The 115,343-nt window shown below is 46.7% G+C and carries 94 protein-coding genes, 2 pseudogenes and 1 riboswitch (2 of these 97 cut by a window edge); of the genes and pseudogenes, 44 read left to right on the plus strand and 52 right to left on the minus strand.

Annotated elements, in window-relative coordinates; translation table 11 throughout:
• Positions 1-1,205, plus strand: the 3' portion of a protein-coding gene (locus PUN32_RS02370) for an alpha-amylase family glycosyl hydrolase (protein ID WP_406707939.1). 163 nt of this gene lie to the left of the window's left edge; the window shows 1,205 of its 1,368 coding nt (coding positions 164-1,368); the start codon falls outside the window, past its left edge; the stop codon is at positions 1,203-1,205.
• A 200-nt stretch (positions 1,206-1,405) separates the two neighbouring features.
• Here the strand turns inward: PUN32_RS02370 and PUN32_RS02375 are convergent, their stop codons facing one another.
• From PUN32_RS02375 to PUN32_RS02390, 4 genes are all read right to left on the minus strand, one after another.
• Positions 1,406-1,873 carry a YjiG family protein gene (locus PUN32_RS02375; RefSeq protein WP_166015149.1) on the minus strand — a complete coding sequence of 156 codons (468 nt, stop codon included), beginning with the start codon at positions 1,871-1,873 and terminating at the stop codon, positions 1,406-1,408.
• On the minus strand, positions 1,873-2,598 hold the full coding sequence (locus tag PUN32_RS02380; RefSeq protein WP_166015150.1) for a nucleoside recognition domain-containing protein: 726 nt from the start codon (positions 2,596-2,598) through the stop codon (positions 1,873-1,875). The genes PUN32_RS02375 and PUN32_RS02380 overlap by 1 nt, the downstream gene beginning before the upstream one ends.
• Positions 2,599-2,810: 212 nt before the next feature.
• Positions 2,811-3,290, minus strand: a complete 480-nt coding sequence (locus PUN32_RS02385; protein ID WP_274721606.1) for a methylated-DNA--[protein]-cysteine S-methyltransferase — start codon at positions 3,288-3,290, stop codon at positions 2,811-2,813.
• A 75-nt stretch (positions 3,291-3,365) separates the two neighbouring features.
• On the minus strand, positions 3,366-4,256 hold the full coding sequence (locus PUN32_RS02390; RefSeq protein WP_274721607.1) for a LysR family transcriptional regulator: 891 nt from the start codon (positions 4,254-4,256) through the stop codon (positions 3,366-3,368).
• Positions 4,257-4,406: 150 nt separating this feature from the next.
• Here PUN32_RS02390 and PUN32_RS02395 point away from each other — a divergent pair, with 150 nt between their 5' ends.
• From PUN32_RS02395 to nagB, 3 genes are all read left to right on the plus strand, one after another.
• Positions 4,407-4,766: a DUF413 domain-containing protein gene (locus PUN32_RS02395; RefSeq protein ID WP_166015153.1), complete on the plus strand. Its 360-nt coding sequence runs from the start codon at positions 4,407-4,409 to the stop codon at positions 4,764-4,766.
• 75 nt (positions 4,767-4,841) lie between these two features.
• Positions 4,842-6,833: a flavohemoglobin expression-modulating QEGLA motif protein gene (locus PUN32_RS02400; protein WP_274721608.1), complete on the plus strand. Its 1,992-nt coding sequence runs from the start codon at positions 4,842-4,844 to the stop codon at positions 6,831-6,833.
• 393 nt (positions 6,834-7,226) lie between these two features.
• A complete protein-coding gene (nagB, locus tag PUN32_RS02405; protein ID WP_166015155.1) occupies positions 7,227-8,027 on the plus strand; it encodes a glucosamine-6-phosphate deaminase in 801 nt (266 codons plus the stop codon).
• A 165-nt stretch (positions 8,028-8,192) separates the two neighbouring features.
• Here the strand turns inward: nagB and PUN32_RS02410 are convergent, their stop codons facing one another.
• From PUN32_RS02410 to PUN32_RS02420, 3 genes are all read right to left on the minus strand, one after another.
• A complete protein-coding gene (locus PUN32_RS02410; RefSeq protein ID WP_274721609.1) occupies positions 8,193-9,341 on the minus strand; it encodes a tetratricopeptide repeat protein in 1,149 nt (382 codons plus the stop codon).
• Between the two features lie 167 nt (positions 9,342-9,508).
• A complete protein-coding gene (locus PUN32_RS02415) occupies positions 9,509-10,321 on the minus strand; it encodes a MalM family protein (protein ID WP_274721610.1) in 813 nt (270 codons plus the stop codon).
• Between the two features lie 100 nt (positions 10,322-10,421).
• Entirely contained in the window at positions 10,422-11,747 is a 1,326-nt protein-coding gene (locus tag PUN32_RS02420) for a maltoporin (protein ID WP_274721611.1), read from the minus strand.
• A 432-nt stretch (positions 11,748-12,179) separates the two neighbouring features.
• On the opposite strand from PUN32_RS02420, the gene glgX reads away from it, so the two are divergent.
• The 3 genes from glgX (at position 12,180) to PUN32_RS02435 (ending at position 16,488) form a co-directional block, all read left to right on the plus strand.
• Positions 12,180-14,150 carry a glycogen debranching protein GlgX gene (gene glgX, locus PUN32_RS02425; protein WP_274721612.1) on the plus strand — a complete coding sequence of 657 codons (1,971 nt, stop codon included), beginning with the start codon at positions 12,180-12,182 and terminating at the stop codon, positions 14,148-14,150.
• 239 nt (positions 14,151-14,389) lie between these two features.
• Positions 14,390-16,027 (plus strand): methyl-accepting chemotaxis protein, encoded by a 1,638-nt coding sequence (locus PUN32_RS02430; protein WP_274721613.1) that lies wholly within the window; start codon positions 14,390-14,392, stop codon positions 16,025-16,027.
• Between the two features lie 212 nt (positions 16,028-16,239).
• Complete coding sequence (locus PUN32_RS02435) at positions 16,240-16,488, plus strand: DUF3297 family protein (RefSeq protein WP_274721614.1); 249 nt, start codon at positions 16,240-16,242, stop codon at positions 16,486-16,488.
• 186 nt (positions 16,489-16,674) lie between these two features.
• On the opposite strand, the gene PUN32_RS02440 is transcribed toward PUN32_RS02435, so the two are convergent.
• Positions 16,675-17,895: a DEAD/DEAH box helicase gene (locus PUN32_RS02440; RefSeq protein WP_274721615.1), complete on the minus strand. Its 1,221-nt coding sequence runs from the start codon at positions 17,893-17,895 to the stop codon at positions 16,675-16,677.
• Positions 17,896-18,139: 244 nt separating this feature from the next.
• Between PUN32_RS02440 and PUN32_RS02445 the strand changes: the two genes are divergently transcribed.
• Both PUN32_RS02445 and PUN32_RS02450 read left to right on the plus strand, forming a co-directional pair.
• Positions 18,140-20,029, plus strand: a complete 1,890-nt coding sequence (locus PUN32_RS02445; protein ID WP_274721616.1) for an ABC transporter ATP-binding protein — start codon at positions 18,140-18,142, stop codon at positions 20,027-20,029.
• A 152-nt stretch (positions 20,030-20,181) separates the two neighbouring features.
• Positions 20,182-20,886, plus strand: coding sequence for a DUF445 family protein (locus tag PUN32_RS02450; protein WP_274721617.1), 705 nt, complete (start codon positions 20,182-20,184; stop codon positions 20,884-20,886).
• Between the two features lie 182 nt (positions 20,887-21,068).
• Here the strand turns inward: PUN32_RS02450 and PUN32_RS02455 are convergent, their stop codons facing one another.
• The 3 genes from PUN32_RS02455 to PUN32_RS02465 form a co-directional block, all read right to left on the minus strand.
• A complete protein-coding gene (locus tag PUN32_RS02455) occupies positions 21,069-21,707 on the minus strand; it encodes a LysE family translocator (protein ID WP_274721618.1) in 639 nt (212 codons plus the stop codon).
• Between the two features lie 114 nt (positions 21,708-21,821).
• Positions 21,822-22,436 carry a fumarylacetoacetate hydrolase family protein gene (locus PUN32_RS02460; RefSeq protein WP_274721619.1) on the minus strand — a complete coding sequence of 205 codons (615 nt, stop codon included), beginning with the start codon at positions 22,434-22,436 and terminating at the stop codon, positions 21,822-21,824.
• A 102-nt stretch (positions 22,437-22,538) separates the two neighbouring features.
• Complete coding sequence (locus tag PUN32_RS02465) at positions 22,539-22,997, minus strand: MarR family winged helix-turn-helix transcriptional regulator (RefSeq protein ID WP_274721620.1); 459 nt, start codon at positions 22,995-22,997, stop codon at positions 22,539-22,541.
• 156 nt (positions 22,998-23,153) lie between these two features.
• Between PUN32_RS02465 and PUN32_RS02470 the strand changes: the two genes are divergently transcribed.
• Both PUN32_RS02470 and PUN32_RS02475 read left to right on the plus strand, forming a co-directional pair.
• Complete coding sequence (locus tag PUN32_RS02470; protein WP_274721621.1) at positions 23,154-23,576, plus strand: organic hydroperoxide resistance protein; 423 nt, start codon at positions 23,154-23,156, stop codon at positions 23,574-23,576.
• Between the two features lie 261 nt (positions 23,577-23,837).
• The gene (locus PUN32_RS02475; protein WP_274721622.1) at positions 23,838-24,812 is read left to right on the plus strand and encodes a porin; all 975 of its coding nucleotides are present in this window, start codon (positions 23,838-23,840) and stop codon (positions 24,810-24,812) included.
• A 330-nt stretch (positions 24,813-25,142) separates the two neighbouring features.
• On the opposite strand, the gene PUN32_RS02480 is transcribed toward PUN32_RS02475, so the two are convergent.
• The 4 genes from PUN32_RS02480 to PUN32_RS02495 form a co-directional block, all read right to left on the minus strand.
• Positions 25,143-25,280 carry a hypothetical protein gene (locus PUN32_RS02480; protein WP_274721828.1) on the minus strand — a complete coding sequence of 46 codons (138 nt, stop codon included), beginning with the start codon at positions 25,278-25,280 and terminating at the stop codon, positions 25,143-25,145.
• 105 nt (positions 25,281-25,385) lie between these two features.
• Positions 25,386-25,742, minus strand: a complete 357-nt coding sequence (locus tag PUN32_RS02485) for a hypothetical protein (RefSeq protein WP_274721623.1) — start codon at positions 25,740-25,742, stop codon at positions 25,386-25,388.
• 253 nt (positions 25,743-25,995) lie between these two features.
• Positions 25,996-27,246, minus strand: coding sequence for a peptidoglycan DD-metalloendopeptidase family protein (locus tag PUN32_RS02490; protein ID WP_274721624.1), 1,251 nt, complete (start codon positions 27,244-27,246; stop codon positions 25,996-25,998).
• Between the two features lie 269 nt (positions 27,247-27,515).
• A complete protein-coding gene (locus PUN32_RS02495; RefSeq protein ID WP_166015169.1) occupies positions 27,516-27,815 on the minus strand; it encodes an isoamylase early set domain-containing protein in 300 nt (99 codons plus the stop codon).
• 339 nt (positions 27,816-28,154) lie between these two features.
• On the opposite strand from PUN32_RS02495, the gene PUN32_RS02500 reads away from it, so the two are divergent.
• Together PUN32_RS02500 and PUN32_RS02505 are read left to right on the plus strand one after the other, a co-directional pair.
• Positions 28,155-29,834 carry a SulP family inorganic anion transporter gene (locus PUN32_RS02500; RefSeq protein WP_274721625.1) on the plus strand — a complete coding sequence of 560 codons (1,680 nt, stop codon included), beginning with the start codon at positions 28,155-28,157 and terminating at the stop codon, positions 29,832-29,834.
• A gap of 391 nt (positions 29,835-30,225) precedes the next feature.
• Positions 30,226-31,602 (plus strand): YjiH family protein, encoded by a 1,377-nt coding sequence (locus PUN32_RS02505; RefSeq protein ID WP_274721626.1) that lies wholly within the window; start codon positions 30,226-30,228, stop codon positions 31,600-31,602.
• 238 nt (positions 31,603-31,840) lie between these two features.
• Here PUN32_RS02505 and pstB read toward each other — a convergent pair whose 3' ends face one another.
• The 5 genes from pstB to PUN32_RS02530 all read right to left on the minus strand — a co-directional run bounded on the left by pstB (position 31,841) and on the right by PUN32_RS02530 (position 37,059).
• On the minus strand, positions 31,841-32,596 hold the full coding sequence (gene pstB, locus PUN32_RS02510; RefSeq protein WP_240911952.1) for a phosphate ABC transporter ATP-binding protein PstB: 756 nt from the start codon (positions 32,594-32,596) through the stop codon (positions 31,841-31,843).
• A gap of 28 nt (positions 32,597-32,624) precedes the next feature.
• Entirely contained in the window at positions 32,625-33,488 is an 864-nt protein-coding gene (gene pstA / locus PUN32_RS02515) for a phosphate ABC transporter permease PstA (protein WP_166015174.1), read from the minus strand.
• 5 nt (positions 33,489-33,493) lie between these two features.
• Entirely contained in the window at positions 33,494-34,414 is a 921-nt protein-coding gene (gene pstC / locus PUN32_RS02520) for a phosphate ABC transporter permease subunit PstC (protein WP_166015175.1), read from the minus strand.
• A gap of 77 nt (positions 34,415-34,491) precedes the next feature.
• Positions 34,492-35,313 (minus strand): phosphate ABC transporter substrate-binding protein, encoded by an 822-nt coding sequence (locus tag PUN32_RS02525; protein WP_274721627.1) that lies wholly within the window; start codon positions 35,311-35,313, stop codon positions 34,492-34,494.
• Between the two features lie 399 nt (positions 35,314-35,712).
• On the minus strand, positions 35,713-37,059 hold the full coding sequence (locus PUN32_RS02530; RefSeq protein WP_274721628.1) for a DEAD/DEAH box helicase: 1,347 nt from the start codon (positions 37,057-37,059) through the stop codon (positions 35,713-35,715).
• 341 nt (positions 37,060-37,400) lie between these two features.
• Between PUN32_RS02530 and PUN32_RS02535 the strand changes: the two genes are divergently transcribed.
• Positions 37,401-37,649 (plus strand): Lpp/OprI family alanine-zipper lipoprotein, encoded by a 249-nt coding sequence (locus PUN32_RS02535; RefSeq protein ID WP_166015178.1) that lies wholly within the window; start codon positions 37,401-37,403, stop codon positions 37,647-37,649.
• A gap of 79 nt (positions 37,650-37,728) precedes the next feature.
• Here the strand turns inward: PUN32_RS02535 and PUN32_RS02540 are convergent, their stop codons facing one another.
• Genes PUN32_RS02540 through PUN32_RS02550 form a run of 3 tightly spaced genes read right to left on the minus strand, consistent with a single transcriptional unit; the run spans position 37,729 to position 41,061 of the window.
• Entirely contained in the window at positions 37,729-38,649 is a 921-nt protein-coding gene (locus PUN32_RS02540) for a L,D-transpeptidase family protein (RefSeq protein ID WP_274721629.1), read from the minus strand.
• A gap of 8 nt (positions 38,650-38,657) precedes the next feature.
• Positions 38,658-40,067, minus strand: a complete 1,410-nt coding sequence (gene phrB / locus PUN32_RS02545; RefSeq protein WP_274721630.1) for a deoxyribodipyrimidine photo-lyase — start codon at positions 40,065-40,067, stop codon at positions 38,658-38,660.
• A gap of 40 nt (positions 40,068-40,107) precedes the next feature.
• On the minus strand, positions 40,108-41,061 hold the full coding sequence (locus PUN32_RS02550) for a YbgA family protein (protein WP_274721631.1): 954 nt from the start codon (positions 41,059-41,061) through the stop codon (positions 40,108-40,110).
• A gap of 233 nt (positions 41,062-41,294) precedes the next feature.
• Here PUN32_RS02550 and PUN32_RS02555 point away from each other — a divergent pair.
• Together PUN32_RS02555 and PUN32_RS02560 are read left to right on the plus strand one after the other, a co-directional pair.
• Positions 41,295-42,783 (plus strand): annotated as a pseudogene (locus PUN32_RS02555) (hypothetical protein).
• Positions 42,764-44,344, plus strand: coding sequence for a GGDEF domain-containing protein (locus PUN32_RS02560; RefSeq protein WP_274721632.1), 1,581 nt, complete (start codon positions 42,764-42,766; stop codon positions 44,342-44,344). Before PUN32_RS02555 ends, PUN32_RS02560 begins: the two are co-directional and overlap by 20 nt.
• A 134-nt stretch (positions 44,345-44,478) precedes the next feature.
• Here PUN32_RS02560 and PUN32_RS02565 read toward each other — a convergent pair whose 3' ends face one another.
• Positions 44,479-44,781, minus strand: coding sequence for a GNAT family N-acetyltransferase (locus PUN32_RS02565; RefSeq protein WP_274721633.1), 303 nt, complete (start codon positions 44,779-44,781; stop codon positions 44,479-44,481).
• A 48-nt stretch (positions 44,782-44,829) separates the two neighbouring features.
• Positions 44,830-46,056 (minus strand): sodium/glutamate symporter, encoded by a 1,227-nt coding sequence (gene gltS / locus PUN32_RS02570; RefSeq protein WP_274721634.1) that lies wholly within the window; start codon positions 46,054-46,056, stop codon positions 44,830-44,832.
• Positions 46,057-46,414: 358 nt separating this feature from the next.
• On the opposite strand from gltS, the gene PUN32_RS02575 reads away from it, so the two are divergent.
• From PUN32_RS02575 to sstT, 3 genes are all read left to right on the plus strand, one after another.
• Positions 46,415-47,326: a DUF368 domain-containing protein gene (locus PUN32_RS02575; protein WP_274721635.1), complete on the plus strand. Its 912-nt coding sequence runs from the start codon at positions 46,415-46,417 to the stop codon at positions 47,324-47,326.
• A gap of 317 nt (positions 47,327-47,643) precedes the next feature.
• Positions 47,644-48,063, plus strand: a complete 420-nt coding sequence (locus PUN32_RS02580) for a hypothetical protein (RefSeq protein WP_274721813.1) — start codon at positions 47,644-47,646, stop codon at positions 48,061-48,063.
• 305 nt (positions 48,064-48,368) lie between these two features.
• Positions 48,369-49,577 carry a serine/threonine transporter SstT gene (gene sstT / locus PUN32_RS02585; RefSeq protein ID WP_166015187.1) on the plus strand — a complete coding sequence of 403 codons (1,209 nt, stop codon included), beginning with the start codon at positions 48,369-48,371 and terminating at the stop codon, positions 49,575-49,577.
• A gap of 62 nt (positions 49,578-49,639) precedes the next feature.
• Here sstT and PUN32_RS02590 read toward each other — a convergent pair whose 3' ends face one another.
• The 8 genes from PUN32_RS02590 to PUN32_RS02625 all read right to left on the minus strand — a co-directional run bounded on the left by PUN32_RS02590 (position 49,640) and on the right by PUN32_RS02625 (position 58,889).
• Complete coding sequence (locus PUN32_RS02590; RefSeq protein WP_274721636.1) at positions 49,640-50,392, minus strand: phosphatase PAP2 family protein; 753 nt, start codon at positions 50,390-50,392, stop codon at positions 49,640-49,642.
• Positions 50,393-50,482: 90 nt separating this feature from the next.
• Positions 50,483-51,322 (minus strand): arginase family protein, encoded by an 840-nt coding sequence (locus PUN32_RS02595; RefSeq protein ID WP_274721637.1) that lies wholly within the window; start codon positions 51,320-51,322, stop codon positions 50,483-50,485.
• Between the two features lie 6 nt (positions 51,323-51,328).
• Positions 51,329-52,063 carry an IclR family transcriptional regulator gene (locus tag PUN32_RS02600; protein WP_166015191.1) on the minus strand — a complete coding sequence of 245 codons (735 nt, stop codon included), beginning with the start codon at positions 52,061-52,063 and terminating at the stop codon, positions 51,329-51,331.
• Positions 52,064-52,385: 322 nt separating this feature from the next.
• Positions 52,386-54,275: a methyl-accepting chemotaxis protein gene (locus PUN32_RS02605; protein WP_274721638.1), complete on the minus strand. Its 1,890-nt coding sequence runs from the start codon at positions 54,273-54,275 to the stop codon at positions 52,386-52,388.
• 290 nt (positions 54,276-54,565) lie between these two features.
• The gene (locus PUN32_RS02610; RefSeq protein ID WP_166015193.1) at positions 54,566-54,802 is read right to left on the minus strand and encodes a hypothetical protein; all 237 of its coding nucleotides are present in this window, start codon (positions 54,800-54,802) and stop codon (positions 54,566-54,568) included.
• A gap of 182 nt (positions 54,803-54,984) precedes the next feature.
• Positions 54,985-56,475, minus strand: a complete 1,491-nt coding sequence (gene putP, locus PUN32_RS02615) for a sodium/proline symporter PutP (protein WP_274721639.1) — start codon at positions 56,473-56,475, stop codon at positions 54,985-54,987.
• A gap of 559 nt (positions 56,476-57,034) precedes the next feature.
• Positions 57,035-57,898 (minus strand): AraC family transcriptional regulator, encoded by an 864-nt coding sequence (locus PUN32_RS02620; RefSeq protein WP_274721640.1) that lies wholly within the window; start codon positions 57,896-57,898, stop codon positions 57,035-57,037.
• A 106-nt stretch (positions 57,899-58,004) separates the two neighbouring features.
• Positions 58,005-58,889 (minus strand): LysR family transcriptional regulator, encoded by an 885-nt coding sequence (locus PUN32_RS02625; protein ID WP_274721641.1) that lies wholly within the window; start codon positions 58,887-58,889, stop codon positions 58,005-58,007.
• A 201-nt stretch (positions 58,890-59,090) separates the two neighbouring features.
• On the opposite strand from PUN32_RS02625, the gene PUN32_RS02630 reads away from it, so the two are divergent.
• The 3 genes from PUN32_RS02630 (at position 59,091) to PUN32_RS02640 (ending at position 63,886) form a co-directional block, all read left to right on the plus strand.
• The gene (locus PUN32_RS02630; protein WP_274721642.1) at positions 59,091-60,170 is read left to right on the plus strand and encodes an alpha/beta hydrolase; all 1,080 of its coding nucleotides are present in this window, start codon (positions 59,091-59,093) and stop codon (positions 60,168-60,170) included.
• A gap of 627 nt (positions 60,171-60,797) precedes the next feature.
• Positions 60,798-61,904, plus strand: coding sequence for a PEGA domain-containing protein (locus tag PUN32_RS02635; RefSeq protein ID WP_166015197.1), 1,107 nt, complete (start codon positions 60,798-60,800; stop codon positions 61,902-61,904).
• Between the two features lie 161 nt (positions 61,905-62,065).
• A complete protein-coding gene (locus PUN32_RS02640) occupies positions 62,066-63,886 on the plus strand; it encodes an SUMF1/EgtB/PvdO family nonheme iron enzyme (RefSeq protein WP_274721643.1) in 1,821 nt (606 codons plus the stop codon).
• A 118-nt stretch (positions 63,887-64,004) separates the two neighbouring features.
• Here PUN32_RS02640 and pdxH read toward each other — a convergent pair whose 3' ends face one another.
• Positions 64,005-64,640, minus strand: coding sequence for a pyridoxamine 5'-phosphate oxidase (pdxH, locus tag PUN32_RS02645; protein ID WP_166015199.1), 636 nt, complete (start codon positions 64,638-64,640; stop codon positions 64,005-64,007).
• Between the two features lie 278 nt (positions 64,641-64,918).
• On the opposite strand from pdxH, the gene PUN32_RS02650 reads away from it, so the two are divergent.
• Genes PUN32_RS02650 through PUN32_RS02665 form a run of 4 tightly spaced genes read left to right on the plus strand, consistent with a single transcriptional unit; the run spans position 64,919 to position 71,025 of the window.
• Positions 64,919-66,310 (plus strand): HlyD family type I secretion periplasmic adaptor subunit, encoded by a 1,392-nt coding sequence (locus tag PUN32_RS02650; protein ID WP_274721644.1) that lies wholly within the window; start codon positions 64,919-64,921, stop codon positions 66,308-66,310.
• A 7-nt stretch (positions 66,311-66,317) separates the two neighbouring features.
• Positions 66,318-66,980 carry a transglutaminase-like cysteine peptidase gene (locus PUN32_RS02655; RefSeq protein WP_274721645.1) on the plus strand — a complete coding sequence of 221 codons (663 nt, stop codon included), beginning with the start codon at positions 66,318-66,320 and terminating at the stop codon, positions 66,978-66,980.
• 5 nt (positions 66,981-66,985) lie between these two features.
• Positions 66,986-68,899 (plus strand): bifunctional diguanylate cyclase/phosphodiesterase, encoded by a 1,914-nt coding sequence (locus tag PUN32_RS02660; RefSeq protein ID WP_274721646.1) that lies wholly within the window; start codon positions 66,986-66,988, stop codon positions 68,897-68,899.
• A 14-nt stretch (positions 68,900-68,913) separates the two neighbouring features.
• Positions 68,914-71,025, plus strand: a complete 2,112-nt coding sequence (locus PUN32_RS02665) for a type I secretion system permease/ATPase (RefSeq protein WP_274721647.1) — start codon at positions 68,914-68,916, stop codon at positions 71,023-71,025.
• A 108-nt stretch (positions 71,026-71,133) separates the two neighbouring features.
• Here the strand turns inward: PUN32_RS02665 and PUN32_RS02670 are convergent, their stop codons facing one another.
• Positions 71,134-72,804 carry a DUF342 domain-containing protein gene (locus PUN32_RS02670; RefSeq protein WP_274721648.1) on the minus strand — a complete coding sequence of 557 codons (1,671 nt, stop codon included), beginning with the start codon at positions 72,802-72,804 and terminating at the stop codon, positions 71,134-71,136.
• A gap of 343 nt (positions 72,805-73,147) precedes the next feature.
• Here PUN32_RS02670 and PUN32_RS02675 point away from each other — a divergent pair, with 343 nt between their 5' ends.
• From PUN32_RS02675 to PUN32_RS02690, 4 genes are read left to right on the plus strand one after another with little or no spacing between them, the layout of a single operon-like run.
• Positions 73,148-74,680, plus strand: a complete 1,533-nt coding sequence (locus PUN32_RS02675) for an ABC transporter substrate-binding protein (RefSeq protein ID WP_274721649.1) — start codon at positions 73,148-73,150, stop codon at positions 74,678-74,680.
• Positions 74,673-75,632 carry an ABC transporter permease gene (locus PUN32_RS02680; RefSeq protein ID WP_166015206.1) on the plus strand — a complete coding sequence of 320 codons (960 nt, stop codon included), beginning with the start codon at positions 74,673-74,675 and terminating at the stop codon, positions 75,630-75,632. Before PUN32_RS02675 ends, PUN32_RS02680 begins: the two co-directional genes overlap by 8 nt.
• Positions 75,629-76,420 (plus strand): ABC transporter permease, encoded by a 792-nt coding sequence (locus PUN32_RS02685; protein WP_274721650.1) that lies wholly within the window; start codon positions 75,629-75,631, stop codon positions 76,418-76,420. The genes PUN32_RS02680 and PUN32_RS02685 overlap by 4 nt, the downstream gene beginning before the upstream one ends.
• The gene (locus tag PUN32_RS02690) at positions 76,417-77,799 is read left to right on the plus strand and encodes an ABC transporter ATP-binding protein (protein WP_274721651.1); all 1,383 of its coding nucleotides are present in this window, start codon (positions 76,417-76,419) and stop codon (positions 77,797-77,799) included. The genes PUN32_RS02685 and PUN32_RS02690 overlap by 4 nt, the downstream gene beginning before the upstream one ends.
• Before the next feature lie 83 nt (positions 77,800-77,882).
• On the opposite strand, the gene PUN32_RS02695 is transcribed toward PUN32_RS02690, so the two are convergent.
• The 8 genes from PUN32_RS02695 to PUN32_RS02730 form a co-directional block, all read right to left on the minus strand.
• A complete protein-coding gene (locus PUN32_RS02695) occupies positions 77,883-79,259 on the minus strand; it encodes a sensor histidine kinase (protein ID WP_274721814.1) in 1,377 nt (458 codons plus the stop codon).
• A 61-nt stretch (positions 79,260-79,320) separates the two neighbouring features.
• Positions 79,321-79,977 (minus strand): response regulator, encoded by a 657-nt coding sequence (locus tag PUN32_RS02700; RefSeq protein ID WP_274721652.1) that lies wholly within the window; start codon positions 79,975-79,977, stop codon positions 79,321-79,323.
• 23 nt (positions 79,978-80,000) lie between these two features.
• Positions 80,001-80,630, minus strand: a complete 630-nt coding sequence (locus PUN32_RS02705; RefSeq protein WP_274721653.1) for a tetratricopeptide repeat protein — start codon at positions 80,628-80,630, stop codon at positions 80,001-80,003.
• A 297-nt stretch (positions 80,631-80,927) separates the two neighbouring features.
• Entirely contained in the window at positions 80,928-81,725 is a 798-nt protein-coding gene (locus PUN32_RS02710; protein WP_274721815.1) for an SDR family oxidoreductase, read from the minus strand.
• Between the two features lie 21 nt (positions 81,726-81,746).
• A complete protein-coding gene (locus tag PUN32_RS02715) occupies positions 81,747-82,418 on the minus strand; it encodes a TenA family transcriptional regulator (protein WP_274721654.1) in 672 nt (223 codons plus the stop codon).
• A 10-nt stretch (positions 82,419-82,428) separates the two neighbouring features.
• Positions 82,429-83,919, minus strand: a complete 1,491-nt coding sequence (locus PUN32_RS02720; protein ID WP_274721816.1) for an AMP-binding protein — start codon at positions 83,917-83,919, stop codon at positions 82,429-82,431.
• A 9-nt stretch (positions 83,920-83,928) separates the two neighbouring features.
• Complete coding sequence (locus PUN32_RS02725) at positions 83,929-84,531, minus strand: thermostable hemolysin (RefSeq protein ID WP_274721655.1); 603 nt, start codon at positions 84,529-84,531, stop codon at positions 83,929-83,931.
• Positions 84,532-84,825: 294 nt separating this feature from the next.
• Positions 84,826-86,838, minus strand: a complete 2,013-nt coding sequence (locus PUN32_RS02730; RefSeq protein WP_274721656.1) for a GNAT family N-acetyltransferase — start codon at positions 86,836-86,838, stop codon at positions 84,826-84,828.
• 217 nt (positions 86,839-87,055) lie between these two features.
• On the opposite strand from PUN32_RS02730, the gene PUN32_RS02735 reads away from it, so the two are divergent.
• Positions 87,056-88,087: a polyamine ABC transporter substrate-binding protein gene (locus PUN32_RS02735; protein WP_274721657.1), complete on the plus strand. Its 1,032-nt coding sequence runs from the start codon at positions 87,056-87,058 to the stop codon at positions 88,085-88,087.
• Between the two features lie 74 nt (positions 88,088-88,161).
• On the opposite strand, the gene PUN32_RS02740 is transcribed toward PUN32_RS02735, so the two are convergent.
• Positions 88,162-89,133: a ParB/RepB/Spo0J family partition protein gene (locus tag PUN32_RS02740; protein WP_274721658.1), complete on the minus strand. Its 972-nt coding sequence runs from the start codon at positions 89,131-89,133 to the stop codon at positions 88,162-88,164.
• 7 nt (positions 89,134-89,140) lie between these two features.
• Positions 89,141-90,358, minus strand: coding sequence for a ParA family protein (locus tag PUN32_RS02745; protein ID WP_274721659.1), 1,218 nt, complete (start codon positions 90,356-90,358; stop codon positions 89,141-89,143).
• Positions 90,359-91,126: 768 nt separating this feature from the next.
• On the opposite strand from PUN32_RS02745, the gene PUN32_RS02750 reads away from it, so the two are divergent.
• From PUN32_RS02750 to PUN32_RS02780, 7 genes are all read left to right on the plus strand, one after another.
• Positions 91,127-91,324: a hypothetical protein gene (locus tag PUN32_RS02750; RefSeq protein ID WP_274721660.1), complete on the plus strand. Its 198-nt coding sequence runs from the start codon at positions 91,127-91,129 to the stop codon at positions 91,322-91,324.
• Between the two features lie 285 nt (positions 91,325-91,609).
• The gene (locus PUN32_RS02755; protein ID WP_274721661.1) at positions 91,610-93,586 is read left to right on the plus strand and encodes a replication initiator protein RctB domain-containing protein; all 1,977 of its coding nucleotides are present in this window, start codon (positions 91,610-91,612) and stop codon (positions 93,584-93,586) included.
• Positions 93,587-94,068: 482 nt separating this feature from the next.
• Positions 94,069-94,266 carry a PA3496 family putative envelope integrity protein gene (locus PUN32_RS02760; protein WP_274721662.1) on the plus strand — a complete coding sequence of 66 codons (198 nt, stop codon included), beginning with the start codon at positions 94,069-94,071 and terminating at the stop codon, positions 94,264-94,266.
• 165 nt (positions 94,267-94,431) lie between these two features.
• Entirely contained in the window at positions 94,432-94,641 is a 210-nt protein-coding gene (locus tag PUN32_RS02765) for a DUF3283 family protein (RefSeq protein WP_274721663.1), read from the plus strand.
• An 88-nt stretch (positions 94,642-94,729) separates the two neighbouring features.
• Positions 94,730-95,449, plus strand: a complete 720-nt coding sequence (locus PUN32_RS02770; RefSeq protein WP_166015220.1) for a YebC/PmpR family DNA-binding transcriptional regulator — start codon at positions 94,730-94,732, stop codon at positions 95,447-95,449.
• Positions 95,450-95,520: 71 nt separating this feature from the next.
• Positions 95,521-96,381, plus strand: a complete 861-nt coding sequence (locus tag PUN32_RS02775; protein WP_274721664.1) for an NAD(P)-dependent oxidoreductase — start codon at positions 95,521-95,523, stop codon at positions 96,379-96,381.
• Positions 96,382-96,606: 225 nt separating this feature from the next.
• Positions 96,607-96,963 (plus strand): YibL family ribosome-associated protein, encoded by a 357-nt coding sequence (locus tag PUN32_RS02780; protein ID WP_166015222.1) that lies wholly within the window; start codon positions 96,607-96,609, stop codon positions 96,961-96,963.
• Positions 96,964-97,029: 66 nt separating this feature from the next.
• Here the strand turns inward: PUN32_RS02780 and malT are convergent, their stop codons facing one another.
• Positions 97,030-99,738, minus strand: a complete 2,709-nt coding sequence (gene malT, locus PUN32_RS02785) for an HTH-type transcriptional regulator MalT (protein WP_274721665.1) — start codon at positions 99,736-99,738, stop codon at positions 97,030-97,032.
• Positions 99,739-100,317: 579 nt separating this feature from the next.
• Between malT and PUN32_RS02790 the strand changes: the two genes are divergently transcribed.
• The 3 genes from PUN32_RS02790 to glgB all read left to right on the plus strand — a co-directional run bounded on the left by PUN32_RS02790 (position 100,318) and on the right by glgB (position 107,438).
• Complete coding sequence (locus PUN32_RS02790) at positions 100,318-102,771, plus strand: glycogen/starch/alpha-glucan phosphorylase (protein ID WP_274721666.1); 2,454 nt, start codon at positions 100,318-100,320, stop codon at positions 102,769-102,771.
• Between the two features lie 88 nt (positions 102,772-102,859).
• On the plus strand, positions 102,860-105,040 hold the full coding sequence (gene malQ, locus PUN32_RS02795) for a 4-alpha-glucanotransferase (protein WP_166015225.1): 2,181 nt from the start codon (positions 102,860-102,862) through the stop codon (positions 105,038-105,040).
• 208 nt (positions 105,041-105,248) lie between these two features.
• A complete protein-coding gene (glgB, locus tag PUN32_RS02800; protein ID WP_274721667.1) occupies positions 105,249-107,438 on the plus strand; it encodes a 1,4-alpha-glucan branching protein GlgB in 2,190 nt (729 codons plus the stop codon).
• 113 nt (positions 107,439-107,551) lie between these two features.
• Here glgB and PUN32_RS02805 read toward each other — a convergent pair whose 3' ends face one another.
• Positions 107,552-108,508, minus strand: a complete 957-nt coding sequence (locus PUN32_RS02805; RefSeq protein WP_274721668.1) for an AEC family transporter — start codon at positions 108,506-108,508, stop codon at positions 107,552-107,554.
• A gap of 295 nt (positions 108,509-108,803) precedes the next feature.
• On the opposite strand from PUN32_RS02805, the gene PUN32_RS02810 reads away from it, so the two are divergent.
• A complete protein-coding gene (locus tag PUN32_RS02810; RefSeq protein ID WP_274721669.1) occupies positions 108,804-110,195 on the plus strand; it encodes an SLC13 family permease in 1,392 nt (463 codons plus the stop codon).
• A gap of 87 nt (positions 110,196-110,282) precedes the next feature.
• Here the strand turns inward: PUN32_RS02810 and PUN32_RS02815 are convergent, their stop codons facing one another.
• Complete coding sequence (locus PUN32_RS02815; RefSeq protein WP_274721670.1) at positions 110,283-110,918, minus strand: DUF2057 family protein; 636 nt, start codon at positions 110,916-110,918, stop codon at positions 110,283-110,285.
• A gap of 324 nt (positions 110,919-111,242) precedes the next feature.
• Positions 111,243-111,381: riboswitch (FMN riboswitch) on the plus strand.
• Positions 111,382-111,486: 105 nt separating this feature from the next.
• On the opposite strand from PUN32_RS02815, the gene ribB reads away from it, so the two are divergent.
• Positions 111,487-112,143: a 3,4-dihydroxy-2-butanone-4-phosphate synthase gene (ribB, locus tag PUN32_RS02820; RefSeq protein WP_274721671.1), complete on the plus strand. Its 657-nt coding sequence runs from the start codon at positions 111,487-111,489 to the stop codon at positions 112,141-112,143.
• 70 nt (positions 112,144-112,213) lie between these two features.
• Here ribB and trmY read toward each other — a convergent pair whose 3' ends face one another.
• Both trmY and PUN32_RS02830 read right to left on the minus strand, forming a co-directional pair.
• On the minus strand, positions 112,214-112,819 hold the full coding sequence (trmY, locus tag PUN32_RS02825; RefSeq protein ID WP_274721672.1) for a tRNA (pseudouridine(54)-N(1))-methyltransferase TrmY: 606 nt from the start codon (positions 112,817-112,819) through the stop codon (positions 112,214-112,216).
• A 72-nt stretch (positions 112,820-112,891) separates the two neighbouring features.
• Positions 112,892-113,080, minus strand: a pseudogene (locus PUN32_RS02830) (LysR substrate-binding domain-containing protein); the annotation flags it as partial.
• A 251-nt stretch (positions 113,081-113,331) separates the two neighbouring features.
• On the opposite strand from PUN32_RS02830, the gene PUN32_RS02835 reads away from it, so the two are divergent.
• A complete protein-coding gene (locus PUN32_RS02835; protein ID WP_274721673.1) occupies positions 113,332-113,763 on the plus strand; it encodes a YccF domain-containing protein in 432 nt (143 codons plus the stop codon).
• A 176-nt stretch (positions 113,764-113,939) separates the two neighbouring features.
• Here PUN32_RS02835 and PUN32_RS02840 read toward each other — a convergent pair whose 3' ends face one another.
• Both PUN32_RS02840 and PUN32_RS02845 read right to left on the minus strand, forming a co-directional pair.
• Positions 113,940-114,470 carry an MltR family transcriptional regulator gene (locus PUN32_RS02840; protein ID WP_274721674.1) on the minus strand — a complete coding sequence of 177 codons (531 nt, stop codon included), beginning with the start codon at positions 114,468-114,470 and terminating at the stop codon, positions 113,940-113,942.
• Between the two features lie 98 nt (positions 114,471-114,568).
• A protein-coding gene (locus tag PUN32_RS02845) for a mannitol-1-phosphate 5-dehydrogenase (RefSeq protein ID WP_274721675.1) crosses the window boundary here: on the minus strand, positions 114,569-115,343 show its 3' portion. The gene runs 380 nt beyond the window's last position; only the last 775 of its 1,155 coding nucleotides appear in the window; the start codon falls outside the window, past its right edge; its stop codon occupies positions 114,569-114,571.

Consider the following 115,343-nt stretch of genomic DNA (forward strand, 5'->3'; position numbering starts at 1 on the left):
GGTGGCAACGCTATCAACCACAAGATTACCGAGTGATCGATAACCCACTAGGCAATACCCTCGATTTCAAAGCCATGCTCACGGCCCTTAGCCAGCATGGCGTGCAAGTTTATGCCGATGTGGTGTTTAACCACATGGCCAATGAAACCAAACAACGCAGTGATCTGAGCTATCCTAGTCAAGCCGTACTTGCCGAATACCAACAAGATCCAGAACACTACGCCGAACTACGCTTATTTGGCAATCTAGCTGAACCGCTATTTAACCAGCAAGATTTTGTCGCCGCATTTGGGATTAAAAATTGGCAGGATAAGTGGCAGGTACAAAATGGCCGCATCAGCGGAGGACCAACGGATCCTGGCTTACCGACCTTACGCGTGCATCCGCATGTGATCGAGCAGCAGAAAAACTATTTGCTCGCCCTCAAGCAAATGGGCGTGAAAGGTTTTCGCATCGATGCAGCAAAACACATGACCTTAGAACATATTAAGCAAGTGTGGAGCGATGCTATCACCGATGGTATGCATATTTTTGGTGAAATTATCACCGCAGGAGGCGCCACCGAGCAGGAGTATGAAATTTTTCTGCAGCCCTATCTGCAAGAAACACGCTTTGGTGCCTACGACTTTCCGCTGTTCAGTATTTTATTTAACGCTTTTTCAGCCCAAGGCAGCTTAAAAAGTTTGATTGATCCCTACTGCTTTGGCCAAGCGCTTTCCAATCGGCGCGCGATTACCTTTGCGATCACCCACGACATCCCTAACAACGCGGTATTTGCCAATCTAGTGTTGGATGAAGCCGATGAATGGTTAGCGTACGCTTATGTGTTAGGTCGTGATGGAGGAACCCCTCTGGTGTATACCGACCTCAATCCAAGCGGGATCGAAAATCGTCAAGGCCAGCCACGCTGGGTCAATAGCTGGCAAGATCCACGCATGGCGCAGATGATCGCCTTCCATAATCAATGTCATGGCGAACCGATGCAAGTGCTGATCGGCACCGATGATCTGCTGATCTTCCGCCGCGGTACCCAAGGCTTAGTCGCGATCAATAAATCACAGCGTAAGCAGTCGGTAACCATCGCTTGGCCACAAGCTATGCAAGAGACGTTAACGGGTCAAACTTGGCAGCCAAATAATGGCCAATTAGAACTGGAGCTTGCAGCGCAAGCTTATGTCATGTTGTGCAGCTTCAGTGAAGCCTAAGACAAGTGGGTAATTGGTATCAACCGAGCTAGTCCACATTGCGGCAGCTTCAAATAGATAGGCAATAAGTGCGATAAAAAAATCCCCACTGATTGGCTTGAGTCACTTAACACTCAGTCAATCAATGGGGAGAGTCGATGCGCTGCCTCACCCACTTAGCATGGTGTTTCACCACGCCCAGTCAGTGGACAAATAAACCCTTACAGGAATAGGTTCATCACTAACATCGCGCCAAATGCGTTGAGTACTGAAATCGCAATCATCACTGGGATATAGCGACCTTCAGTACCAATTGGGCCAAGAATACGACCGATATACTGCACTTGCGATCCCATCAAATAAATCGCAGGAGCCAAAATCGCAATGTGGGTACCATTTAAAATACCTTGGTCAAACAAGGTGATCACCACACCAACCGCACCGCCCATCGACATCCATGCACCAATCAGTACTGCTGCCGCTTCACCTGGTAAGCCAAAAATAGCCATCAGTGGTGAAAATACCGTACCCATCAGATCAAGAGCACCGGTAATTTGCAGCGCTTTGATGATCACAAACGCCATCAGTACATTCGGTACTGTTGAAGTCGTTGCAATCACCCAGCCTTTTTTCGCCCCTTCGACGAAAATATCCGTCACCATTGGCTTTTTCGCTTTCACTTCGCTCATCAGTTTGCTTCCTCTAATTTTGGCTCTTGCTGAGCAGATCCTTTACCTTCGGTGAGGTTCAAATAGATACGGAACAAGTTGGCACCGACAATTTTGAAGATAAACATCACCGCAACCGCAAGACCGATTGAAGAAGTTACCGCGGCAGAGCCGTCAGCCAGCGTCAGAGTGAACAGCACCGCACCAGAAGAGAAGAAGTTAACAATGGTCGCACCTGCAGAGAATTGGAACATGGTAAACACGTCCGCTTCACGCTTAGTCAGATGACCTTCATCTTTAAGCTGACGAGTCATGGCTGAACCCGCATCGGTACTTTGCAAAGAAGCAATCAGCGCTAAACCAGTATTACCCGGAATACCCATCACTGGGCGCAATAATGGTGTTAACAGCTTACGAGCCGCATCCAGTGCGCCGTAATGTTCCAGCACATTGATCATACCCAGTGCGAACATCACGGTTGGGATCAGAGTCAGAGCAAACAGGAAACCATCACGAGCACCACTGCCCCCTTGGCCACGCAACGAAGTCGTTGCAACTTGTAGCCCATCAGCGGTTTCGCTGACATTGTACGCCACTTTACCAAAAGCACCGTTTAACGTGGTGAAATCAAATACACCATACCATTGGTTAGATTGCAGTAAGCCAGAGAAAAAGACCACTGCGAATGCTAACGCAACGTAGCATCCCCAGGTCACTTTTCGCTCTAGAGTTGTCGATTGACTCATCATTACCTCTATAAGATTGAAAAAAATTGGCCGCTATGGTGCACCAATTGCGTGCCAGAGGGAATGATCAAAGTCAATTAGATGATAAAGCTGAGTTTTTGATTAAAAATAAAACATTATTTTGTTAAATTAACAATAACAAGCATTAAAGAACAATTCACCCAACAACTAGATCGTCGTCATTGATAATCAATTCAAAACCAACTCGGTGCTTATGTGCTTGTTCGCTGCTCAAGATCCAGCAGAAATGCTTTGCGCTCTAAACCGCCCGCATAGCCGGTCAATTGACCATTTTTTCCTACCACACGATGGCAAGGCACAATGATCGACAGTGGGTTTTTACTATTGGCTACCCCAACGGCTCGCACCGCTTGCGGATTACCGATCGCCTCAGCCAGTTGCTGATAACTGCAAGTTGCTCCGTAGGGAATCGCACACAATCCACGCCATACCGACTGCTGGAATGGTGTACCAGTAGCCGCCAATGGCAGATCAAATTGGCGGCGCTGACCTGCAAAATACTCATTCAGTTGTTGAATGGTTTGCTTGAGAATCGGCCACGTTTGGCTCTCATGACCTAAATCGCTCGGTTGCGTGGTTTGAGTAGCAAACCATACCCCAAGCAACGCGTGTTGATCGGCTTGCAAAGTCATGCGCCCGATCGGAGATGAATAATGGGTAAAATATTTCATTGCCTCGCTCCTCCCGCTAACTCGCAGCGCTGATCGAGTCATCGATTAAACCACGCGCAGATCCAACGGTCTCAATCAGATAATTTCAGCCACTGTGCTGCTGGCACTACGCAGCGTCTCCAGTGGATCGAGTGTTTTGATCAGCTTTTCTACCTGTACAATCGCTTCGATGGATGAGCTATTTTTACGATAGCTAAGATAGAGAGGTCGATGCCATTGATTGACCTCAGACACTGGATATAACTGTCCGCTTTCTAGCAAAGGTCGCACCATAGTTTCAGGCAAATAAGCACTGCCGCCTTTCTCAATAATAAAATCGAGCGCAATTCTCGCGGTCGAAGTGCGTAAAAACGGTGCAGGCGCTTTCGGATGACGATCCGCATGCTCGGATGCAAATCGAGCGCCCCAATCAACATACACATAGCGATGTTCAAACACATTTTGTGCATTCGCCGGCTGAGTCGAGACTAACAGCAACACCAGATCAGCGACTTTTTTACAATGCAGCTCTTCCGCTTTGATCGGGTCAAAAGCAAACGCCATATCCAAGGTTCGCTCTAACAAGCCACGGTTGAGTTGTTCACGCCCCATCACTTCTGCTAAAAAGCCATAGCCTTCAAACGTATCGGTGATCCGACTCAAACAGTGCTGTAAATACGCATCCCAAATATTGGGCGTACCCCCTAACGTCAGCTGTAATGCTTTACCGCTTTCCAGCGATAATTCAAATTTAGCCTGTTGCAGGGTCGCTACCATTACCTCGGCATAGCCAACCAAACGTTCACCCGCCGAAGTTAATTTGATGTTGTTGCGATCTCGGGTAAACAACTGTGCATCAAAATGATTTTCTAGTTGTTTGATCCGCGCGCTGACCGCGGCTTGCGTCAAATACAGGTTTTCAGCCGCGCGCCCAAAGTGGCGCACTTTAGCCAGTTCAAGAAAGGTGCGAAAGACTTTTACGTCCATATAGTTTCCTCTGATATTACCCGCGCAGATTAACAAGGAAGCGGTATTATGACGATAAAAAATTTTTGTTTTTCTTTTATTAAGATTACGCCTAACTTTCGCCGTGACCCACGCTTACACGCTGGTTGAACATAGACACATGAGGTTGACATGGCTGAGACAGCATTTCGTCAAGGAAAAAAACGTTTTTTCGATACTAAAAAGTTCCCAAGAGGCTTTGCTAAGTCTGGAGATTTTACTCTGGCAGAAGAAGAGATTTTAAGCCTATACGGAAATACCATGCTCGGTTTAGAGAGTGGTGAACTGACCCCAGAAAATGACCAAGAACAGCATTTCATTAAGGTGCTAGAAAACCCAGATTTAGCCGAGCATAAATTAGAAAAAGCTTGGTTAAAATACACTCGTTTAGCGCGTGGTCGTAAACGCTTTCACACCTTAAATGGCCGCAATAAGCCAGATGGGACTGAAGATTACACTGACGATGAACCGAGCTTAACAGAAGAAGATTAATTCTGACGGCGATCATTCCATCGGTCGCCATTGTGACATGGATGGACGACAATTTGCGTCCTTATTGGAGGTAAAATGTCGAACCCAGTGTGCAATGTTTATTCGCTTGATGAGATGCTCTCGCTGATCCAGCGTGAACAGCCTTTTGCTGGATCACTGGAATCAGCGGGCTGTTATATCAAGGTGGATAACTATCTGCCGGTGGTCTGCACCGCCATCCATGCCGGTAGCCGTTTACGCGAAGATTTGCTCAAACAGTGCCAGTTAAGCCAAGCGGAGCGCCATTTAGAAGAAGCGCCTTACACCGATCAATTTATCGCCTCACAGCCGATCACATTATGTGGCCTCGATTCACGTTTCGAATACGATCTCAATCGCGCTAAAACCCTCAGCACTCGCTACAAATCAGCCTGGAATCGCCCACTGAGCGATAAGCAACGCAGTGAAAGTCACCGCAAACACAGTGCATTTTATCAGCTCTATGAAGCCTTGATCCGCAAACTCGAAGCCATGCACGGCATGGTGATCGTGTTCGATATGTATGCTTATAACTATCAGCAACTGGGTGATAAACCCACGCCGGTATTTAATGTCGGCACCGCGCAAATCGATATGCAACGTTGGGGGTCGGTGGTCAAACGCTTTTGCACTGAATTAAGCAAAATTCAACTACCGCACATCAAAAACCAAACCGAAATCAATGCGCTGTTTGAAGGACGTGGCTATTTGATTGCCCACACCAATGCGCACTTCGATCGCACTTTAGTGCTGCCGACCGAAGTAAAAAAAGTGTTTATGGAAGAAACTAGCGGCACGGTTTACCCCTTGGTATTGAACGCCCTGTGCAGTGGCTTGAAAAGCGCGTTTAGTCAAACCAGTGCCTATTTTCAGCGCCAGCATAATCGGCGGCGGATCAGTAAATCAAAAATGCTCAGTTCATCGATTGAGCCTGCAATTTTGGCGATTGATGACGCGTTATCCAAACTGACTCGCAAAGTCGAAACGCTTAAATACGTCAACCCGACTAACCTCAATAGCGAGCAAAAACGCTTTGAAGCGGCACCCAGTCGCTACAAACCTGAGTTTCGCTACAAACAGTTACCAATCAATGCTAATCAGTTCAAACAGCAGCTCTATCAATTGCCGATTGACACCATTTCCGATCCCGATTTAAAACAACTTTATGGATCGATGGTGGATAAATTGAATGAAAAAATCGATTTATTAACCAGCATTGGCCAAGAAGCATTTTTGTATAACTCACTGCGTTTTTATGGTCGACCCAAACACACGGCGCTCGAAAACGCGAAATTTTTGCTGTACGCCAAAACCTTAGCCGAAGAGCAAGGACCACTGTATAACGCGGATCAAGCGGCGCAAATCATGCTGGAAAAGGCCCAGCAGTGGGGGATGCATTGCCATATTACCCCAACAGCGTCATTAGCTGCCCGCGCGATGGTCAGTGGTAAAAAACCACCTACCCTGTATCTCAACAGTAAAGCGATGTATTCACATGCAGAAATTCAGCGCTTGATCCAGCATGAAATTGGTGTGCACTTAGCTACCACCTTTAATGGTCGGATGCAGCCTTTGCGAGTATTTTCCATCGGCTTGCCCGGCGCAACCGAATCACAAGAAGGCTTAGCGATTTGGGCTGAATACAAAGCAGGCTATATGTCACACGAGCGCTTAAAAACCTTAGCCACTCGGGTATTGGCGGTCGATTCAATGCTTAAAGAGCAGAATTTTCACCAAACTTTCAGCTATTTAACCGATGAATATGGCGTGGATCGCGACAGTGCTTTTATCACCACCACCCGTGTTTACCGTGGCGGTGGTTTTACGAAAGATCATCTCTATCTCGAAGGCTTTATAGGCATCTTGCACCAAGCCCAAAAACGCAACCTCGATAATCTATTGGTCGGAAAATGCAGCTATCAATATCTTGATTTGATTGATGAGCTGGTCGAGCGTGGTTGGTTAATCAAGCCACAGTTTCGATTTGATGATTTAGGCAGCGAACCGACACCGACCCTCAAATATTTGATTGAATCTCTACGCTATTAATCACCAATCGCCAACCTTAAGCACGGTTGCCCTCTCCGCCTAAATTGATTCAGGATCAGTGCTCAGTGCTCAGTGCTCAGTGCTCAGTGCTCAGTGCTAAGCAATGCTCACAAAATAACTTAATTTTCAAAATGAATTTTTAATGGCGAGATGTGATTGACTCAGACCAAACCACAAATTTCCTCAGCTCAAGCGATTGAATATTGGCTCAACATACCACGATTGACGATACGATCGACTCAAGACTCGATTTTTTGACCTAAAACAATAGCAGTTTTTGAGGTCTTATTTTATAATGCAAATTAACTTATCCATCCCCGCTGCTGATCGATAAAACAGCGTCAAATAGGATGGGATCACAAGACATCATAAATTGAAATTTAGGGGCAATACATGAGACTTATCCCACTGAAAGCCGCAGCACAAGTTGGTCAATGGGCAGCAGCACACATCGTTAAACGTATCAACGAGTTCCAACCAACCGCTGAACGTCCTTTTGTACTAGGACTGCCAACTGGCGGTACGCCACTAGCGACCTATAAGGCACTGATCGAATTGCACAAGGCTGGCAAAGTCAGCTTTAAGCACGTAGTGACATTTAACATGGATGAATACGTAGGTCTGGCGGCAGATCACCCAGAGTCTTACCGCTCGTTTATGTACAATAACTTCTTCAATCATATTGATATTCAAGAACAAAATATCAATCTATTGAACGGCAATGCCGCGGACCAAGAAGCGGAATGCCAACGCTATGAAGACAAAATCAAATCATACGGCAAAATTAACCTCTTCATGGGTGGTGTTGGCAATGATGGGCATATTGCATTTAACGAACCTGCATCATCACTCTCTTCACGCACGCGGATCAAAACCCTGACGGAAGATACGCGTATTGCCAATTCACGTTTCTTTGCTGGCGATATCAATCAAGTGCCTAAATACGCCCTGACCATCGGTGTTGGTACTCTGCTCGATGCACAAGAAATCATGATCCTAGTTACTGGCCACAACAAAGCGCTCGCACTGCAAGCGGCGGTTGAAGGTAGCGTTAACCACCTATGGACCGTTTCTGCCCTGCAACTGCATCCTAAATCAGTGATTGTGTGTGATGAGCCATCGACTCAAGAGCTGAAAGTGAAAACCGTGAAATACTTCACTGAGCTTGAAGCGAAAAATATTGTTGGCTTCTAAGTTGCGCTTAAGCTAAGCAATCTCGGATCGCGGTAATCACCGTATCCGAAACCCTATCCAAGACCCTATCTAAAAAACTAACGCCCCGAAATTCGGGGCGTTAATTGTTGTCTGCCATAACATGTTGCTGAATAAATCGCTTGGTTAAATCAACCCAAACCAGCCTTATCGGTTATCGATCATCGGCTGGGAAAAATCTAACGTTTCAGTGCGCCCATGCGCAACAGGATCAGCCTGTGGCACTGGTGCAAGGGAGCCATCAATACTCTCCACGGGTTGCACAGCAGCAGAGTCAAGCTCTTCACTTTTAAGCGGCAGCGGGATCTGACGTTTATACAATTTATTTAACGCGCGGATAATCGAGTGCTTAGTCACCGAGCCGGTTGCCAGTTTACGTTGCAATGGCTTGGCTAATGATTGCAAACCAACGATCGATTCAACCCCAAATTTACCGCCCACCCAATCTCGTAAATGTTTAGCCGGTTCATAGCCCATCGAAGCGGAAAGAAACAACCAGATGTAGCCAATCGCATTACCATGAGCACCACGATCAAGCCACGCCTCTCCGGCATGAAACATCGCTTGGGCATGGCCTTTTTCCGAGGCTCGCTCTAGCCAATAACATGCGCTGGGAAAATCACTTGCGCCACCCACACCATGTAATAAGTTTAATCCAAACTTCATCATCCCCTCGGCGCTGCCCATTTCGGCCGCTTTGCTATACCAAAAGGTCGAATCGGCCGGCGTTGGAGCAATATTATCGGCGGACACACACCATCCACCCATGAACAATATAGCCTCGATCAAATTCGCCTCTGCCGCCGCTTGGATCAGCTCAATCCCTTTCGCAACATTGACTTCAATATTGCGACCATGCAGCCACGCCATACCCGTTTCAAATTTAGCCACAAGATCGCCTTCCATGCCCTGAGCGCAAGTCTGCCAAAACTTGGCTTTCTCTTGCGCAATCACATCATCGCGGATCCGCTGGCAAATGCGCACCATGCCATACATGGCGGAGATATTATCCAGCTGTGCGGCTTTCTCATACCAAAATAGCGCTTCTTTTAAACTACTACGCTCAGCCTCTTTGGCTAAAAACAAAATCGTTGGAATATGCCCCGATTCGGCTTTAAACAACCGCTCTTTGCGTTCTTGCTCTCGGTTACGCTCTAACGCTTTGCGATAGGTTTCTTCGCGCGCTTTACGCTCAGCTTCTAGTCGTTTACGTCTTGCTGATAACACCATCATCCAGATAAAAAATAGGATCAGTGTTAACCCTGTCGCACCAATTGCTATTCCAATAATATTCATAATTTCTCTAATAAGGTGATTGTATTTGCCACCATACGAGCCAGTGGACCACCATAAAAACAGCTTGGATTGTACTGTACATCTCACTGAGAAACTATGTCTTACCAAGAAACTCTGCACGATCAAAAATGGGTGGCAATCGGCCACCCATTTGATACTACGAGCGTTTAGTGACGAGCATTCACCGCTTGCACAAACACCTCTTGTACCCCGTCGATGCCGAGAGCTTTAGCTTCATCTAATAAGCTGAGGGCTTTAGGTAGATCATTGGCAGCAACAGCAGCCTTAATTGAGCTTTGATAGTAAGTTTCTAAGTCCATACCTCTAGGCAAATTGTCATTTTTGGCAACAATCTTAGTATTCACGATGTCATTCGCAGAGACGGAAAAACGGAATTCTCCAAATGGGATATGCTTCGCTTGAGGATCCGCGATATTAGGTGGCTGAGTATTATGTGCGATAGCGAAAGCTTTGGCTGGGTGAAGAATCTCAGAACTTCCTTTAAGATCATCGGAAGTCGTATAAATCAATACATGTAAGTCATTCCCTGACGCATCAGGAATCACATTAATTTCAAGGACAAATTTATCGTTATCCAACAATTTTGCAGGTTGGTAGTTAAATTTCGAAAAATCTGCTTGGTAAAGTGTTTCGCCAGCCGTATTCATAACAATCACGCTTGGCGCGTAAAACTCCAACTTCTTGCTTACAAATGTCTCAAGTTTAATATCAAGACTGCCGCGATTGCCCGGTAATGCTAGTGCAGCGATTGCGCCAACACTATTACCATCCAACAACATTTGGCTTTTATCCGTCAAAGTAAACTCTGTCACCACAGGAATATCAATATTTACCCACTGAATATCTCTCAATTGTGTGACCATCTGTTGTTGGCCCTTCTGACTAACATCAATTTGTTCTATAGAAGAACAACCAGTCATAACCAATCCCAATAGCACGGGGGCGAGCCATGTTTTCATCATCGTCAACCTCGAATCATTATTATGTTTTTTAAATAAATACAGCCAGATAAAAGTCTGGCTGTATCATTTTAGGTCAATTTAGGACTTACTTGTTTGATTACCACCAAGCTTCCGCTTGTACACCGAATTGGAAAGTATCGTCTGAACGACCACCATCGAATGTATTTGAATTATCGGCTTTATCTGCTGTTAAGTAAGAAGCGTATAGACGAATTTCAGGACGCGCCCAGAAACTTGAGCCAGCAGACCATGCTTGAGCAACCGTCAGCTTACCAAATTTGTCTTTATCACCATCATTGTCATCAATCGCATAACCGGCTTCAAAGATTGTTTTATGGTTTTCATCCCATTTATAGACTGGGCGAACAACCACAGACATCGCTTTCCACTTGTCCTGACCATCCCACATCTCTTCGCCAACTCCGTAAACCAGTTGGTGGCCAACTTCCCAACTGTCACCTAGACCAACAACACCCATGTTGATCAGTCGATAACCAGATGCACCATCTTTCGCTTCTGCACCATACCAGCTACCATCACCGTAGAATGCAAATGACTTCGAGTAACCTTCAGTACCATATTGGAAGACGGTTTTGTTGAAGCCTGAACTTAGACCTTGAGTCAATTCAGCCGTGAACAACACACCATCTTTTGCATCTTTAACCGCTTGTGACGCATTTTCTGTTGGATTAACTAGAGCATAATCTAAACCTAATTCAAGAGAGGCGTTTGACCATAAAGGAATACCGGCATAACGCACATCTAAGGTGTTGACGTTAACTGCACCATCATTGCCAGTATCTGGCGTATCACCGCTGCCCATACCGCGATTAAAATTATCATTACGATCATTGCGGACCCATGCTAACGACAGTTTACCAGGACCGACTTCGATATTTTCGATACCGGCACCCGCACCGGAAATATTCCAATAGTAGAAATCTGAGATATGGATATCATGCCGTTGATAAAAGCGTTTACCTGCCCATAGCGTGGCTTCTGGCGCGAAATTTAAAACACCTTTAGCTTGAACATTGAATTGACGTAAAGCAAATTGAACGTCATCAACACATTCTACAGTTTTTATTACGTTACCCTTATCATCGGTTTTCTCGAAATGACCACAGTTTGCAGCAGTGCCTTCCCAGTCATTTGAGCCGTTAGATGTCATCGCAAACATCGAATCAACGTAAAATGTTTTACCGTTATTATTGTAAACTTCTTTGCCGAGTTGCACTTCTCCATAAATATCGCCTTCGTTACCTAGACGACCAACTTTATTTTTTTCAAATGTAACTTGTTGACCACCATCCGCGCTGACACCAACACCAGCACGCATATAACCGTGAAAATCAACAGCAAACACAGATCCAGTTGCGAGCGTGGCAGCCACTGCGGCAGCAATTACACTTACTTTTTTCATAATTAACTCCATTTAGGGTTTTTATTTTGGATTCTTCTCTCTCTTTTCTCTTATGCTGCCTAAAGGCAGAAAATAGACAGCGTAAAAGAGAGGTAAGATGGGAACAAGTCCCCAGTTGTTTCAACTATGATGAGCTTACGTGGGGAGGGTAAAAGCGACTTCCTCCACCCCAATTTTATTTAGGGGGGAGGAGAAAGGATGAGAAAAATGACCGCATGCCGTTTTTAAAGCTTAGATCACGTTATTTGGGGGGAGGAGGTTAGCCACTTTCGAAATAACCCAATACAAAACGTATTGGCGATCACTTTTTAGCGTTATATCACCCCACTCCATGAAATAAAATTACAGATAAATATTTGTGACCACGCGCTTGACCTGAGGCGGACAAAGCCTTTTACTTAAAACAATAGTGCGCAAATACAACGATTAAAAATGAAAAAACATCTGTCAACGCCGTATCCGTTAGGGGCAACCCTCGATAGCGAGGGTTGCAACTTCGCCATTTATACCCCGGCCAATAAAGATATTTTATTGGCACTGTTTTATGCGGATGGCAGTTATGAAACCCATCAACTTGAGCATCGATATGCCGGTATTAAACACACTTATATCGCAGGCATTCGCCCTGGCCAGAAGTACGGTTATTTAATCCAAGACGATGATCAATTGCATTACATCGCCGACCCTTATGCGCGCGCTTTAGACGGGATATTGGATTATGAGCCACCATTTGACAGCCACAAAAGTTTTGACCTACCGAAATGTGTGGTGACCAAGCCACAGTTTGATTGGCAAAATGTCGCCAAGCCACGCATTGCCCGTAATGAGATGGTGCTGTTTGAAACCCATGTGAAAGGGATAACGCAACTCAATCCGGATATTGATCGCATGCAGCGGGGTAAATATTTAGGTTTAGTCAGCCAACCGATGCTGGATTTTTATCGTCAGCAACATATCAATACGCTGCAACTGCTACCGATTGCCGCTTGTATGCACGAGCCTCACCTGCTCGAAAGTAACAAAGTCAATTACTGGGGCTATAACCCTTATCTGTTTATGGCTCCCGATCCACGTTATGCCAATCAAGATGCAGTAACCGAATTAAAAACGACCATCCGTGAATTACATCGCCACGGTATTCAGGTGATTTTGGATGTAGTGTACAACCACACCGCCGAAGGTGGTGCTAATGGGCCAGTTTTTAACCTTAAAGCGCTCGATCCCAACTACTATCTACATCATGGTGATAACTACGCCAATTACACCGGGTGCGGTAACACGGTCGATCTCGCCAATCAAGCCGCGCTCAACTTAGTGATGGATAGCTTGCGCTGTTGGGTAACCGAATATCAGGTTGATGGTTTTCGGTTTGATTTAGCCGCCACGCTAGGTCGCCGAGGTGATGAATTCAGTAAAGAAGCAGCCTTTTTCAAAGCCCTAGCGCAAGATCCAGTACTGCGCGAAGTCAAACTGATTGCCGAGCCTTGGGATATTGGCCCCAATGGTTATCAAGTGGGTAATTTCCCCTTTGGTTGGAATGAAACCAATGACAAGCTGCGCGATATTATGCGTAGCTTCTGGCGCGGTGATCAGGGCTTTTTAAAGGAGTTTGCCACTCGGCTAATGGGCTCTCGAGATCTCTATAGTGCTTCAAATTGGCCTTATAAACTGACGGTAAATTACATCACTTATCATGATGGTTTCACTTTGCAGGATTTAGTGTCGTATAAATACAAACATAACGAACAGAATGGCGAACAGAACCGCGATGGCCATGGAGATAACCGTTCGGATAATTATGGTTTTGAAGGGGAAACCGACAATCTCACCATTCGTGCCATTCGTGAGCGGCAAAAGCGTAACTTGATGGCCAGCTTACTGTTTGCGTTTGGCATTCCACACATTCTGATGGCGGATGTGCTTTCTCATACTCAACAAGGTAATAATAACGCCTATTGTCAGGACAACGATATCTGTTGGTTAAACTGGGAAAACAACGAAACCAAACAAGACTTTCGTGAATGGCTAGCCAATATGGTGGCGGCAAGACAAACCTACATGGTGCCTTTTATTCGTGCATTCAGTGGCGATAGCCGTAACAGCAATCGAATTGCCTGGCTGCGGGTCGATGGCAAAGCCATGGAAATGGACGATTGGAATCAACTCTCCTCGGTCGCGCTGCACATTGGTATTGGTAGTGATGGACCGGAAATGCTGTATTTAATTAATCAGACCAATGCGCCCGCGCGTTTTATGTTACCAAAAGATCGCCAGCAGCCGTGGCAATTGATTTGCGATACCAATATGCGTCATACCTCACATGGCCATGTTGAAGGCGAAATTTTACAACTTCCAGTATCAATGTCGATTTTGTACTGTCAACCTAAGCTAAAATCGGTGTAACGATAAGATAAAGACCATTCTACTTGTAACCAACCTTGCCTTGTCTCTTACCGCTCATGCTTATTGAACATTGTTTAATAAGTTATGAGCAATATATGATTGCATTCTTCATATCATGAATCTTTTCCATCTACACAACAAAAAAACATGATAGACATCATGCAATTATGCCTATTTAATCTAATAACTGCCGCATAGCGCACATTTATATCCTCACTTTCCAAAAGGAATTCCTCTGTATGTCTTGGTTCCAAAATTTAGCGATCGGAAAAAAAATTGCGATCTCATTTGGTGTAATTGCTCTGATCAATCTCGCTTTTAGTGGCTACCTTTACCACTCACTACACAATACAATTAAAAGCAATGAGCTCCATCTGACGGATAGTACCTTACCTTCGATGATGTTAGTGAACACCATCAAATACAACATGTCATCGGTGCGTAGAGCACAAATCACGCTGCTTTCATCGATTGACCAAGCTGAAATTGCAGAAGAAATGCGTTGGATGAATGATCACTACCAACAAATTGAGCAAGATCTCAATCACTATGAGCGCCGTATCGGGAGCAATCAAGAAAGCAATTTATTTATGCCAGTCAAAAATCTGTGGCGAGAATATCTTACGCAACTAGGATCGTTTAACGATGACATTTTACAAAACGAGATGAGTAAAGCGCAGCAAGATCTACAACGCTCATACACCACTTTTAAAAAATTAGAAGTTGCGATTGACGATCTGCTCAAGCTTAATCTTACTTATGTGGAAGAGAATCGCGATGAGTTAACTGCCCTGATTGATAACATCAGTCAATTTTCCGTAGCCAGCATTGTCGTGCTACTGAGTCTGATGAGTGTGCTGACTTGGTTATTAACCAACCTGATCTGCCGACCTTTACGAGCCGTGGTGCAGCAAGCCCATGCCATAGCGGAAGGCAATTTAGCTTACCAACTCAATCGTGGTACGATTGGAGATGACGAACTAGGTGAGCTAGCCGACGCGTGCCACCAAATGCAAGACAATCTACGCTTGATGGTAGAAGAGATCATAACCGGCGCAATCCAATTAGCGCACGCTGTTGATGAAGTGAGTGCCGTATCCGAACAAACCTCGCAAGGCATGCAGATCCAGCAAGAAGAAGTCATGCAAATTGCCACCGCAATGGCAGAGATGAAATCCACCGTTGCTGAAGTGGCACGCAATACCGAACTAGCTTCAGATGCTTCCCGTGACAGCCATCAACACGCCAATCTTGGCTCACAGCAAATGCATGCCGTCAATCATGCGATTCAGCAAGTGAATCAAGAGATCAATCACACAGAACAACGCGTATTAGAACTCGAAAGCCAAGCCCAACAAATCAATATGGTGGTGGATGTGATCAGCAATATTGCCGATCAAACCAACCTACTGGCACTCAATGCTGCAATTGAAGCCGCACGAGCCGGTGAACAAGGTCGTGGATTTGCGGTCGTCGCTGATGAAGTTCGTGCACTGGCAGGTAAAACCCAACAATCCACCGGTGATATTGTTAATATTATCCGAAGCTTGCAAAGTTGTGCAGAGAAAGCTCGTCAAGCAACCGCGAATAGCAGCCAATTAATCAATAACTGTGTCGAGCAAAGTGAGCATACCCAACAAGCGATTGAGCTGATCCGTCAGCAAAGTAGCCAAATTGCTGATATGACAATCCAAATCGCTAGCGCTTGTGGCGAGCAAGATTCGGTCAGCGAAGAATTAAGCCGCAATATTGAACGGATTAACGACTCGGCCAAACAAGTCGCACAAGGTTCAGCCAATGCCGCACAATCTTGTGTTGAACTAAACCAGTTGGCTAGCCAACTGCAAAATACCGTACAGCGCTTCCGCTTATCATAATGTGAATCAAGCATTGAGAATAACATTCGATAATGTCGACTTTCTCAATCAAGTAAAATAAACCAGAGTGGCGATTCATAATGAGTCGCCCTATTTTCTATTTTAAGCGCCGATGATATTAGCTTGACGACCGTTAGAAATTGGCTCATCACTTGAACCATGAGCAAGCTCTGTCTACAATGGCGCACTTTTCTCGCTTCAGGTCACATACAATGAACGACACCACAGCCAAACCAGCGTTACCCGATCGCCTAGCCGGCAACTCACGTAGCCCATTTTTCATTAAAGAGTGTTTTGAGCACCAAATCGGCATTCGCTTTAACGGCCAAGAACGTCACGATGTTGAAGAGTACTGCATCAGTGAAGGCTGGATTAAAATTCCATCGCCAAAAGCCAAAGATCGCTACGGTAACCCAATGCTGATCCAACTTAAAGGTACAGTAGAAGCTTACTACGTGTAACTGTTTACTGAGTAAGCATTCACTCGCAGGCTAAGTCAGTACCATAGTCACGATCCGATACCAACCAGCCGTTTAACGCTATTTAAAGCCGTCAAACGGCTTTTTTGATCATGCCGGATTAGGTAGTCAGCACCGCTTAAATTGATCCCATCACTGCACGGTTTCCAGCCTCACTCACCACGCTGATTAACGCTTAACTTTGCTTTGAAACTGTTTCGCACTGTGCTTATTTTGCGTGCGACGATTGGCTTGTTTATCACGCGGCGCACGTTTGCTCTCTCCGGTTGCAGGCTGATCGGTCACTGGGAAACCCTCTAAATCCTGCACCACTAAATCGCGTTGGGTCAAACGACGAATCGCATTGAGCGCATCCATTTCACCATGACACACTAACGAGAGCGCCATACCTTGCTGACCCGCTCTGGCGGTACGACCAATCCGGTGGACATAGGTTTCGGCGTGCATCGGTAACTCAAAGTTGATCACGACCGGAAGCTGCTCAATATCAATGCCGCGCGCCAGTAAATCCGTGGCAATTAATACTTGAGTTTGACCGTGTTTAAACTCCGTCAAGGCCATTTCACGTTGCGCTTGGCTTTTATCGCCATGCAGCGCACTCGTCACCAAACCCGCTTTATTGAGTTTTTTACTCAAATTATCCGCATTGTCTTTGGCACCAATAAACACCAACACTTGTGGCCATGCGTGCTGTTTTAACAGCGCAATCAAGGCTTGGGTTTTGCTGCCTTTATTCACCAAATACAAGCTTTCTTGTATTGCCGGTTGATCTCTATTCTGGGGACGTGCCGCCACCAGAGTCGAGGTATCCATCAGTTGCTGCGCCTTCAGTTTCAGCGCTTCGGCAAAAGTCGCTGAACACATGACCGTTTGGCGCACACTGGCGGTTTGGCTTGCCAACGCTTGCACTTGTGGCCAAAAGCCCATATCAAGCAGACGATCCGCTTCGTCTAACACCAGTGTGGTTACGCGCTGCAAACTCAATCCACTTTGGGTTAAATCGAGCAAACGTCCACTGGTGGCAACCAGAATATTCGGGATCGCCGTCAGCGCATTCTGTTGCTCGGTTTTATCTGCCCCACCACACAAACATAAGGTGTGCAGCCCCAATCGCTCACCAATCTGGGTAAAGACTTGGCTAACTTGCGTGGCTAATTCACGGGTGGGCACCAACACCAAAGCTTGCTGATCAGGGCTGATTTTCAAACGTTCCAAGATAGGAAGAGCGTAAGCCAACGTTTTGCCACTGCCAGTATTGGCCTGGGCCAGCACATCTTTACCGGTTAGCATCGCTGGGATCACCAAGCTTTGAATGGTGGTGGGTTGAGTGATCTCTTGAGGCAGCGCCTTGATCAGATCAGCGCTTAATGCGAGGGAAGCAAATGACATGGATAACCTACTATGAATGATAGCCAGCGAACAAAACCAAAGGGGCGCGACTTTACCATGATAAGCCCAATCAACGCCAACTGGCATTGATATAAAAGCCAGCCCACGAATACCTGCTTGCAACTTCAAGTCGCTAAGGGATAACGCTATACTGCTGGCGTTTGCACAAAAAAATCACCGACTGGCGGACGCCACAATGCGTGCTCTCCCTAGCGACCGCCCACTTCACCGCAAGGATTTTCTGATGTTTAAGTTATTTGAAGGTTTCACCGAGCCCTTCCCGACAGGTGAGCCACAACGTCCGCCAAATACATTGTGGGCATTTTGTCGCCATTATACCCGAGGTTTTGAAAAGCCTTTATTGGTGATGGCGCTGCTCAGTACCTCGATCGCGATTATTGAAGTCTCCCTGTTCGGTTTTATGGGACAACTGGTTGACTGGCTTTCGACTAGCCAACCAGACACCTTTTTAGCCGAAAATCAAACCACGTTAATTGGATTAGGTTTGCTGGTGCTGGTCGGTATGCCGCTGTTGATCGCGCTCTATTCGCTGCTGATCCATCAATCCCTGCTCGGTAACTATCCGATGTCGATCCGCTGGTTAGCGCACCGTTATCTGCTCAAACAGAGTGTGGCATTTTATCAAGATGAGTTTGCCGGACGCATCTCGACTAAAGTAATGCAAACCGCGCTGGCCGTGCGGGAAACCGTGATGAAAAGCCTTGATGTATTTGTGTATGTGCTGGTCTACTTCACCGCGATTGTAGTGATTTTGGCACAAGCCGATTGGCGTTTAATGCTGCCGATGCTGCTGTGGCTGACCATCTACATCACAGTGCAATTGTACTATGTGCCAAAACTGAAACGAGTCGCCTCTGAGCAGGCCGATGCGCGCTCACTGATGAGTGGACGGATTGTCGATAGTTACACCAATATCATGACGGTTAAGCTCTTTTCCCATAGCCAACGGGAAACCCAATACGCCGAGCAAGGTATGCAAGATTTTCTCGGCACCGTCCATCGCCAAATGCGTTTGGTGACCAGCTTTAATATTTGGGTCGAAATGGCTAACTATCTGCTGGTGTTTAGTATTGCTGGGCTGTCGATTTACTTATGGACCACTAGCGCGATCAGCATCGGGGCGATTGCGGTTGCGGTGAGTTTATCACTGCGCATCAACGGTATGTCGAAGTGGATCATGTGGGAAGTGAGTGCGCTATTTGAAAATATCGGCACCGTGGTGGATGGCATGACCATGCTCAGCAAGCCGATCGCCGTGACCGACCAACCCGACGCCAAACCCTTGCAGGTTAAACAAGGCGCGATCACGTTCGATGACGTCAGTTTTCACTACGGCGAAAACAAAGGGGTGATCAACCATCTTAATCTCGCGATTAAACCGGGAGAAAAAGTCGGCTTAGTCGGCCGCTCCGGTGCGGGAAAATCAACCTTGGTTAATTTGTTGCTGCGTTTTCACGATGTCGAAAGTGGCACTATTTTGATTGATGGACAACCGATTGATCAGGTCACCCAAGAGTCGCTGCGCAGCAAAATTGGGCTGGTTACCCAAGATACTTCACTGCTGCACCGTTCGATCCGCGACAATATTTTGTATGGTAATCCCAACGCCACCGAGCAGCAGCTACTCAATGCCACTGCGCAAGCCCACGCGCATGAGTTTATTCTCGGTTTAACCGATCCACACGGCAACATCGGCTACGATGCGCAAGTTGGCGAACGCGGAGTCAAATTGTCGGGCGGACAACGGCAACGCGTGGCAATTTCGCGCGTGTTACTAAAAGATGCCCCCTTGCTCATCCTCGATGAAGCGACCTCGGCACTCGATTCAGAAGTCGAAGCGGCGATCCAAGAGAGTCTTAATGAGCTAATGCAAGGTAAAACCGTGATTGCCATTGCGCACCGTCTTTCCACCATCGCGGCAATGGATCGCCTGATCGTGCTTGATAAAGGCCAGATTGTAGAGCAAGGCTCACACCATGAATTGATTGCGCAAAACGGTATTTATGCTCATCTGTGGGCGCATCAAACGGGTGGCTTCATTGGTGATGATGAAATAGATGGCGACGAAATGGGTGACGATAAAGAAGCCGAGCCACTCATCGCGATCGACTGATCCCAATCTTGCCCAATCAATTGCGCCACAAGTCATGACTTGAGCTTTGCGATTGGGCCAGTTTTGCTTAAAATTCCGCTACTTTCGATAAATTAACCTCAACGCAATGCGCCTATAGCGATACGCGGCGGTTACCTGACCAAGAGAACACCATGAACAAAAGTTTGATCACCAATATTATTGCGCTGGCGGTAATGGGCGCAGGCCACTGGCTAGCTAACAGTTATCTATTTTATGCCGGCCTCTTTGCCTTCTCCGGCGCGATTACCAACTGGCTGGCCATCCATATGCTGTTTGAAAAAGTGCCTGGGCTGTACGGCTCTGGGGTGATCCCTGCCCGGTTTGAAGAGTTCAAACTGGCGATTAAGCAATTGATGATGGAGCAGTTTTTTACTGATACCAATATCGATCGCTTTTTGAATCAGGAGATGAATGGCGCAATCAGTCTCGATTTACAACCGGTGATCGCCAAAGTCGATTTCAACCCCACCTTTGATTCACTGATCGAAGTGATTGGCCAATCCTCATTTGGTGGCATGTTGGCGATGTTTGGTGGAGCGCAAATGCTAGAACCACTCAAACAGCCGTTTGTTGAAAAAATGCAGCAAGCGATGCTTGAGATCAGCCAAAGTGAGGCGGTACGTGAGGCGTTAAAAGATCAGGTGCAGTCACCGAGTATGCTTGATGAAATCAAAACCAATATCGAAGCGATTATTGATCAGCGTTTAAATGAGCTGACTCCGCAACTGGTCAAACAAATCGTGCAAAATATGATTAAACAGCACCTTGGCTGGTTGGTGATTTGGGGTGGAGTATTTGGTGGCCTGATCGGCCTTATCTCGGCGGTTGTGGTGTAAACCGTAGCCGCTACCAGCCAACTTACAATCAGTCAATTCGCAATAGGCAGCTCTCATCATCGAGCTGCCGACAAGCCAAGTCTCACTGATATCCCCCCCTCATCGGGCGAGGGTTTATGGCAAAATGGCTAATTCACTCTTGTCACAGGCACTGGCTTTTCACTCATTCCGCCGCTTAGAATTTACCACGACGCCAGCAGGCCACTGAGCATCCACACTGCCAATAGCAAAAACACGCCGCCCATCACTTTGTGTTGATAAGTGCGAAAACGCTGATTATCGAGCAGTGAGCGCCCACATACCCCAACTAGGCCAACCAACAGTAAGTTAAACAACAAGCCGCACAGATTGAGCATCAGCCCAAGCGCTAGCATTTGCTGTGCAGAGCTGGCAGCAATATTTGGCGACACAAACTGCGGCAAAAACAGCACAAAAAACAGCAATGCTTTCGGATTGAGTAAGTTGCTGACTAACGCACGCTGATAAAAGGTTTTCGCCACCCCATGCGCAGCGGCTAAATCAGGGGCTTGCTGCGCCTCAGCGCGCAAGCAATCCCACGCCATTTTCAGCAAATAGCCGCCACCCAATAAGTTTAATAACTTGAGCGCCCACGGATTCATGGCAATCAATGCTGCCACCCCTAAAGCGGCTAATCCGGTTAAAATCATCCCTGATGTGGCATTGCCTAAGCTGGCAAATAGCCCAACTCGGCGTCCGTAACTGATGCTTGAGCTAGCAATCAGTAACATATCGGGGCCAGGGATCAGCAAAAGCGCCAGTACCGCAGTGAGATAGACAGGTAATACAGCAACATCAATCATGTTCAAAATCTTGTGGAAACAGCAAAGCGGCGGATTTTATCGAACAGATAGGCTGATTTCTAGTGATAAAATCATCCAATCCGTTTGCTTTGTAGCGAAAAATCGCCAACTCAGTTAGTCAGCGATCCACTCCACTTCCAACAATGTGCGTTCAGCACACTTAAGCCGCCCAACAAAACGATCGCCGGCCCGTACCACGCCCACCCCTTGCGGGGTACCGGTCATCACCACATCCCCATCATCTAAGGTCAAATAACTTTTCAATTGCTGGAGTATCTCAGATGGAGAATAGAGCATCTGCTGTACATGGCCTTTTTGTACCCGTACGCAATTGATCAACAGCTCTAAGTTCAGCTCGCTGATCTCCAATCCTGCCAGTGGTATAAAGCGGCTCAACACCGCGGCACCATCAAACGCTTTAGCTCGCTCCCACGGCAGCCGTTGCTGTTTGAGGTAAGTTTGCAGCTCTCGCTTCGTTAAATCTAACCCGATCCCCACCCCAACATACTGCCCTTGTTCGACCACAAAACAGATCTCCGCTTCATAGTGCAAAGGCTCTTGATGAAAGGAGTGCAGCTGAGTGGTCACCGCCGATGAGGGTTTATGAAACAGCACCATATGCTCAGGTAGGCGATTATCCAGTTCCTGGATATGCTCAACATAATTACGCCCGACACACAGTACTTTACCTACCGCTAAGCGCCGATCGGCAAATTGAATATGACTCATCTCTCTTCCTTGACCAGACACAAAGCGGCGATTCTAAACCAGTGCCCAAAAAAGTACCCCGAATTGCATCACACAATGATCGAAAATGCGCTATTCATTCGATTAATCAAGGCTATAGATGATTTTTTCACACAGCGATTTTAAGCTGAGCAATTCATCGCTGCTGAGATCAAATTTACACTGCATCTCGCTCGGAATCCTGCGTGCCTGTTGCTGTAAAGCCAAACCCTCTGGGGTGAGAAATAGCTCACGCACTCGCTCATCATGACGACCACGTCGCCGCTCAACCATACCTTTGGCCGCCAGCCGTTTTAGCAATGGTGTCAACGTGCCGGAATCCAAATGCAGCTTGGCACCCAGATCTTTGACATTAATCCCATTTTGTTGCCACAGCACCAGCAAGACCAGATATTGTGAATAGGTAAGATCCAGCTCATCCAGCAGTGGCCGATAGGCACGGATCACCGCATTCGCCGCACTATAAAGCGCAAAACAGAGCTGATTCTCTAACAGTAATGGATCCACGGCTGCAGTTTGGCAGCCAGAAGTCGATGCTGACATACTCTCTCCTTAAAAATAAACGCCTTAAAAATAAATTGCGCACAATATACTTGCAAACCACAAAAGACTCGAGATAGTATTGCCAGCAATTAGGTTGTACACAATTAATATTAAGCAAACATCAACAACCCTATTGAACAATTGAGGAGATGGACTATGACAACCCTTTATCAAACTTCCGCGACCGCTTATGCAGGACGTAATGGTATGGTAAGCACCGATGATAAACTGCTCGAACTCAATCTCAGCTACCCAAAACAGATGGGCGGCAACGGCACAGCAACCAACCCTGAGCAATTATTTGCCGCCGGTTATGCGGCCTGTTTTTCTAACGCCGTGTTACACGTTGCACGGGAAAATAAAGTGAGCTTAAAACAAGCGCCAGTAACCGCAACCGTCGGTATCGGCCCCAATGGCCAAGGCGGCTTTGCCTTGAGTGTTGCACTCGCGGTACAGATCGCGGTTGAAGATCAACAAGCCAAACAGTTGGTGACACTCGCACATCAAGTATGCCCCTACTCAAATGCAGTGCGTGGCAATATTGATGTACAAATCAGCGTGAATGGAATGGCGTTATAACCGATTGCAACACGACTGGATAAACTGATCAGCACGGCGAAATAGCAACGGACTCCTCCCTCCAAGCTGTAGTAACGGAAGGAATCCGTCATATTTTGCCGTGCTAGCTTATCGCCACTCCTGATTTTTTGTCATCATTGTGTCATCAAAGCTCAACCAAAACGTCATGGAATAGCAACGCGTTTTTCATTTTTAGTCAGTACCTTAGCCACATCACAAGTCGAGCAGTAAAGCTCAATTAATATAAATAGGGTACAAAAAATGAAAAAAACAGCAATTGCAGTAGCGATTCTTTCAGCAGTGGTATCTGGTTCTAGTTTGGCAGCGACTGTCTACAGCAAAGATGGCACTGAACTTAAGGTTGGTGGCCGCGTTGAATTCCGTGGTGATTTTATCGGCGACGAGAAAGGCAAAGAAATTGATGGTACGATGGCTGATAAGACGCGTGCTCGACTCAATCTAGCAGGCACAACCGACATTGGTGAAAACCTTCAAGCATTTGCTTTCTATGAAGCAGAACAATCAACTGGCGCATCAACATTTACTAATCGCTATATGTATGGTGGTGTTAAATCAAATTTTGGCGCTTTCTCTGTTGGTAAACAAAACTCAGCGGCGGTAGTCATTTCAGACTTTACCGATATCACCAACTTCTCCGGTGTACAGCAAGTTATTGATGCAGCTAAAGATAAACGTGATAGTACTTTTGCTTACCGTGGCGATTTTGATGCACTAAAACTGCAAGCGACTTACACTGCATCATCAGATGAAAGCAAAGATCTTATGGGTATCAGTGCAGTATACGCACTACCAATGGGCTTGAATCTTGGTGTGGCTTACTCTACTGGTGAAAACGGTAAAGATGAAGGTGACCAATCTCAAATCCTCGCAGGTTTGGGTTACAAAGCTGACAATTTGTATCTTGCGGCAACTTATTCAACCGGTGATTACGACGACAAAGCAAAAAAAGAATTTACTGCTTATGAGTTAGTTGCTCAGTATAACATCACCAAACCATTATCTTTAGCGGTTCTGTATACCTTTAAGGAAAATGATACTAACGGTGCTACAACTGATGTAACTGATGGCATCGAACTGATGGCAAACTATCGTTTCAACAGCAACTTCCGTACCTATGTTTCGTATTATCTAAACCAACTAGATGAAGTAAAAACTGACGGTAAAACAACCGCAGGGGAAGATACTCTTCGTCTAGGTCTACGTTACGATTTCTAAGCCTAGAGCTAACCAACTAGTTATTGTCCAAATTTGGCCAAGCGAATGCTTGGCCTTTTTGCGTTATACCCTTCCTACTTGAAGCTGCAGCGGTGTTGGCGACGTTCGTTCACCCCAATCACATAGTTTGCCTATGCTCATGGGGACTCACTCACTTGCCGCCTACCTGCAACTCCAAGTTGTTTGGGTATATAAGCCACTTTGCACAATCCATCGCTTACTGCCGCCCATCGCTTGCGACTAGTCAGTGCAGCCATAAAAATATCGAGCGTATCAACAACAGCGCCCCGCGATTGGTGCGGGGCGCTGAATGATTAGCTGAATACCGAATTAACGGCTGAGTTTGCGGCGGATACGTTGCAGCAAAGAGCGTTTTTTCGCTTTAGGTTTCACAAACTGATCTTGATCCATCGTTTGCTTGACCATCATTTGGCCTAGGTAAGCCAAACCGAATTCATTGTTCATCATTATGCCTCTTGTTGGTTGAGTGACATTTTTCGATCAATATAACAGCGAAAAATAGAAAAACAAGAGCCATATCACATTATTTTGTAGTTTTATTACGACTTTTTATTACAGACTAGTCCGTTTGGGTTGCTGGTAGGTTTTACCAGCGGCTTGGTAAACTTGCTTAGCTTTGATATCAAATCCGCTCTCAAAGAACCAAGCGACAAATTTCACCACATCATCCCCTTCATTCATAATGTGCTCGACGTACTCTTGCTCAACACCTTGCTCATCAATTTCAGTGGTGACATGGTAAATGCGTTGTTCACCCTCCACTTCCGCGACAGCAAACTGGCCAGACAATGACTGCGCCACTTCAGCAATGGTCTGATCTTCACTATTTTTTAGCAGCTCTAGAGCCTGTGGCAAACTCGCTTGCTGACATAAAAGTTTGACTAAGGCTTCAAATTGACTGTGTTGCATGTGCTTCCCCGTAGAAATGTGCTGGCTGATGATAATCGGCCGCGATTATACACCTAAACCACTGAGCGTTGCAGGTCAACGCTCTCGATTATCCCACGGCTAATTAATCTCAGCAGCGGATCGATATTTTGAAAATTCAGATAGGCATTTTAAAAATAAAGTGGCAGTAGATAACAAAAAAATAACCAAGCCCAGATAGGGGCTTGGTTATAGGGTAGGATTATACAACATAGCTATAGTGCAGGTCGTTTAGCTAACGCGCCGCAAGCAGGCTATCTTGATTGGCGAGCAATTGATCCAGTTCTCTACGTTTGGCGATAAACTGCGCCATCTCTTTCTTCGGCACTGAACTGGCCATGGGGACATTGGCTTTCATCGCATTAACTGGGCGACCGCGTACAATTAACTCATAATGTAGATGTGGCCCAGTGACTCGTCCAGTGTTGCCTGACAAACCGATCCGCTGACCACGTGAAACTTTCTGGCCTTTCTTGACCAAAATTTTGCTCAAGTGTAAATAGCGGGTCATATAAGTGCCGCCATGCTGCACCACCACATAGTTACCCGCATAAGGATGGTTGCGTGTCATCACGACCACACCGTCACCAGAAGAGTATACATTGGTGCCAATCGGCATCGCAAAATCGGTACCGTTGTGCGGAGCAACCCGTTTGGTTACCGGATGGCGGCGCTTAGGATCAAAGTTTGAAGAAATTCGCCATTTACTATCAACAGGGTAACGCTGAAAAGCGCGCTGTAAACTGTCACCATTTTTATCGTAATATTGACCATCTTGATGCAAATACGCCGTGATTTCGTTGCCTCGGTTAAAAATCTTAATCGCTTGGATCTCAGAATTACCGGTCAGTTTGTCACCCACCATCTGGCGAGATAATACCACTTCAAAGCGATCGCCACGGCGCAGATCACGTCCGAGATTGATCTTGTCTTTCAGTAGGGTCACAATCTGCTCGACATCTGCGGCGCCTAATCCAGCACGATTAGCAGACAGCGAAAAACTACCATTCACTTCACCGATCAACGGCTCTACTTTCCAAGTACCTGGAATTTTACGATCTTCAAATTCGTAGCTACCGTCAGCTAAACGGGTGTACACCGCGCGATCAACTAGACTAAATTCCAACTCCATTTTCGATAAGGTATTGCCACTGCCTTTCCAAAAACGCAGCACGTTACCTGGTCTTATCGTATCCAGAGCAAGATAGTCGAGATCAGTCTCCATAATTTTCATCAACTCGGAATAAGCAAAGCCAAGCTGACTAAAAATCATACTTAAATTATCACCGGGTTTGACTGCGTATTCATAATCCGGATGAGCAACCTTAACCACTGCAGTAACAGGCTCGGTAACGGGAAACGCAACGCTGGGCGATTCAGGGAGTGACAAAGCAATCGTCTGCTGACGCGTGGGGCTATTGAGCGAAGAGGATAACGCAGCCACAGCCAAAAGCGGCAAACCTAGCAATGTCGCTTTCTTGCCCATGGAAAGCTCAGAAAGCCGCAAAACAATAGATTTATGTATCACTAATGTACCTGTGGAAAAAAACAAAATTCCGCTAAGGGTAAGGGTTTCAGGTCAATTTGTCACCTGTGCTTTGGTCAATTAGGCGCAAAAAAGGCACGCTTGTGCCTTTCAAAAAGACCATATTTTGTGTGGTGGCAATAAGTTAGTTATTGGTGAATTTTTTCGGTTCCAGCTAGAAATACTTTCATTCACCGTAACCACTAATAACCGATTTAATGCGCATTAGACTAAGCGTAAGTGGTAAACACGCCGTTTTCTTGCCCAAAACCATTAGCCACATAGTTTTCAACTTCAGGATCGTTGATCCACTGCTGATTATCGAGCAGATAGCGAAACTCAAATTGGCTATTTTTCGGTAAGCGCGCTTTAAATTTAAATGTGCTCGATTTGACGGCTTTTTTCATCGGCACGGGTTGCCAATCTAAAAAATCGGCTACGATTGCCACTTCACAGATCGCCTGTGGTGCAGCATATTCAAACGTAACTTCCACTTCGTCCTTAGTTTTTAAAAACTTCTTGTTAATCATCTCAAACTCCCTCTATGAACAAAAAACCACCAACTGAAGCATAATAGGTAATTTATTCTCCATACTCAACTGTCCTCTTATGCCAAGTGGTCAGCACAGCCTTACTCAGTCGCAGTTATTTTTCCGCATGAAATTCTGATTATTGAGGATGCTACGGCTTAATCCAGTGATCATATGATGAGCAGCTCAATTTAATTGAATGAAATCCAACATTAAATTATCACTTGCTCCATCTATATTTGCGTTTTAACTCTGCAAAAATAGCCCCTTTACAGCCTATAGAATGAGCGTAAAATCCTCGCCATTTTCATTTCCCTATTTTTATTAAGGTGATCAAATATGTTTGCCATCTATGAATCCTATCAAGCCGGCCAATTACAGCCCAAGCGGTGGCTCAACAATATTATTGCAGGATTAATAGTCGGGGTAGTGGCACTCCCATTAGCCATGGCATTTGCGATCGCTTCAGGGGTAAAACCAGAGCAAGGTATTTATACTGCGATTATCGCTGGGATTATTGTTTCGCTGTTCGGTGGCTCACGGGTACAAATCGCCGGCCCCACTGGTGCGTTTATTGTCATTCTGGCCGCAATTGTCGCTGAGCATGGCGTGAGCGGATTACAAATTGCCACCATTATGGCCGGAATTATTTTAGTCATTTTGGGATTAGCACGGTTAGGCAGCATCATTCGTTATATTCCAGCCCCAGTGATTGTCGGCTTCACTTCTGGTATTGGAGTGATTATTTGGGTTGGCCAATGGCGAGATTTCTTTGGACTTCCGCAAATTGAGGGTGAGCACTTTCATCAAAAGCTGCTGGCAATCTTTCACGCCTTACCCCAGTTTCATCTCACCACCACATTATTAGCGCTATTATCACTGGCACTGGTGATTTTTGGTCCTAAGATCCCCAAACTGGCTAAAGTACCAGGCCCACTGCTGGCTTTAATCATAGTGACATTACTGCAATATATTATCGGGTTTGAGGGAGTGCGCACCATTGGCTCGGCTTTTGGAGGTATTCCACAAGGTTTACCACAATTTGCGCTCCCCGATCTCAGCCTGAGCCAAATGATCCCCTTGATTGGCCCCGCCTTTGCGATTGCGATGCTTGGAGCGATTGAATCGTTACTCTCTGCGGTGGTCGCCGATGGTATGGCCGGAACCAAACACAATTCAAACCAAGAGCTAGTTGGCCAAGGCATTGCCAATATTGTCGCGCCCTTATTCGGCGGTATTGCGGCTACCGGCGCGATTGCGCGGACCGCAACCAATATCCGTAACGGTGGAACCAGCCCAATCGCAGGGATAATGCATGCGCTGACCTTAGTCATTATCCTGTTGGTGTTAGCACCTTTAGCGGTCAATATTCCACTGGCCACCTTAAGTGCCATTTTATTTGTCGTGGCTTGGAATATGAGTGAAGCTCACCATTTTGTGCAACTGGCGAAACGAGCTCCGCGGGCCGATGTGGCGATTTTGCTGTTAACTTTCGGTTTAACCGTGTTTGCCGATTTGGTGGTGGCGGTCAATATCGGGGTGATCATCGCCATGCTGCATTTTGTCAAACGCATGGCAGCCAGCGTTGAAGTTAAAGCCAGCAGCTCGCAAGAGATGAGTTACGAACTGGCCGAGCAAGGTAAAACCACCCTGCCGCGTGAATTAGCCGTTTACGCGTTAGAAGGACCATTTTTCTTTGCCGCAGCCGAAACCTTTGAGCGGGTGATGAGCAGTATTCAAGAGACGCCGCACATTCTGATCTTGCGCTTAAAATGGGTACCCTTTATGGATATTACTGGTATTCAAATGCTCGAAGAGATCATCCAAAGCTTCCATAAGCGCGGAATTAAGGTACTGATTTCAGGCACAAATCACCGCGTAGCGCATAAGTTAACCAAAGCGGGGATCATCACGTTAGTCGGTGAACACAATGTCTACCCCGAATTTGCCCGCGCACTGAGCGCGGCAATCAGCGAAATTGATACCCAAGCGGCAGCCACCCAGCAAACTGTCAATTAAGCCCGCTTGATGCAAGCTAAGTTGATCACTGCCCGTTGATAACCGATCGGCAGCGAACCAAAGATCACCAAGCCCTCTAAACTCGGAGGGCTTTTTAATTGTCAGGATTGGAAAAACCATCGTAATGCCAGTGGTGATCTTCACCAGTCAGTAACACCTTCACCATCAAGATTAACCATTAATAGACAAAACTCTGTTCAAGATAAAAACATCTGCCATTTAATTTGAATGCATACCCAAAATAAATGAATAGTATTGCGAAGGTAGTCGAAAATAGATATTCTTGCCGCCACTGATTAAATACGGACATTCAGTGAATGTTTATGCCAGGGTGTGGCAACTTTCAACAGCACAGTGCGTCGTGATGACGCAGCATTGATAGAGACAACACATGCAAGATAATGCGCAAACCTTAAAGCCACCAGTTAATCCAAATTCTGCCCATCTGTGGGTATTCCTGATCCCTTCGCTGATCGGGCTTTTTTTGTTTATGGCCCCCATTCGTTATGATGGTTCGTTAACCATTCCGGTTGCGGTATTAGCGAAGTCGATGCAAGCGCTATTAGATGATTCTTTGGTGACCATCGTCACCACTATCATTGCCTTTATGGCGATCGCTTCTGTGCTCAGTAAGTTGTTTCAACCACGCTGGATTATGCAACGCCCATTCTTAAACAGTTTGTTTAACCCATCTTGGCTTTGGTTAGCGGTGCGGGTAATCGGTGGCGCAGCGGTGATCATGACCTTCTTCCAAATCGGTCCACAAGCGATTTGGGAAGAAAATACTGGCGGTTTAGTGCTAGAAGGTTTGCTGCCAACTCTATTTTCGGTGTTTATTTTTGCAGGGCTACTGCTGCCTTTGCTGCTCAACTTCGGCTTATTGGAACTACTCGGTAGCCTACTGAGCAAAGTGATGCGTCCTATCTTTAACCTCCCAGGTCGTAGCGCGATTGACTGTATGGCTTCTTGGCTGGGTGACGGTAGTGTCGGGATTCTACTCACCAGCAAGCAGTATGAGGGTAAGTTTTATACCCAGCGTGAAGCTGCCGTCGTCGGCACAACTTTTTCGGCGGTTTCCATCACATTCAGTTTAGTGGTGATTGCACAAGTTGAGCTGGAGCATCTGTTTTTACCCTTTTATGGTGCGGTGTGTTTAGCTGGTTTTGTGGCGGCAATCGTGATCCCTCGCCTCCCGCCTTTGGCATGGAAAAAAGATGTTTATATCGATGGCACTCAGCCACATCCTGATGCAGGCGCCATCCCTACTGGCCATAGTGCGTTTTCTTGGGGCTTAGAGCTGGCACTGGCCAAAGCAGCTAAAGTACGCTCAGTGAAAGTGGTGCTGGCGGAAGGCGTGCGTAATGCAGTAGATATGGTGTTTGGCGTACTACCTGTCGTGATGGGGCTTGGTACGATTGCACTGGTGATTGCAGAATACACTTCACTATTTTCAATTCTTGGTCAACCGTTTATCCCATTTTTAGAGCTGCTCGGCATCCCAGAAGCCGCCGCCGCGTCAAAAACCATTGTGGTTGGTTTCGCCGATATGTTTATCCCTGCGATTTTAGCCGCCTCAATCGATAATGAGATGACCCGTTTTGTGATTGCGGCAATGTCGGTCACTCAGCTTATCTACATGTCGGAAGTGGGGGCATTGCTGCTTGGCAGCCGTATTCCAGTCAATATTTTCGAACTGTTTGTGATTTTCATTTTGCGTACCTTGATCACTTTACCTGTGATTGCCGCCGTCGCTCATCTGCTGTTCTAGTCGCTAGATCACTCTTTAATCCGCGCCATTACGATGGCGCTTTTTTTATGCCAAGATTGAGAGGGTCGCTCACTTAACCGGCCAATAAACTCAGCGAGTGAGGTTTTGTTGGTAGTAGTCAGCGCAAATGGCTCATCGCGAGCTTGGTTTATGGTTGGGATGAAAAGCGGCCATAAAAAAGCCCCTCATTGAGGGGCAAAATTTACCATCGCTTATAGTTATAATTCACCAGTATTGATTAGCCAAAGTCACCGTTAACGTAACCACGCGTGCGATCATCACGTGGATTACTGAAGATAACTTGGGTTTCATCGTGTTCAACCAACTCACCCATTAAGAAGAAAGCGGTGCGATCTGAGATACGGCGCGCTTGCTGCATTGAGTGGGTCACGATCACGATGGTGTAGTTCTTTTTCAGATCTTCCATCAACTCTTCAATTTTATGGGTCGCGATCGGATCGAGTGCCGAAGTCGGCTCATCCATCAAAATCACATCCGGCTCCATCGCAATGGTACGCGCAATACATAAACGCTGTTGCTGACCACCAGAGAGACCAAAGGCGTGAGATTTCAGGCGATCTTTCACTTCATCCCACAACGCCGCGCTACGCAGTGAACGCTCAACCACTTGATCAAGATATTTTTTATCTTTGATGCCTTGCGCACGCAGGCCATACGCCACGTTTTCATAAATACTCATCGGGAATGGGTTCGGCTTTTGGAATACCATACCAACGCGAATGCGCAAATCAGAGACATCGATATTGCCATACACATCTTGGCCATCCATGGTCAGTTTGCCGGTAATTTTCACCCCTTCAATCAAGTCATTCATGCGGTTCAAGCAGCGCAGTAAGGTTGATTTACCACAGCCCGAAGGGCCAATCAGCGCCGTCACTTGACGAGTTGGGATCGGCAGGTTGATCGACTTCAGCGCTTGGTTTTCACCGTAGAACAGATCAAGGTTTTCAATATTAAATTTGGTCGTTTTCATTGGATTATCTCTAAATTCTGTCAATGGCTTAGTAAGTCGCAGTATTGAATCGTTTGGCAATTAACTTGGTGATCATGTTGATCAGCAGTACCACCACAATCAGTACAGTGGCGGTGCCATAAGCTTGATTCCACTCTTCGATAGTAAACAGCTCGGTGGTCAACTTGTATAAGTGCACGGTTAAGGTACGTCCCGAATCAAGCAGAGAGTTCGGAATACGTGCCACCATACCTGCAGTCAAAAACACCGGAGCCGATTCACCAATCACACGGCCAATACTCAAAATAACAGAAGTTAAAATCCCCGGCATTGCACTGGGCAAAATCAGCCGACGGATAGTGTAAATTTTTGAAGCACCGACACCATAAGAACCTTCACGATAGGTCTGTGGCACCGACATCAACGCTTCTTCGGTGGTACGGATGATCACCGGTAAAATCAGGATACTCAGGGTTAACGCACCAGAGAGTATCGAGAAACCTAGCCCCAAAATTGCGACGAAGAAGGTCATACCAAACAGACCAAAAATGATCGATGGAATACCCGCTAGCGATTCGGTACAAAAACGAATGATTTTGACTAAACGACTGCCGACTTTGGCGTATTCAGTCAGATAAATCGCGGTCATGATACCGATAGGTGCCGCCACCGCAATTGAGGCAACCACCATGTAGAGCGTCGCCACGATCATCGGGAAAATGCCGTGTTCATCGCCAGTATGGGTGTAGTTATCGGTAATGAATTTCCAGTTAACGTGTTGCAAACCGTTAGACAAAATGTACCAGATGATCCAGAACAGGAAACCGACCGTCAATGCCGCTGAAATCCAGATGAACGCACGCAGCACATTATCTTTAAACTCACGCGCCTGTTTTAGTTTTACACGATCCATGCCCATTACCTCGCTTTCTCACGGTTCAAGTACAACAATGCCGCGTTCAACATCATGATGAACACCAGTAGCACTACGCCAGTCGCGTACAGCGCATTAGCATGAATACCGCTTGCGTAGGACATTTCAATCGCAATATTGGCGGTTAAGGTGCGTGCTGCATCCAGCAAACCTTCCGGCATGGCAGGGGCGTTACCCATCACCATGATGATCGCCATCGTTTCACCTAACGCACGGCCGATGCCTAAGATCACGCCAGTCATGATCCCAGAGCGAGCTGCAGGAACTAGGAGTTTAAAGATGGTGTAAATGCTCGATGCACCGAGTGCTAATGAGCCTTCTTTGTAGGCGCGAGGAACCGCACGAATCGAGGTTTCCGATACCGTGATCACCGTCGGTAGAATCATCACGCCAAGCACGATAATCCCCGCCAAAATGGTGTTACCGGCTGGAACCTGAAACACATTTTGGATCAGCGGTACAATAATTACTAAACCGAAGAAGCCGTAAACCACCGAAGGAATGCCCGCAAGCAGTTCAACTGCTGGGCGGATCACGTCCGCCACCCGTTTCGGAGCAACTTCAGCAATAAAAATGGCGGTCAGTACCCCAACTGGCACCCCAACAATCACCGCACCAAAGGTTGATACGACAGAAGCGACAATCATAGTCGCGACACCGTACAGTGCAGGAGGGAGCCAATCTTGGCCAAGCACAATGCCTGACACGCCAGCTTCTTGGAACGCTGGGATACTTTCACGAACAATGAAGTACGCGATGATGGCAAGAGAAACAATGCCGATCACGGCACTGGTCAGAAACAAACCGTGAAAGATACGTTCTTTCCAGTCAACACGTCGCTGCTCACGCAGACCACGTATAGAGGTATTATCCATAAGCTTGTCACTATTGGTTGCGATGGTCATAAATCACCTATCGAACGGATGTCGTTCAAAACAAAGTACCCGACCCAAATCGGGTCGGGCAAAGAGGGTAAAACGTATTACTTAGCGGTGATGTAACCTTTTGCGGCTACAATCTGTTGTGCTTCATCTGACAGCATCCAATCTAGGAATTTCTGAGCTGCAGCAGATGGCTTACCTTGCATGTAAAGCACTAGGAATGGGCGAGAAACTTGGTAAGTGCCGTTTTTCACGTTATCAACGCTTGCTTCAACACCGTTTACCGCTAGCGCGTGCACTGAGCTATCAACGGTACCCAAAGAGATGTAACCGATAGCGTAAGGGTTTGAAGCGACCATAGTTTTCAGTGCGCCGTTACCGTTTGCTACTTGTGCACGTTGTGAAATCGCTGAAACTTCTTTATCTGCCACTTTCTTTTTCAGTGCCATGATGTCTTCGAATGCACCACGAGTACCAGAAGCGGTATCACGAGTGATTGCAACGATAGGCTTGTCTTCGCCACCCACTTGTTTCCAGTTAGTCACTTCGCCTTTATAGATTTGAGAAACTTGCTCAGAGGTTAAACCTTTCACTGCATTGCTTGGGTGAACCACCACCGCGATACCATCCAGAGCAATCGCTTCTTCAATCAGCGCTGGCTCTTTTTCTGAATCTTTCAGATTACGTGATGACATACCAAAATGAGCACTGCCATTTTTAGCAGCTTTGATGCCCGCTGAAGAGCCTGGGCCTTGAACTTCAATGAATACTTCAGGATTGTTTTTTGCGTACGTTTCAGAAAATACTTCCATCAGCGGAGTAACACTGCTCGAGCCCACTGCTGAAATTGTCTCTTTCGCCATAACTGGATTTACTGCAAGTGCGCCCATAAGAGCGATAGCACCGATTACTGTCTTTTTCATCACAAATTTCCTATAAGTGGCTGGGTTGCCGTTGCGTTTCAGTTGAACGAGGCTCACTTTAGGCGGTAAATATGACAATTATGTTTCAGTTAATTGAACCCTGTATGACACCTCAGCTTCTGTCGTCAGCTTTTGTCGTCAATAACGTCATCCAACATCAGTCAGTTCGCGCCGTTAGGATCGCCGATCATCAAAATTATCGTATTACCACCCACGCTTGATACATGAGATGTTATCCATGCTAAGACCATAATAGACGATACCCCTTACATTCGTCATGTAAGGGGTATCATCAAATATCGATCCTTGGCGCTGCACTCGTCGCGCTAGAGTGCCGACAGCGATGCCGATAATCTTGGCCAATCAGCGCTAACCTCCGACTCGGCCAAACCTCTAACTTTATTCCACGGCATCTTCTTGATCAGTTTCTGGCTGGGCTGCCACTTTCTTTTTCGGAATAAACACCGCATCGCCCACCGCAACATTGCGGTAAAAACTTTTATCACGCGCGGCGGGTTTGCTGGCTTTAGTCGGCGCTTTGATTTTGGTGACACGCTGCTTAGGTGTTGCTTTTGGCGTAGTTTGGCGCGGTTTTAAACCTTTAAACTTACCGGCTAAACCTTCGAGTACTTCAAACTGCAGCTCTTGTTGTAAAAAAGCTTCGACTCGTTTGAAACTATCCCAATCTTTCGGCCCCACTAGTGACATCGCATCACCTTTATTACCCGCGCGGCCGGTACGACCAATCCGGTGCACATACTCTTCAGTATGCTTTGGCATATCAAAGTTGATCACATGGGTTACCGATGGAATATCAAGACCACGCGAAGCCACATCGGTCGTCACTAGGATCTTAAACACCGTACGTTCAAATTGGCTCATGATGGTATTACGCTGAGCCTGATTAAGGTTACCACTCAGTGCCACTGCTTTCAGGTTATGCTGGTTGAGCTTTTCGGTCAGGCGATCGGTATCAACACGAGTTGCCGTGAAGATGATCACTTGGCGATAGTCAGCATCCGCCAAAATACGATCTAATAGAGCTTCTTTGTGATCAAGATGATCGCATAGGTAAAAATGCTGGGTAATGTCTTTATGTTCGGCACTGCCAACTCCAATCGCAATCCGCTTCGGTTCATTAAGCAGCTCCATCGCCATATCATTCACATCAGCGTGATCTAAAGTGGCAGAGAACATCAAAGTTTGACGGCGGCGGTGCTTGGCTGCATGATGAATACGACGCAGCTCTTTAGCAAAGCCTAAATCAAGCATACGATCCGCTTCATCCAACACCAAGGTTTCCAACCCTTCGAGGAACAGCGAACGGTGATCAAGGTGATCGGCAAGACGCCCCGGTGTCGCGACAATAAAGCGCGGACCACGCGCTAACGCTTTGACTTGATCGTTAAAATTTTCACCACCAGTGATCAACGTCGCGGTATAGCTTAAACCACCGAGCATTGAACGTAGCTCACCATACACTTGTTTAGCCAACTCACGGGTCGGCACCAAAATGATCCCACGTGGATCTTTGGCAGAAAACGCTTTGGTCTTTAAAGATTTGTGTAACATCGGCAACACGAAGGCTAAGGTTTTGCCTGAACCGGTCTTAGATGAAGCCAACAAATCTCGTCCGGCAATGATTAACGGAATCGCCTGCTGTTGGATCTCTGTCGCTTGTTTGAAATTGTAATGCGCTAAATTTTTCAGTAAGCGATTGTCTAAGCCTAAATCTTTGAATTGCAAAGTATTCTCCATCTTTGGTTATATTTTAAAGTGTCAACGAGATCACGAAAAAGTCCGCTATCATAGCGCAAATCGTCTATTTATAGATAGTCAAGCCAGCAAATAATCCGTCAACCCATCAGTTTGCTGAATAAAAAAAACACAATCATCCATTCAGGATTGAGCACCAAGCCAATTTGTTGATTCTTTGTCAAATTATTGGAAAAATTTTACTTTTCAAGACTAGTTTTATACCAAATAGCGACTACAATCTGATTGTCCTTATTGAAATTTCTCACAAGTATAGGACGTAACTGTAACTGATACCGAATTACTAAGTTTAAAAGTTTAAGGAGTTCTCTATGAACAAGATGTTAATCGCAGCAGCAGCGTCTTCTGTACTTCTATTAGCCGGTTGCGCCTCTGGTCCTGATGAAGCTAGCACTGCAAAAATGAATGAAATCAGCACTCAGGTCAGCGAACTGAACTCACAAGTTGCGGCACTGTCATCAAAAGTGGATCAAGCAACCAACGCAGCGAAATCAGCACAAGAAGAAGCCGCACGCGCTAATGAACGTATCGACAACATTGCTCAGTCTTATACTAAATAAGCATTGAGTGATCACTCGAATGAACAAGAGCCAGCGATTGCTGGCTCTTTCTTTTTTTGATCACACTTTGAACATCGGATTACTGCGCTAACAAATCCCACTGTGCTGGGGCGATTTCAACTGGCACGCCATTTTGAGCTAAAACCGCGGCGCGAGCTTTCGCATCAGAAATTTGGTGCTCAGCTAACCACCAACTGAGCTCTTGCGGTATGACTAATTCAGTTTTTACGCCATTACTGCGGGTCAGAGGTTCATGTACTTCAATAAATACGCTGCGATCTGGCTCTAACGCCACTTTTATCGGTTCATTAATGATGCGTACTTTCTCGCCCCGTTCAACTTGCTGAAATAGCCATTCAATATCTTTCGGTTCCATACGAATACAGCCAGCACTCACCCGCATGCCGATACCAAAATCTTTGTTGGTGCCATGGATCAAATAATCCCCGGGCCCATAAGCCAGACGCATCGCATATTCACCAAGCGGATTATCTGGCCCAGCCGGAACGACAGCCGGCAGATCAATACCTTTTGCGAGATATTCTTTACGAATGGAGGCGGGAGGAGTCCAAGTCGGGGCCTTGCGCTTACTACTAATTGAGGTTTGCATCACTGGAGTATCACGCCCAATCCGGCCAATCCCCACTGGGAAAATATACACTTTGCCCAGATCGGGGCGGAAATAGTAGAGACGTAATTCAGCCAGGTTGATCACTATGCCCTCATAAGCCACTTTTGGCAAAATAACCTGAGCTGGAATTGCTAATACAAACCCTTGTTGTGGCAAAAATGGGTCAACGCCACGATTGGCCGCCATCAAGGCTAAAAAACCGATCTCATATTGTTTCGCAATATCAGCTAAGATTTCACCTTTCTGGATCTCGTGGTACTGCGTATTGCCGACGATACTACTGCCTTCGACAGGCAGATCAAACACGGCAGCAGTGGCATGCCAACTGACCACCAATGTACAACTGATTGCCCAAAATTTGCGCCACATAATGCTGATCATCCCTTCGCTATTTTATAAAGATGTAAGGTTACTGCTCTTTCCTGTTGATGATCAACCAGTCGCGCTGGATATGACACGCTATTGACAGCCGAACACACCCACGGTTGATGAATATCTTTACCGGCTACGCTACGCAGCTCTGGTACCCAACGGCGAATAAAATCCCCATTGGGATCAAATTTTTCACTCTGACTCACCGGGTTAAAAATCCGAAAATACGGTTGTGCATCACAACCTGTAGAAGCGCTCCACTGCCAGCCACCATTGTTGGCTGCGTAATCACCATCAATTAAACGACTCATAAAATAACGCTCACCCCAACGCCAATCAATATGCAAATCTTTGGTTAAAAAACTGGCGACCAACATACGAAGTCGATTGTGCATCCACCCGGTTTGATTGAGTTGACGCATCGCTGCATCAATGATTGGGTAGCCTGTGCAGCCCTCACACCAGCGGCTAAACTTCTCATCCTCATTCCACCACTCAAGGCGAGCTGCCCATGGCTGAAAATCATCACTTTTCGAAAGATGAGGATCGATAGCCACCCAATGCTGATAAAACTCTCGCCAAATCAGCTCATTCAACCAAACTTGCCCACCTTCGCTTAACACGCCAATAGATGACTCAGCAAATAAGCTCGCCACACACTGACGTACCGATAATGCACCGTTCGCCAAATACGGTGAAAGCATACTGGTACCATCACGAGCTGGAAAATCACGCGATTGGTGATAATCCTGTACTCGCTCGCCGCAAAAAGTGTGTAACTGACGATGCAAGCTCAGACTATCAACCGGCCACGCCGAGCTGTCCACTCTTGGATAACCAAACGCTTGCTGTGGATGCCAAAGCCAAGCACTCAATTCACTCGGCAGTGACCATGCAGGTGCGGGGAGAGTTTTGCTGATGCGTGGCGGTTGCAATAGTGCGAGCCAACGACGCTTAAAAGGAGTGAACACCTTAAATAATTGCCCTTGTTGAGTCAGCACGCTACCGGGCGCGAATAAACATTTATCGTCTGATGCAGACCACAATATCCCGACCTTAGCCAAAGCTTGTGCGGTACGCTGATCACGTTGTTGCTCATCAAACTCATAATCTCGATTGGCAAATACGTGTGTCACATTGAGCGCGCTAGCTAACTGAGTGACCACATTGGCTGCCGCGTTAAAATCGTCCACTTGTTGGTACAACAGTGGCACATTCAGCGCAGTAAGCTCCTGCTGCAATACGGATAAACGCCGCCAGATAAAATCCGCTTGTATCGGTGCTAAATGGTGCTTCTGCCACTGCTCCGGAGTCGCTATATAGAGCGCCACGACTGGCTCACCAGTGGCGAGAGCGGCGTTAAGCGCGGTGTTATCCATACTGCGCAGATCACGACGAAACCAAACCAATTGCATACCAATACCTTAATGTTGTGCGATGAAATCGTGCAGTCTTTCATAAACCATAGCGCAGTTTTAATTCTGCAGGATAAGGATTGAGATAGCGTTGCTGGGCCAAATAGGCATCTGGATACAATACTAGGTAGTGTTTTAGCAACGTCAGTGGCGCGAGCAAAGGCAACTCACCGATGCGATAACTCTCAATCACTTGCGACAGTTCAGCTTTTTGCAGCGGGTTAAGCACACGCTTAAAGTAACCTTGCAGATGCATTAAAACGTTGGTGTTATTTTTGCGGCTGGCACGCTGAGTCAGCGCTTGCATTAAACCCAAACGATACTGTTGGATAAAAGTCTCAAGCGAATACTGTTTCACCTGCGCCACTAACTGTCCTAACATTTGGTACGATTGTGGATGATGGGCCATTAACATCAGTTTGTATCGAGAGTGAAAATCCACCACTTTTTTGGCACTTGCTGCCTCGCCTAAATGGGTATAAAAATCGTGCAAACAGTAGATGCGGGTAATAAAATTTTCGCACAATACCGGGTCATGTAAGCGGCCATCTTCCTCGACCGGTAGCCACGGCATTTTTTCAAGCAAAATTCGGGTATAAATTCCAACCCCTTCTTTTTCTGAGCCATTATTCTTATACACTTTCACCCGTTCCATACCACAACTGGGCGATTTAGCACACACGATATAGCCGCAAAGCTTGCTATCAGACAGTTCGGCAATTTTATGCTGCGCATAATTTTCCAGCGCCTCGGTGTGGTCGCGAACTCCATCTTTGGTTTCCACCAACCGGATGCGCTGGTTTTCTGAAATAAGCCGTAATGTTGGCCGCGGTACTGGCAACCCCATCCCCATTTCAGGGCACACAGATACAAATTCTGCATAACGTGCCAATTCATCGGTAATAAAACGGCTAATTTTATGCCCACCATCGAAACGGACTTTGGCACCAAGCAGACAAGCACTCACACCAATTTTGAGAGGGGGATTCGGCATTCTGATCTCCAGTACTGATTTATAGTGACAATATCTACAAATATAAGATCTATAGTAGGAAACAAACCGTTCACCTAAGTGACTCAAATAGCATAGTGTGAGGTAACACTAATTATTATCTAATCAGATGATAAATGTGTCCGATGTTTGGCCTAACTTCGTGTTTAATAGCGACTTGGCTCCTATAATGGCTTGCCATTATGAGCATCAAATCGCCTAAGGACGACGGTATTTTGGACAACCATCAATCTCTGCTTGAAATAGAAATTGAACAGCTCAGAGCAAACATTGAAGCTGAGCCAGAGAAGGTATTGGTTCAAGCTGAGCAGTGTTTGATTCGTGCTCGGCAGATCCATTTTACCACTGCCATCATCGAACTGTTGATCATCATCTCACGCTGCTTGTGGTGCAAGATGGACTACCGGGCAGGACTGAAATTCATCAAAGAAGCCTATCATAGCCAAGGTAACCTCGATATTGATCATTGTTTACCAGAAATTCTGCACATTCATGCGCTGCATTACTGGGGACAAGCTAAATACTATACTGCGCAGCAGTTCTGGATTAATGCCTTAGAACAATCAGCACTGATTGATGAGCCGGAAATTGAGATTGAGTGTCTGATTGGTCTAGGTAATATCTGGCGGATCACCAATGAGCATCAACTCGCCTGTACCACCCATCAACTGGCGATTAAAGTTGCTAATAATACCCGTATTGAGTGGCTTGAAGGCAAAGCGCGAATTTTATACGCATGGGATCTCTATCTCCTTAAACAATATGTCGAAATGTTGACTGTACTCGATGGTGCGGAAGAAGCGCTGCAAAATCACGGCAACGTAACTTGGCAAGCCGAAGTGTGGGATTTTAGAGGCTTGGCACTGCTTGGTTTAGAGCGCATTGACGATGCAGAGCAAGCCACACGCAAAGCACATGAACTCGCCGTTGCCAATAATCTGACTTGGATGCAAGCTCACTCGTTTATTAGCCGCGCACGTTTAGAACTGCTGCGTAAAAATTTTTCAGCCGCCACTGAATGGTTAAATAAGGCCGAAAAAGTTGCCAGCTCGTTTGATAACGGTGAACTGCTATCACAAATCTGTTATCAGCAATCGCGCGTGGCAGAAGAACATGGTGATGCTCAAGCCGCTTTGATTGCCTTTAAAAAATACCGCCGCTACACCGTAATGATGCTGCGTGAGCAAACAATCCGCGTCGGGATGGACAAAGCCCACTCATCAAAACGTCAGCTTGAACAACGCGCGCGTAAACTGATCAACCGCATACGTGGTCAACACGAATTCAACCCGGAAAAGCATCTCTCCAATGTAGTGTCCGAAACCTATTGGTGGGAGCAGTTGGTACTGTTCAAAACCGAGTTGAAAAAGTCCAATCATGCCGTGATAGTCATTCTGCATCCCAATCCAAACTATATCGATGTCTGTACCGAAGTCCTTCATTCGCTGTGTGCCCCACAAGATCTACTAGCTCGACTGAGCAGTGATCGCCTCGGCTTACTACTGGCAGAGAAAGGGGATGCCGCGATAGCGATATTTGAAGTGATGAGCAAGATGATTGAAATTTACCCATGGTACCGCAAAGGATTAGACGGCCCACTCCCGCAAATTACACTGCAAGATATTCTCTCCTTTCCATTTACATTGGAGCAGTTGATTGAGAGCCAAACACAGGAAAAAGGTGTATGGAACGCCTGCTGAATAAAATTAAACAAGCTGGACTGGATGCCACTACGGTAACAGGGGAAGAGGCGATTCATTTCTGGAACCATGTGCGCCAGCATGTCGCCACCTCATCCCAAGAGCGCGCACAGAGCTACATCATCAGTGCCGAATATCACCGTGAAATGAAACAGTGGCACACCAGTGTTGAAGAGCTACGCGCTGCACTTGCCTTACTGGAATTGCCCTCCGACCTTAAGTTGTTACTCTCGGTCAAACACAGTTTAAGTGAGCGACTGCTCGATCTCGGCGAATATGTGGCAGCACTGTCAGAATATGTGGCGATTTCAAATATTGCGGTTGAACACGGCATGATTGATGACTACGTACGTGCAGTGATCGGGATGGGTAATTTGTGTGACGCTTATGGTGATCACAATCGAGCCCTGCGCTATTACCAAAAAATTGACAGTATTGATCATGCGATCTCCAGTCGTGCGTTGCGTCTGCGCTACAAACTCTATTTACTGGCTTGCTATATCAACCTTGGCCGTTTTGCCATCGCCAATAATCTGATCAAAGAATGCGAAGAGTTGAGTATTTTAGTCAGCGATAAATTACTGACTGGGCAAATCATGCTTTATCAAGCCAAGCTGTATTTACAGCAAGGTAAAGTCAGCCAAGCCATGCTTACCCTAGCCAATGCACAATACTCGTCCTCATTAACGCCATCAGACTGGCTGATGTGTATGCTTCGTATCGAGTTAGCGCATTGCCTATCCAGAGTGGGCAAAGCACATCTTGCAATCTTACTGCTCAGCAATAGTGAAAAACGTTTAAAAAATATTCACTCACCTTTTCTTGAGATGCGCTTATACCAAGCATTCAGTGAAGTGCTTGAATTGGAAGGAACATACCAAACCGCGCTAGTTTATGAGAAAAAAGCCTTTCAGATTGAAAACCATCTGATGAAACAGATCCCGATCGGCGAGTTAGGTGCGATCCAATTGCGTCGTCTGTCACGCTTTGCGCTACAACTCAAACTGATCCTGTCTGAATTGGAAAACCGCGAGCTAAAAGAAACCACCGAGAACCAGAAAAATACTGTATTACAGTTGCAACAGGATGTGTTCAGTGACCCTCTCACTAAGCTGCATAACCGCCGTTGGCTAGATATGAAGCTCAAAGATCTGCTGCTGCATGAAACGCCGTTTGCTTTTTTAGTGGTGGATATTGACCATTTTAAATCGATCAACGATGAGCTCAGTCACTTGGTAGGCGACAAAGCGATCGTCAATGTATCCAGTGAACTGAGCCGCTATTTTAAGTTCCGCGGAGCCTCTTGTGTGCGGTTTGGTGGTGAAGAGTTTCTGGTGATTTTGGAAAACGTCACCCCTGAGGTCGCGCATAAACATGCCGAAATCTACCGCCAGAGTATTTTTAATTTTGCATGGCAAGACATTCTTGGCGAACGTGGCTTAACCGTCAGTATTGGTATTACTCTGCACCGTGAAGGGGAAAATACTCAGCGTACCTTCTATCGTGCAGATAAAGCCCTATATCGCGCCAAAGCCAACGGCCGCAATCAAGTTTGTGTTGAGTAAGTGGCGGTATTGTCCAAGCTAGTGATTATCACACTGGCTGTTATCACTCTGTGTCATCGCCGCGCCGATGCGCGGCGATTTTCCTTTGGCTAATTATCTTACATTAGCGATGTAGATACTGGGTCACCGATCGATCATTCCGTTGTGGCACGGTGGCGTAAATGCTGCCATTGCGGGTGACGCTCAAGATAATGCGCCACATAGCTGCACACCGGCACAATCGTTAAACCAGCACGCTCAATTTCGGGCAATACACTCTCCATCATCACCGAACCATAGCCTTTACCTTGCATTTCATCCGGCACTCGGGTTGAGGTAATGTACAACACGTTGGCTTGCTGATCTTGGTACTGATAGCTCACCACGGCCTGATAATCACCCTCTAATACCACTCGATAACAGTGATGATCCACATCATGGTACACAGTGTTTTTCATGCTGACTCCTTGGCCGTCAATAACATAATTTAAAGCGTTACCTCTGGCTTAAGCCAAAAATGAGATAAACCCTTGTAAAATAATTAAATTAACAATATCGATAAAAAAAGCCCCTACGATCGGCACCACCATAAAGGCTTGAGGTGAAGGGCCAAAACGTTTCACCACCGACCCCATATTCATCACCGCGGTTGGAGTTGCACCGAGGCCAAAACCACAATGGCCTGCTGAAATTACAGCGGCATCGTAGTTCGCACCCATCACTTTAAAGGTCACAAAATAGCAAAAAATCCCTAACACCACCGATTGAATGCTCAATATCACCAAAAATGGCAGCGCTAAATCAAAAATATTCCACAATTTAAGGCTCATTAGCGCCATAGCCAAAAACAGCGATAGAGAAACCGTACCTAAAATATCAACGGTTTCAGCATCCACTTTACGCAGCTTAGTCACTTGCAACAGATTGGTGATGAATACACCGATAAACAAAGCGTAGACAAAATCTGGGATCATCAACCAACGGATCTCAAAGGTTTTCACCCACGCCTCTAGATATTTCGCCCCTGTAACACATATCAACAAGATAAACAGAATTTCAATCACCTTTTTGGCGGTGACTTTATCTTCTTCATCATCGTTATAGGTCACCAACTCTGGGAAACGCGCGTGGGTTTGTGTCCCACGCCCATACTCAGATTCAATACCGTGTTTATCGACCAATTTTTGTGCCACAGGGCTACCGATAATGCCACCGATAATCAACCCAAAGGTTGCCGAGGCCATCGCGATTTCTAAGGTGTTGGTTAAACCATAATTTTCTGAAAACGTATTTGCCCAAGCCGCACCCGTACCGTGTCCACCGGATAAGGTTATCGAACCGGCAATCAAGCCCAACAAGGGATCTAATCCTAACCCAACCGCCAACGAAACCCCGATGCCGTTTTGGATCAAAATAAACAGTGATGCCACCGCCAGAAATAGGAACACTTTTGCCCCACCTTTGATCAATTGGGTGTAGTTGGCCGCCAGTCCCACAGTGCTAAAAAACATCAACATAAAGACATTTTGTAGTGGTAATGAGAACTCCATATCGATTCCATGGAAGTGCAAGGCAGTGATCACACAGGCAACCACTAAACCACCAACAATCGGCTCAGGAATATTAAACTTGGTTAAAATCGGCAATTTGCGATTAATAAAGTGACCTAAAAACAGGACGCTGATAGCAATCAGAAAAGACTCTAATGCTCCAATGGAAATGATTTGATTCATAGTACCTCTTTTATTTTCAAGCTCATCTCTCCTTGATAAGCGAGCGTCTTAACCAACTTGGCGACGCAAAAACACAACATCAATCCAGTGCGATAGTTATCCTCTAATAAACCGCCAAATGGCGATATAAAGCAATGATATTGAACCGACAAATTTCCATTGAATGCTAATTATCTATAAATTAATCAATGAAAATAGTGTGAGATAGTACTCAAAATAGCCAACAATAGCTAATCACAACTCTCAAGCAGATTTTTGATAAGCCCGTTTATTAAAAACAAGACAGCAGAAAAAGTGCAGCTGCAAGTAGCGCAAGAGCAGGTATAATGGCGCTCTTATCCAATCGGCAGGAAACACAATGAACTACTTGATCACCTATTTAAAGGGACTCGCCATGGGCGCAGCCGATGTTGTGCCGGGGGTTTCCGGTGGTACCATCGCCTTTATTACCGGAATTTACGATACGCTACTGGAAAGCATTCGACGCATTAACCCTTCTTTATTCTCGGTATGGAAACAACAAGGCTTGGCAGGTGTCATTCGTCACATCAATTTGTGGTTTCTGATTTCGCTATTTGCCGGCATTTTGACCAGTATAGCAACGTTAGCGAAGCTGATTTCTTGGTTATTAGCCACTCATCCGATCCCGATTTGGTCATTTTTCTTTGGGCTGATTGTGGTCTCCGTATGGCATATACTACGGCAAATCGAGCGTAAGACACTATCACGTGCCGTTTGGTTAATAGCGGGCGTTATTTTCGCCTATGGCATTACGGTACTGAAACCGTTAAACCTTGAACCCACTTATTTTAATGTGCTGATTTGTGGCGCAATTGCGATTTGTGCCATGATTTTGCCTGGTATTTCTGGCAGTTTTATTTTGCTGTTGATCGGTATGTATACTCCGATTCTCAATGCGGTTAAAACGTTCCAACTGGATATTCTGGCACTGTTTTTAACTGGATGTGTGAGCGGCCTACTCTGCTTTTCTCATCTGCTCACTTGGCTACTGCGCTATTACCGCGATATTACCTTAACCTTCCTCACTGGGCTGATGCTCGGCACCTTACCAATGATCTGGCCTTGGAAACAAACCCTCTCTTGGCAGATCAATTCACAAGGTCAACCAGTGCCGTTATTGCAACGTAATCTCTCTCCATTTGAGTTTGAAGCACTCACTGCTCAACCATCACAGTGGATGTTAGCCGTGATCCTGATGCTGGCCGCGATTGGATTAGTGTTAAGTTTAGAGAAATACGCCGAAAAATAGCCTTACTGATTCAGTCCTGAAAGCGGCAGCCGCTGGTTGCCGCAACCATTTGAGTTGACCACAAATGTCCCCCAAGCAATATTTGCTACGATTGAGTAAGTTTTGCCCATATTGGTGTAGTATTGACACAGCAAATATCGCCAGATAATGCTATACCCAAACAACTTGGAGTTGCAGGTAGGCGGCAAGTGAGTGAGTCCCCATGAGCATAGGCAAACTATGTGATTGGGGTGAACCAACGTCACCAACACCGCTGCAGCTTCAAGTAGGAAGGGGATAACCTCACCATTATTTACTCAAGCTTAGGATCATCTATGATGAAACTTCTCACCGGGATAGTACTGTTACTTGCACTCAGTGCTGGTTTTTTCGCCGACGATTTACGTGCTTGGTTATTTCCCGCTCAGCGCGATCTTAATCATTACTGTCTGCTCTCGCAGCAAAGCTGTGAACAAGCCGGAGTCAGTATGAGACTAGAACCAGCGCTCAACGCCCCTGCCACCACTTATCGGCTGACGGTCAACTGGCCAAATGCCGGCGCACAAAATTTAATCCTGACCTTACAAGGGTTGGAAATGGATATGGGTAGCGCCAAATTTTCATTATCCCCAATAGGTTCAGATAGTTACAGCGGTGAGATCATTTTACCCGCCTGCTCTTCAGGTGCAATGACCTGGCTTGGTGAACTGAGTAATGGCCAGCAAACGGTGTACCCGGCCATAAAAGTGGCACACTAATTACCACCCCACATGCCTGAAGCAGCTCAGTTGTGGGTGATAATAATGATCATTGAGGACAAGCCAAGCGAGCATTGCCCTTATGCATTTATGTGTTTGAGCTCGACTGGCCAGAGATGTTTTACCTGCATTTTTATCGAGGTTGAGCAATAAATTCATCACTCCCTCTCAAAATAGGCCTCTTATCACGCTAATCATCAATTATCGGTAGACACATTATATTGTGTGGTTAATATTGGGATCCTTCAGAATGAATAACTGAAGTTACAATAATTCAAATTTTTTGATAATTCACAGGGATAACTATGCAAAACAACTCATTTATCGCCCGTTTTGCGCGTGGAAATCTGGTATTGCAAATCTTAGCTGGCATCCTATTAGGTGCTGTTTTAGCTACTTTTTCACCGGAATACGCTCAAAAAGTAGGATTACTTGGCAATTTATTCGTGGGAGCGCTAAAAGCCGTTGCTCCAGTATTGGTGTTTATTTTGGTTGCATCCTCTATCGCTAACCAAAAGAAAAACCAACACACTTATATGCGTCCGATCGTTGTGCTCTACCTTTTTGGCACCTTTTCCGCAGCACTGACCGCCGTGATCTTAAGCTTCCTATTCCCAACCACTTTAGTGTTAACCACTGGGGTAGAAGGGGTAACCCCACCACAAGGCATTGCGGAAGTTCTTAATACCTTGCTATTTAAATTGGTGGATAACCCAATTAGCGCGCTGATGAATGCCAATTACATCGGCATTTTGGCTTGGGGTGTCGGATTAGGTTTGGCGCTGCACCGTGCATCTTCCACCACTAAAGCGGTCTTTGAAGATCTTAGCCACGGAATTTCACAAATTGTGCGCTTTATTATTCGACTGGCACCATTCGGTATTTTTGGCTTAGTCGCCTCCACATTTGCCACCACAGGTTTTGGCGCTTTAGCTGGCTATGTACAATTACTGGCGGTGTTACTGGGTGCGATGGCGTTTATTGCACTGGTCGTCAACCCAGTGATTGTGTACTACAAAATTCGCCGCAACCCTTTCCCATTGGTTTTACAATGTCTGCGTGAAAGTGGTATGACTGCATTTTTCACACGCTCCAGTGCAGCCAACATTCCAGTCAACATGGCACTGTGTGAAAAACTCAATTTGGATGAAGATACCTATTCAGTATCGATCCCTCTCGGTGCCACCATCAACATGGCAGGGGCCGCGATCACCATTACCGTTCTCACGCTTGCCGCAGTGCACACTTTAGGTATTGAAGTCGATCTGCTGACCGCTTTACTGCTTAGTGTGGTCGCCGCTGTTTCTGCTTGTGGCGCTTCCGGAGTGGCGGGTGGTTCACTACTGCTGATCCCACTGGCCTGTGGTTTGTTTGGTATTTCCAACGATATCGCGATGCAAGTGGTTGCGGTCGGCTTTATTATTGGTGTGCTGCAAGATTCTGCAGAAACGGCGCTTAACAGCTCTACTGATGTGATCTTTACTGCATCAGTGTGTCAAGCTGAGCAAAGTTAATCTTAAGCGTAAATAAGATAACCATGACAAAAATGGGCAGACATGCCCATTTTTTCTGGGTGTTATACCCGAGGTCTGTGCGGCAACCATGATGGCCAATCCAAGTGAGGCAATGCATAGTTGAGTGGCACCAGCAAATATAGCGCCCCCGCCAATAACCCTGCCCCAAATAAATCCAGCGGATAGTGCATGCCAAGCCATAGCCGACTATAGCCGATGCTGATGGTCCAACTCAGTAATACAGCTACATCGAGATAGCGTTTTTTCTCAGCTAACAGCTGACCAAAAAACAGTAAACACACCACCGCAAACAAGGTATGCCCAGAGGGAAAAGAGTAATCCAGTTCTTGCTGCCAATGTTTAACTCGCCATGGACTCACGTTTGATTCCATCGCCAGCAAAATGGCTTGTTGTTTAGGCTCAGACAGCAGATAGAAATGTTGCGGATTGGGTAATAACAGCGATTGTGTCATCACTTCAGTGTAAGGTCTTGGCTGTTCAGTCAGCGCTTTAATGCCGACTTTCAGCACCATAGCCAGTCCAAGTAACAGTATCAATTGTAGAGCTTTTTGTGACCATTGGTGGCGTGGTATCTGGCAACGCCATGTCACCCAAATCATCAGCAAAAGCAGAGAAATCAAAAAGCCTTGCTTACCCGCGGAATAAGTCAGATAGGTAATGGCTTGGCCAGTAGAGTCCTGCACTGGTTGGTAAAAATCAAATGGTTGTGACCATATACTCAGTGGAATTAATAGCACAATAAACATCAACATTAATGCTAAAGCATATCTGCGCTGCATAAAAAACACCGTCATCACTCTACTCCATCCCAGACTGGATGAGTATTCTAGTCACAGCTACATCCAACAATGCCAATATGATGTCAATTTATTAGGAAAATCCCTTTATGCCACGTGCACTAAATGCGGAGCTAAGTTGATCAACTCATCGACAATTTCTTTAGTCTGCTTGGAATAGATCAGTTTATCTTTTGCTCCGACTAACTGGATATAACGCACCTTGCCTGACAGGATAATTTGGCGCAGTAAGCGCAAAATTACCTGATTATCCAATACGTGATGCATATCAATCCCGTGCCCAGCAACCAATGAGGCTAAATCAATATTTACCATCAGTTGTTCACTGCGCTCAATGTAACTACTCAACTGGTCTTTTAACTGGGTACGGTTTAAAAAACCACACTCTTGATGGCTGATCCAATCACAGCCAAGATCTTCGGCATACTCTAGTGTTTGCGCACTGATTTGCTCACTATCGATGCCAATACAAAGCAGTTTACTGTGCGTAAACCGCGATAAAGCAAAGTGAAAGGCGCTACCTAATTGCAAATCCAAACTGGGTTTCAACTCAAATTGATGCCCGATATGCACGATGCCAATATTGCTATTATCTTGACTAAGTACCGCTAAACCCTGCAATACAATCTCATGGCAATTAGCTAATACCACAGGCACGGTACCAATAGCGATTGATTGGCTAAGCGCGGATTGAAAAGTATTGGCCTGCCCATCCACCAGCACATAATGGCTTGTCTCTGGGTATGTCGTGGTTGCCGATTGTTGCTGATACAACCAATCTGCGGCAACATCGAGGCTCTGCTGTGCTAATTCAAACGCGACCAATGACATTGGTTTGATCCGCTGGCTAACTGTCATAAAGCCAAACTTCGCCATCGAATGACTCACCGTACGATTTAAGTGGTGGCGTTTGAATAAGTTAAGCATGATCGATTACCTTTCTGGTGGCAACGCACGGGCGGCTTGCAATACATGTAAAATAATTCGTTGCTTGTTGCTTTCGACTCGATGGGCGGGCGCCATCACCGAAATTGCCCCAATCAACTTACTCCCTTTCATCACCGGAGCACTGATCCCCGAAACGCCGGGATCAATTTCCGAGGTGCTCACGGCATAACCATGATGACGTATCTTGGCAAACTCGTTTTGCCACTTGTCCAAACTTGGATCCTCGCCAAAATAGCGTAAGATCTTTTCACAACGTGCTGCAGGCATGTAGGCCAACATCACTTTAGAGGAGGCACCGCGAAGCAGGGGTTGACTTTGACCCTGGACGAAGCTGCATCGCAGTGCCTGCATACTCTCTTTTTGACTGACACACAATGCTCGATAACCGACCGGCACCATGTATGCCGCCATTTCCCCAGTCTGTTTTTGTAAACGACTTAGCACCGCATCGACCGAATCAAGGTTATGTTGACTGGTTTGATAGCTTCTCATCAGTAGCAGTGCTGCCGGACCAATGATCAAGGTTTTGTCGTGTGGACTCTCTTCAATTAAATTCCACTCTTTGAGCAATTTCAAATGTCGATAAAGGCTACTGAGGGGAACTTGCAGTTGTTCACTCAATCCTTTTGCTGATACTGGCTCTGGATTTACCGCAACTTGCATCAGCAATTGCAGTGATTTTTCATTAACTTGGTTAGCTGATGGTTTCATCTCTTTCATGGGTGTTTTTTAGCCTTTAATCGAGGGCATCTCAAATGCTTATTCTTATATATCGAGAAATAGACAAGAACTAAAGCATTACATTCCCACACTGTGAGAATTCAACTCAAATTGGATAAATTAATCGTCACCGGCTATCTCGCAACAACTTGAAATGGCAGTTAAATGATCAGTCAGTGTGAGCCAAAACTTGCCCGCCGTTTGAGATACTGCACAGTGAAATGAGGGAGTAAAATAGCAGAAAGCCGAGTGAATACTCGGCTGAGTGACCACCAGCAGTCTAAAAGCGGCGGGTGGTCATCAAATGCGGCTCAAACGAGAATTAAAGTGTAAAGCGGGAAATTTCCTTATTCAGCTCTTGTGCCATCGCATGCAACGATTGCGCCTGCTGTACAGATAACTGAGCTTCTTCGGCCAACTGATCACTCACTTCACGCACAGATTCAGTATTGATATTGATATCCGCCGTCACCAAAGATTGCTCTTCAGCCGCCGAGGCAATTTGCGTCGCCATATCACTGATGTGCTGAATTGCTTCACTGATCGCTTGTAAGCTAGTTCCCGTTTGGTTGACATCCGCAACACTGGTTTCCACCAAGTTATGGCTTTCCGTCATCGCCGAGACGGCGGTCGTCGTCACTTTTTGCAGACCTGAAATCTTGATTTGGATCTCTTCAGTGGAAGCATGCGTCCGCTGCGACAGCACTCGCACTTCATCGGCGACTACTGCAAAACCACGCCCCTGCTCACCGGCACGCGCCGCTTCAATCGCAGCATTAAGCGCCAGTAAATTGGTTTGCTCGGCAATCCCACGAATCGTCGACAAAATCGTCGATATTTCATTGGCATGTTCTTCTAGCTCACTAATGATCTGTACTGCAGCGGTAAGCTCTTGGGCTAACTGATCAATCGATTGTTTGCTTTGCTGCATCTGCATAAAGCCATCTTCACCTAAATGGACTGATTGAGTAGCGTTGCGCGCAGTATTTTCAGCATTATTGGCAATTTCGGCCGTCGCCGATGCCATCTCAGTGACGGCGGTCGCCACCATAGTGATTTGATCTTGTTGGGTACGGATCCGTTGACTGGTTTGCGTCGCCGATGCAGCTAAATGATCGGCACCTTGATTCAGGGTGATGGAAACTTCGCGCACATTTTTTACCATCTGGTGCAAGCTACCGATAAATTTATTAAATTTATCAGCCAGTAAACCCACCTCATCTTGGCTGTTTACCTCTAAGCGTCGAGTTAAATCACCATTTCCTTCGGCAATATCCGCTAATGCATTGGCGATATGGCCCAGATCATTCAGTTGACGCGCGACAAACCACGAGGTGAACAGTGCCATGATCAGCAAAACAGCAATCCCAATCCCAATTTGTACCATTAACACATCATTCAGTGGTTGCTCTAAAACTGACCGATCCATCACCATCACCAGTAACCAATCGGTATTCGCCACTGTCTGTGCCATTAAAAGATTATCACTGTCGTCAATGCTCAATGGCAGTAGCGTCCGTAACTGCGCAGCACGATTTAATTGCGCAAGAGTAAGCTCGGCAGAAATATCTTCGGTAGGTTTTAAAATCAACTCTGCGTTTGGATGTGCGACAATTTTGCCTTTCTGGTTGACCAAAATGGCATAACCGTCACCTGGCACCGCAATCGCTAATACATCTTGGATAAGTTTATCCAGTGCCAAATTGGAGGCAGCCACTCCGATCAACTGGCCATTGTGGCGCACAGGCTCAGCTAGAGTCACCACTAAAGTCTGCATGGTGACGCTGACATAAGGCTCGGTAGTAATTGGTTTACCCGCGGCTTTCGCCTCTTTATACCAGTCACGGATGCGAGGATCATAGCCTGCGGTATTCAGCGTAGGATCTTGGCGAAACATCTCGCCTTGTTCGTTACCGTAGTAACTCAGGCCAAACGATCCCGCTTGTAGGGTTTGTCTTAGATGTGGCACCAGATCTAACTGTGGATTACTTTCAATCTCTTCACGAAGCCCCTTTAAGGCTAATTGCTTCCCAGTAAACCAATCACCAATACCTTTAGCATGAGCGTGCAAGGTATTACGGCTTTCACTTTCAATCGCTCGCCAACTCTCTTGCTTAAATAACTGGTAACCGGCCACCACTAAAGCGACTGCCGTCACCGCTATCGCGACAACCACAGAGCAAACCATTTTTCTCTTTAGACTTAATCGCATCAGCAATACTCCACTCACATTCAATTACACCAATATGTGATCAAAGTATCTAAGCGTCAGGAAATTACTTTGCGAAAGTTCGCACAATCACAAGTATTGAGGAAGCAAATAACTAATCTGTGAGATATCGTCCATAATTCTAAATAGTTATGCTCAGCGTCGACAAATAATCGGAAGGTGTATAAAACAAAAAAACCAGCAACGTATTGGATTAGCTTGCAATTAAGCAGCAAACATCAGATCACTCTGTGGTGATCATCAATTGAGAGAGGAAAATCACTAAGTGTGATTTAAGAAATGCGGACACTAGTACTCGTTAATAAATCATGCGACTGAATACGCTCATTTTGCTGATTACACACTCGGCAAAAATACTGTTTTTCCATCTGGTAATAGTGCTGGCCATGGATCAGCATAGTGAGGAATTGTTGGAATCCTTGCCAACCGTCAGGCTGTTCTTGCACCCGCTTCATCAGTGCTTTATGCGCAGTTTGTTTGCCACAGCAACGACAATAAGCTTTTGGCATGACGGATCCCTCTTATTTACTGGTCACTATTGATAATTGACGCATTCTGCAGCGATAGGTTCCGCAAACATAATTTGTTATACAAATTTCGTGATCTGTATTAGAAAATTGTTCAATAAACACTAAATTATATTGAATAAGCCTCGTATTCACGAGGCTTATTCAACGATTTGATGAGAAAGTTATGCCAGTTCGCGTAACTGCTTTTTAAACTCAAGATGTTGTGCTTTGACTTGTGCTTCGGGCTGCTCGGTCAGCAAGCTCACCACCACAATCGCCAACGTCGCGAAGATGATCCCCGGCACAATTTCATACACATCAAACCAACCGCCAGTCAGTTGTTTCCATACTACTATGGTCACCCCTCCTACCACGATCCCCGCTAAAGCACCATGGCGATTCATCCGCTCCCAATACAAACTTAGGACTAAAGTCGGGCCAAATGCCGCACCAAATCCAGCCCAAGCGTATGACACCAAACTCAACACTGAACTGTCTGGGGTCATCGCCAGCAGTAATGCCAGTACAGAAATGATCACCACACCCACGCGGCCCACCCGTACAATCTGCTCGGAACTGGCATCGGTTTTCACTAATTGTTTGTAGAAATCTTCCGCCAACGCAGAGGATGACACCAACAGTTGTGAATCAGCGGTACTCATGATCGCAGCCAAAATCGCCGCCAACAAAATGCCCGCAATCACTGGATGAAACAGTGAATTGACCAACAACATGAAGACCTTTTCACCATCGTCCAACTGAATCGAACCTGATTGAGTGACAAAAATTAACCCAGTCAAACCAACCAAAATCGCACCGACCATTGAAACCCCAGTCCATACCACAGCAATGCGCCGCGCCGTCGTCAAATCTTGATTTGAGCGTGAAGCTTTAAAACGTGCCAATATGTGCGGCTGACCAAAATAGCCTAAGCCCCAAGCCACCAGCGATAGAATGGCAATCACAGACAACGGTTCACCTTGTGCATCATTCCACAGCGTCAACAGCTCGGGGTTAATTGCAGTTAAATCCTGATCAAGCTGCGTCAAGCTACCATTCATCGCGACCACGGGCACCACCATTAACGCGGCTGCCATCAGTAAGCCTTGCACTAAATCAGTCCAAGATACCGCTAAGAAACCGCCAAATAAGGTGTATGAAACCACACAAATGGTACCAATGATAACCGCGGTGGAATAATCGATACCGAATACGGTTTCAAACAGTTTTCCGCCGGCAACCAAACCTGAGCTGGTATAAAAAAGGAAGAATAACAGGATAAAAAATGCCGAAATGGTTTGGATCAGTTTCGATTTATCGTTGAAACGACGCGACAAAAACTCAGGCAATGTCAACGCATCGGTCGTAATACTGTAAGTTCTTAAGCGTTTGGCATTAATTAACCAGTTAGCCCATGTGCCAACCAGTAAGCCACCCGCCAACCAGAATGCTTCAATCCCCGCAGCATAAGCGTAACCAGGTAAACCGAGCAGTAACCAACCACTCATATCGGATGCACCGGCAGAAAGTGCCGCAGGCCACGGGCCTAATGAACGACCACCGAGAAAGTAGTCGGTTGAGTTTTTCGTTCGCTGATAAGCGTAAACCCCAATCGTCAACATCAAAATGAGATAGACGATAAAGGTGGTTGTAATAGCAAAGCTATTTTCCATGGTGTGTTGTCCTCGTTAAAAGCTGGCGGCAAATGCGATTTGCTACGGAAACATGATCAAGCTTGGTATCCAAAACCGGCCGGATTGAAATTTAATGCTCATTCAACCCGATTCCTGACTTTACGCTCGGTTTGAGCTTGATCATGCTTTCGACATCACCGCCAATACTCGGGGCGGTTCAGTAAGGTTTGCTGCAATTATTAGCGGTGTATTTTGAGTGTCAGAAGAGGATTTGTCAAAAAGTCCTGACAATTTGTCAAAAAAGCCGAATTGAAACCAAAAATAAACAAATTATCAACAATCGGATTACAGCTTTTATTCGTGAATACGCAGCAAAACCGGAGGGTAAATATGTAAAAATGACACTCTCAACAAGCTATACCCAAACAACTTGGAGTTGCAGGTAGGCGGCAAGTGGGTGAGTCCCCATGAACATAAGCAAACTATATGATTGGGGTGAACGAACGTAGCCAACACCGCTGCAGCTTCAAGTAGGAAGAGGATAAATCAGCATAGGTCATACGAGACAGGATTGAGGCGAGTTTTGCTGACACTCCACTTAAGAGACCGCGGACCAACGCCGTTTATATTGTGAAGGGGAAATACCATGCAATTTTGCAAAAGTGTGGGTAAATGCGCTCTGATTCGAAAAACCAGTCAGTTCAGCAATCTGGCCTAAATTCAGTCGCCCTTGTTCAATCAGCTGTTTGGCCATATCGACACGTTTATTGAGTACATATTGATGTGGCGTGACCCCCATCTGCTCTTTAAACAGTACATGAAACTGACTCTCACTTAAAAAAACGCAACCAGCTAATTGCGCGACCGAAATACGCTGCGCCAAATGCTGTTCGATGTAACGATCCACCACTTCAATATTAAAACGAGACTCTTTATGAGCACTGGCTAGCGCACTGATATGGCGTTGCAATAGTGCCACTACCGTATCATTACAGGCTCGGCCAAGCAGTAGATCGTCAGGACTCGCCTGCATTTCTTGCACCAACATCTGGATCAAACGCTGGATCTGACCATCTAACTGAAAGTAGATCTCACTCGTGGTCAGCTCATTGAGTTTACGTAACAACAAAGGATCATCATCGCTCGGCGTTGGCATGTTTAATACCAGAATATCCGATTGCCCAACGATGCCACCAAAAGCATGATCCGAGCCTGAGGTCACCACGCAGCCTTGACCTGGACCAACAATATTACCCATACCGCGCACTTCAAATTCCGCTTGGCCCTTCAGACCAATCACGATTTGGGTGTAGCTATGATCATGGCACGCCATATGCGAAGGCAAGGTGATCAGCTCGGCTGGTTTAGGTAACAGAACTTTGGCCATCAGAGAACGATTGGCGACATCAGGAGCATGCGATTGAGCCATTTCAACCTCATAAGGTGTTGTTTGCGCGGCCATGGTATACCAAATTGTCCGAAAACGAAATGATTCCCATCTGCTCACCAAACATAATAAAATACGCACCGATTGATTTGGTAAATATTAGAAGCGCGCGACACCGTATTCAGAGCTTTAGTGCATCGATTACCACTCTTAATGCGGGTGAGACATTACGATGAGGGTAATAAAGATACTGTCCTGCCAAACGGTGGCTATAAGATTTCAATACTTGGATTAAAGTACCGCGCTCTAATTCATCAGCCACTAACTCCTTCGGAACATACGCCAGCCCAAGCCCCATTTTTGCCGCTTCAGCTTCCATGTAACTATCAGAGAATACCCAGCTCTTCTGTGGCTGATGCTTGATGAGATTGCCCTGCTGCCACAATTCCCAGTGGTAAAGAGAGCCATCAGCAAACTGGTAAGCAATACAGGGATGGGCAGCCAGATCGGCCGGTGTATGCGGAAATCCGTAGTGTAAAAAATGCGCCGGAGTGGCGACTATTGCCATCTCCAAATCAGCGCTGATCCGTACGGCCACCATTCCCTCATCAACTTCATCTCCCAAACGAACCCCAGCATCAAAACGTTCATCGATGATGTTCACAAAACGGTTTTCACTGATCAGCTCTAGCTGAATATCTGGGTAACGTTGTCGAAAAATAGCCAGTTTAGGCAGTAACACCTTATCGATAGCGTGTTGACTGGCATTGATACGCACTGTACCAGAAGGGATGTCACGATAATGAGCCAGCGTAGCCAGACCGGTATCTAATGACTGGAAACCACTCTGAACCGAACGATATAACTGTTCACCCGCTTGGGTCAGTGACTGACTACGGGTAGTGCGCATCAACAATTGCACCCCTAACCGCGCTTCTAACTCGCGAATCGTGCGACTGATCCCTGATTGAGCTAGCCCCAATCGAGCGGCCGCTTTGGTAAAACTGCCTTCGCGAGCAACCAGCATAAAAATGTGCAGATCATTATAGTTCTCACGGATTGTCATTTTTTACTCCACCATTGACTCACCAGCCTCTTAGTACCACGGGTTAAACGCTACATTCAGAACAAATACGCATGAATGTTATCATGAAATGGCCTCTAATCATGACGAATTGTTCTAGCTAGAATAAATTGGATGGGTGAATGGATTAACTAACCCACCTTATCACTACCGTTCAAAACTCCGAATGCAAGGAACTTTTCCATGACTATTCTTCCACATAAGCTGACAGCTATCGCATCTCACCTACTGCTAGGAGCTGCATTAACCGGAATTTCAACCATGAGCAATGCCCAAACGGCCCCAGCCCCGACCGATCCCGTCTCTATGGTGAGCGAATGGGATAAAATCTTTGCCCAAAGCGCTCACGTTGAGCATCGTAAGGTCACCTTCAAAAATCGTTATGGCATCACCCTAGTTGCCGATCTTTACCTGCCCAAAAACCGTGGAGAAGGCAAATTGGCAGCGATTGCCCTTGGCGGTCCGTTTGGCGCAGTGAAAGAGCAATCCAGTGGTCTCTACGCACAAACTCTGGCAGAACGCGGTTTTATCACGCTGGCATTTGATGCCTCCTATACCGGAGAAAGTGGTGGTCAGCCACGCAATGTCGCCTCACCAGATATTAATACGGAAGATTTTAGCGCTGCGGTTGATTTTCTTGGCCTACAACCCGAAGTTGACCGTAATCGTATCGGTATTATAGGGATCTGTGGTTGGGGTGGCATGGCGCTCAATGCAGCAGCCGTAGACACACGAATCAAAGCTGTAGTAACCAGTACTATGTACGATATGACCCGTGTTATGTCTAAAGGCTATAACGACAGTATGCCCCTAGAACAACGCACCAAAATCCTGCAACAAATGAGTGAACAACGCTGGCAAGACGCGGAAAATGGTACGCCTGCCTATCAACCAGCCTACAACGCAAATCTTAAGGGTGATGAACCTCAATTTATGGTCGATTATCACAACTATTATATGACCAAACGCGGCTACCATCCGCGCTCAGTCAACTCAGGTAATGCTTGGACGCAAACCACGCCAATCTCATTTATGAATATGCCGATCATGAGCTATATCCAAGAGATTTCACCACGTCCAATCCTGCTGGTGCATGGTGAAAATGCTCACTCACGTTATTTCAGTGAGACCGCTTATGCCGCGGCAAGTCAACCCAAAGAACTCTACATCGTCAATGGTGCTAACCACGTCGATCTATATGACCAAGTAGATAAAATCCCATTTGGCAAGATTGAACAATTCTTTAAAACCAATCTTAAGTAACCATTAGTAACGCAGCGCACTCCGCGCTGCATTATTTGATGGCGAATAACACCACTAATTAGGGCCGTTCTCATTCTGTCATCGACCTCAATAGTTTGACTATTTCAGCCAACTGATCCCGACTCTTAATGTTATCCATTTAAGCGACAAAAGTTTGGCAATCAGAGCATGATTTGCGACATCATCAGCATACAATCGGGTGATATCCCTCTCACTGATCAACGCGATTTCATGATCAGATTGCAAATTCTCTGCACACGAAATAATAACCGCCGATCATCAAACATAATCAATCAGACACATAAAACCTGAGTTTAGAGACGGTAACTGACTTAACTTCTTATCTCGGAACAATGATCAAGCGCACATAAATTACGGTCAATGTGTACTCAATTTAAAAAACGTTAAAGTGGATCGGAAAACTCAGCTTGCATATTTTTCTAATCTGCTCAAAATGAAAATACTTAGTTCTAAAGTTTAAAAAATCAGTCACCTAATGTATGACTAGAGATGACTTTGAACTAAGAGGAATAATATTTGCATTGAATAATTCAGCTATCAACAAAGCTGTCAAAATTTTGTCTTTCCCACTTTTTGTGGCTAAACGTAAATGTGTTGCAGGGACCTATGATTAAACGCCGTATCCCAGCGCTATTGCTTGCGCTATTCCCTCTATGGGTATCTGCATCGGTGTACGCCGAGGAGGTCACTCAAGTTGACCCCGTTGTGGCTATCGATGAAAAATTGAGTAATAAACAGAACGAAATCAACGCAATTATCACCGACTACGAAGTAGAAAGTGCTAAGTTGCAACAGTTGAAAAATGAGCAAAGCCGATTGAAACGTGAAGGCGAAGAGTTAAACGCCAAGCGTAATCGGGCCAAGTCCGAGTTGGATAAGCAGTATACCCGTCTTCTCGAAGATCCCGACACCGACTTAGTCACCTTCCAAAAACGCTATCAAGAAGCTTGGAATACGCTAAAAGGTAACCAATCACAAAAGTTAGACAACGACCAAGCTGTCACTGAAATTGAGATGCGTCTATCGCAGATTAAGCAAAGACAAGCTCGTTTGAACACGGAGCTAACCAATTTGGAAGAGTCCAAAATTGAAGCACGTGTCAAGCGGTTAGCCACTGAATTACGTGAAAGTAATGTGTTGGAAACCAGCTTCAAAACCAGTTGCTCAACCAACATGACCTTAGGTGAATGTGCCAGTCAAGGACAGCATCTGACCAAACAGAAAGCGGTCAAGACCTTTCGTGATAAGCTGATCAGCAATTTAACCGAATCCGTGATCGCCAACCGCAATCTCAAAGGTGTTGAACTCAATATTCACATTCAAGAAAGTCAGATGATCCGCTCTGGTTTCGAAGGTAACAACGAATATTTCACGCTGATGCAAGCTCAACTGCAGGCCAAACCCGAAGCGATAGCCGCTTGTAAGCTGCTCAACGTTGAAACACGTTACTGCTTACAAGGAAAATCAGGGTCAACCGCACAGAAAAAGCAAGATAAACAGTGGGCAAATGTGACCGTTCGTTCTGATCAATACAATGATTCAGTAACCATTAACGGCATCAACTATGGCAGTACACCGGTTGAATTAGTATTACCGGCTGGCCGCCATCAGGTGACGTTATCCAAAGAAGGTTATGAAACCTACAATCGTATGGTTACGGTCAGCGGTAATGATACGGTATGGGTCAAACTGAGACCGAATAAAGACAGTTAATGGCATAAAATATCCATAATTTTTTGCCGAGATTCACAAACTTGTCGATAAAACGCCATTTTGTCATTAAGTTATTGAAAGATGACTTCAGACAAAATGGCGTTTTCGTTTAGAATGCTCATAACTTAGACTTAATTTCCTAATTTGAAGTAGACACCACCATGCGACAAGGGATTCCCGCTCTATTATTAGCACTGTCACCTTACTTAGTGGCAGCCCCCGTGCTGGGAGAGGAAATCGCCTCTTCTGTGCTTGCGATTGATGATGCGCTGTTTAGCAAACATACCGAGCTGCAAAAGGCTAGCGATACGACCCAACTTCAGAAAACCGTTATCAATAACCAACAGTCTGAGTTGAATCGGTTGGATCAACAAGCTAAAGCCTTGCAAACCTTGCTTAACACAGCTAAAACCAATCTTGAGCGTGATTATCAAAAAATGATTGATGAACCTGATCTGGATATCAGTCCATCACAAAATGCGTATCAAGCCGCCTGGACGGAGGTCAAACAAAATCAAATTGTTCGCCTCGATGCCGAACAGAAACTGCAAGAAATGCAGAGTGTATTCGCTCAATACCAAGCTCAGCAGCAAACCATCGAACAGAGTATCGCTCAACTCCAGCAACAGAGAATGCGCGCACGGGTGGCGAGATTGCGTGAAGAGCTACAGCGTTCAGGTGAGCAAAAAATCGCGATTACCAATCTGTGTAGTGCAGAGATGACCCTTGCACAATGCAACAAACAAACCACCGACCTCGCTTTGCAAAAAGCGGTCAACCAATTCCAACTTTGGCTGATTGATCAAAGCAGTGAAACCAGCATCATCAAACCACAACTGCATAATGTATCGCTCAACATTCACCTACTCAAACACGCTGTGGTGGAGTCTGGTTTTTATGACGGTATGCAATTTAGAAGCCTCATCACTGCCCAGCTTGAAGCGCGCCCAGCCAAAAATGTCCCTTGCAAGCTGCTCAATATTGAATCGCAATACTGTTTTGACCCCGGTCAAGGCGAGGCGGAACAACAGCAAAAAGAAGTGGCTTGGATTAACTTATCGCTGCGTTCCAATCAACATGGCGATCGCGTGACTATTGATGGGGTTAATTACGGCAACACCCCTGTAGAAGTGATGCTACCGGCCGGTAACCATCGGATTAAAATTGAAAAAGAGGGATTTCGCACCTTCGAACAAGAAGTCACTATCACCTCAGATCATACTTTGCGGGTCAATTTGCATGAAAGATCTAATCCACTGCGTGCTGGGCATAAATTTGCCGATTCAGTAAAAGGCAAAGTTACGCCACCAGAAGTGATCACACTGCTGCCAGGACAATACCTGTTAGGAGAAAACGCCGCGCAACAATACCACCTTGATCATGCTTTCGCACTCAGCGCGACGCCAGTCACCGTGGCTCAGTTTGAAAACTTCATCAATCAAACCCAATACCAAACCGACGCTGAGCTGAAAAATCTCTGTATTGCAGTTAATCAATCCGAAGTGACTCCGATCGCAGACAGCAACTGGCGTACCCCTGGATTTCAACAAAACCCAAATGCTCCCGTCGTATGCGTTAGTCAAAATGATGCCAAAGCTTATGCCAACTGGCTCTCCAAGCAAACCGGATTCACCTATCGATTGCCGAGTGAAGAAGAGTGGGAAATTGCCGCACGGGCTGGCAGCAAAACCGATTATTGGTGGGGCAATCAATTTGGGGCAGGTAAAGCCAACACGGGCTGGGCTGGCACCACTTGGTCAAATCGCAGTACATCTCCGGTAAAAACCTTCTCGCCAAACTCATTAGGGTTTTACGATATGGTCGGCAATGTATGGGAATGGACCAATGATTCACGTGGCTTAGTCAAAGGTGGCGCGTGGAGCTTTTCACCGGAAATGGCGAAAGCTCATAGTCAACTTTTTGTTGGCCCCACCACCGCAGCTAACTATGTCGGTTTTCGTCTACTCCGTGAGTTAAAATAAGCGCTAAGCTAACTGACCAACATACAAAAGGGGGAATTATCCCCCTTTGTTGATTTTAGTTGATCATGCTTTTGTGTCATCTAGTCTTCGCCGACCTCAGCCATGACACACCGCGGTACTATGGCGCCAGTCGATCCACCTGCCAGGTTTGATCTTGACGCGAATATAAGAAGCGATCGTGTAGTCGGTGTTCGCCTCCTTGCCAAAATTCAATGCTGTGCGGTTTGATCCGATACCCGCCCCAAAAACTAGGCACCGGAATTTCCCCATTGGCAAATTTCTGCTTAAGTTCAAGATATTTGCCTTCCAAAATACCACGGGCGGAAATTCGGCGACTTTGATGACTGGCAATCGCGGCAATCTGGCTCTCTTTCGGACGCGAAGTAAAATATTTGATGTTTTCTAATGTGGTTAGCTTTTCTGCTACCCCAGTAATATGCACTTGTCGTTCTAAAGGGTGCCAAGGAAAGTGAAGACTCACTTTACTATTTTGGGCAATATGCTCCGCTTTACGGCTGGCCAAATTAGTGTAAAACACAAACCCGGCATCATCGACATTTTTAAGTAGCACAATACGTTGAAATGGCTGGCCATTTTCATCCACCGTTGCCACCGTCATCGCCGTCGGATCGGATAAATTAGCCGCGATCGCCTGCTGTAGCCAATGATTAAACTGATCAATCGGGTTAGTCTGTAAATCTTTTCTTCTTAGCCCACCATGAATGTATTCACGACGAATATCTGAAAGATCCATTGCTGCTCCTCACTCATTTTTGCCCGATTGTGCGCTGATCCTACTGATAACTCAAGTGACCATCGATTGCATCAACCTGCCAGGTGACAACAAAAAAGTTCAAATTCACTAAAATTATTAACCTGTTAAATAGGCCTTTTGCTGTAGATAGCATATTCTTAACAATTATAAACACCAATAATAAAATCAACCGACTAAGCATACCACATCCGGTTGCGGTCACGGCCCAATCCTGCATCCATTGCGAGTAGGCACGGCTGGTGAAACAGGAACCCATTATGAGCCATCACAGTTATCACAAGCTCAGCGACGAAGAACTCGATTATGTGGACGACAAAACGGCCGCATTACTACTGAATACTCCACGTAGTGCACAGATCATGCTATGGGTGATGGTGGCATTTTTCGTGTTGGCCCTGCTTTGGTCGGCGTGGGCAGAAATTGATCAAGTCACGGTTGGTCAAGGTAAAGTAGTCCCCTCTTCGCAAATTCAGGTCATTCAAAATTTAGAAGGTGGACTCGTTAAACAAATTCTGGTGCATGAAGGTCAGCAAGTACAAAAAGGTCAGCAGTTAATCCTGATCGACGATACCCGTTTTCGTTCAGATTTTCGTGAACGTGAACAGCAGGTCGCCAACTTAACGGCCACGGTATTACAGCTTTCCGCCTCACTCGCTAGTGTGATCCTTGATGAGGAAGTTGACGAAAAAAATTGGGCCAATAGCGTGCGTTTGGATTATACCAAACTCACCTTCCCTAATGAGTTGAGTAGCTCAGAGCCTGAGCTGGTCGAGCGTCAACGTAACCAGTATCGACAAGATTTGGATAATTTACGCAACCAATTATCGGTCATTTCACAGCAAATTACCCAAAAACAACAAGATCTGATTGAAGCGCAAGCTCGTGTGGCAAATTTGCGCCAAGGTTATGATTTTGCGAAAAAAGAACTGGAGATCACCGAGCCTCTCGCCAATGAAGGCGTAGTACCAAAAATCGAATTGCTCAAACTACAACGACAACTCAACGATACCCGGCGCGAATTAACCTCAACTGAACTCAAAATTCCGGTGCTTAAAGCCGCCGTTCGCGAAGCGATGCTCAGCCGCATCAACGCCGCACAAAAATTCCGCACCGAACAACAAGATAAACTCAATCAAGAACAAGATAAACTCTCAGCGCTTACCGAATCAACTGTCGGGCTGGAAGATAAAGTGAACCGTACCGTGGTCATATCACCAGTTACCGGCACGGTAAAAACCCTGTATGTGAATACGGTAGGCGGCGTCATTCAACCAGGCATGAATATTATTGAAATTGTGCCAACCGAAGATACCTTGTTGGTTGAAGCACAAATTGCACCGCAAGACATCGCTTTCCTGCGCCCACAATTGCCAGCGATTGTAAAATTTAGTGCTTACGATTTTACTCGATACGGCGGTTTAGAAGGCACGTTAGAGCACATCAGTGCCGATACCACCCAAGATGAGAAAGGCAATAGCTTCTACCTTGTCCGTGTGCGTACGAAAGAAACCACTTTTGGTCACGATAAGAATTTGCCGATCATCCCTGGGATGACCGCCTCGGTCGATATTATTACTGGCAAAAGAACGGTACTAGCTTATCTGCTCAAGCCGATTTTAAGTGCGCAAAATAATGCACTAAGAGAATAATCGGCGCATGAAACATTGGATTGTTCTGTGGTTAGCGATTGGCGTCTCCTCATTCGCGGCGGAGCTTAATCCCCAAGAGCAGCAGTGGATCAATGCCGTGCAAGCCACTTACGGCCCTAGGGCGGGCTTGCGGGTAAAGACTTGGCGGCACGCCATCGCACAATGGGCAACGCTGTCAGAACAAGAACAATTACCCGCGGTCAACGCATTTTTTAACCAACTCAATTTCATTAATGATATTGAGCTGTGGGGAGTAAAAGATTACTGGGCAACTCCGCTAGAGTTTCTCGGCAGTAATGCCGGAGACTGTGAAGATTTCACAATTGCGAAGTATTTCTCACTGCTGGAACTCGGTGTATCGGATAAAAAACTGCGTCTCGTGTATGTTAAAGCGATAGAACTAAACCAATTTCATATGGTGTTGGCATATTATGCCACCCCACGTTCGGAGCCGGTTATTTTGGATAACATCAATCCACAACTCAAACCGGCTTCAACTCGCCAAGACTTACTGCCAATTTACAGCTTTAATGGTAAGAGTTTGTGGCTAATGAAATCCCATCGCGGCCAATGGGCGGGCGATGCTTCCAGACTCAGTTTATGGAATGACTTAAGAGCTCGAGAACGCTCACTTAAATTGAATAAACCTCTAGTTAGCTATGATGAGTAGGCACTATGACGCTATACAAACAACTTGTCGCCGGGATGATCGCGGTGTTTATTTTGTTGTTGATTGCGGTTTTCAGCATCCAATTCAACACCACCCGTAACAGCCTTGAGCAACAACAACGCTCTGACGTCAATAATACCATCAATACCGTGGGCTTAGCTTTGGCTCCTTATTTGCAACAAAAGGACACCGTTGCCGTCGAGTCGGTGATCAATGCACTGTTTGATGGCAGTAGCTATTCCGTGGTGAGATTGATCTTCCTTGATGATGGCCATGAGATCCTGCGCAGCTACCCGCTTCAGCCAAATACCGTTCCGAACTGGTTTACTCAACTGCCTTTATTTGCACCGATTCATGATCGACGCGTGGTCACAAGCGGTTGGATGCAATTGGCGGAAGTCGAAATCGTTAGCCACCCAGGGCCAGCCTATGCCCAACTATGGGATGCTTTGCTCGACCTATGTACTGCTTTTGTCGCAATGTTAATGCTGGGGATGTTAGCGGTCGCTTGGCTATTAAAACGCGCTTTGCGACCACTACAACTGATCGTCAACAAGATGGAACTGGTCGCTAACAATCAATTTGGTGCACCGCTGCCGCGTCCTAACACACAAGATTTGATTTCCGTGGTTGACGGTATCAATAAGATGTCTGAACAGGTCGAAAACGCCTTTAAATCACAAGCCAAAGAGGCGCAGCAACTGCGTGAACGGGCTTATCTTGATCCGATTTCCCAATTAGGTAACCGCGCTTATTATATGAGTCAATTAAGCAATTGGCTGACCGAAAGTGGCGTGGGTGGCGTGGCTATTTTGCAAGCCGAGTTTATCCAAGAGTTGCATGAGACAAAAGGCTACCAAGCGAGTGATGGCATGATACGAGAACTGGCCGATCGCCTGAAAAACTCGATCACCACCAAAGATATCTTACTGGCCCGCATCTCAACCTATGAGTTTGGGATCATCATGCCCAATATGGATCACAGTGAACTCAAAATTGTCGCTGATAGCATGATCAGCTGTATCGAAAACATTAATCCCGATCCCACTGGATTGGGTAAAACCCATCTTGCGCTGGGTGTCGTGGTCAGTAACAAGCGTCAATCGTCTAACACGCTATTACTCTCTTTATTGGATAATGCACTGGCGAAAGCGAAAGCGAACCCTGAATTGAAATATGGCTTCATTAATAGTGATACCGATAAAGTCATCTGGGGTAAACAGCAGTGGAAAACGCTGGTCGAAGAAGCAATCCATAACGATGGCTTCACGCTACGCTTTCAAGCCGCCAACAACAGTTGGGGACAAACCTTTCATCGCGAAGTGTTCTCTGCGTTTGAGAAAGATGGGGTGCGCTACCCAGCCAACCAATTCCTATTTGCGCTTGAACAGCTGCATATCAGTCACTTATTTGATCAATACATCATTGAAAAAGTGATCGCGGTACTAGAACAAGGCGAGCAGACTGAACCGTTAGCCATCAACATCGCTCAGGGCAGTCTCTCTCAAGCGAGTTTTATTCGCTGGATAAGCCAAATCCTCGCCAAACACCCAGCCATTGCCAGTTGGCTGCATTTCGAGATCCCTGAAAACTGTTTTATTCATCAGCCACATTACACGGCTCTATTTTGTCACGCAGTACGCAGCGCAGGGGCCGATTTTGGCGTCGATAACTACGGGCGTCACTTCCAGTCTCTGGACTATATCAATGAATTTCGCCCCAAATACGTCAAACTTGATTACCTTTTCACCCACCATTTGGATGATGAACGGCAAACCTTCACCCTAACCTCCATCTCCCGTACTGCACATAACTTAGGCATCACGACCATTGCATCACGGGTTGAAACCCAGACTCAGCTCGATTTTCTCTCAGAACATTTTATTGAAGTCTTTCAAGGCTTTATTGTTAATAAATAACCAAGGTCAAAGGCATGCAAGATACGTTACTCAATTCGCTGCTGTACGTAAGCCGTTATTATGGGCTAGCCAATTCGCCTGAAGCGCTGATCAATGGCCTACCGTTGACAGAAGGTCGACTCACGCCTTTTCTTTTTCCTCGTTCCGCAGAAAGAGCTGGGCTGATCGCGAAAGAAAACCGCGCCGCGTTAGAGGCCATCCCCCAATTAGTTTTTCCGGTAATCTTGCTGCTCAAAGGCGGTGAAGCTTGCGTACTCAACAGCATTAATCAAGCCACCCAAGAAGCGGAAATCGTCACCGCAGAATCGGGCATGGTGCCCGTCGCTTATTCAATAAGTGATCTACAACAACGCTATATTGGCCGCTACTTTATGGTCAAAAAGCAGTTTCGTTTTGATGAACGTTCACCCGAAATACTCAAGTCGAATGAGGGTCATTGGTTCTGGAGTACCATTTATCAATCCAAACACATCTATCGAGATGTGTTGATTGCCTCGATCCTAATCAATCTATTTGCGATTGCCGCGCCGATGTTTTCACGCATTGTGTATGACAAAGTGATCCCCAACTTAGCCTTTGAAACTCTGTGGGTACTTTCCAGCGGAATTTTAGTGATCTTTCTGTTCGACTTTATCTTCAAAATGCTGCGCAATTACTTCATTGATGTAGCAGGCAAAAAATCTGACATCCTGATTTCTTCCAAGCTGTTTAGCAAAGTGATGGGCATTCGCATGGAGGCTCGCCCCCCTTCGGTGGGAGCTTTTGCACGTCATTTGCAAGAATTTGAATCGATTCGCGAATTTTTTACCTCTGCCACCATCTCAGCGCTGATTGATTTACCCTTTGCACTGCTGTTTTTGCTGTTGATCGGCTTAATGGCCGGACATCTGGTCTGGGTGCCAATTATTGGTGTGCTGATGTTGGTGGTTTACTCACTACTGATGCAAGCCCGATTAAGACGCGCGATAGAAGAAGGTTCCAAACTTGCCTCACAAAAATACGCCAATCTGATTGAAAGCTTAACTGGCTTAGAAACAGTGAAACTGTTTGGCGCACAAGGACAGTTCCAATACCGCTGGGAAGAAGCGGTGGCACATATGGCCAACTGGAATATTAAAAGTCGTCGCATTACCGATAGCATTCAAAACACCGCAGGATTTATTCAGCAAGCGGCGAATATTGGTATGATCATTGTTGGGGTCTACCTGATTTCCAATGGTGACTTAACCATGGGCGGATTGATTGCCGCCACCATGCTCAGTGGTCGAGCCACCGGCCCACTGGTACAACTTTCGCTGCTTTCGACGCGCTACAACCAAGCCAAATCATCGATGACCATCATTGAGCAGATAATGGCAATGCCGGATGAGCAAGAGCAAGGTAAACGTTATATTCATCGCCCAATCATTCAAGGCAAAATTGAACTCGATCGCGTCACATTTCATTACCCCAATTCCCCTATCGCTTCCGTACGTGACCTCAGTCTAACCATCAATCCGGGAGAAAAAGTCGCGATTATTGGTCGAATTGGCTCCGGCAAAACCACTCTTGAGCGGCTGATCATGGGACTTTATAAACCAACGGAAGGCCATGTGCGCATCGATGATACCAATATTGCCCAACTGCACCATATCGATATTCGGCGCAATATTGGTTGTGTACCACAAGACAGCGTCCTGTTTTACGGCTCGATCCGCGACAATATTACCCTCGGTCGCCCACTCGCTGATGATCGTGAGGTGATGGATGCCGCCAACCGGGCTGGGGTCACAGTATTTACTCAACAAGATCCCGCCGGTCTAGAGCGCCAAGTTGGCGAAGGCGGTATGCTGCTCTCGGGTGGCCAACGGCAAACCGTTTCGATTGCACGAGCCCTACTCGGCCGACCACCAGTGCTACTGATGGATGAACCAACCAGCGCGATGGACAACCGCTCAGAAATGCACATTAAACAGCAACTCAGTCAATTAAAGCCGAGCGAAACGCTGATCCTGATCACCCATAAAACCTCGATGCTGGATGTGGTCGATCGCGTAATTGTGATGGAAAAAGGGGGAATTATTGCTGATGGTCCAAAGCATGAAGTGCTTAACGAGCTACGCCAAGGAAATGTGCGGGTGGTGTAATAATGGAAGCGGAGTAAGCAACGGTTCGCTGCGATAGTGTCAGATCATCACGCGGGAAACGACGCCCAGCGAAAATTAGCGTTCAACCGCACACCTCGCGAGGCGAGATTAAATACCGATATCTTCCGCCTCTAAGCGTGACGATAATTTAATCTCGCGCTGATTAAAGCTAAAAATCGAGGCACCATGCTCACGTTTGGTCAATACTTTCTCATCACCAAATTGAATGGTGACATGGGTAAAGGTTTTATTTTTCGCTTCTACCGTGTTTTCCTGTAACTGCCGATCAAACTCTTCATTTAGCGTATCTAACGCGAGTTTAATTTTTTCCATCTGACTGGACGCTTGCGCTTTACTCTGCTCGAGCTGTTGTGTTTCTTCATCGCTACGCTCATTTTTAGGGCGTTTTTTCAGCTCGATTTCACGCCGAACCAACGCCATCGTGGTATCTTGCGCCTGTTTGTACAGCTCTTTATGTTGGTTGAGCCGATCTTTATAGTTTTGGTAGCGAGCAAACGCCTCAACATGTGTCGCGGTATCACCCTCAACCCCAAGATTAAAACACAGGATTTTACCACCCACTTTCGCGCTACCGGCACTTAATGTACCTTGAGTCATTTTGCGGTCAAGCACGGTTAAATCATTACCACAGCGGATAATATTACCAATACTATGCACGCTGATATGAATTGAATCTGCCGCTTGTAACTCGACATATTGTGCGTAATTGGCGCGAATGTTGGCCCCCGCTTTGACAATGCAACTGCGCTCGCTATCATCGGTGACCATACGCCCAATAATACCTTTACCGACCTCAATATCACCTTGTGCCTGAACATTGGCCGATTCAATAAAACCACCCACTTTGATCGAGCCCGTCGCCCGCACAATCATGCCTGGTTCAATATCACCGGCAATCATGATATTCCCTTTAAAACGGATATGCCCGGTCGCCACACTGACATGGTTTAAGCAAAGCGCGCTATCAACTTCAATGGTATTTTTTTTGATCAGCGGCATTCCCGCTTGACTGGCGAGTAATAGATTAGGATCGGTCGGCGAGATATGTGTCCCTTTGCCAGCCACCAGCGGGAACTCTTTGCCAGGCTGAGGTTGAATCAGTTTACCTTGAACTGTGTAGCCTATTTCGCCTTGGGTCGCGGGTAAACGGCGCATCACCGGATCGTTTTCACTCACCGTGATGGTGGCACCAAGATTGCGCATATCCAGTTTGTTTTCACCCGCTTTTTGCTGGGGACGCAAAATACGCTTAGCCACATCTTCCACTAAGGGCACAAATTGACTATCACGACCTTGGATTGGCGCTTTGCCTCGCGCCACAGGTTGAATAAATTCATCACCCGGCGCTAATTGGTTGCTGACCAATAACACTTTTTTTAGCGCCAGTTTGTTAATGCCTTTCAGCACTTTAGCTTGCGCTAGAGCATGTACTAACTCATTACCACGCAAACCGCGACCGCCGTATGCTCCTGTCACCTGCATGCTGGCCAACATATCATTTTCGCCCAGCACCACACGCACCATTGCATTACGTACTTCTGCAATCACTACCCCTTCAAAAGCGGTACCTTGGGCTTGTTTAGCGGCATTGATAAACCGAGTGACCGCCTCCTCACATACAAACAGTTTTCCGGCCGCGATTTGGGCCAAAGCCACTGGCAATTCACTACGGTCAAACTCTTTTGCCATTGATTGCGCCGCCAATTTGGCGACGATTTGTTTGCGATCGGGCGTGAATTCCAGAATATCTTTCCACATAACACTTATCTTTTACAGCAGCGGACCTTCATGCTTTAAGTGTATAAGAAGAAAGCCGATCTCCAAACTGTCCAGCCTGCAAAGTCAGGCTTAGGTCACTATGTCACTCCCTCTCGGTGACTTAAATCGAAAGAAAAACACCGTCCGATCTGGCACCTAGCGAAGATCAAAGATTACCCGATCACGGATTGCCAAGCTGGCTAGGTTTGCTGTCATCCCCATCCGCCATGCCATCGATTGCCCGCAAATAATTTCCGATGACCAACAGGTTTATATAGACATGATTTTTATTCTCATGTTTAATTGTTATGTTATAACATTTTATTTGATTGAGGATATTTGCATGAAGATACTGAGGTTGCTCAGTCTAATGTTACTGCTAGGCGGAGTAGGATTATGGTTTACCCACCATGATTCAGGCTCAGCAACGCTGGAACTCTCCGGCCCTTTTGAGTTCAACAGTCAAGATTTGGTTAAAGATGGCTACCTATTTTCACGCCTACAAGTGGTGGAAGCTTTAGTCGGTATCAATCAAAACTCGCAACCTTATCCTTTGCTAGCCACCCGTTGGAGCGTCAGTGAGGATGGCTTAGTATGGCGTTTTGATGTGCGCCCAGCGGTACGATTTCATGATGGCAGCTTACTTTCTGCCTCTGCGGTCGCCACCTCCCTGAACCATGCACTGAATAAACCCGGCATCATTCAGCAAGCGCCGATCAAAACTATCCGCTCGCAAGATGATCAGCTGATTATTGAGTTAAATAACGTATATCGCCCGCTGCCTGCGATGCTGGCCCACTACTCATTAGCGATCGCGGCAGCGAGCTCTTATGATGCCAGCGGCAACATCATTCAACTTGCTGGTACTGGGCCTTATCAAATTGCCCAGTTACAGGCACCGCATAAAGCCAGCGTGACTCGCTTTACCGATTATTGGGGCCAGCCTGCCAGTATCGAGCACGTCAACTACTTAACTGGGCACCGCTCAGAAAGCCGAGCGTTATTAGCCCAAACAGGGCAAGCGGATCTGGTCTACAGCCTCGATCCGATCAGCATCCCTGCGCTGCAACAGAGCAAAAATCTCGATCTTCATATTGAATCGATGCCGCGTACGGTGCTGATCAAGCTCAATAATCAACATCCCCTGATCAATCACGCGGAGGTACGGCAAGCGATCAGTTTAGCCATTGATCGTCAAGGTATTGCGCAATCGGTACTGAAATTGCCCAGTTCAGAGGCATACCAATTATTCTCGCCCGCTCTGCAAGCGTGGCATTTAGCTCAGTACACCCCACCGCAACGTGATCTGGCCAGTGCACAAGCGCTGCTGGCCAAGCAAGGTTGGACGCTGAATCCGCAAGGTTTACTCGAACGAGAAGGGCAATTATTTGAAATTCAACTGCTGACTTACGCCGATCGACCAGAGCTGCCTCTGATTGCCACGGCACTGCAAGCACAGCTCAAAGAGGTGGGCATTCAAGTCAATATTTCGGTGGATAATTCCAGCGCGATCCCAGCTAAACACCATGATGGCAGCTTACAAATGGCGCTGATTGCACGCAATTTCGGCATCATCGCCGATCCCTTGCCTTTACTGCTGAACGATTTTGCGACCCACCAAGGTTCAGATTGGGGGCCAACCAATTGGTCATCTGCACAATTTAGCCAATTGCTGACTGAACTGACCATCGAGCCAGATAACACACGCTACCAACAGTTGGTGACACAAGCTGCCCAATTACTGGCTGACGAGATGCCACTTATCCCCGTCACTGATTATCGTGAGATTGTTGCGGTGAATAAACGTGTGCGTGGTTTCTCTTTCGATCCCTTTGAAATTAACTACCGCGTCGCACAGATGAGTTTCCATGACTAAAATACTTTTACACCGTTTTTACCAAGCCCTGTTGGTGGCTTGGTCCGTAGGTACTCTCACCTTTATCTTAATGCGCTTGATCCCCGGTGATGTGGCTTATCGAATCGCCGCCGGGCGTTATGGCTACGATTACGTCAATGCCCAAGCGGCATTAGCAGTACACAGTGAACTCGGCTTGGATCGCTCGGCGTGGCAACTTTATTTACAGTGGTTATGGGATTTACTGCATCTCAATTTAGGGAATTCGTTGATCAGTAATCAGCCGGTCATCGATGCGCTGACCCATAACATCGGCCATAGCTTGCTACTGGCTGGAGCGGCAACACTGGTTTCGCTGCTGATCGCGATCCCAATTGGCGTGTATTGTGGTAAACGCACTCAGCAATGGGCGGATCATTTCGCGCTGCTGATCTCAATTATTATTAAAGCGCAGCCGATTTTCTTGATCGGTTTAGGGCTCGTGATCTTATTCGCTTTACAGCTCAATTGGTTACCTGTGGCAGGTTTTGGTCAGCCCAAGTTTCTGGTTTTGCCAGCGCTCGCTTTAGCTTTGGGGATGGCGGCGATGTCGAGTCGCATCATCCGCAACTCAACTGCCCAAGTGCTGCGCTCACCTTACTATGCTTTTGCGCGTTTAAAAGGCTTAGATCCGCAGCAAGCTTTTCAGCGCCATGCACAGCGTAATATCGCACTGCCGGTGATCGCCTTTGTCGGCATTCAAGCGGTGAGTTTAGTCGAAGGCATTGTGATGATTGAATCGCTGTTCTCTTGGCCGGGGGTCGGCCATGCCTTATCTCATGCAATTTTTCAGCGTGATATTCCGATGATCCAAGGCTGTGCTCTGTTGATGGGATTACTGTTTGTCGCACTCAATACCTTGGTCGATTTAACGCAATATGCGTTAGATCCGCGCTTACATTTACACCATTCACTCGCAGAGGCCAAAAAATGAAGCTTCATCTATCAAAATCACAATGGCTTGGCCTTGGACTACTGCTATTTCTGCTCAGTTTGGTGTGTATTGAACAGCTCGTTTACCAGGGCGACCCGGCCAAACAAGATTTGCAGCAAGCTTTGGCTACGCCCACTTGGCAAGAGCCATTGGGCACCGATCATTATGGGCGCAGTAATTTTGCCCGTTTAAGCTCGGCGATCACCACCTCACTCAGCATGGCGATCGCCTGTGTAGTGAGCTCTGCTTCACTCGGCTTAATCACTGGCATCATTGCGGCATGGAAAGGCGGATGGTGGGACAGAAGCTTTGCTTGGTTGCTCAATGTACTGCTGGCCATGCCCGGCTTAATTTTGGTATTGCTGTTTGGGGCCATTTTGCCCGGCTCTTTTTTCATGCTCTATCTCGCCATCGCGTTAATGCTGTGGGTCGAATATTTCCGGGTGGTACGCAGTAAAACCCTCACTTTATTGCAGCAGCCACAAATCCAAGCCTCACGCTTGTATGGTTTCAACGCTTGGTATTTATTTCGCCGTCATCTGTGGCCAGAACTGCGTGAAGATCTCTTTACTCTGGGCTGCTTTGGCGCTGGTAATGCTATTTTAGCACTCGCTTCGATCGGCTTCCTTTACGTTGGGCTTAAGCCGCCACAAGCCGAATTAGGCATGATGATGGTCGAACTGTTTCGCTATTATCACCAAGCACCTTGGGTGCTCGCACAACCGATTGTGGTGGTGTTTATTTTGGTTTTAAGTTTTCAACTGCTGGCAAAAGGAAAAATCTCGTGACGGCGCTTCTCTCTGTACAACAGCTTTCCATCACTCATCGGCAAGCGACGTTAGTCGAAAGCTTATCGTTTGATTTACACCACCATCAAGCGCTAACGATTTTAGGTGAAACGGGATCGGGTAAAAGTTTGCTCGCCAATGCCATCATCGGCAATCTACCGGCCGAGCTCAACGGCCAAGGTCAGATCCGGTTATTTGATCAATATCAGCATCAGCGTACACCAGCACAACGTGAAGCGCTATGGGGTAAACAACTGGCGGTACTGCCACAAGAGCCTTGGCACGCGTTAAATCCGATCATGCCCGCTGGCGAACAAGTTTCAGAAGTGCATCAACTGGTCATGGGCAATCGAACCAGCCATGAAAAACTAACCACCGAAGCTTTTCAACACGTTGAATTAGAGGGCGATCAGCGTAAATACCCTCATCAGCTTTCAGGAGGTATGGCGCAGCGAGTCGCCTATTTATGTGCCACCCAGACCGCAGCGCCGATTCTGATCGCCGATGAACCGACCAAAGGCTTAGATGCCAGCCGCCGCGATCAAATCATCGCTCTGCTACAAGCGCAGTTGACCCATGGCGCGTTACTTACCATTACCCATGATATCGAAGTGGCAGAAAAACTGGGCGGGACGATCATGGTAATGCGTAAAGGGGTGATCCAAGAACAAGGGCCTGCACATCAAGTATTAAACCATCCGCAATCGGATTACACCAAAGCATTGATTAATGCCGACCCAAGACACTGGCCAAACACGCGATTGACACCAGTTGGCGAACCCTTGCTGAGGGTCGAAAAGCTTGCTATGCAGCGCGGGGATAAACGCTTATTTGATTCACTCAACTTCACTCTGCATGCGGGGGAGATTCTTGGGATTAGTGGCGACAGCGGTTGTGGAAAATCCACCCTTGCCGACCTATTACTTGGGCTCTTCAACCCCAGCGAAGGCACGGTACATCGCTTAGCCTCAATCCCTACTGGCAAAGCGCTCAAACTGTATCAAGATCCGCCGAGTGCCGTCACCAAAAGTGTTAGCTTACGCACCTTATTGGATGATGTTTGCCAACGCCATCGAGTCGATGACAGCCAAATTCCGTACTTATTGCAGCGCTTAAAACTGTCGCCTGATTTGTTATCCCGTAAGGCCGATCAAGTATCTGGTGGGGAATTACAACGCTTTAATATTTTGCGTGCGTTGCTTGCTGAGCCGAAAATATTGGTCGCCGATGAACCGACCTCACGACTTGATCCGATCACCGCCGCCAGCACCTTGCAGTTGATTGTCGAATTAACCCAAGAGATTGGTTGTGCTTTGGTTCTGATCAGCCACGAACCAGTGGCACTGGAGAAAAATTGCCATCGGGTGATCACCTTGTAAGCCATATCACCGTGTAAACAATATCATCCGCTAGACCATACCACGCTTCAACACCAACGCCCTTGACCGAGCCCGACGCTTGATCAAGGGTGTTGGATTTGTGGTTTACACTGTAAATGCTGACCTTCAGCAAAACGCACCACAAACTGATTACGCCCTTCAGCTCGTGGCAACAGTATCACTTGCCCATGATGCGCCGCAGCAATATCGCGGCAAATCGACATCCCAAGCCCGGCACCATCGCCTTTTTGTGGGTTGGCCCGATAAAAGTTTTCAAACATTTTGTCACGGGTCACATCATCGATGGGCGGCCCGCTGTCGCTAACCGCAACTTCGATTACCTCCTGTTGCTGAGAGAGTAATACCTCAATCTGGCTAGCCGGACCCGAATAGCGGATCGCGTTGTCGAGCAGGTTTTTAAACAACACTGCGAGTAACAGTTCATCGCCCCATACCCAGAGCGTGGTTCCACTAAAACTGAGTTGTTGCTGCTGTTTAAATGCCATCGGAGCTAAGTCACTCATGACTTGCTTAATCACTCGACTTAAATCAATCGGCTGTTTGACCAAGTTAGTGCTACTTTCCACTTTAGCCAGCATCAATAGTTGCTGGATCAATCTATCCGTGCGTTGAATGCCTTTTAAAATACGCTGTAAATCCTGCTTAAGTTGCTCAGGGCTCGTGCTGGATAACGCATTTTCCGCATTCAGTTTCAGCACCGTTAATGGAGTTTTCAGCTCATGAGCCGCCATACGGGTGAAACGCTGCTCTCGCTGCCAAGCTAACTCTAATTCACCAAGCAGTTGATTGAGGGTTTCAACTAAAGGGGCGAGTTCGAGCGTTGGCTGCTCAACATAAATTCGGTCCAGTTTATGCACACTGCGCAGTGCCAGCGCCGATTTGAGATCTTGAATCGGCTGGAAACTACGCTCAATCAGCAGCATGAGTACGCCAATTAAGCAAACAACTAGCATCAGTTGTGGCAGTGCTGTCGACAAGGCAATCTGATTTATCGCTTCATCACGAATACTCTGTTTTTCTGCAACTAAAACATACGCTTTACTGTGATCTTCAATCGGATGGCTCAGTTGAAAAGAGCGCCAGCGAGTCCCCTCTAACCAAAGGTCGGCAAACCCTATCGAATCACGCCCTTTACTCAAAGCCGGCAAATTAATATCGGAGCTAAACAATAGCTGGCCATCACGATAAAACTGAAACAGCAGGTATTGCTCATAAGGATGACCAAACAGGGTGGCAGTATCGTCATCGGCTTTAGCTAAACGCTGAATATGCTGCATCCATAAATCAAAATATTCACGCTGCTGATGATCAAGCAATGGACTAGCGGGATCTGCGGTGGCCATCAGCAGTAACTTAGCCGATTGTCCAAGACTGGCGTCATACACCTCTGCGACTTCATGCCGTGCATTGAAATAGCTCAAACAGAGCGAAACCAGCATCAGCCCAAGACTCATCAACACTGATGTCAAGGTAAGGCGGCGTTTAATTGAAAATACGCGTTTATTTTTCAATCATATACCCCACACCACGCAGGTTTTTAATCACATGTTCTGGTAATTTTTTACGCAGATTATGGATGTGCACTTCCACAACGTTATCGCTGCTGGCTTCATCCCATCCATGTAACGCCTGTTGCAACTGCTCCTTGCTCAGCACTCGCCCAGCTTGGGTAATTAAGCTGGCTAAAATTTTATATTCATTGCGGGTTAATTTTAGCGCCTGCTGCGCATAGTAAATCTCTTGCTTGGAGAGCGACAGACTAAGCCCAGCAACTGAGATCAACGCTTCCGCGTTGCCAGTGCTGCGGCGAATGATCACCCGTAAACGGGCGAGCAACTCTTCCAACGCAAAAGGCTTACCGATGTACTCATCGGCACCACTATCTAACCCTTTGACTCGGTCGCGAATATCATCACGAGCAGTGAGGATCATCACCGGCAGTGTGTAACCCGCACGCCGGATCTGGCGCAGCACGTCTAAGCCATCCATATCCGGCAGGGTGAGATCCAATATAACGGCAATGAATTGCTCGGTTTTCAAGGTGCTAGCGACACCAGATCCGCGCACTAGCCAATCCACGGTATACCCTTGGCGACTTAACGCAGCTTGCATCGATTCGCCGAGTAGCGTGTCATCTTCCACCAATAATAAACGCATAGGTTATTTCAGGCTGACTAACATTATTTTAGACTGGCTAACAGCTGCGCAATTTCTTGTTGGCGACCCGCATCAGCCACCGCTCGATTAGGTCTCGCGGGGGCTTGCTGTGCTTGTTGTAGATAACGTTTAGCTTCTGCTTCACGCCCCTGCTGGATCAGAAAATCGCCGTAAAAATAGTTAGCATCAATTCCGGTCGGATTAATCGCCAACGCTTGCTTTAATAATTGTTCCGCCTGATCGGTATCCCCAAATGATAGCGGCCAGCCCGGCACTTTATAGTACAAAATACCTAAGCTGGTGAAAGCCGATCCGTCTAAAGTATTGGGAGCTTGTTCAATCACCTGTTCTAATAAGCTTTTGGCTTCTTTGACTAACGATAGTGCGCCAAGCCCACTGCTAACGCCAGCCAATGAGGACTGATTGATCGCCAACCACACTTTCAGCTCAGGATTATTGCTGTCGCGAGTCAGCGCTAATTGAGTCTCGGCGATGGTTTGTTCATAACAGCTAACTTGCTGATCGACACTAGGGGTTTGATATCGACATTTGGCCCAATCGGCCTGCACTTGCTCTAACGGTGTCATGGCATACGCACTACTGAGCGGCCCGAACAGCAGCGTGAGACTTATCCATTTGCTTATCGTTTTCATCACTCGATCTCCTGTAACTATGCTATCCCCTTCCGACTTGAAGCGGCAGCGGTGTTGGCGACGTTGGTTCACCCCAATCACATCGTTTGTCTATGCTCATGGGAGCTCACTCACTTGCCGCCTACCTGCAACTCCAATTGGTTTGGCTATATAGATGTTGAATATGGGACTTTAAACATCGTGCTTTGAGCTCCGCGCTCCAAAACAAGCTACTTAAAGCTTAGATGATTTAACAACTTTGGTGAGCAACCATTTGCGTCCACAATAAAATCGCTGAGCTTGTGATCGTAAATAAACTTAGCGATCTAAAAACGACCATAGGATCGGCTGCTGTTTTTTGATCGCTCGCGATATCAAACTCGGCCATAGTTGATTTAACCGCACTAACAGCTTCTCCGGCCAGCCCATCCACACGACCGCTTGCTCGGTGTCGATGATGTTGGCGACTTGCTCTGCCACCACGGCGGGCTCATCGCTGTGATTGCCTAAGGTTCGATTTAATTGCTGCACCATCGGACTATTTAAAGCCGTATTGGTCGCCCTTGGCGCAAGGTAGAGCACTTTTATGCCTGAGCCTTGTAGCTCACGATTCATCGCTTCACTAAAGCGGTGCAAACCGGCCTTCGCCGCACAATAAGCCGCGTAACCCGGATAACCAATCGCTGCAAAGCTCGAACCAATATTGATGATCAACTCCGGTTTACTGACCCACTGCAATGCCAGATGAGTGATCTGCATTGGCGTCAACAGATTGAGCATCATTTCATGCTGCCATGATGCCTGCGTGCGCCGTGCAAACAGGCAAAACTGATTGCTGCCCGCATTGTTAATAATCACTCCGATCCGTGGCTGAGATTGGTCTAGTTGCTGGATAAACTGTTGCAATTGCTCAATACCGGTTTGCTCAGTCAAATCGACACTCAGTACTCGATGTTTTTCTGAGTTTGGTAGTGATTGACGCAGCCGCTCCAATTTTTGTCGATCGCGAGCCACTAAAATCAACCATGCACCACGCGCCGCTAAGCTATGCGCGATTTGTTCACCAATACCGCCGGATGCTCCGGTGAGCAGTACATATTGCTGACCAATATTCATCATGAACTCCTAAGCCGAGATTTACTCAGCCAATCTGGTGAGCTGACGCAACATTTGACCATACAGTTCAAATACGCGATTGGCGGCATCAATGATCGCTTGCTGATCTTGTACTGCGGTGATTTTATCCATCAGCGCAGCAAAAAATCGAATATGGTCCTGATCGAGTTGACTATGGGAAGCGAGATAACTGATGGCATGATCTGGCAGTTTGAGCTGCTGCTTGACTAACTGAGCGATATTGCCGCCCACCGCCACACTCGTGCCTTCCAAGACCCACACCATCCCAAATAGACTCAATGGATTATGCCGATCAATTTGGTGATACAGATAAGCCACCATCAACTCAATCGGAAAGCCAACCTGCCCTTGAGCTTGGTTATGGCGTACCGCTTGCGCATCGCCGCCACAGGCCTGAATATCATTGAGGATCCATTCCTGATGCCCTTTTTCTTCATCAATATAGTTTGCAATCGCGGTTCTGACCTCTTCATACTCTGCACTCAAACGACCACCGCAGGCCATTAACAAGGGTACGGTATGTTTGACATGGTGATAGGCTTGGGTCAGAAAACGAATGTACAGATCAAGGCTAATGTTGCCCTGCGCGCAAGCAGCAAACACCGGGGCTTGTAACATCTGCTGCTGGGCAACTTGGGTTTCTTGTTGTAAACGTTGGTAAAATCCACTCATGATCATTCTCCTAACCGTGACTCGGCGTGCCATTCACTGGCAGATACTGCCAATCAACATCGCCACCATTCAAACCGCTGCGCACAGTGCGCGGCGCTTGCTCAATCAATGCGCGTTTAGGTCGACCATTGGCGGTTAACCAAGCTTGCCAAACGCTCGCTTGACTCACTAATAGGACACTTTGGATCTGCGCATAATCGGGCAAGTGACGATTAATCTGCTCGATACGCGCGGCTAAATCGGGCAATCGCCGATCAATCACCGCGGTAATGCCCCATTCATCATCCCCAACCACCACGACTCGGCACTCTGGCATCCAAACCTGCGCATGAGATTCAACCCATTCCGGCGCAATGTTGCGCCCAAACGGGGTAATAATGAGATTTTTTTTACGGCCAATAATCGCTAAAAATCCGTGTTCATCGATCGTCGCAATATCACCGGTGGCCAGCCACTCATCGCTAAACGGCTCGCCGATATAGCCTAATGCTTGGTTACCACGCACCAATAACTCACCGTCGGCGGCAAATTGGATCTGTAAGTGGCCAAGTGGCTTACCACAACTACCAGCTTGGTTATGCTGCGGAGTATTCATACTCACTACCGAGGCGCATTCAGATAACCCGTAGCCTTCATACGCAGCAATCCCTAACTGACGGGCGGTATTAATCAGCTCACTCGCCACTCGCGCACCACCGACCGCTACCCACTGTAATGAAGCGGCTAAGCTCGGGGTTTGTTGCACCACCCGGATCAGTGCCACAAGCAGAGCAGGCGTTAACACTAAGCTTGCCGGCTGATAGCGCGCCAAAGCCTGAGCCAATTTCACTGGCGAAAATTGGCTCGAGCCCGCTAAACCGAGTTCCTCACCAAACACCACCGTGACTGTCGCTCCTAGCAGGAGCGGCACATAAATCCCAGTGACATTTTCCAATAAGGTTGATAATGGCAGCATCACTAAATGCTGCTTAATTTGGCGATTCATCTGCTCAGCAATCGACAGGCTGACTCGCTCTAGATTTTGTTCACTCAAACACACCCCTTTCGGTGTACCGGTTGAGCCAGAAGTAAACGTCACTTTCTGAGTTTGCGCTAAGACCTGACTGGTACTCTCGGCTGGATAATACCAAGCAGAAAAACCCGCCAAACGCAGCGCGGCCAAGCCCAATTCAGGCCAATCGCCAACACACAGTTCAACATGTGCTTGCTTAAGTAAATGCGCGACCTGCTCAGCCGTAAAAAATGTCGGAACCGGCACCATGAGTTTGTGTGCCGCCATTGCGGCTAAATCCAATACTACCCAATCGACACTGTTTTCGGCACGCAGGGCAATGCAATCAACCGGCAACTGCTGCAACTGGGCGACGGTTTGCTGTACTCGATCCAATAGTTGTGCGTAACTTAAACTCACCTTTTGCCGTGCGGCATTGTCGCCAACAAAAACCAACTGATGAGGTTGGTGCTGAGCATGCTGGTGTAGTGCCTGAATAATTCGATTCATCATGCTTACTCATGCTTGTTTTTGCGTCACGGATAATTGATTTAACCGCGCACAACCTTGCAATAAATTACCGGCCAAAATACGAGGACGATACTGATAGTAAGTGCCCCATACTTGGCTGGCGTTAGGAATACGCTCAGGTGAAGCTTGGGCGATTAAACTGGGTTGCAAGCCAAAGCGCCGCATTAGCGCATGCAGTGGATCGGTCGCGGTAAAAATGCACCACTCAAATCCCATCGCGACTAACTGCTGGGCGATCAGTTGAAAGTGGTAGACCGAGAGACCACGCCCAAAAGAAGCAAGATGACCAAATTCAATCAATTTGCTGCGCGGGATTGCACAAGCAAAACGCTGGCTAAGGATTTGATCAGCCGGTTGATCCAGATACTGTTCCAAAAACAGCGGCTCTTGCTGAGCAATCCGAAATCCACATACCGATTTCATCTCATTTTGCTCCAACAGTGCCAAGTAAGCGGGCATATAGCTGGTCAGGTGCGCATCAAAGGCGCGTTGGTAACGCTCATGCACCAGATGAGTGGCCTCATGCCAACGAGCATGGTTAGCCGTGATGAGCTCTAATTGGAAATCAGATAGACAGGGTAAGTGTTTCATTGACGTTTTCCCTTTGCTTACTCGATAACTCAACAGTAAGCGGCATAACTTAAGAATCCCTTAAGACCTAACCCAAAGTTTGAAAAAAATTAGTTAGTCGTGACTGCTATGCAACTAAGCATGGCAACGATATGCATAGAAAACAATTTATGTGGCAAGAATTTATGTCGTAATAAGGCATGTTGCGACGATATGTCTATGTCTAGAAACTATTTGTATAGAAACGATGCGTGCACCCGCTATCTGCACAGAAGATAATGTGCCAAGTTTACAATTTACGAATAGGGGAAATGCTTATTTACAGTGTAAATTGGCCAGCAAGAGTAACAGTTCACCCCGCAGCGCTTGCTCAACCTGCCGCTTACCACTGAACTGAAATTGTTCAGCGCATTCAGCCCAGCTCTTACGTTGTAAAATTTTGCTGATCAATAGTCCAGAAATGGGCGATTGCGCGGCTGGGGCGCAACTCAATAGCCAACTGAATAGCCAAACTGCGACACTTTCGTAATTGGATCCGCCACGCGCATAACACTCAATCAACGCTAAATTAGGCTGGGGATAATGTGTCAACTGACCAGTTGGTAATAGTTGCTGAACGATGGAGGGCTCTAGCGCCCGCAGTGTGTCGCTGAGTTCAAAAATCCAATGGGCGCTGAACTGTTGTTGGGCTTGGGCAAGCCAAGTCAAGGATTCACCACGCACCATGAATAACGAATAACAGCCACTGGCTTGATCCCGCTGTGAGCCTAATTTAAGTGGCACGAATTGGTTGGCTAACCAAAATGGTAATAATTCATCGGTGACACCAAAACTGGTCGCGTAGTAATCCGCCTTGTGCTCTGCAATAAACTGACTCAACAGTTGCTGACCAATCCCCTGCCGTTGACCAGCCGGATGAACCGCAATGCGTAAAATTCGCCAGCAAGATTGATTGGCAGCCTCACGAATTCCGAGCTGATTCGCCAAGGTGACAGGCGCTAAATGCCCTTTCGGACGCCGCGTACCAAATTGGATTGCGTCAATTAATCGATCATCTAACTGCCCTTCCTGCACCGCAAGTAAACAGCCAACACACTGCTGCTGTTGATACACCGCGAACAGCGTCATCGCCTCATCATTGAGTAACGAGAACAGATCATTCGGAGAGGTTTGATAATGCGCGTTGACCAGCAGTGAAAAAACTGACGCCAAACGTTGCGGCTGCTGCACGCATTCCGCGCGGGTTAAACGAGCAAAAGTTAACGCGGCACCAGCGTGATCACTGGTTAACTCTGGTAATTCGCTTTGCAACAAAAACGCTTGATTTTGCCACTGCTCCAGCTCATCGCCCATCGCCCAGCGAATGGGCTGATCAAGGTGGAGCGTGCGCATTTGTGGGCGTTGTTCGTGTAGCCATTTTTGAAATTTGAGCGAGAAACCACGCCCACACCCTTCATAACCATGAATGGTTGATGCAAATACCGTGCGGTGATATTGCTCCACCAAGCGTTGCAATAACGGCAATGGCAGCGCTGCTGCCTCATCAACCAAGAGTAGATCGCCCTTGGGTTGGGTGCGCAGCAATTCATCGGGGGCAATAAAACGCAAGCTTGATTGTTGCCACTGCAAATAGCCACGTTTGCTCTCCGCCTGCGGCAAATGACGCTGCGCATGCAAAAATAGCGGTTCAACCGCGGCTAAAGCTGGAGCGGTAACCAAAATTTGTATCGGACGCGACTGCATCAATTGAGCTGCCGCCATCCCTAACGCACTGGTTTTGCCCCGTCCACGATCGGCGGTCAGCAGCAAAGGCCGTTTACGGTGCCCAGTCACCACTTTGATAATTTGCTCAATGGCTAACGTTTGCTGTGGATAACCACAGGTGGAGACTAGGGGCGGCAGCTTAGGTAAAGCAGGAACCGTATCTGGAGTGATCACCAATAAGCGATGGCACGCCTGCTCTAACCAAGCTCGCGCGGCACAATTGAGTGATGTAGCCTCGCCAATCATCACCAGTAAACCACCACCGACCAGCGTACCCAACGCCGCATTAAAGCTATTGGCATCCCAACCTTGCGATAAATCGACGATCAGCAGTTGGCACTCTTGTCCTAACCATTGCTGACCTTGCCGATAGTCGACCGCCATCACACCCTCTAGCTCAGTATCGCCTAACATCAAAATGGATGCGCCTGCAAACTGACCGACCAATGCCCCCAGTAAATGCTGTTGCCATTGGCGATCGCCACGTAGCCAACATCCAAAGCGAGTATGTGCTTGAGTGGCGAGTTGATGAAGTTGCAGTAAATAGGTAATTGGCTGAGTCATAACACGTGCGATCCCAAAATGATGCGCCATGTTAGCACAGGCCCTGCCAAACCACGTAACCTCTAAAACACCCTGATTCAGCGAGGTAACTGATGTTGGCTAAAGGCAAAATATTTTTCTTAACGACAAATTATATTTGCTTTATCCAGGTAAAAAATTCACTAATTATGCACTCTAACCTCAGCATTCGGCTGAACTTAAAAGGAATTAAAATGCAATGAAGACTTTGATTAAAGGATGGATATTTTCTGCCGTAATGGCTTGTAATCAGGCCTATGCACAGCCAGTGCTGAACGTATATGCATGGGGTGGCTATTTACCAGAGCAGTCACTAACAGCGTTTCAGCAACAAGAAGGGGTGACTATTAACTATTCAACCTTTGAGAATAATGAGTCAATGTACACCAAACTCAAACTGCTCAAAGGCACAGGTTACGATGTGGTGTTTGCCTCTGCGTATTTTATCGAAAAAATGGCACGTGAAGGGCTACTGGCCAAAATCGATCATGCGCAAATCCCGCATATGCAAGATACCTTACCAGCGTTACTGGGTCTGGCTCACGATCCCGACAACACCTATTCATTGCCCTACATTTGGGGAATTACCGGCCTTTACTACAATTCGGCTATGCTGCCGAATGGCATTACTCGGTGGGCTGATTTGTGGGATAAGCAATATCAACAGCAAGTGATGCTGATTGATGATATGCGCGATGTCTTCGGGATGGCGTTAAAACTCAACGGCTTTAGTGTCAATAGCCGCAATGAAGCAGAGATCGAACAAGCCTACCAATCACTGCTCGCGCTGAGAAATAATATACTGCTGTATAACTCAGATGCGCCACATGTGCCTTATGTCTCTGGTGAAGCAACGCTTGGTATGCAGTGGAACGGTAATGCTTACCAAGGCCAAGTAGAGATGCCGGAGCTCAAATTCGTGATGCCAGAAGAAGGTGCCGTGTTATGGATGGATAACTTCACCATCCCTGCTGGCAGCAAAAATATCCCATTGGCACACAAGTTTATCAACTTCATGTACCAACCGGAAAACCAAGCGGAAATCGTAAAAAGCCTAGGCTACGCTTCAGCAACCAAGGCTGGCCGCGCGCTGTTGCCACCAGAGTTACGTGATAATCCAACCATCTTCCCATCGGATGCTGAGATGCAGAAAGGCGAATTTACTAATGATGTCGGCCCAGAAACTCTAGCGATCTACGAAAAATATTGGCAGCGGCTCAGAAATCAATAAAACCGCGTTAATCAATCCAAACGCTAATACGCATCAAGCCCGCATTACGCGGGCTTGATGGTTAACAACAGCGATTAATTCAGTTTGTGCTGCACAAAATCAAGGATCTCTTGCATCAGTTGATCATCCACTTTCTTCAAATTCAGCACTAAATTACTGCCTTTACGCGCATAGCTTGCACGGCCTTTAATCAACTCGACTTTCGGTGTTTCATTACGTTTCGGTGGTAACACATCTTGAATCCAACTCTCGATGGTTTCCGTCACCTCTTTGGTAATACGTGCCACCCCTTGCGCTTGTGAACGCTGCCAAACAAAACCATTTTCTTGATGGCATTTCGCCAGCAATTGTTGACGTTGGTTCTGATCCAACTCATTAAATTGCTTGTACAATTTCACAATAGTAGGACGGCCTAACTCCACGACACTCGGGTAAGCTTGCAAAAGCTCCAGCGGTAATACTGCCGCTTTGAGTGCACCACTGACTAACGCTTCGCTGCACTGAAACATTTTGGCTAACGCTTTTTGATCTTCCGCTTCACCACTATCGAGTTTGGCCTGCATCTCTTTGCCTTTCTCGTAAAGTGACAAAGGCTTATGGGCATTGGCAACATCCGATAAAAACTTGGCATGTTCGGTATTAATGTTGTCAGCCACATAAATTAAAAACTCTTTGCCAGCCAAAATACAAGACATACGGCGACGGCTACCATCAAGCACTTCAATTTTGCCTTGCGCCGTTTTACGGCCTACCGCTGGATACTGCTGGCCTCGCTCACGCAAGGTGGTTAATACATCGGAAAGCGCATGTTCGGTCAAAAAGGCTTGTTCACGGGCATTTTGCGCAAATACCACGGTCTGATCCGCCACTTGGTCGGCGGCAATCCGCATTAATTCAAATGTGACCACCTCTTCTCCAGCCACCGCCAGCTCAATCAACTGAGCTTGTGCTTTAGCGGCCGATTGCGCTTCAGCCGGTGTAGTCGCTCGGCGTTTATCCGCTTTCCCAAACAGTTTTGCGTTCAGTTCAGAAGTTTTAATTGCCATTCGTTAGTTACCCCTGATTAAGTGAAGTCCAATGGGAATGAAGTACTCGCTCTAGCTCTAAAGCGCTTTTTTGCACCGCATCCTGCGCGGTGGCTAAGGTTTTTTTACCGCCTTCAAAATCATTCACCGTCAAATCAAACACCGTACTGTAGGTATCGGCACAAGTCTCAAATGCCCGGCTACGTGGAATGGTCGCCATCATCACCTGATCACCCAACAAATAGTTCATTTCGGTCAAGACCGAGACCTGCTTTTTGTTGTCATCTTCGAACATGGTCGGCATTAAACGGACAAACTCCAGCCCCTTCCAATCTTCAGGAAACATTTCATACACGGTCGGTAAATGCTGGAAGAAATTGACGGTCGATGCCCAATCGAGTCGTTTCGCAGCGCACGGGATCAATAACGCATTAGAGGCGTACATCGCGTTCCATACCAAGGGATCAACGTGTGGACCGGTATCGATCATGATGATGTCAAAATCATCCGCGATCTTATCGATCAGCTTCTCTTTCAATAGACGCACAATGTCTAGCGATTGATTTTGTGATAGGTATTGCCACGCTTCTGCGTTAAACATTGCATCTTCAGGAAACGCAGAAATGGTTTTCAAATTGGGATATTGAGTTGGCAACATGACATTTTTGCGTAGGAATTCGGCATCCACTTGCACACCCTCTGGCACATTATCCAGCATAATGTCCACCGCAGAATAGATATTGGTATGCTCAGCCAAACTGATTTGTGGATTAAGAAATAGGCGCAATGAGCCTTGCGGATCCAAGTCAATCAGGCAAATTCGGTAGCGTTTATCCAAGTTCAGCGCTAAACAGGCCGCTAAATGTACCGCGGTCATTGACTTACCTGTACCACCTTTTTGGTTCTGTACATTAATCACCCACGGCTTGCTGTCATGGTTAATTTTGCGCTGATGAAATTTCGCCACTCCTGCCGCATCCATTAGCATATGCGCTTCAGAGAGAGTGATAGAGTAGTGGTTGGCATTATTTTTAGTAAATTGATGCCCCGCCTGTTCCACCTTCGCGATCGCTTCATCAAGCTTACGTCGAGTTAAGCCAGAACGTGTCTCCATCAGCGCTTTCGACATCGGCGGAAAATGCTCATCGCGGCGTTCCTCTAATACAATCTCAATCCGATCCGCTTGCACTTGCTGAGTCAGCTGTGCCAGTTGGTAGAGATTGTCTATCGTCTGTTCTCTTTTCATTGCCAATTTCCGTTTTTAGGGCTTAAAACCAATTGTACAGCACTAATAAACAAATACAATAAAAAGGTGAACATGGGATGATTAATCAAAATACTGCAAATATTACGATTAACAGAAAATTGATCACTAAGTGGCGATAGCCAACCCACTTGAGCCGGAAGGGGATAAACTTTGAGCAAAATGAATCTTTTTCTAGACTGTGGATTGCTCTAACAAAACCAAATATTTAAAAATATTACAACGTCACTTATTTACAATGTAAAACCAATCACCAAGCTTAACAGCGTTATCATACTACGGAACGATTAAATAACGCCGCTAACTTACGGTAAGTGCTGTTTTAACTGCCCTAGACATCAAATCAGAGCTGAATCGCATAAAAATGCCCCTCGGCCGTTTCTGGTATCGATTACCGAAACGATGATCAAGAGTAGTCTCATGATCATGCTTCCAAGGCTAATCGAGTCGATAGGAAACATGATCAAGAGGCTCATAGCGCTCAAATTGAATTGAAAAAGATCATCAATACAAGATCCTTTCATGGATCAATGATCAAGAGAGAGAGACCATCGGAAGCATGTAAAACTAAGATTAGTTTACGGTAGATGTCAGATAGAATAAGGCTTTGACCGGTGATAAGGGAAAATTTACGGATTTAACTGACCAACCACATCAAACAGATACTCAAACCAACAGCCATGATCATGCTTTCAAGTACTGCTCTCGCCACAGCGACATCGCAAATCAGCCAGCTTACTGGTCAATCGAATGTTTAATTTCACCAATTGGGTCAAATTGGGTAAAATATTCAGCCACCTTGATCATCTTTCCGTGGCTAAAAACGCCGAATTTTCAGCAGAAGGTCAATCCATCACCGAGTATTCGATCCACACTGTGGATAAACTGTGTAGCGGCCTTGATCATGCTTGGCAGACTGCATTGATCATTGATACGACATCACGTTGATCATGCTTTAAGCATTAAATGATCATGCTTTCGATCTTACATTGATCATCCTTTCATAACCCTGATGATCATGCTTCTTGAAGTGAAAAAATAACTTATTTAAATAACAATGGGTTGCGTAAAAAATAGCAGCCGGATCATTAGATCACTCTAATCATAATTAATCATTAAAATCAAAAAGATCAGTTATTTAAAAACAATAAATTTTTCTTTATTTATGATCTTTTTTTCTTTATCCTCTTGGAACTATAGTGATATTACGGTAAGTGTGATACGGATATAATCATGAGCTCAGAACAAAAACGCTTGATCAAATTGCCAAGAACTCACAAAGATGGCCATCTTTTTGAAGTTTCTGAAGCCGCAATTGACTGGATCGAACAGTATCAACACTTTAAAGGTGTCACCAAAAGTATCGTGGAATTATTAAACCTGATTTCACTGCGTGGCTTACGTAGCAAAGATGGTTTAGTGTCAACCACTGAATTGATTGATGCAACCGATGGACAATTAACCCGCGCTGCCATTCAGCAACGTTTAAGAGCCGCTGTCGCGATTGGGTTGTTTAAACAGATCCCAGTCCGTTTTGAAGAGGGATTAGCAGGCAAAACCATGCTGCATCGCTTTATCAATCCTAATCAATTGATCTCGGTATTAGGCTCGACCAGTTTAGTCACGGAAACCGTTAAGCAAAACGAAAAACAAAAACGCTCTAAGGCGTTAGCGCAAACTCAAGTTAACCAACGCTTACTGCACGAACATGGGCTTAATACGCCACCAGCCATGAAAGATGAAGCGGATCAATTTGTCGTATCACCGACCAACTGGGCCGGGATCATTGATCAAGCATTAGCGCCACCGCGTACACGTAAAAGTTACCAAAAATCGATGGTCTCCATTTCAGGCACCCGCGCGGTGATTGAAACCCGATCGTCAAAAAACATTATGACCGTCGACGATATGATGACCTTGTTTGCTCTGTTTACTTTAACGGTGCAATATCATGATCATCACCAAGATGATTACCATTTCAGTGCTAAACAAGCGCCGAATAAAACCCCGCTTTATATCACTGACATTCTCGCTTTGCGCGGCAAAAAGGACAGTGGCCCTGCGCGTGATTCGATCCGCGATAGCATTGATCGGATCGAATTTACCGATTTTCAATTACATGAACTGACTGGGCGTTGGTTGAGTGAAAACATGCCTGAAGGGTTCAAAAGTGATCGTTTTCGCTTTCTCGCGCGCACTATTACCGCTTCTGAAGAAGCGCCCGTTGAAGGCAGTGATGGTGAGATCCGCATCAAGCCCAATCTCTATATCTTGGTTTGGGAGCCATCATTTTTTGAAGAGTTGCTGACTCGGGATTACTTCTTCCTGTTTCCACCGGAAATCTTGAAACAACACACGCTAGTGTTCCAACTCTATTCGTATTTTCGTAGCCGTATGTCACGTCGTCACTCGGATGTCATGCTGCTCAGCGAATTAAACCAAAAATTGGCCAGAAATATTGAGTGGCGTCGTTTCTCGATGGATCTGATCCGCGAATTGCGCCGTCTTTCCGAAGGGAAGGGGAGTGAGGATCTGTTTGTGGTCAACTTATGGGGTTATCACTTAACCGTCACAAGTGTCGCAGAGAAAGGCAAACTGAGCGATTTTCAAGTGGATATCAAGTGTGATGTGGAAGAGGTGCTGCGCTATTCACGAGCCAAAACTACCAATGCAGGCAAACGTAATATGGCGCCAACGTTACCGAACCCACTGCGTAATGAGCTGGTTTCCAAACAAAAATTGGCTGAACTGTCGAGTATTATTGATGGTGAGTTTGAGCCGATCCAGCGCAAAGCTCCCTCACCAAGAGGTCGCTTGGGGCGGCGGGTCAAACTGCGTAAACATCTGGTGGAGATCAATGCTGATGAGATTACTATTACCCTATCGCGCTATACCTCACCAGAAGCGCTAGAACGCAGTATAACCGCTTTAGCCGCGATGACTGGACATGCACCTTCATCAATCAAAGAAGAGTGTGTAGAGCTGATTGACAAGCTCGATTGGCTGCGAGTTGAAAACGAGGTGATCCAATATACGACCTTGAGCAAATTGTTGGAGTTGTATAATAGCCAGAATGAGCATAAACACCTGTCGATTGAAAAGCTGATTGCCGGGTTAGCTGTACGGCGTAAAGTGTGTAAAGCCGTACAAGAAGGGCATCTCGATCCGACCCTTTTCCGTGCTTTGGATGATATGGCGGCGGAAGTTTGAGTGATGATCAACTGTGTGCTAATGCTGATTTTGTGACCAAACGCTGACAAAAGATTGACATCTCACTCCAGTGGCATGAATAAACTGCTTAACGAATAGACAACCTTTTGCCCATCCGACGGATTATCGATTGGCTTAACTATCTTAGTTTTAGCGAGTTTTAATAACTCGCTATTTTTTTGTCTATTATCTGGCTCACCGCGAGATTTCAGTGCGATTGCGGCAGATCCGTTTTGCGATCATCCCTTGATCATGGTTCCTGCTAGCCAGCTCGTGATTGCCATCGGGTATGTGCCCATCATCCAGCGACCTGGTCAAGTTGAGCGTGACAAAACAATCCCCCGGGTTGGGTCCGGCCAGCGTTTGATCAAGCAAATAGCTCAACTCGTGCCATAATCACAATACCGATGAAATTGACTTAACAAAGCCAAGCTCCTTTGTTACAGATAAGGGGCTGTTAGCATGGTTTTTCGGAGGTATTTATGTCGATCAATTCAATTGACCATGATGATATGACCCATATTGCCAATCAATGGGATCCCAGTGAGGAGATGGAGTTACTGCGCCCAAGCAAAAATGTGAAGTCGGCACAGGCTCGTCGCCGTATCGAAACGTTGCGTGAAATCCGCGAAAGTGGGCTGACAATTGAGGAAGCCAAACAACTAGGACTGCTGCATTAGCCTCATCGCTCCAAGCTATCGATTCAGGGTGGCCTTAAGTCACCCTGGGTTATTTTTTTGTCGCTTCTGTTGATTTTGCGCAGCCAAAGCTACATTTTGACTCTTAATTTTCCGCGTTCCTATGTTATATTTCATCCCACGATTTTATTGATTGTAGGCTTACTAATGTCTTTCAACCTTGCATTACTGACTGCAGAAGAAAAAAACAAAGTAGAACTTGATAAACAAGCTTCTTTCCTTGTTTGGCGACTTAAGCAGGTAAAATCAGGACCGGAAGAGATCACTAAGCAGATAGCCAAGCTTACTGCGGAAAGCGAAAAGCAGTGGTTTCAACAGTCGATAGACAAGTACAAAAGAGTGATGGGCGTTGCGTAGCGCCTCGTGCTCAGTAGGTGGCAAATTGCAAACCGCAAGCCTTCTGCTAAAATCCGTCGCAACAAATTGAATTAGAGAGAACATCCCAATGGGAAGAAGTTTTGAAGTGCGCAAAGCCTCAATGGCGAAAACTCAAGGCGCAAAAATTAAAGTTTACTCAAAATACGGTAAAGAGATTTACGTTTGTGCGAAAAACGGTGGTACTGATCCGGATATGAACTTATCGCTGCGTCATCTGATCACCAAAGCCAAAAAAGACCAAGTACCGGCACACGTGATTGAAAAAGCGCTGGATAAAGCCAGCGGTGGTGCCGGCGAAGATTACCAACCAGCGCGTTATGAAGGTTTTGGTCCTGGCGGTGCAAGTGTGATTGTTGACTGTTTATCAGATAACGGTAACCGTACTTACCAAGATGTGCGCCAATGTTTTGTTAAAACCGGCGCGAAAATTGGTACACCGGGTGTGGTTGCGCACATGTTTGACCACCAAGCAGTTTTCCAATTCCAAGGCGATGATGAGGAAGCGATCCTCGAAGCGCTAATGATGGCGGATGCGGAAGTTACCGACATTGAGCTGGAAGAGGGTGTGATCACCGTGTTTGCACCGAACACTGAGTTCTTCAAAGTCAAAACTGCCTTGAATGAAGCATTCCCAGATCTGACGCTGGATGTGGAAGAGATCACTTTCGTGCCACAAACGCGCACTGTGGTGAGTGGTGAAGATGCAGAAAAATTCCAGAAATTTCTTGATATGCTGGATGACTGCGACGATGTACAGCAAGTTTACCACAACGCGGATATCGAATAAGCGTTATTCAAAAAGCCGAGCGAAAGCTCGGTTTTTTCTTTTAGGATCAAAAAAACAATAAGGATAACAAGATGAAAGTCAGTTTTATTGGTTTGGGGGTGATGGGCTATCCGATGGCTGGTCATCTGCAAAAGGCCGGATTTGAGGTCACGGTGTTTAACCGTAATACAGCCAAAGCCGTGGAGTGGAGCAAACAATTTGCTGGCCAGTATGCAACCAGTATTGCGCAGTGTGTGGCGGATGCCGATGTGGTGCTGACTTGTGTGGGCAATGATGACGATGTGCGCAGTGTGACCACCGCTGCCAGTGGTGCGTTAGCCGCGATGAAAGCCGGGGCCGTGTTGATTGATCACACCACCACTTCGGCTACGCTGGCACAAGAGTTAGCCACCGCTTGTCAGCAAGCGGATGTGCGCTTTATGGATGCGCCGGTTTCTGGTGGGCAAGCGGGGGCGGAAAATGGCGTGCTGACCATTATGTGTGGTGGTGAGCCGGCACTGTTTGAGCAAATGCAGCCGATTTTTGCCGCTTACGGACGTTCTTCGGTTTTGATGGGAGCGGCAGGGCAGGGGCAGCGCGCTAAGATGGTCAACCAGATTTGTATTGCTGGGGTACTTAATGGCTTATCAGAAGGGCTGATCTTAGCCGAGCAAGCCGGGCTGGATATCCCCAATCTGGTCGCTTGTTTGAAAAATGGCGCCGCGGGCTCTTGGCAAATGGAAAACCGTGCGGTGACTATGAGCCAAGACAAGTTTGATTTTGGGTTTGCGATTGATTGGATGATCAAAGATTTGGGCTTTTGTATTGATGAAGCGGCACAACTGGGCGTGAAGTTACCGATGACTGAAAGCACGCTCGCTGCTTATCAACAACTTTCCCAGCAAGGACTAGGGCGGATGGATACCTCAGTGCTGATTAAGGCCAGCCAATAGTCAGCGAATTTACACTGTAAACAATCGCAACTTTTCGCGGTGAGTTGTCTGCGGTGTGCTATTTATTCTGTGACGTTTGGCCAGTTTGATACTGTGGAAGGGCTTGATAGGGTAATCTGCCGCGCCGATAAGCCAGATTATGTTGGCTAGGAGGAAAGTTGTCGGAGTATAACTCACAACTGCGTGCTATACTCTGCGCCCTTTCTGTTCGATAGAGCGACCATCATGAACCTTAAAACTGATATTCAACAACTTAACAATCGCATCGATACTTGCCGCCGTAAGCTGGATGCCGCAAAAACTCGTGCCGATTCGGAGATGGTCAGCAAGTTCACTGACGAATTAGAAACCTTAACCAAGCGACTCAACAGCGTTAAAGGTAAGCAAGATTACGATCTCAATAAGATGCGTAAGACGATTGCTGATATGCCGTTTTCACGTGAGCTGACTAAGCTTGAGCAGGCGGATCTTGGTAAGCTGAAAAAATCGGTTAAAGGTTTGGTGATTGTTCACCCGACCACCAAAATTGGTAAAGCGTTACAAGTGGCGGTGATGACCGGTTTTGCTCCTAAGCCGTTCTAAGCCTGCGGTTTTTTTTGAATCTAAAGCGCCAGCATTTGCTGGCGCTTTGCTATTGGACTTACCGGCTCAGTAACCCATTAATTGTAGTAGTTGCTCTGCGGTTTGCACCGCCTCTTTACGATTAGCGATATTGAGCTTTTGATACAAGTTGCGAATGTGGGTTTTAATCGTGGTGCCAGCTACATCCAGTTCATGAGCGATCTGTTCATTGCTGAAACCGGAGTAGATCAGACCGAGTACTTGCCATTCACGTTGGGTGAGTGGGCTAGTGCGCACCAGTTCCGGAATGTTCGGGTGATTAACCAGATTCTCGACAAACTCCTCATCAAAATGTACCGAACGACTACGCTGAGTGGTGGAAATCTCTTTGAGTAGCAGATGGGCACGATGGCGTTCTAAATCACCCAATTCGCCTTTCTGAACCAGTTTTTCCAGCAAATGGCCAATTTGGGCACCATCGATCAGAAAATTGCCAATCATACCGGTCTGATTGGTGAGGCGTAGCGCTTGTTTTAGCTTGTCGCAAGCGAGTGGGTTATCGCCTTGAGTGCTGGCCAGTAAGGCTTGCACAATCAAGTTACGGTTCATATCGGTGACCAATTGATACTGTTCAGCTTGTTCTTGAATAAAGCTGAGCGTGGTATGTGCCTCGTTGAGTTCACCGAGTTGAATCTGTGCGCGAGCGATATTGCGCCACTGCAACTGAGAAAAATGGTTGCAGGCTTGTGCTGGACGAATGCTGGATTGTAGCCATTGGCGGATTTCGCTGTGGTTCTCTTTGGCTTGCCAATAGAGCAGTAAAGAGAGCGACGCGTTGGCTGTCCAATCAACATGATAAGTAGATTGTTTCAGCAGATGTTGGATTTGCTCAATAAACCGTCCTGCTTTGTCCAGTTCACCACGGCCAATCGCAATTCTGGCTAGCATCGAATAGCTGTGTAGGTGCTTACTTTGCGCGTGGTTATCTAGCACAGTGAGTCCTTGATAAGCAGCTTGTTCCGCCTCCTCTAAGCGGTTCCAACACCATAAAATTTGTGCGCGGATGCGTAATAAAAACTCATGCAGTGGTACTTGGTGCAGTTGCTGCTCTTCAATCAATTTAAACGCGTTATCTTGCACTTCATAAGCGGCTTGTACATAACCTTGTGCCAGCAAAATTTCGCTTTGTTGCAACAAAGCCCACAATGCCTGGTGATAAACCTGATATTGACGCGCCAGTTTTTCGGTCTGCTGCATCATGGAAAGCGCCCGGCTCAAATGGCCTAACACATGATTCACTTCACCGACCACTGAAGTGGCCACAATACGGCTACGATAGGTGGTGTGATCCAGTTGGCTCAAAGCCAGCTCGGCCAATTCTAATGCTTTTTCCGGCTCATTTTGGTTGATCGCCACTTGCGCGCGCAGTGCGTTAAACTCGCCTTGTTCTTTAGTGGAAAGTTTGACATTAAGCGCGGTCATCTCATTGGCGGCTTTCGCCAATAAAGCTCCTACATCATTATAACGGTGCTGACTTTGGGCGAGCCAAGCTTGCAGCATGCACAGTTTCGGCTCCCGATACAGCTGGCTTGGGGAGAGTTGATTAATGGCGGATTCCAGCACTTCTAGCTCGCCTTGGTTAAACATCTTCCAACCAAATTGGCTCAAAATACTGGCCAATAGTTCGCTATCTTGTGCTAAATGCGCATGACGCAAAGCTTGATGAGGGGTAGCTGCGTTTAACCAAGCTTTGGCCGCCGCGCGTTGTAAATCTTGCTCTTGCTGCGGAACGCGAGCTTGGCGTTGATGGGCCAAAAATTCGGCAAATAAGTTATGGAAGCGATACCAGTTGTTTTCTCCCTCTAAGGGCGAAATAAACAAGCCAAAGCGATTGAGTGATTCAATCATCGCCAGCGCATCATCACGTCCGGTGAGGCTACTCACCAAGGCATCGTCGAAGTGATCTAGGACGGAGCATTGCATTAAGAAATAGCGGGTTTCGTCATCGAGCAGATCGAACACTTCTTCGACCAAATAATCCCACAAATGAGAGTGATTAAAGTGTGCCACTGATTCAACAGTTTGCGCGAGCGTGCGCTGTTGGTGCTGAGCTTGGAGCGCGATTAATTGAAGTGCCGATGGCCAGCCTTCTACGTAGTCACGCAGATGGGTGGCTGTCAGTGTATCAATCCCATCGGCCACGCGTTGATTGAAAAAGCGCGTGGTTTCTTCGGTATCAAAGGCCAACAGTTCATTGCCAATCTCAATCATTAAGTCGCGTACGCGCAGATTGGCAGTGCCTAGCGGTGGAGTGGAACGGCTAGTAACCACGAGCGTTAAATTATCGGGCATGTGCTTGAGGAAAAAGCGCATCGCTTCATGAATGGTTTCATCACTGATTAAGTGATAGTCATCCAGCACTACATAACATTCATTGTGGTAATCGGCCAGTTCGGAAAACACTTCACTAAACAGTGAATGCAGCGAGGAGAATTGACGTTTCTCGGCTAATTTTTGGGCATTGGGGCAGGCATTATGGCTAGCTTTGTTAATTGCTTGCAGCAGATAGTTGATAAATCGAAACGGGTCGTTATCACTCTCATCAATGCTGTACCAACCGACATTCGGTTTATCCGACAACCACTGCGCGGCCATGGTGGTCTTGCCATAACCGGCTGGGGAGCGAAATAGCACTAATTTATAGCAGGTAGCGTGTTGCAATAAGTCCAGAACACGGGGGCGAACGATCGCATTATGCAAGCGTCCTGGGCGAGTTAACTTCGAAGGGATCCACATCTTCTTTCTCTCGTCTATTTACTACCAGAGCTTCATGCTCTTGGGGCAGATCATGTTCAGTGATCTGCGGGTGGGAGAGGTGAGTACGCGAGGCATATCACACTCAGATAGAGCGATGTTACTTGAAGTTATTCGGTGCGTTGATTGAGCCATGCTGAGTTTTTCGTGTTGTTCACGTTTTAGAGTTAACTACGCCCTAGATTTGTGAGTGTTATCACTAATTATACTTATCTGGCATCCGATTATTGGCTCATCCCCTACCTAATCTGCTGAAAAAATCGGTAATAACGAAGAGTTTATTGCGATCTATTTCACATAGTGAGTAATTGTTCAACAATCGAACAGCCAAACTTTTATTAAGCCTAACTATGGTTAATCAGTTGGAGGTGTGATCCGAATCACCGCTAGCGGTGATTCGGCCATCGATTGATGCGATTCAGATCACTCACCACAGAGGGCTGCGCCTCTACGCCTTGTTATCTCCTCCTAATTGGCCAGAAAAATAGGAGGATGTTTTGTGTACGTCATCAAGGCAGGATAGGGATCAGATGAATTAGAACCATAACCTGAGATTTCACAATGAAACCTACTCAACAGAAACAGTTTGACAAGAAGTTGTTCCAAGCCAACGTGAAGCGCCATTTGAGCGCGACTTACGCGACAACCGTGGAGCAGGCTTCTGCACGAGCTTGGTATTTAGCCATGGGACGCGCCTTAGCTGAATTTACTACTTTTGATCTGCTACAAACCGAGCAAGATCCACGCATCCTCAACAGCAAAGGTCTTAACTACCTATCGTTAGAATTTTTGATTGGCCGCTTAACCGGTAATAATTTGATCAGTATGGGCGTGTATGAAGCCGTGACCGAAGCGATGGGCGAGCTGGGACAAAACCTGACCGATCTACTGGAAGAAGAGCGCGATCCCTCTTTGGGTAATGGTGGCTTAGGCCGTCTGGCGGCCTGTTTTATGGACTCTTGCGCTGCGCAAGAGTACCCGACCGTGGGTTATGGCTTGCATTATGAATATGGTCTGTTTAAGCAGTCATTTGAACAGGGTCATCAGCAAGAAGCGCCGGATGCTTGGTGTGGTGTGGAAGGCTACCCTTGGGAAGTCGCTCGCCCAGAATTAAAGCAAGAAATTGGTTTTTATGGTCACGTAGAAGTGCTCAATCACAATGGTAAAGAGCAGCGCCGCTGGGTTCCGGGCATGTTAGTACAAGCCATGCCATGGGATTTACCGATTGTTGGTTACCAAAGTAATACGGTTTATCCGCTGCGTTTATGGGAATGTCGTGCGATTGCACCGTTCTCGCTGGCCAGCTTTAACAATGGTGATTATTTTGAAGCGCAGCACGCATTGATCGATGCTGGTAACATCACCAAAGTGTTGTATCCGAATGATAACCATGAAAAAGGCAAAACTCTGCGTTTGATGCAGCAGTATTTCCACAGTGCCGCTTCGATCCACGATATTTTGCGTCGCCATGAGGCCGCAGGTCATGCGTTGGTTGATCTGCCTAAATATCAAACCATCCAGTTGAATGATACTCACCCGACCATCTCGATCCCTGAGTTGATGCGTATTTTGATTGATGAAAAGCAATTATCGTGGGAAGCCGCGTGGGCAATCTGTTCCAAAACCTTCGCTTACACCAACCACACCTTGTTGCCTGAAGCCTTAGAGACATGGAGTGAGTCGCTGATCCAACGTCTATTGCCACGGCATATGGAGATCATTTACGAGATCAACCATCGCTTCTTGCAAGACGTGCGCGCTAAGTGGCCGGGTGATGTCGCGAAACAGCAAAAGTTGTCGATCATTGAAGAAGGTTTCCATCGCATGGTGCGTATGGCTAACTTATGTGTGGTGGGATCCTATGCGGTCAATGGCGTAGCGGCACTGCACTCTGAATTGGTCAAGCGTGATCTGTTCCCTGAATTTGTCGATCTGTATCCGGGTAAAATTCAAAATGTGACCAACGGTATTACCCCTCGCCGCTGGCTGAAGTTCTGTAACCCAGGCTTATCTGCGCTGATTTCGGAAAAAATTGGCCATGAGTGGCCAGCTAAATTGGATCAATTGAGCAAAGTGGCGCAGTACGCGGAAGATGCCGCATTCCAGAAACGCTTTATGGAAGTGAAAAAAGCCAATAAGGTGCGTCTGGCGGAGTGGGTGAAAGATCACATGGATATCGAACTCGATACGAATGCGATCTTCGATGTACAAATCAAACGTCTGCATGAGTACAAACGTCAGCACCTCAATATGCTGCATATCCTGTCGCTCTATCATCGTTTGATCAATGATCCAAGCTTCGATATGCATCCACGCGTGGTGTTCTTCGCCGCGAAAGCAGCGCCGGGTTACCACCTTGCCAAAGAGATCATTTACGCGCTCAACATGATCGCGCACAAAGTGAATAACGATCCGCGAATTGGCAACAAACTCAAAGTGGTGTTCATTCCGGATTATCGAGTAAGCATGGCCGAAATCATTATTCCGGCGGCGGATGTTTCGGAGCAAATCTCGACAGCAGGTAAAGAAGCATCGGGTACCGGCAACATGAAGATGGCGCTTAATGGGGCGTTAACCATCGGTACTATGGATGGTGCAAACGTTGAGATCCGTGAAGAAGTCGGTGATGACAACATCTATATCTTTGGTCTGGAAGTCGATGGTGTAGAAGCGCTGAAAGCGCGTGGTTATAACCCATTTGATTTCTACCATGCTGATCCATTGCTCAAAGCCTCGGTTGATTTACTGCTTGGTGATGAGTTCACTCCTGGCGAGCCTGGTAAGCTGCGTGCAACTTATGACAGCTTACTCAATGGTGGCGATCCTTATTTGGTACTGGCGGATTTTGCTTCTTACGTGACTGCGCAGACGGCAATTGATAAACAGTATCGTGATCAAGCTGGCTGGGCTAAGAAAGCGATTCTGAATACCGCGCTAGTCGGCAAATTCAGCTCCGACCGTAGTATCCGCGATTATGTGAATAACATTTGGCAATTGAACGCCGTCGCGCGTTAAGCCCTTTGGGTGGGGCTGGTTTTAACAGTCCCACCTTTTATTACCTTACCCTACATGGAAGTGGAAAGTTGTCCCTTCGGAGAGAGCGATGAATCAAGACAATGTATTAAAACAAGTCGCTGCAATGGCAAATATTGCCGATCGATATGTCAGCGCTTGGGGCAGTGAAGCCCAAGTTGAAGACGACACTATCCGTCGTCTTTTGGCGTCTCTTGGCTATGACACCAGTAGTGATCAAGCTTTGCTGCAATCGGCAGAGAAGAAACACAAAAAAGATGTATTGGATCCGGTACTCGTGGTGCACCAAGGTGCGGTGATTGAAGTGCCGCTCTATCTTGGCGTGAGTGCCCGTGAAAGTGAATTTGATTGGTGTTTGCAGACCGAGCAAGGCGAGGTGTTAGAAGGCTATCTGCAATCACAAATTGTGCGTGATGAGCGTGCCCAAGGTGGGCCTTTGGTGTTTATGTTACCCACTGATTTACCGTTGGGTTATCACCAATTATTGATTGCCCGTAAGCGCCGTAAAGTTCCGTACCAAATGACGCTGATTGTTACGCCATCGGCCTGTTATAAGCAGCCAGCTTTAAGCCAAGGCAAAAAGCTATGGGGACCGAGCGTCCAACTGTATACCTTGCGTACTCAGCACAACTGGGGGATGGGCGACTTTGGCGATTTGAAACAGTTGGTGGCGGATATTGCGTCTCGCGGTGGTGATTTTGTCGGTTTAAACCCGATCCACGCTCTGTTTCCGGCCAATCCTGAAGGGGCTAGCCCCTATAGCCCATCATCGCGTCGTTGGCTCAATATTTTGTATATTGATGTCAGTTCCGTGCCTGAGTTTGCATTAAGTGCCCAAGCACAACAAAAGGTTGGTAGCGCTGATTTTCAGTTGCGACTACAAAAAGTGCGTGACGCACACTGGGTTAATTACACTGAAGTGGCAGAGCTAAAAATGAGCGTATTGCCACTGCTGTTTGCCGAGTTTAAAACCCGCCATTTGGATAAACAGACCGAACGCGCGCGCGCTTTCTTGAGTTTTGTGGCTGAAGGTGGTGACAGTTTATTACACCAAGCGGCATTCGATGCGCTGCATGCCCAATTACATGCGGCAGATAGTTCGGTATGGGGCTGGCCTGTTTTCCCTGAAAAATATCGTCGTTTTGATAGCAGTGCCGTTCAGAAATTTATTGAAGATCATCAAGATCAGGTAAATATCTACCTGTACCTACAGTGGGTAGCCGATACACAGATCCACGAAGTCCAGTCATTAGCGGAAGAAAAAGGCATGGCGGTGGGTTTGTATCGTGACCTTGCGGTTGGCGTGGCGGATTCGGGCAGTGAAACCTGGGCGGATCATGGTAATTTGCTGCAAGATGTCAGCATTGGCGCACCGCCGGATGTGCTCGGGCCTTTGGGGCAAAACTGGGGCTTACCACCACTTAACCCACAAGTTTTGCAAGCCACAGCCTATGATGCGTACATCAAACTGCTGCGGGCTAATATGAAGCATTGCGGTGCACTGCGGATTGACCATGTGCTGGGTTTGCTGCGTTTATGGTGGATCCCGAAAGGGGAAAATGCTACCAAAGGTGCGTATATCTACTATCCGGTCAAAGATATGTTGGCGATTTTGGCGCTGGAATCGCACCGTCATCAGTGCAGCGTGATTGGTGAAGATTTGGGCACGGTACCGGATGAAATCGTCGAGTTGCTGCGTGATGCAGGGGTTCACTCGTACAAAGTCTTCTTCTTTGAAACCTCCAAGCAAGATGGTGGTTATGTTTCACCTGCCCACTACGCCGAGCAATCGATGGCGGCACTTTGTACTCATGATATGCCGACTTTGCGTGGTTTTTGGCACTGTGATGATCTGAAAATGGGCCGTGAAATTGGCCTCTATCCAGATGAGGATCAGTTGCAAGGTCTGTTTGCCGATCGTTTAAAATCGAAACAAGGCATTCTCGATTCTGTAGCTTGGCACGGTTATTTACCTGCGGGAATTGGCCGTGATGCCACGTTAGTGCCGATGGATCGCTATTTGAGTGAAGCATTGCAACTGCATCTCGCGGCTGGCTCATCAGCCTTGCTCAGTGTGCAGTTAGAAGATTGGTTAGAGATGGATAAACCAGTCAATATTCCGGGTACGGTCAATGAATATCCCAACTGGCGTCGTAAATTATCGATGAATCTAGACGAGATCTTCGCCCGTGAAGAAGTGAATCGGATCGCGACACGTTTAACCGAGGTGCGCAGTAAAGCCAGTCAATAAAGCGTTTAGTGACCAATTGCTTAACAATCACCGAAAGAAGTTTCGGATTGGTCACTCTTTCCTGCCCGATAAGTCCGGTAAGATGGAGACACGCTTGGCCCGCGATTTGCGGGCTTTGTTTTATACCCCAATAACTTGAAGGCGCTGATCCAATATTCCGCTTTTTAAGCCACAAGGGATATCTCGTGAGTTAGGTTAGGAGTTAGCTTTGAAGAGCACGAAAAATCCATCATCGATCCCAGCAATATATGATCAGTTAGCGCGAGCGGCGTTCGCCGATCCTTTTTCATTTTTAGGTCCTTATCTTACTGAGCAACAAAGTAGATTACGAGTTTGGATGCCAGAGGCGGATAAAGTCGAGTTAGTGGTGGAGGGGCAGCCGCGTATTGAATTAGAGCGTGAAAGCCCTGGCGGTTTTATACTCAACGATTGCCATAACTTGCGCGACACTCACTACCAGTTGGCGGTAGATTGGGCGGGGATCGAGCAGCTGATTGATGATCCATACCAATATCATGCGATTTATGCTGAATATGAAGATTTACATACCCCAAAGCAGATGTATCACCAGTTAGGGGCGCAGTTTGTCACTTTATCCCGTGCTGGTAAAACGGTGTCTGGCGTGCGTTTTCTGGTTTATGCACCACATGCCACTGCGTGTAGTTTAATTGGGGCATTTAACCATTGGGACGGTCGTCGTCATCCGATGCAGCGCCTAGACTACGGGATATGGGGGATTTTTATTCCTGGTTTGAGCGAAGGCGTGCAGTACAAATTTGAACTCAAAGGCCCACAGGGTGAAGGTTTACCGCATAAAGCCGATCCGTGGGGCTGCTATGCCGAGCAGTACCCTTCTTTTGCTTCGGTGACTTACGATCATCGTCGCTATCAGTGGCAAGACCATGCATGGCAACAGCGTCCTGTAACCGAAAAACGTAAGCAAGCGCTCTCGTTTTATGAGCTGCATGTCGGCTCATGGAAGCGGGGCGAACACGGCGAATTGTTGAACTATCGTCAATTAGCCGATCAATTAGTGCCTTATCTGCTTGAGATGGGTTACACCCATGTTGAACTGATGCCTGTGGCGGAACATCCGTTTTATGGTTCTTGGGGTTACCAGCCGATTGGTTTGTTTGCACCAACCAGTCGTTATGGCTCGCCTGATGACTTTAAATATCTGGTCGATAGCTGCCACCAAGCAGGAATTGGCGTGGTGCTCGATTGGGTTCCGGCGCATTTTCCCTCCGACTCTCATGGTCTGGCCAATTTTGATGGCACACCGCTGTACCATGACCCCGATCCGCGCCGTGGTTGGCACCAAGACTGGAATTCTTATATCTACGATTTAGGCCGTGAACATGTACGCCGTTTGTTGGTCTCGAATGCGCTGTATTGGTTTGAGATGTTCCATATTGACGGGATCCGCGTTGATGCGGTGGCTTCAATGCTGTACCTGGACTATTCGCGTAGCCATGATCAATGGATCCCGAATATTGATGGTGGCCGTGAAAATTACGATGCAATCGCCACCTTTAAGTGGATGAATGAAGAGGTGTACAAGCATTTCCCGAATGCGATGACGATTGCCGAAGAGTCAACCGCCTTTCCCGGTGTTTCTGCGCCGACATTTGTTGGCGGTTTAGGCTTTGGTTTCAAATGGAATATGGGCTGGATGCACGATAGCTTATCCTACATCAAGCAAGATCCAGTACATCGCAAATACCACCACAATACGTTAACTTTCCCGCTGATTTATGCGTTTAGTGAAAACTATGTGCTCTCTTTGTCACACGATGAGGTGGTGTATGGTAAGGGCTCACTGATCTATAAAATGCCGGGTGATGAGTGGCAACAAACCGCCAACTTACGCGCATATTTAGGTTATATGTATGGTCAGCCGGGTAAAAAGCTCAACTTTATGGGCACTGAGCTTGGACAAACCGCAGAGTGGGATCACGATGGACAGTTACAATGGTTCCTGACTCAGTTTGAGCGTCATGCTGGGATCCAACGCTTAGTGCGTGATTTAAACCATCTGTATCAGGCGCAGAGTGCACTACATCAGTTGGATTGTGATCCACGTGGTTTTGAGTGGCGCTTGCAAGATGATGCGGATCTTAGCGTGATCGCTCATGAACGAATGGATGAAACTGGTCAGCGTGTGTTAGTCATTACTAACTTCACTCCCGTTCCACAGCAAGCATTTAGGCTTGGTGTCCCACAGGGTGGGCGCTATCAATTGCTGCTGAATACCGATGCCAAGCAGTATCATGGCAGCGATTACTCGGTATTGCAGCAAGTCAGCACGGCAAGCGTGGTCAGCCAAGGTTTAGATCAATCCCTGTTACTGCATTTGCCACCCCTAGCGACGCTGTTCTATCTGTGGGTCGCTGAATAGCTGGTATTACCGCTCAAGCGCAAAAATTTAACCCGCTACGGCGGGTTGATTTTTGGCCGATCTTAGGCGATCGACAGCAAAGTTAATGGGTCACCATGACTTAGGATGAGTGATCAGATCATGCCAAAGCTGGTAAGCAGAAAAATCCCGAGCGTACAAGTTAACAGCGATACCACGGTGGTCAGGGCCACAATATTGGCGGCTAATAAAGCATTACCGCCCATTGCGCGTGCCATCACATAACTGGCAGCAGAAGTGGGTGCGCAACTCATTAAAAACAGCAGCCCGAGATCTAAGCTACGAAAGCCAAACATCCACGCTCCGCCCGTGATCAGTAAAGGAGAGAGCACCAGCTTATAGCCGGTGGCCAACCAAGCGCTGTGGCTATCTTGCTTTAAGGCATCCAGATTGAGTGATCCACCTGCACACAGCAGAGCTAGCGGTAAGGTCATGTTGGCGAAATAGTGGCCAGCATCGGTGACCATTTTCGGCATAGGTAGACCTGAGAGATAGCACACTAAGCCCAGTGCGATCGAGATGATTAACGGGTTTTTGGTTAATGTCTTCACCATGAATTTGCCCACTTGCCAACCATTACTCTCGCCGCGTGGGGTTAGAGCAATCACCGCCTGAATATTAAACAGGATCGAGGTGGCGGCAACATAAATGGCAGCTAGCGCGACACCGGCACTACCATACATATTGGCGACATAAGCCAAACCGATGATCGCGGTATTGGCTCGAAAGCTGCCTTGGGTGACCACGCCGCAATCATTGGTTTTGTTGATTAATTTTCTAACGCTAAACAGGGTAAAGATAAAAAACAGCGCATTGGCGATTAAGCTATACAGCACCAACGAGAGGCTGGAAGAGAAATCATGCTTCGAGCTAACAATGCTTAAAAATAGCATGGTTGGTAGTGTCACCTGAAACACAATACGTGAAGCAACTTCAATAAAATTTTCGTTGATCAGATTGATGCGTTTGAACCATACCCCCAAGCCGAGCATTAAGCAGATGGGGCCAGTAATGGCAGCGGAAAATTGCAGCTGAGCGAGAATATTATTCATATCAATCCATTGAATACACTTTTAATCCGTGCATTTTTCCACAGATTGATGCGCAGGAAAATCGGATTTTGGCGCAATTTTTTGTGAGCCATGTGCGGTAAATCATGAATCGCTTGGGTGGTCTACCTTATTTATGGGAGGAAAATCAATGACAATCAGTTATGCAATTATTTGATTATGTTATATGTTGTAAGTGCAGTGCTGGCTTGGTTAACAATTTTGCAATGATAATCATTTTTTGGTTTCAATCTGTGGGATCATGGTGCGGAATTCAGCCCCAATAAGGAAAATAATAATGAATAGAAACGACACTGTCCCGTTACCCACCAATACCCGCGAATGGTTTCTCCACCGTAATAGCTTGATCATTTTGGCCGATATTGCCCTGTTTCTCGCTCTTTACCATTGGCTGCCTTATGAATCCAATGTGGTACTAGGGCTCAGTATGCTGGTCTTTATCGCGGTACTTTGGTTAACCGAAGCACTGCATGTTACCGTGACCGCAATTTTGGTTCCGGTGCTGGCAGTGCTGCTAGGTATTTTTGATACTCAAGCTGCATTGAATAATTTTGCTAACCCGATCATTTTCCTATTCTTGGGTGGCTTTGCCTTGGCTGCCACCATGCACCATCAAGGATTGGATAAGGTGATTGCGGAAAAGGTGCTCACACTGGCATATGGTAAAATGAATGTGGCAGTTTTTATGCTGTTTGGAGTTACAGCGCTGCTTTCGATGTGGATTAGTAATACCGCTACTGCAGCGATGATGCTGCCACTTGCCTTAGGTGTCTTGAGTAAAGTTGATGCGGATAAGCAGCGCAATACTTATGTCTTTGTATTGTTGGGTATTGCTTATAGTGCCAATATTGGTGGCATAGCTACCTTAGTTGGCAGCCCACCAAATGCGATTGCGGCAGCTGAAGTTGGACTCTCTTTTACCGAGTGGATGAAATTTGGTTTGCCCACCGCGCTGCTGATGTTACCGATCGCGATTGGCTTGTTGTTTCTTCTGCTCAAGCCAAATTTAAGTGGTAGTTTTGCCTTACAACATGCGCCCATTGATTGGGATAAAGGTAAAGTGGTCACCCTAGCTATCTTTGGTTTAACGGTGCTGCTATGGATTTTCAGTACCCCAGTCAACGCGCTGCTTGGTGGTTTTAATAGCTTTGATACCTTGGTGGCATTAGGTGCGATTTTGATGGTCAGCTTTGCCCGTGTGGTGCATTGGAAGGAGATCCAGAAAACGGCAGATTGGGGCGTATTACTGTTGTTTGGTGGTGGTTTGTGCTTAAGTAATGTACTCAAACAGACTGGAACCAGTGTATTTTTAGCTAATACTCTCAGTGAACTTGTTGCCGATATGGGCATTTTTGTGGTGGTGCTAGCGATTGCGATATTTGTAGTTTTTTTAACGGAATTTGCCAGTAATACGGCCAGTGCCGCACTATTGATCCCTGTCTTTGCCACTGTTGCTGAAGTGTTTGGGATGTCGCCTGTGCTGCTGTCAGTATTAATTGCGATTGCCGCATCGTGTGCCTTTATGTTGCCTGTTGCCACACCACCGAATGCGATCGTGTTTGCATCAGGACATATTAAGCAGAGTGTAATGATGCGAGTTGGGCTTTACTTGAATATCGCATGTATTGGTTTATTAACCATTATTGCCATGTTGTTTTGGCAACCATGAGCACATCGTCAGTTAATCAAAAATGAGGCCTGTATGGCCTCATTTTTGATCGTCGTTTTGCAACCAAGATTTATGGTGATGCATGAATTATTGCTGATTAACGAAGGTCTTAAAACGTGTTTTGGTTTCTGGATCGGCTTTTTGATACCAAAAATGCAGCATCTCTTCTGCGGTAGAAGCGGGTATCACTGTGCTGTCACTCACGCTGGCTGGCACTTGAGTTTCAACCCGATGATTGAGCGCGGCAATCCCACCGGTGCGGTTGTATTCCGAGGCTTCAAATTCAAAATTACGGCCAATTTGCATTCCCGGTTTAATCAATCGATCTTGACGCAGTTGTAGCGCTTGGCCTTGTTGATCAACCAATTGCCACTGCATGGTTTTGATAGATTTGTTGGCTTGGTTCGCATCACGATATTGCGGCAAAGCGAATGAAAGCTGCTGATTGGCGGCATCAAAAGTGGCGATCACCACTTCGCTCTCGACCATGATCCGATCACTACCTTGGTTAAAATAAGGTGCATAGCGGAACACGATTTGCTGTTCACCATCATTCAGCTCCAGTTTTTTATTGGCACTAAAAAAACCGCCCGATAGCTGCGGACTCGCGCCATTGACCACCAATAAATCGATGGTTTCGGGGATCTCGATAGTAACAGTGGCATGGGCTGAGGCCGCAAGGCAGAGCGCCAGTAAAGCAGACAGACGCGGCATAAATTTCATAGCAGATCCTTTGTGATATTTGTTGGTATGACGAGTGGGTTAAAGGGTGCGCTGTGATGCCATAAAAGGCAAGCTTTACACTGGATAAAGTTAAGCAAATTCACTGAAATTTAACCGCTTCGTGGAGAGAGGTGAACAAGCCAAAACCAAAACCAAAACCAAAACCAAAACCAAAACCAAAACATTAGGGATTCCGGTCGGCAAAAAAATGCTTGGCTTGCTCAGCGATTATGTACTGTAAGCATTCCGTGGATCAGTAACGCTTTTCAGCGTCGATTGAAGTGATTACACTAAGCGGCGTTGCCGAAAGTGTCGGTAACTGCACAATATTCTCAGGGCGGGGTGCAATTCCCCACCGGTGGTATGCCGTAAGGTGAGCCCACGAGCGCTCGAGGTTTCGAGGTCAGCAGATCTGGTGAAAAGCCAGAGCCGACGGTAATAGTCCGGATGAGAGAGAATGACCAACACACTGCTGCTCGCTGTGGCTTTGCCATAGCGAGAGTGGTGCTTGGTGGTAAATTCAGATCCCTCTTACGCCCTGATTCTGGTCATTTTTTGGAGTATTACCATGAATCAGTCCTCATTACTTGCCGAATTTGGCGACCCAATCACTCGTGTAGATAACGCACTGCAAGCCTTGCGTGAAGGGCGCGGTGTATTATTGCTCGATGATGAAGATCGCGAAAACGAAGGCGATATTATCTACGCGGTTGAATCACTGACTAACGCACAGATGGCGTTGATGATCCGTGAATGTAGTGGAATTGTCTGCTTGTGTTTGACCGAAGCACAGGCCGATCGCTTAGCCCTGCCACCGATGGTGGTCAACAATAACAGCGCTAACCAAACCGCGTTTACCGTATCGATTGAAGCCAAACACGGTGTTACGACTGGCGTGTCAGCTCAAGATCGGGTGACCACGATTAAAACAGCGGCGAATCCACAAGCGAAAGCGGAGGATTTAGCGCGTCCGGGTCATGTATTCCCACTGCGTGCTCGCGCTGGTGGCGTGTTAGCGCGGCGTGGTCATACCGAAGGCACGGTCGATTTGATGCAGATGGCCGGTTTACAGCCCGCTGGTGTGCTGTGTGAACTGACCAACCCAGATGGCAGCATGGCTAAAACGCCAGAAATCATCGAATTTGGCAAGCTGCACAATATGCCGGTATTGACCATTGAAGATATGGTGCAATACCGCATTCAGTTTGATTTGAAATTGGCGTAAGCGTGCAAAAATTAGCCCTGATCGATGTGCTCAGGGCTGATTATTGCATGCTGCAGGATTGGAGTGACGATTACCAGCCGGCTTGCTGATGATCGATTTCGTTATGGATCAGTGTCACACACTGCGAAGCGAATAGCATTTTGGGACCAAGGCTGATTTTTTCGACGCCAAGCCGCTTCATCGAATTACCGCTTTTCTTGGGCATCGGGATGTGGTCGGTCAAAATAAAACACGGATTGGGGCCAATCTCAATCTCACGGATTGAATCGCCTTTTTTATCCATCATGTACAGCGAATGCTGCTCCGCCAATTCACCGAGTAGCGCTTCAAAGCTGATGGTGCGCACGGTCAATCCTGGCTGCACTACACGAGTTTGTTCTTTACCCATCCCCACTGACGCGTCGAGCGCTTTGACCAGCAGTGCCAGCAAGGCCGCTTCATGAAAGCCCCCGACATCACTGATGTGATTCGATTCAACCGTGATGGTGCGTGAATAATCGTGGGTGCTTTCCAGCACCAGATGGATCACCACATCTTCACGATGTGACTGAGCAGTAAACAGGCTGTTCATCATGCAGTGAGCCAAAATTTCGCTATGGCATTTGCCACCCACTTCTGCCAATAGGCGTTGGCTGTCGGTAGGGGCAGAGCGCGCTCGGAGGATAAAACTGCGCATGGGATTTCTCATTCGATGGTCATTCAAGGTCGAGTATTGTCGCTAAGCCGCTCGCGGTTGACCAGTGTTTTCTTATGGCCAAAGTAGATCGGTTTGCCAGTGTTGAGCCAGAAAATCAATAAACTGTCTGACTAAAGGGGTTTGGTAGCTGCGTGATAAATAGACCGCCCAAATCGCGCTGCTGGGCAAAGGGTAATCTGGCAGCAGGGCTTGCAACTGGCCGGAGTGTAACAATGGATTAGCCAAATCACAGGGCAAGCGATGATTGATGAACTGGAGAATGGTCAGCATCCCCGCCAGCGGATTGGGGTTGCATACTGATATTGTTCAGGGGGCATTGCCCCCTATTCATTTGATGGTCATTCCTAAACTACGGCTTTGAACTACGATGGTGTTGGACGGTAAGCGGCCAGTGTCTTGTCACCAAGATTATTGGGTGTTGTCTGCCTCTGGCTTGTGGCACACTGAGCATCGTCCATTAGTGGACAGCGTTGCAAGCGTAGGGGAGCACAATGTTAAGAACACTTGGTAACATTATTTGGTTTTTATGTGGTGGGCTGGTCATGGGTTTAGCTTGGTGGCTATTTGGCGTGCTGGCCTTCATTAGCATCATTGGTATTCCGTGGGGGCGCGCCTGTTTTGTGATCGGCAATTTTTCATTCTGGCCATTTGGTTATCAAGCGATTGCCCGTGATGAATTGACAAATCAAACCGATATTGGCACCAGCGGATTTGGTGTGGTCGGTAATATTATTTGGTTTATCTTGGCCGGTTTTTGGCTGGCGATAGGGCATATTCTCTCTGCGGTGGCCTGTTTTGTGACCATCATCGGTATTCCGTTTGCGTTGCAGCATTTAAAGCTGGCGATCATCTCTTTGGCACCGATCGGTAAAACCATCGTATCCAATCAAGACGCGGCACGCGCTCGCTATGGGGTGCGATAATTCAGATGATGAATATTTAATCTTGAGCTCTTTCAACACGATCAGAGCGATTGCATTGGTGAGCCAGGCAGCTTAAGGTTGACAGCATAAGCGGCCAATTCGAAATATTTGGATGAGATATGCGTTGGGTACTCGCTTGTTGTGCGACAGATAGTTATGGTGAGGCATCTTGCGTTTCAAAATGGGCTGTCTCTATTGAGTATATTGCAAATCTGAATGATGGCTAAAGAGAGCCCTGACTTGATGATTTGCTGTTGGCGCTGTAACTGTAGATGGTAAAAGCTGGGGTCAATATTATCGTCTGGCTCCACGACATTTAACTGCAACATGCCGATTTTTTTTACCAAATTAAGTGCTTGGATTGGTGCGAGTATTTGTGAATCGGTGAATAGATATTCTGTTGCATCGTGATTGAGTTGGTTACGCAGTTTAATTAGCTGCTCAATATCGTGAAAAACTTCATCAGGAATGACACCTAGCCCAAACAGAAGCTTAAGGCGAACGGAAAGATCGCCCAGTGGACCAGTATCGTGTAATAACGGTTCCACAACCGATTGCACCGCAAAATTATCTTTGCGGAAAATGCGTTGCATCAGTGCAGCAATGGCTTCGGTTAACACATCAACGGTGGTAATGAAGAACCCGCGTACCGTGTGGGTCTGATTCAAGCGCTCTAGTAGGTCGGATTCGTTAATTTTTTCTGCCATAAACTGATCTGTTGTTGGGTTAAGTCGAGAGAAACAAGTCTCTCTCGACATTGCAAGGCTTCTGATAACACTATTTTTCAATCGGTTATGTTGAGGCTTTAATCCATTTGGTTATAGAGCGTTTCAATTTGCTGCGCTTCAACACTGTCTGCTGCCAATCTTGTGTAGCGGGCAAGTGTAGAGCGAACCCCTTCTTTTTCAATAGCTTGTTGTAATTCGACGGCTTGTGGGTCACAGCTATTGCGGTATTTTAGCGCTGCGGCAATCCCTTTCAGTAACATGTCATTTGGCACTCCGTACTCAATTGTACCGAGTAAAGGTTTGATTAATCTATCATTTTCTCCAAGTTTTCTTAGTGGCTGACGAGCAACGCGATCCACTTCATCCACCAGATAAGGATTAGCAAAACGAGTCAGGATTTTCTCGATATAGGCCGTGTGCAGTGCACGATCAAAACCATAACGACGGATCAGCACTTCACCGCTTTCTTGCATCGCTTGTTTAACTTGTGCGTGTATTTGCGGATCTTGAATCGCTTCACGAATAGTACGGTGTCCCTTCAAGCCACCTAGATAAGCGGTAATGCAGTGGCCGGTATTTAAGGTAAATAGTTTGCGTTCGACAAACGCCATCAGATTGTCGGTTTTTTCCATCCCTGCAATCGATGGGATTTCGCCTTTGAACTGTTGTTTATCGACAATCCATTCATTAAAACTTTCTACTGTCACTTCTAGCGGATCATCGTTGGCGGCTTGTAGCGGTGGCACAATCCGGTCAACTGCAGAATCGACAAATCCTACTAAAGCATCGGCTTGTTGCTGCTCGTCTGGGTCCAGGCATTGGTACACTTGCTGCTTAAGATGGGTGGTACCA

Source organism: Vibrio chanodichtyis (assembly GCF_028863985.1).
GTDB classification, from domain to species: Bacteria; Pseudomonadota; Gammaproteobacteria; order Enterobacterales; family Vibrionaceae; genus Vibrio; species Vibrio chanodichtyis.

Bases quoted from the DNA above. Each gene is read 5' to 3' on its own strand.
- PUN32_RS02715 (WP_274721654.1), bottom strand. From the start codon at position 82,418: ATGAGTGGATTTTACCAACGTTTACAACAAGAAACCCAAGTTGCCCAG.
- PUN32_RS02575 (WP_274721635.1), top strand. From the start codon at position 46,415: ATGAACTACTTGATCACCTATTTAAAGGGACTCGCCATGGGCGCAGCC.
- gltS (WP_274721634.1), bottom strand. From the start codon at position 46,056: ATGAATCAAATCATTTCCATTGGAGCATTAGAGTCTTTTCTGATTGCT.
- PUN32_RS02630 (WP_274721642.1), top strand. From the start codon at position 59,091: ATGACTATTCTTCCACATAAGCTGACAGCTATCGCATCTCACCTACTG.
- PUN32_RS02525 (WP_274721627.1), bottom strand. From the start codon at position 35,313: ATGAAAAAGACAGTAATCGGTGCTATCGCTCTTATGGGCGCACTTGCA.
- PUN32_RS02655 (WP_274721645.1), top strand. From the start codon at position 66,318: ATGAAACATTGGATTGTTCTGTGGTTAGCGATTGGCGTCTCCTCATTC.
- PUN32_RS02395 (WP_166015153.1), top strand. From the start codon at position 4,407: ATGGCTGAGACAGCATTTCGTCAAGGAAAAAAACGTTTTTTCGATACT.
- PUN32_RS02460 (WP_274721619.1), bottom strand. From the start codon at position 22,436: ATGAGTCATATTCAATTTGCCGATCGGCGCTTAGCGGTAGGTAAAGTA.
- PUN32_RS02595 (WP_274721637.1), bottom strand. From the start codon at position 51,322: ATGCTTAACTTATTCAAACGCCACCACTTAAATCGTACGGTGAGTCAT.
- PUN32_RS02565 (WP_274721633.1), bottom strand. From the start codon at position 44,781: ATGAAAAACACTGTGTACCATGATGTGGATCATCACTGTTATCGAGTG.
- PUN32_RS02635 (WP_166015197.1), top strand. From the start codon at position 60,798: ATGATTAAACGCCGTATCCCAGCGCTATTGCTTGCGCTATTCCCTCTA.
- PUN32_RS02485 (WP_274721623.1), bottom strand. From the start codon at position 25,742: ATGCAACACAGTCAATTTGAAGCCTTAGTCAAACTTTTATGTCAGCAA.
- PUN32_RS02620 (WP_274721640.1), bottom strand. From the start codon at position 57,898: ATGGCCGCGCAAACAACACCTTATGAGGTTGAAATGGCTCAATCGCAT.
- PUN32_RS02670 (WP_274721648.1), bottom strand. From the start codon at position 72,804: ATGTGGAAAGATATTCTGGAATTCACGCCCGATCGCAAACAAATCGTC.
- PUN32_RS02660 (WP_274721646.1), top strand. From the start codon at position 66,986: ATGACGCTATACAAACAACTTGTCGCCGGGATGATCGCGGTGTTTATT.
- PUN32_RS02505 (WP_274721626.1), top strand. From the start codon at position 30,226: ATGCAAGATAATGCGCAAACCTTAAAGCCACCAGTTAATCCAAATTCT.
- PUN32_RS02475 (WP_274721622.1), top strand. From the start codon at position 23,838: ATGAAAAAAACAGCAATTGCAGTAGCGATTCTTTCAGCAGTGGTATCT.
- PUN32_RS02410 (WP_274721609.1), bottom strand. From the start codon at position 9,341: ATGAATATTATTGGAATAGCAATTGGTGCGACAGGGTTAACACTGATC.
- PUN32_RS02750 (WP_274721660.1), top strand. From the start codon at position 91,127: ATGTTTAATTTCACCAATTGGGTCAAATTGGGTAAAATATTCAGCCAC.
- glgX (WP_274721612.1), top strand. From the start codon at position 12,180: ATGAAAAAACATCTGTCAACGCCGTATCCGTTAGGGGCAACCCTCGAT.
- pstC (WP_166015175.1), bottom strand. From the start codon at position 34,414: ATGACCATCGCAACCAATAGTGACAAGCTTATGGATAATACCTCTATA.
- PUN32_RS02415 (WP_274721610.1), bottom strand. From the start codon at position 10,321: ATGAAAACATGGCTCGCCCCCGTGCTATTGGGATTGGTTATGACTGGT.
- PUN32_RS02380 (WP_166015150.1), bottom strand. From the start codon at position 2,598: ATGAGTCAATCGACAACTCTAGAGCGAAAAGTGACCTGGGGATGCTAC.
- PUN32_RS02730 (WP_274721656.1), bottom strand. From the start codon at position 86,838: ATGACTCAGCCAATTACCTATTTACTGCAACTTCATCAACTCGCCACT.
- PUN32_RS02610 (WP_166015193.1), bottom strand. From the start codon at position 54,802: ATGCCAAAAGCTTATTGTCGTTGCTGTGGCAAACAAACTGCGCATAAA.
- PUN32_RS02805 (WP_274721668.1), bottom strand. From the start codon at position 108,508: ATGAATAATATTCTCGCTCAGCTGCAATTTTCCGCTGCCATTACTGGC.
- PUN32_RS02435 (WP_274721614.1), top strand. From the start codon at position 16,240: ATGAACGACACCACAGCCAAACCAGCGTTACCCGATCGCCTAGCCGGC.
- pdxH (WP_166015199.1), bottom strand. From the start codon at position 64,640: ATGGATCTTTCAGATATTCGTCGTGAATACATTCATGGTGGGCTAAGA.
- PUN32_RS02455 (WP_274721618.1), bottom strand. From the start codon at position 21,707: ATGATTGATGTTGCTGTATTACCTGTCTATCTCACTGCGGTACTGGCG.
- PUN32_RS02480 (WP_274721828.1), bottom strand. From the start codon at position 25,280: ATGATGAACAATGAATTCGGTTTGGCTTACCTAGGCCAAATGATGGTC.
- PUN32_RS02840 (WP_274721674.1), bottom strand. From the start codon at position 114,470: ATGGCAGAAAAAATTAACGAATCCGACCTACTAGAGCGCTTGAATCAG.
- PUN32_RS02465 (WP_274721620.1), bottom strand. From the start codon at position 22,997: ATGTCAGCATCGACTTCTGGCTGCCAAACTGCAGCCGTGGATCCATTA.
- PUN32_RS02450 (WP_274721617.1), top strand. From the start codon at position 20,182: ATGAACAAAAGTTTGATCACCAATATTATTGCGCTGGCGGTAATGGGC.
- malQ (WP_166015225.1), top strand. From the start codon at position 102,860: ATGAATCAAGACAATGTATTAAAACAAGTCGCTGCAATGGCAAATATT.
- PUN32_RS02680 (WP_166015206.1), top strand. From the start codon at position 74,673: ATGACTAAAATACTTTTACACCGTTTTTACCAAGCCCTGTTGGTGGCT.
- putP (WP_274721639.1), bottom strand. From the start codon at position 56,475: ATGGAAAATAGCTTTGCTATTACAACCACCTTTATCGTCTATCTCATT.
- trmY (WP_274721672.1), bottom strand. From the start codon at position 112,819: ATGCGCAGTTTTATCCTCCGAGCGCGCTCTGCCCCTACCGACAGCCAA.
- PUN32_RS02445 (WP_274721616.1), top strand. From the start codon at position 18,140: ATGTTTAAGTTATTTGAAGGTTTCACCGAGCCCTTCCCGACAGGTGAG.
- PUN32_RS02440 (WP_274721615.1), bottom strand. From the start codon at position 17,895: ATGTCATTTGCTTCCCTCGCATTAAGCGCTGATCTGATCAAGGCGCTG.
- PUN32_RS02780 (WP_166015222.1), top strand. From the start codon at position 96,607: ATGAACCTTAAAACTGATATTCAACAACTTAACAATCGCATCGATACT.
- PUN32_RS02600 (WP_166015191.1), bottom strand. From the start codon at position 52,063: ATGAAAGAGATGAAACCATCAGCTAACCAAGTTAATGAAAAATCACTG.
- PUN32_RS02765 (WP_274721663.1), top strand. From the start codon at position 94,432: ATGTCTTTCAACCTTGCATTACTGACTGCAGAAGAAAAAAACAAAGTA.
- PUN32_RS02740 (WP_274721658.1), bottom strand. From the start codon at position 89,133: ATGGCAATTAAAACTTCTGAACTGAACGCAAAACTGTTTGGGAAAGCG.
- pstB (WP_240911952.1), bottom strand. From the start codon at position 32,596: ATGAAAACGACCAAATTTAATATTGAAAACCTTGATCTGTTCTACGGT.
- PUN32_RS02490 (WP_274721624.1), bottom strand. From the start codon at position 27,246: ATGGGCAAGAAAGCGACATTGCTAGGTTTGCCGCTTTTGGCTGTGGCT.
- PUN32_RS02420 (WP_274721611.1), bottom strand. From the start codon at position 11,747: ATGAAAAAAGTAAGTGTAATTGCTGCCGCAGTGGCTGCCACGCTCGCA.
- PUN32_RS02430 (WP_274721613.1), top strand. From the start codon at position 14,390: ATGTCTTGGTTCCAAAATTTAGCGATCGGAAAAAAAATTGCGATCTCA.
- ribB (WP_274721671.1), top strand. From the start codon at position 111,487: ATGAATCAGTCCTCATTACTTGCCGAATTTGGCGACCCAATCACTCGT.
- PUN32_RS02540 (WP_274721629.1), bottom strand. From the start codon at position 38,649: ATGTGGCGCAAATTTTGGGCAATCAGTTGTACATTGGTGGTCAGTTGG.
- PUN32_RS02760 (WP_274721662.1), top strand. From the start codon at position 94,069: ATGTCGATCAATTCAATTGACCATGATGATATGACCCATATTGCCAAT.
- PUN32_RS02550 (WP_274721631.1), bottom strand. From the start codon at position 41,061: ATGCCGAATCCCCCTCTCAAAATTGGTGTGAGTGCTTGTCTGCTTGGT.
- PUN32_RS02810 (WP_274721669.1), top strand. From the start codon at position 108,804: ATGAATAGAAACGACACTGTCCCGTTACCCACCAATACCCGCGAATGG.
- PUN32_RS02590 (WP_274721636.1), bottom strand. From the start codon at position 50,392: ATGACGGTGTTTTTTATGCAGCGCAGATATGCTTTAGCATTAATGTTG.
- PUN32_RS02815 (WP_274721670.1), bottom strand. From the start codon at position 110,918: ATGAAATTTATGCCGCGTCTGTCTGCTTTACTGGCGCTCTGCCTTGCG.
- PUN32_RS02385 (WP_274721606.1), bottom strand. From the start codon at position 3,290: ATGAAATATTTTACCCATTATTCATCTCCGATCGGGCGCATGACTTTG.
- PUN32_RS02725 (WP_274721655.1), bottom strand. From the start codon at position 84,531: ATGAAACACTTACCCTGTCTATCTGATTTCCAATTAGAGCTCATCACG.
- PUN32_RS02605 (WP_274721638.1), bottom strand. From the start codon at position 54,275: ATGCGATTAAGTCTAAAGAGAAAAATGGTTTGCTCTGTGGTTGTCGCG.
- PUN32_RS02790 (WP_274721666.1), top strand. From the start codon at position 100,318: ATGAAACCTACTCAACAGAAACAGTTTGACAAGAAGTTGTTCCAAGCC.
- PUN32_RS02535 (WP_166015178.1), top strand. From the start codon at position 37,401: ATGAACAAGATGTTAATCGCAGCAGCAGCGTCTTCTGTACTTCTATTA.
- PUN32_RS02375 (WP_166015149.1), bottom strand. From the start codon at position 1,873: ATGAGCGAAGTGAAAGCGAAAAAGCCAATGGTGACGGATATTTTCGTC.
- PUN32_RS02470 (WP_274721621.1), top strand. From the start codon at position 23,154: ATGACAACCCTTTATCAAACTTCCGCGACCGCTTATGCAGGACGTAAT.
- PUN32_RS02400 (WP_274721608.1), top strand. From the start codon at position 4,842: ATGTCGAACCCAGTGTGCAATGTTTATTCGCTTGATGAGATGCTCTCG.
- PUN32_RS02495 (WP_166015169.1), bottom strand. From the start codon at position 27,815: ATGATTAACAAGAAGTTTTTAAAAACTAAGGACGAAGTGGAAGTTACG.
- PUN32_RS02770 (WP_166015220.1), top strand. From the start codon at position 94,730: ATGGGAAGAAGTTTTGAAGTGCGCAAAGCCTCAATGGCGAAAACTCAA.
- PUN32_RS02560 (WP_274721632.1), top strand. From the start codon at position 42,764: ATGGAACGCCTGCTGAATAAAATTAAACAAGCTGGACTGGATGCCACT.
- PUN32_RS02625 (WP_274721641.1), bottom strand. From the start codon at position 58,889: ATGACAATCCGTGAGAACTATAATGATCTGCACATTTTTATGCTGGTT.
- PUN32_RS02745 (WP_274721659.1), bottom strand. From the start codon at position 90,358: ATGAAAAGAGAACAGACGATAGACAATCTCTACCAACTGGCACAGCTG.
- PUN32_RS02675 (WP_274721649.1), top strand. From the start codon at position 73,148: ATGAAGATACTGAGGTTGCTCAGTCTAATGTTACTGCTAGGCGGAGTA.
- sstT (WP_166015187.1), top strand. From the start codon at position 48,369: ATGCAAAACAACTCATTTATCGCCCGTTTTGCGCGTGGAAATCTGGTA.
- PUN32_RS02705 (WP_274721653.1), bottom strand. From the start codon at position 80,630: ATGAAAACGATAAGCAAATGGATAAGTCTCACGCTGCTGTTCGGGCCG.
- PUN32_RS02640 (WP_274721643.1), top strand. From the start codon at position 62,066: ATGCGACAAGGGATTCCCGCTCTATTATTAGCACTGTCACCTTACTTA.
- PUN32_RS02580 (WP_274721813.1), top strand. From the start codon at position 47,644: ATGAAACTTCTCACCGGGATAGTACTGTTACTTGCACTCAGTGCTGGT.
- PUN32_RS02665 (WP_274721647.1), top strand. From the start codon at position 68,914: ATGCAAGATACGTTACTCAATTCGCTGCTGTACGTAAGCCGTTATTAT.
- PUN32_RS02700 (WP_274721652.1), bottom strand. From the start codon at position 79,977: ATGCGTTTATTATTGGTGGAAGATGACACGCTACTCGGCGAATCGATG.
- PUN32_RS02650 (WP_274721644.1), top strand. From the start codon at position 64,919: ATGAGCCATCACAGTTATCACAAGCTCAGCGACGAAGAACTCGATTAT.
- malT (WP_274721665.1), bottom strand. From the start codon at position 99,738: ATGTGGATCCCTTCGAAGTTAACTCGCCCAGGACGCTTGCATAATGCG.
- pstA (WP_166015174.1), bottom strand. From the start codon at position 33,488: ATGGATCGTGTAAAACTAAAACAGGCGCGTGAGTTTAAAGATAATGTG.
- PUN32_RS02390 (WP_274721607.1), bottom strand. From the start codon at position 4,256: ATGGACGTAAAAGTCTTTCGCACCTTTCTTGAACTGGCTAAAGTGCGC.
- PUN32_RS02755 (WP_274721661.1), top strand. From the start codon at position 91,610: ATGAGCTCAGAACAAAAACGCTTGATCAAATTGCCAAGAACTCACAAA.
- PUN32_RS02685 (WP_274721650.1), top strand. From the start codon at position 75,629: ATGAAGCTTCATCTATCAAAATCACAATGGCTTGGCCTTGGACTACTG.
- PUN32_RS02835 (WP_274721673.1), top strand. From the start codon at position 113,332: ATGTTAAGAACACTTGGTAACATTATTTGGTTTTTATGTGGTGGGCTG.
- PUN32_RS02695 (WP_274721814.1), bottom strand. From the start codon at position 79,259: ATGCTGGTTTCGCTCTGTTTGAGCTATTTCAATGCACGGCATGAAGTC.
- PUN32_RS02720 (WP_274721816.1), bottom strand. From the start codon at position 83,919: ATGAATCGAATTATTCAGGCACTACACCAGCATGCTCAGCACCAACCT.
- PUN32_RS02735 (WP_274721657.1), top strand. From the start codon at position 87,056: ATGAAGACTTTGATTAAAGGATGGATATTTTCTGCCGTAATGGCTTGT.
- nagB (WP_166015155.1), top strand. From the start codon at position 7,227: ATGAGACTTATCCCACTGAAAGCCGCAGCACAAGTTGGTCAATGGGCA.
- PUN32_RS02710 (WP_274721815.1), bottom strand. From the start codon at position 81,725: ATGAATATTGGTCAGCAATATGTACTGCTCACCGGAGCATCCGGCGGT.
- PUN32_RS02500 (WP_274721625.1), top strand. From the start codon at position 28,155: ATGTTTGCCATCTATGAATCCTATCAAGCCGGCCAATTACAGCCCAAG.
- PUN32_RS02775 (WP_274721664.1), top strand. From the start codon at position 95,521: ATGAAAGTCAGTTTTATTGGTTTGGGGGTGATGGGCTATCCGATGGCT.
- phrB (WP_274721630.1), bottom strand. From the start codon at position 40,067: ATGCAATTGGTTTGGTTTCGTCGTGATCTGCGCAGTATGGATAACACC.